Raw genomic sequence first — 86,058 nt, 5'->3', positions numbered from 1 at the left:
AAACAACCTAAAATGCTGTGCATAACACTTTATTTTTAGGTGAAAGTATTATGTTGCAATGGATTTATGCCATTTATGATGTGCGAAGTTTGAGTTAATAATTTAAAATTTCAAATATTACTTCATATATCAATGATTGTATTAAAATATCATTCTATTCTAAGAATAGTTCGTAATATCCCATATTATTAAAGGATATTTACTCTAATATACTATTATCTCTAAATTATGAATGGCTCAACGATATTAAAAAAGTACCCTACTATTATTATGCCTACTGCACAAATCCCAATAAAAATTGAAAGCAGTTTAGGTTTTACTGCCTTACTTAGCATTATCAATGAAGGCAATGATAATGTGGTAACTCCCATCATAAAAGAAAGAACAACCCCTAGTTGAGCACCTTTGCTTAATAATGCTTCTGCAATGGGAATGGTCCCAAAAATATCAGCGTAAATGGGAATACCTATAATTGTTGCCAACGGAACGGCTAATGGATTACCTGCCCCTAAAACTCCTACGACCCATTCTTCTGGAATCCAGTTATGAATTACAGCACCTATTCCAACTCCCACTAATATATAAGGAGACACTTTTTTAAATGTGTCGATCACCTGTTCTTTAGCAAAAATTATGCGATCGTGTTTTGTCAGTTCAGGAGATTCAATGTCTACACTTCCTCCTTGAGAAATAAAGCCTTCCACGTATTCTTCCATATTCAGTTTTTCTATAATGCTACCACCGATAATAGCAATAATTAAGCCAAGTACCACATAAAGTACAGCTACCTTTGCTCCAAAAATGCTCATTAGAAGGACAAGAGATCCTAAGTCAACCATTGGCGAGGAAATAAGAAACGAAAATGTTACCCCAAGTGGTAACCCTGCACTAGTAAAACCCATAAATAACGGAATAGAGGAACAAGAGCAGAAAGGTGTAACTGTACCAAGCAAGGCAGCAACGGTATTGGCTCCAATTCCATGGAAACGTCCTAGGATCTGTTTAGTCCTCTCTGGGGGAAAGTAACTTTGAATGTAAGAGATGATAAAAATTAGTGAACAAAGCAGTAGTACAATTTTAATCGTGTCATAGATAAAAAACTGCACACTAGCAATCCAACGGTTAGAAGTATCCAAGCCTAAAACTGATAATCCATTGCCAATCACCTCGTTTAACCACTTCATGCCAAGAATTTGATTTTGTATAAAGTCCCAAATTGCCTTAATTGCGTTCATTTTATAAATGCCCCCTTTTAATGTTTAATAATAAAACAATCACATCGAAATATTTGGATTTATAATACTTACAGAAAGCCATCTTTCGATGGCTACTTCGTTTATCATCAGCTTTACTACTGAACTCAATAATTACAGTATCATAGTAGCTAAAAAAACATTATATAAATCCTTTCATATGCTTTGCACCTAGCTCTTGTTCCTTAATTAGTAAATGCTGCTGGGGAGTGAAAGGTTCCCCATCTTCAATGATTTTTTCAATAAAATAATTGCAATCCGTCAAAATATTTTCCCCCAATGTAAACGCCTTTTTAAACTTCGCACATTCAAACTTATTTTGCTCAACTACTCCAGCAATGCCACAATATTCGCACTTTTTAATCATGTTTAACCCTCCCTTTAATTTTAAAACTAAGTGTAATTTAGTTCATATGGTAAAACTATGATGCTATATAATAATCTTATAGTATGATACTATAATTATCTTATCGTTCTATGATAAATACTAGTTAGCAATTTAGTATCTTCTTAAGTTCATCTAATTTACCATCATGTTTATTTTCGTGGATGGAACGACATTGTTGTACTTGCAATTCACCTACTATTAGTTTTGATGCAAATGCAACACATGTAGATTCTCCGCATCTTTTACAATTTGTTTTTGGTAAATATTTATATATATCTAATACAGAAGGCTTTTTTCGCATCTCAAATAGAGGTACTATTACATCTCTTTTTTTGTAAATGTCATTAATCAAATTCTTAATATAGTCACACATTTCATATGCATCTGTTTCATTTATAATTTTTGCAACTGAAAGTGTTTCACTAGAAAGTGTAATTATTTTTATTCCTTGATTAAACGTTAGATTTTCTGCTCTATGATTGTATTGAGCAATTTTTATCTCTGCATTCAGGTAAGGGAGAATTTCTGAAATATTTCTAGAAAATGCAGCTTTAAATCTCATTTTATTTGCATCTGCGGTGCAAGGTTCAATAAAAATAACGTTTACCTCTTCTAAATACATGCTTTTCACTCCATTCATGCTATTTATTAATTTTCTGAAGTGCTTCTATTAAAAAATCAATATCTTTCTTCTCATTAAAATAGCCGATTCCAATTCTACAAGTTCCTGTTGTTTTTGTGCCAATAATCTCATGTGCTGTAGGGGCGCAATGTAATCCTGCTCGAATCATTATTCCAAACTGTCGACCTAATTTATAAGCTACTTCATCACAAGATTTATCCTTTAAATTAAACGAAATTACACCAATAATTTTTTCACTATCTTGGGGACCATAAACAGTGATACCTTCAATTTCATGTAATTGATTAAAAGCATATTCTAACAATTCTTTTTCTTTGTGGTAGATTTTATTGACTCCAACCTTTTGTATGTATTTTATCCCTTCACCCAGACCCACAATCCCGGGAACATTTAGCGTTCCAGATTCTAATCTATTTGGATAGTAATCAGGTTGGTACTCATAAGTAGAGTCTCCTCCTGTTCCCCCAGATTTGATAGGCTTAATATCACCCTTCCAATTTATAACAAGTCCTCCTGTGCCCATAGGACCAAGGAGCCCCTTATGTCCTGTAAATGCCAACAAATTAATATTATTGTCTATTACATCAATCGGGTATACCCCTGCAGTTTGAGCTGCATCCACTAGGAAAGGAATCTCGTACTTTCTACAGATTTCTCCAATTTCCTTAATTGGTTGGAGGGTTCCTAAGACATTGGATGCATGATTAAATACTACTAGCGCAGTGTCTTCACAAATTGCATTTTCAACCTCGAAAGGATTTGTAAAGCCTTCTTTACTACAGGATACAACTGAAATAGTTATTCCGATATCTCTCTCTAATGTCTTTAAACAACGCCATACAGCATTGTGCTCTATGGAACTAGTAATAACATGATCACCTTTATTAAGAATTCCTTTTAAAGCTACATTTAATGATTCAGTAGCGTTTAAAGTAAAAATAACTTTTTTGACATCGTTAAAATGAAATAAATCTGTTATCCCTTTTCTAACTTGATAAACCAACATATCTGATTGAATGGCCGTTTCATAAGCGCCTCTACCGGAGGTAGCACCTATATCCATCATAAAATTAGTCATGGATTCGATGACTTTTTGTGGTTTAGGATATGAAGTTGCTGCATTATCTAAATAAATACCCATTAAACTCATCCTTTACGTATACTATCAATTATTAATTATGAAGAAAAGATTTAATAGCTTCAACTACATGCTCCAACTCTAACCAATAGATACAAAAGTACCCTTAAAATGTCTTGATTATTTACTATTTATAAAATTATTGTTTATACGTTGTTAATTATAAAGATTCCATGTCTATACTCCTTCAACAGTGAAACGATTACATCCAAATATTTAGATATATAACGCTTATAGAAAGCCATCCCTAGATGGCTGTTTTGTTTATCATCAGCTAATATTAGAAATCACATCGTTTGTTGTAATAATTTTAAGTAGATCTATGGCAGAAATACTGCCCTCTTCACTTATCCAATAATGTGTCCATTTGCCCTCTTGTCTGCTATCAACGATGCCAGATTCGCATAAAATTTTCATATGGTATGATAGGGATGATTGTGGCATATTAAGTTGTTCCTCTAAAACACAAGCACATTTTTCACCACTACGAAGTAACGCAAGTATTCGTAAACGTCTTTCATCACATAAGGCTTTAAACACTTTTGCCTGCTCTTCATATGTCTTCGTCAAGCTCTCCACCTCACATTCAAAATTCTTGATATGATAAGTATATGCCTCAAATTAGTTTTTGTCAATATTTTCAAAAATCAATTCTCTATTTCTTCAAACTCTACTGTCCTATATAATTCTATTCTTTCCTCTAAAGTTGGATGAGTGTGGTACCATGTTTTATATATATTAGATGGGCGCGGTAAGCCAAGACTTGTTTGAGTGAGTTTTTCCATGGCGCTAACCGCAGACTCTCTGTCTTCTGTTAATGAAACTTCATATCGATCCGCCTCGATTTCCATACTACGAGATACGTAGGTTGAAATGCAATTGGATAAAAATGGAAATATGTTAAGCATTATAATCAACAAGGGAATGGATGCGTAAGTACCTAAATCTTTAAAGCCAAAAGTCCCATTATACAATTAAGTATTCATGTTGCGCTGCGGTACACTAAGTAAAGAATTAAAAATTCTTCTACCCCAGCTTTTGAGAGCAAACCTTCAATCTGTTGGCAAAGTCTGTCATCTTCAATTGACGTGTACTCATTAAAAATAGGATCAATTACTAGTGGTGAGATAAATGTCGTAAAAATCGTAAAGGGTATAATGATAAGAGCTATTTTAAACCACCAAGTTTCGGTAAGCTTATAAATAATAATATATGGAACCCATAGAAATAATGAGATAATCAAATTATTGATTACAAATCCCTTTATATTTAATTCAAACCACCTTAAAAAACTTTGATACGTCAGGCCGTATTTATTCTGTAGCTTTTTATTCATTTACTCATCTTCTATTATATACTCTTATATTAAAACAAAATTTATCAATGTCATCAATTTCATTTTAATTATTTACAATCCTCTAAATATCTATATATGAGTGATTATTGTATAATATTACATTATAGCTAATTATTTCATCAAAAACATCGGCCTGTTTAAATAAATAAGTAAAACTTGCTGTCAATTCAAGTTTTCCATCTTCATTAACCTGCTACATTCCATTGACAAGATAATAGATATCCCTCATATTGACAGGGTAACAGTAGACATTGCATGGGGTGGCATGTTCTATGTAATTGGAGGCTATGGATAGTTCCTAACCTAGTATAGAAAATAAATCTTATGCAAATACTACTCACAAACAAATTGATTGGGGTGGCTGTACATGATTGTAATTTATCATGATTTCGGTGGTGCTCATACTTCTTGCGTTTGTGCTAATATTCATGCAAATATACTCCCTTCTGACAAAGTTCCCAATAAAGAAGATATTATGAACTTACCAACTTTTGATAAAATAACGAAAGAGCAATATGGTCATTTACTGTATATAGGTACTGATGAATTTGGTGCCAAGGTATATACCTTATGCAGAAAGCAAAAGCAAAAATTTGTATTACCTGCAATCTCCGATATGTATGTAATTTTTAATGGAGATATGAATGGGTTTTTCCTTGCAAATACTTCCCCTACTGTAAATAACTTAATGAGACTTGGCGGCTTTAGTTCAAGGGGTCTTGGATTAGTTTCATTTGGAAGGCCTATTGCTGCAAAAGGGATACTTAAAAATTACTCTGAGCTAGTAAATTTAGTTCAAACAACAAAAGACAATATGAAAAAATACATAGAAACGTAGGGGTAATGACTCCTATAACGGATGGGAGAGAGAAAACTTCTTTCTTAATATGTTACTGTTAAATAACTTCTATTAAATGTTTAAGCATTCACTCATTATATCAAATTATGATATTCCCTTAATCATCCTATCGTTATAGTGTTAAATTATATATAAGGAGGTAAATAATTTATCACCTACCTTAACCCTATCGATTTACTTTATTAATTCTACTCTATTATTTAATTTAGAAACATTTAAGAATCTTACCACTTACCTGCATTCATATGTCCTGCAAGTTCCGTCTTGCATCTCTGTTTGATTACCCAGGCTTCATCTTTTGCTTGAGTAAAGGCTGCCACGCACTTAGGATCTAGATTATCATCAATGCCTTTTTGGGAAATTTTAATTATTTTTTCTGCTAGAGTAATGATTTCTATATGAATTCCATTGGTTTTATCCGAGCTATAGATTTTATCAGCTGCCTCTTTCGCTAGCTCCTCGAACTTCTCTGCGCCAACATGACATTTAGGGCACTCTTCTGGAGCACTATCTCCCTCATGAACATATCCGCAAACACTGCATTTAAATAGCTTTTTCATTAAAAATCCTCCTTCAATTCGTAGATAAAAATTACTATACCCTAACGCATTGATTTTATTCAATTTCAATCCAATGCAAAAATTCTTGTCCGTAGCGTCACTTTAATCCGTTATAGATTTCGCCCCAGCTATAATACCACCTTAAAGCAAGACTTTAATAATGACATTCTTCAACCTATAATGTATAATAACTTGTAAATTCACGGAATATAAAATGATTAAATATATGTCAAAAAATTTCTAAGGATATTATAGAACATGAAAACATTAAAGGAAATATTTAATTTACACAAGGGCGATATTGTATCAATTGTTGGTACAGGTGGAAAGACTACTTTACTATATCAATTAGCTAAAGAGTTAAAAAATGATTATAATGTATTATTGACCACAAGTACTAAAATAATCAAACCCTTGAAAGGTACTTGTGATTTTCTTTATACGAACATAGAAGATTATCATATGAATCATAAAGTGAACAAAAGTAGTAGTATTACAGTAATTTCTAAGGGTATTATTTTAGAAAAAAATAAGCTCATTGGAATTGACGATAATGATCTAGAATCCGTAGCTCATGATTTTGATATGGTCATTATAGAAGCCGATGGATCCAAAAGCTTGCCATTAAAGGGATGGAAAAATCATGAACCTGTAATATTAGAAAAAACGACAAAAACCATAGGTATTATCCCTGTAAAAGTTCTAGATAAAAACATTAATGAGGATATGATTTATGGTTTCGAAGAATTTCAGAAATTTTCTAAAGAGAAGAAAATTATAGATAATCAATTAATTGGGAGAATTTGTTCTGATTGTAATGGGATATTTAAAAATTCTAAAAAAGAATTATACCTTTATATCAATCAAGTAGATTCTGCGGAGGATTTAATAAGAGCAATAAGCTTATCAAATTATTTAAGAGACAATATCATAGGTAAACCTTTTTATTTCAGGATATGTATTGGTTCATCAGTAAATGGTATATATTATGAGTTTAATTGAGGAGAATATAAATGCAGAACGAAATTGAATTTTGTAAAGGCGGAGGTTGTACAGCCAAATTAGGACCAGAAATTTTGTCTTCGGTTTTAGACAAACTCCCTACAAGGAAAGATGCGAACTTACTTGTAGGTTTTGACCGTTCAGATGACGCTGCTGTTTACAGGCTGGCTGATAACTTAGCGATTGTACAAACACTAGATTTTTTTCCTCCGATGATTGACGATCCGTATATATTTGGTCAAATAGCGGCGGCTAATGCACTATCTGATATATACGCAATGGGCGGTGAGGTGAAAGTTGCATTGAACATTGTCTGCTTCCCTGAAAAAATGGACTTGAATATATTGGGGAAAATTATGCAGGGTGGGAATGAGAAAGTAGATGAAGCTGGCGGTATCTTAGCGGGAGGTCACTCTATAAATGGCGAAGGTGTAAAATATGGTCTTTCTGTGACAGGCATCATCGATCCAAATAAGATATACAAAAATAATGGATGCCAAGAAGGCGATCTGCTTTTGTTGACAAAACCACTAGGTGTAGGTATTGTCTGTACAGCTCATAGAGTAGGTAAAAGCTCTAAAGAAGCCATAAATTTAGCCATAGAATCTATGACAACGCTTAATAAATACGCTGCAGAAATTATTCAAAAGTATGATGTTCATGCTTGTACAGATGTTACAGGTTTTAGCTTATTAGGACATTTAAATGAAATGATAGGAAATAATTTTGGTGCAGATTTAGACAGTTTGCAAATCCCCTATATTCCGGAAGCCTTGCATTATGCCAATGAGTTTTTTATAACGGCAGCAGCTCAAAAAAATAGAAATCATTTGGCAAGCAAAGTAGAATTTTTCAATATTCCATTTGCATTGGAAGAAATCCTCTTTGATCCACAGACATCTGGAGGACTCCTGATAAGTTTACCACCTGAACATGCAAAAAAGGCATTACATGAAATAGAAAAATTAGGATTGCCTTGCAGTATAGTAGGCAGAGTCACAAAAAAACACAATAATATCATTGTAAGATAAGGAGTACAAAAGTGAATAAAACATTAGACTTCAAAGGAAAAGCATGCCCTATCCCTGTTGTTGAGACAAAAAAAGTCTTATCTTCCCTAGATGAAGGAGATATAGTTGAAGTAATCGTGGATAATTTTATTGCTATTCAGAATTTAAATAAATTAGCGCAACAGACTAAGAGCAATTTTTCATATAAAAAAGTTAATGAAGATAACTATATAGCAGAATTTGTAGTTTCAGCGAAGATAAATGCGAAAGCGGATTTAGAGATAGAATGTAATCTAAATTCAAATATATCAAATACAATAGTAGTTCTTTCTTCCGATAAAATGGGAGAAGGAGATGAGAAACTAGGCCATATTTTAATGAAGGGATTTATTTACGCCTTAACAGAACAAGAAGTTCTCCCCAAAACAGTTCTCCTTTACAATAATGGAGCTAAATTATCTGTAGAAGATTCAGATTCACTTGCCGATTTAAAGCTGTTGGAGTCACAAGGAGTTGAAATCATGACGTGCGGCACTTGCTTAAATCATTACGGATTAACGGAAAAACTTGCAGTTGGAACAGTTACAAACATGTATGTAATTGCAGAAAAACAAATGCAAGCAGGAAAGATCATTCAACCATGAAAAAGAGCCATTTAATTGTAGTCAGAGGCGCAGGTGATATGGCAACAGGAACAATTCAAAAATTAATGAGATCTGGATTTCCTGTCATATGTACAGAAATATCCAAACCATCAGCCATACGGAGATATGTTGCCCTAAGTGAAGCAGTATATGAAAAATCATGGACTGTTGAAGATATTACTGCTGTTCATGTCAAATCTGTCTCTGAAGCTTGGATTGCAGTAGAAAGTGGGAAGGTTCCAATAATTGTAGACCCTAATTGCAATATACTTAATGAAGTAAAACCCATGGCTGTAGTAGATGCTATATTAGCTAAAAAGAATCTAGGTATGAAAAGGGGCATTGCACCAATAACAATAGCTCTTGGACCGGGTTTTACTGCAGGTGTGGACGCAGATATGGTCGTTGAAACCATGAGAGGACATAATTTAGGTAGAATCATTATGGAAGATTCAGCCATGCCTAACACTGGTATACCTGGTATTATTAGCGGATTTGGAAAAGAAAGAGTAATTCATGCTTCTTCGGCAGGTACAATTCATAATGTGAAGAAAATCGGTGATACAGTGATAAAAGGTGAAACAATTGCAACAATTGATCGACAGCCCGTTTTAGCATCATTAGATGGAATCTTGAGAGGGTTAATCAGAGATGGGTACGAAGTAACAAAAGGATTTAAAATTGCTGATATCGACCCTAGAAATGAAGTAAAATCTAATTGCTTCACTATTTCCGATAAGGCAAGATGCATTGGTGGATCTGTATTGGAAGGGATTCTAATGTTACACAAGAAAGCGCCTAGGGCACTTTAGCCATCAATAATCAGCTACCAGCCGCCAGTGCTAAGGTCGAATCTCACAGGTCAAAGATTCAACTATATATAGATGGTTTATATATAAGTTAAATTCAAAAGTAGGACTTTCTAATGCATGAAAAAAATGAAGGGATAGGTTGAAATCTATGATTTACTTGGATCATGCAGCAACTTCATACCATAAGCCTAAAGAAGTAGCTGAAGCTGTATATAATGCAATACAAGGTGTGGGAAACTGTGGTAGAGGGGCTCATGGTGCTTCTCTAGATTCTAGCCGTATTATTTATAAAACTAGAGTTGCTTTGTCAAGCTTTTTTAATGTGAAAGACCCTTCTCGCGTTGTCCTCACTTCAAATGCAACAGAAAGTTTAAATATCGCCATTCAAGGTTTACTTAAACCAGGTGACCATTGTATTTCTACCACTGTTGAGCACAATAGCGTTTTGCGCCCTCTCTATCATATGGAAAGCTGTGGGGTAGAGCTTACATTAATTCCTGCAGATCAAAAAGGATGCATTTCAATAAATGATATCGAATCAGCCATTTCATCAAAAACTAAGGCAATTGTAATAAATCATTCTTCTAATGTTACGGGTAATGTGACAGACATTGAATCAATAGGAAGACTGTGCCATAAACATAAGCTTTTGTTTATATTAGATGCTTCTCAAACAGCGGGTATCATTCCCATTGATATGCAGAACAATAATATATCCGCCCTTTGTTGTTCTGGCCACAAGAGCTTGCTTGGACCACAGGGTACCGGTGTACTTTGCCTAGCAAAAGGAGTAAGTCCTACTCCCCTACTATTTGGGGGTACTGGTGTAGATAGTTTTTCTGAAAAAATGCCTGATAAACTTCCAACATCCCTCGAAGCAGGAACATTAAACACCCACAGTTTTGCAGGGCTTTTAGCCTCAATAAACTATATCGTTCATTACGAACAAATTAATATTTATAATAAAGCAAATGATTTTGCACAATATTTTATTGAAAAAGCATCTTGTATACCTGGTATAACGATGTATGGTGATTTTAACGCACTCGTTAGAACTCCAGTGGTTTCTCTAAATATTAGGGATACTGATTCTGGAATAATATCCGATGAATTATATGATCGTTATGGAGTAGCTACAAGAGCTGGTATGCATTGTGCACCAGGAGTTCATGAAGTATTTAATACAGTAAATCAAGGTATGGTTCGATTTAGCTTTTCACATTTTAATACAATTGAAGAAGTAGAGGCTGCAATAGACGCATTAAGAATGATTGAGGAGGGAATACTGTGAGACCAAAAGAGTTACAATGCATTGTCACATTCAATACAACAACAGAGGCAATTGCATTTGAAGAAACGGCTAAAAAATGTGGCCTTGAGGGAAGATTAATTCCTGTGCCTGTAGTGATTACTTCAACTTGCGGTCTTGCTTGGCGTGAAAATATAAATAACAGGGCAATGGTGGAAGATATTCTAGAAAAACATAAAATAGGTTATGGTAAAATCTATAAATTGGAAATATGAATATTGAATATTGAAAGCGCCTTCGGCGCGTTAAACTATAGTTGAACAATGGTTAAACAGTAGTGTTAGTTCTTAATCTTATTGAGGCTAAAATAACATATAGAAATATAGCACTTTCCTATATGTTAAACAAAAATAGCGAGGCTACCCTCGCTATTTTTGTTTTGATTTTATTAAAAAAAAGTTCTACTTTGACCCTAGCCCCTGCCCAATGTCATCCTTGAGCGCAGCGGAGGATCTTGACCCTAGAGGAATACCCTAATACAAGCGACTAAAGCGCCATATGCGCGCTTATAGAAGCGATAAATCCCCTACAGTATCGATATCTGATAACTCTTTCGGTGAACGAACCATGATTTTCTGCAAATCATCTAGGTGATTCTTCATGACGATTTTTCCACCAATGTCCCCTTTTAGCCTTAATAGCTCTTCTAGGTATTTTCTAGAAAATAAGGAAGGGTTTCCATAAAGGTCAGGACTAGCGGCGCAGATAATACCCTTGTCACTATCTTCAAAGGCTGAAACGATCTTTTCAAGGGTATCTAGTTGAAGAAATGGCATGTCACAGGTTACAAAAAGATATCCATCAGCACTCAAATCACTTTGTAAGCCCAGTTTTATGGAACTAGATAATCCTAAATAGCTATTTTCATTATGGACAACTGTTACTTTGCTATCTTTAAGCTGTTCTGCAATGACTGGGTATTGAGTTACGACGATTGTGCTATTCAGGTGTAGCTTAAGTACTTTTTCAACAGTGTGAAAATACATCGGTTTCCCCTTGACGGGATATAGCAATTTGTTTTCAATAAACCTTTTGCTATAACCAGCTGCAAGGAGTATAGCATTTACTTTCCGCCTCATTTTTTCTTGTTTTCTAACATGCCCATTACAATCTTCTCGCTTGTGATAGGTAACTGGCGAATGTTCACTTGAGTGGCATTGTATACTGCATGGGCGATAGCAGGACTTGGGGTATTGATGACAATCTCTCCGATAGATTTTGCACCAAAAGGACCTGTAGGCTCATAACTGCTTTCAAATTCAACTCGAATGTCTTTCACATCTAAACGAGAAGGGATCTTATACTGTAAGAAGGAACTGCTAGTTAATCTTCCCTTTTTATCATGGGTTACATCTTCGTATAATGCCATACCAATTCCCTGCATGATGCCCCCTTCTACTTGAATTCGTGATAAATTCGGGTTGATGACCGTTCCACAATCGACTACAGCCACATAATCGATGATATCCACTTTTCCTGTCAATTTATCGACTTCAACTTCCACTACTCCTGCCATAAAGGGCGGCGGTGAAGTAGGAGAATAATGGGATTCGCTAGCGGTTATATAATTGTTTTCCCCTACTAAGCTGAAATTTGCAATATCTTTCAATGAAATGCTCTTATCGTCTTCTAAGGAAAATACGTTCTTTCCATCAAATTCTACCTTCTCTACTGGAATCTTTAATAGCCTTGCACCCTCAGAAAGAATTTTTTCCCTCATAGACTTGCAAGTCTTGACCACTGCCATTCCTGTAATATAAGTGGTACTTGAAGCGTAAGATCCAGTATCATATGGCGAAAGATCTGTATCTACTCCGTGAACAACAATATTTTCTAAATCGCATTCTAATATATCAGCGGCCATTTGGGAAAGTATCGTATCACAGCCGGTACCCATGTCGGTAGCTCCAATCATTAAGGTGTAGAAGCCATCATCATTTAACCTAATCTCTACTGCTCCAACGTCTACATTAGAAATTCCTGAGCCTTGCATGGCGACTGCACAACCTACAGAGCGAATTTTATCTTTTCCTACTTCTCTGTAGGGATATTTATTATCCCAGTCAATCATTTCCTTTGCCTTGATTAAGCATTTGTCTAAGTGGCAGCTGTTTAGTACTTCGTTGTAGTACGCTGGCATCTTATTTCCAACTTGCTCATGGGTGAGCATGTTTTTCATTCTCAATTCAGTAGGATCCATATTTAGCTTTGTTGCCAACTCATTGACTGCACATTCAAGTGCAAAAATCCCTTGGGTTGCTCCATAGCCTCGATAAGCTCCCCCCCACATGGTATTGCTGTAAACAACATCAAAATCAAACTTAAAGGCATTCACTTTGTTGTATATGGTCATCGCTTTGTGTCCAGACAATCCTACCGTAGTAGGACCATGATCTCCATAAGCACCTGCATTCCACAATGAATACATGTGAATGGCTTTGATATTCCCATCGTCGTCAGATCCTAATCGGATAGTAATCTGCGCTTCGTGGCGAGGGCTACCATTTGTAAAACTTTCCTTCCTGGTATAAATCATCTTTGCAGGTTTTCCCGTCTTCATGGTTACTAATGCCGGGTACAATTCGCTGACTACCGATTGTTTTGCCCCAAAGCCACCACCTATTCTAGGTTTGATGACACGAATTTTAGATTTGGGTATTTCTAAAGCATTTGACACTATTCTCCTTACGTGAAAGGGAACTTGAGTGGAGCTAATGACGTTAAGCCTTCCATAGGCATCAAAGCTGGTGTGGGTACGGAAGGTCTCCATCATAGTCTGGCTGTTTGCCTGGGTATGATAAGTTTCCTCGATGATATGGGTGCAGTTTTTGAATTGTTCTTCTACATCACCGTATTCAGAGTTCTCGGAAGAGCAAAGGTTTCGATTATTATCTGCCCCAATATCTACTAATGATTTAAAGTCTTCCTCCGGATGGATTAGTACTTCGTTATCCTTCGATTTTGTGAAATCTAAAAGGGGCTCTAGTACTTGGTACTTTACCTTTATAAATCGCAATGCCTTATCTATGTTTTTTTCGTCCCAACCAGCCACAATCGCTACTGGATCACCTACGCATCGCAGTCTTTTATCGAGAATTAACCTGTCATAAGGACTTGGCTCAGGAAAAGATTGACCTGCATTCGTAAATCTAGATTGGGGAGCATCTTTGTATGTTAATATACACTCAATACCTGGCAGTTTAAGGGCACGCTCAGTATTAATTTCCTCTACTATTGCATGAGCATGACGACTCCTGAGAAGTTTTACTATAAGGGAGCTCCCAGTAGTAATGTCGTCCGTATAAACAGGTTTTCCAGTTACTAAAGACATGGCATCTTTCTTTCTGACGCTTTTATTTACGACCTTCATACTTTACACCTCTTTTGTACTTTTCAAATAGTTCTTTATGGCCCGCAATTGACCTACATATCCTGTACATCTACACAAATTCCCTACTAAATACTTTTTAATTTCCTCTTCAGTTGGATTTGTCAGCTCATTTTTCATAGCGATTACGTTCATGATAAAACCTGGACTACAGAATCCACATTGCTCAGATCCCTCATCTGCCATAAATCCTCCGATTTCTAAAGCATCCTTTTCTACGCCTTCAAGAGTTGTCACATATTTCCCATTTGCCCTAATGGCAAGGGTGGAACAAGAAAGCACTGGTTTGCCATCTAAAAGCACTGTACACAAACCACAATTTGAGGTTTCACAACCTCTTTTTATGCTGTAAAAGCCTTTGGACCTTAACCATTCTAGGAGTGCAATATCAGGCGAGACATCATCTGTAAATTCCTTTTCATTTATCCATAATTTAATCTTCATGATTGCCTCCTAAAAGTATCTCTTCAATATTTCTACGTATAAAAACATCTGCTAAGATCGAACGGTATTCCTTACTGCCTCGGTCATTAGAGCCTAATACGATTTTATCTTCCACTACATTTATTATTTCGTTGATTTGTTCCTCGTTTAGACTTTCACTAAGCCTCAAGCTAATTAGCTGAGCTTTCGCAGGTCTAGAGCCGAGCACTATGTTCCAAGTATTTCCAACATTTGATACTGCACAGGCAAGGATAGGTAAATCAGTAGCGCTCTTTCTTTGGTTTACGTATGCAGCTTTTCTATTGTCTTTTTTTATGATAATCTTCACTAAGATATCATTATCTCGAGGCATATCCATAAAATCAGATAGGGAAACAATTCCTCCCTTGTATAACTCCACATACGTATCTAAAGCTAATAGCACTGTCAAGACATCTGAAAATCCAAACCTTGAAAATACGGTTCCCCCAACAGTGGCCCCGTTTCTAAACTGAACTCCTACGATGCTTTCAACAGATTTTTCTATGATGCCGTTAAAATATTTCTTCAAACCTGGATGCACTTCAAGGTCCCTTAAAGTACACATAGCACCGATATAAAAGCAATCTTCATCCTCCTCAATCTTGTGTAAATCAAGGGCAGATAAGTCGATGGCTTTTCCAATCCTTTTTTTTCCCATCTTAAGCCACATGATTCCTCCGAGAATCACATTTCTTCTGCTTTGATTTAGTTCATATGCTTCTTCTAAGCTTTCTGCTATGACGTATTGATCAATAGTAAACAAAAGTTTCACTCCTTTCAACTTTTGAACTGGATAAATATATTCATTCTATTTGATATTTTATTTTTACCCTAAAATAATACCATTAACAAACGAATTATACTTGATTCAACAAATAAGTTCAATGAAAAAGCTTAATCATACACAAAAAAACATGAACAATTTTCTATCATGAATGAATTTCGTTCGGAAACGCACCTCAAAAACCTTGACGCAATAAAAAAATTAATGCATAATTATTGAGGTCAATTAGATGTTTAAACGCATAATTTTGTATCATCAGGAGGATATAATGAATCAAAATAATAATTCGTTAATTTATCAACTCAATGGAAAGCCACCAATAAAGACGGCTTTACCCTTAGGTTTGCAACATGTTCTTGCCATGTTCGTTGGCAATGTGACTCCAATTATCATTATCTCAAATACCTTGGGATTGCCTGTAGAACAAAAGGCATTTCTTATCCAATGTGCTATGTTCGTTGCGGGAATTGTATCCTTAATTCAGGCTTATCCAATAGGGCCAGTTGGTGCAAAATTGCCTATCGTCATGGGCACTAGTTTTGGATTTCTCCCTGTTTGTATTGCTATTGCAGCCAAGTATGGTCTTGCTGGAGTTCTTGGAGCTGGTTTGGCGGGAGGAGTTTTCCAGGTTGTTTTGGGTTTCTTTTTAAAGCGTATTAGAAAGTATTTTCCACCGCTTATTACAGGTATTGTCTTGCTTTCTATTGGATTATCCCTCGTTGGGACAGGCATTAATTATTTTGCTGGAGGAGTTGGCGCAAAAGATTTTGGATCCTTTGAAAATTTATTTTTAGGTACTGTAGTTTTAGTGACTGTACTATTTTTGCAACATTACGTAAAAGGTCTTGTGAGCAAATCAGCAGTATTAATTGCCTTAATAGTAGGCTATATAGTAGCAATTCCCATGGGTAAAATTGATCTTGCATCTGTTGCGACTGCTAATTGGATTTCAATACCGATGCCCTTGCAATTTGGAATTGAGTTTCATGCCGATGCGATTATTTCTATCTTAGTTATGTTCGTCATTTCAACAGTAGAAACCGTTGGAAATGTATCAGGTATTGCAGATGGAGGGCTTGGTAGAGCAGCAACAGATAGGGAAATATCTGGTTCGGTTATAGCCGATGGTTTAGGAACAATATTTGCTTCCCTATTTAATGTACTGCCTAATACTTCATATGGACAAAATGTAGGAATTATTGCCATGACAAAAGTAGTAAACAGATTTACTGTAGCTACAGGAGCGATGTTTTTAATCATCGCTGGATTGTTTCCTAAAGTCGGAGCTTTTATTGCCATTATGCCAGCGAGTGTTTTAGGCGGAGCCTCCGTCGTTATGTTTAGCATGATGATTGTTAGCGGAATCAACCAAGTTACTAAGGAGCCTTTAATAGGTAGAAATGCTACGATTCTAGCGGTTGCTCTTGGCCTTGGCGTTGGTTTTAGCCTTGTGCCAGAGGCCTCTCAATATTTTCATCCTCTTATAAAAATGCTCTTTGAAGGTTCAGGAGTAGCAGTGGCTGCAGTAGTTGCTATTTTTCTCAATATAATCTTACCAAAGGACAAGTAGTACATAATTTTACTTAAAGCCATCTTTTAGATTTTAAGACTAGAGGATGGCTATTAGTATCTTAAAAATAATATACAGTTGACGATTTAGCAGATATGCTATGAACAAAAGATATTTTCCATATTACTGATGAAAATATGGGGTATTAGAGACCACTGGGGAACTTAGCATTGTGAAGGCAGCTGAAAAAGAAAATGTGAAGATGGAGGATATAAATCTAAAAAACATATAGATATACAAGATAATTAGAAAGATACATTTCCAAATAATAGAATTTTGATTTATTTAAATAAATACCGATGTACTTAACTTTCAGGACCCTTAGGGTCCATCTTATACTTTAACATACTAATATATTAAATGTCGATAATATACATTTTTGTTCATTTCTACTTTTGCAAATGGGCGCACTAGTGTGATTTTCTTATATTTTGTTCTAATTATTATTTATGTTTGTTTCTATATGCTAACCATACTGTTTTTAATGATGAATATAGTCCTACAGCAGCTGCCCCGTAGAAAGCACCCATGAACAAGCCTGCAGGTAAATCTCCACGATGGCTAATGAATATCGATATAATGAAGCCTATCGTTGATGCTATAGAAGGAAAATACTTCTTTTTTATAGGAAACACCTTAAATATCTGTGTTATTATCACAACTAAAGGTACAGCAGTTATAGCGTCCCAAAAGTTAGTTTGTATATCAGGAAATTGCATATTAGATCCTTTCATGTCGTTATTATTTTAAAAACTAATTAATACTATTCGCAGATTTTTAAAGAAAATACATAAAAAATTTATAACGAGGAGCATATGGATATTCATAAAACTCTTGATGAATTAGATTTATTATAGATTATTTTCTAGATATCGGAGTGTAGATTAAACTCTAATAAGTCCTTCCTATATTTTAGAGGGACAAAATTTTGTTGGAGTTTTTCATTTTTTCTGCCTTCAATACCCACAGTATGAAAATAGGTCCTCCATAGGCTTTCGTATATATCGTGTTCTTTAAGATCTAAAGAAATCTCTTGTTTAAAAGGACATAGGATATAATTTCCTCTATCTGATACAACTGCCATGTTTCTATTTTTATCGTGAAGAATGAAGCTTTCACTTTTAAACCGATTGGAAAAGTGGTCCGCAATAATGGGTAAAACATTATAGGTAGGGTGAATAGAACTGTAAAGTGAGCTGCCTAAAGCCGTAAATCGCACATAACCTAAATATCTATGAGATTCCATTTTTACTTTACGAACTACCTGTAGCAAAGGTAAAACAGCTTTATGAGTGTGATATTGATTAAAGTCTCTACCCATTTGAAAACCTAGATTTAAATATTGAAAAATCCATTCTTCTTTACTTTGATGATCAGATAGAAAACAATAAAAAATATTCATTAGAGTTTCCCTAGATAATTTCCTTTTAATCACATCAAACATTTTATCTGCCTGATCAGAATCCGTCTTGATTTCTTTATATGGATTTAAAAGAGAAATCTGATAGGTTTCTTTTTTAAAAATTCCACTACAAGGAACTAAAAAGAGATGTTCATAATAACAATTCAAAAACCCTTCAAAGGTATTATCGTATAAATAATGCATTTATATCACTCTTCCTATCAAAAAACTGAACTGCTCGTATTTTTGCTCATTAAGGTATTTTCGTTTAATAAAATCCATGTCCATGTTCTCTCCATAATATTTACCCTTACACGTAACAAAATATTTAGCTCTTTTTATTACACAGCCAGTTTTACAGAAAGCATCATAATCCAGCAAAGCTACTCTTCTCTCCTTTATAATTCTCCTAGCTGAGGTATGACCTACTCCAGGAATTCGAATTAAAAACTCTAAAGGGGCTTGGTTAATTTCTATAGGAAAGAGGTGAAGATTGTTTAAAGCCCAATTCATCTTAGGATCAAATTTTGTACTGATGGATTGGCCTCCACCAATAAAGATATCCTCTGATGTAAAATTATAAAATCTTAGCAGCCAATCGGCCTGGTATAGCCTATGCTCTCTTAAAAGTGGGGGCATCGTTTGTATAGAGGGTAATGTGGAATGTATATTCACAGGTACATAGGCAGAGTAGTATACTCGCTTCATATTGTATTTATGGTAAAGATATTCTGCACAAGTAAGAATTTTATAGTCCGTATCTTCTGTAGCGCCAATAATCATTTGCGTAGACTGACCTGCAGGAACAAATTTCTTATAATGGGTTAAAGACTTTTTCTCATCTTGAGCCAGCAAAAGGTGATTTCGAATCTCCTTCATTGGGGCTATAATAGCAGAGTGTTTCTTTTGTGGTGCTAATTTTCCCAAGGATTCCTTCGTAGGAAGTTCAATATTTACGCTCATTCGATCCGCAAGATATCCACATTGTTCAATAAACTCTTTATCTGCTCCTGGAATCGCTTTTACATGAATATATCCATTAAAATGATATTTTTTTCTAAGAAGCAATAAGATTTTATAGATGTTTTCCATGGTTTGGTTAGAGCTCTTTTCAATGGCAGAACTTAAAAATAAACCTTCAATATAATTTCTACGATAAAATTCTATGGTCAATTTTGCTACTTCTTCAGGTGTAAAGGAAGCTCGCTCTACATTATTAGTAGCTTTGTTGATGCAGTAAGCACAATCGTAAATGCAGCGATTAGTCATGAGAATTTTTAGTAAAGAAATGCATCTTCCATCGGAAGACCAAGTATGACATATTCCAAAGGATCTAGAGTTTCCAAGTCCACCTTCCCCTTTGTTACGCCTTTCTACACCACTAGAAGAACAGGAAACATCGTATTTAGCAGCATCAGATAAAATCTTTAGTTTTTTCATAATCTCTTCCAAATCCATCACCTAGTAAAATTATACCAAAAACGAAACAGGAAATCAAACATATGTTCGTTTTAGGCATATAATCCACTTGAAGCCTTTGATGTTGGAGTAAAAATTTAAGTAATTTTAATGCCATACTTACTCCTATAATAATTTCTATTAAAGTGCAAAATAAAATAACTAATTCTAATATTTAGCCTATATTAAAGCATTACTTTAACATAGGCTAAGTCCCTTTATTTTCAGTGGTTTAAGAGTTAATGTTCTTCATTAAGCTTAACTACATGCTCTTCTCCTTTATGAGTCTTCTCCAGCCTTGAAGTTATAGATTGGTTTAATGATTTTGACAATATCTGCTGTGGGCGCTATATTATCAACGATATCGTCCATGTTTTTGTAAGCCATAGGACATTCATCTAATGTCTCTTTGTTTACAGAGGTAGTGTAGATTCCTTTCATCTGTTTTTTAAACTCAGAGAGGGTAAAACTTTGTTTCGCCTTTGTTCTGCTCATAAGTCTTCCTGCTCCATGAGGGGCAGAATCATTCCAGTCTTTATTTCCCTTTCCGATACAAATTAAACTTCCATCTCTCATATTAATCGGGATCAGCAGTCTTTCACCTTTCTTTGCAGAAACTGCTCCCTTTCGTAAAATCATAGCATCTGTATCGATATAATTATGGGCAGTAGTAAACTGATCTATTATATTTAATTTCATACCTTTTACGATTTCTGAAATCATAGCTTTTCTATTTAACTCTGCATATCTCTGTACGATTTTCATATCGTGGATATAATCCTCAAATAATTGTCCAGTTACATATGCTAAAGGGTAAGGTATATCCGTAAGCGTTTGTTCTTTAAGATCTTTTAAAGCCTTTTGAATTTCATTCTCACGACCTTGAGTCTTATAACTATCAATCAACTTCTCTATATCTGGTTTATCTTTATCGTTTAATTGCTTGTAACCTGCATCTTGATAATACTTAGCTACTTCTATCCCTAAATGGCGGCTACCAGAATGGACTACTAAGTATAGTTGTCCTTCTTCGTCTTTATTGACTTCAATAAAATGATTACCTCCTCCTAATGTACCTATACTTTTCTGGGCACGGTCAATTTTTACATTTTTAAAACATCGGAGTTCAGTCAAATCAATTTGGTCATTAAATAAATGAGACGTTTTTCGAATATTAAAACCTGACGGTATCTTTTGATAAATTAATTTATCAAGCTTTTGAAGTTCTAAATGCTTATTTTTAATTGACACTGTCTCCATACCACAGCCAATATCGACACCTACTAAGTTTGGAACAATTTTATCTATTATGGTCATAGTCGTTCCAATGGTGCAACCTGCTCCAGCATGAACATCTGGCATAATTCGGATTTTACTTTCCTTAACAAATTCTTGATTGCAAAGAGTTTCAATTTGAGTAGCAGCACCCTCATCTAAAACAGTCGCATAAACTTGTGCTCTATTGTACTTCCCTATAATTTCTATCATATTTCACCTTTCCCCATGTAATTATAGCTGTTACTCTTTAATATGATTCGTATACATCATTCTAACACGCTCCATGTAACTAAGGGCAAGTTTTTGTAGAATCTTGAGTATTGCCTAAGGAATATTTTATTGAGTCTCTAAATTAGTAATAATGCGATTCAAAAAACATTCCAAATAAGCTCATGGACCTTTTAGAAGCTGGCACTACTAGCCTAATTCGATGACAACACTTACCTATTGTTTCATAATATGGATTATAGAGGTGAGATAGTATGGCAGAATGGTTAGCAACCTTAAGAACAGATACACCTGAGGAAGGTTATAATTTAGCAGTTACTTTAGCTCGTAAAGCCATAAGTATGACTCAACCCTATGAAGTAATTAGAAAAATATTGCGCCCCTAGGGAGTCTATTAATTAATATATCAATATCAAATGGTAAATTCTCTTAATATTTTATTTTGACAAATTAAATCTGTTGTATAATGATAGTAACGGAGTTGTACGAACTATTAATTCGTTTTTAACCAGGGAGGCAATTATATGAAATGTCCTTATTGTAATGTAGAAATGGAAAGTGGTTTTCTTCAGAGCAACAGCGGAATTTTTTGGAGCCCAAGAAAACACCAAGTCTTTATTACACCTACCCACGAAGATGAGATTTTACTTGCAAATGGGTTTTTAAAAGGCAGTGCAGTAAGTGCAAGTTGTTGCCGTAATTGCCAAAAAATTATTCTAGATTACGAACTAGACTAGCTGTAATAACAACTATTTTTTTATGCATCACACTGCGTATAAAAGCCATTCCATAGCTTTATTTATTAATCAATTCTCTAATCTTCAAATAACTGAAAATAAAGAGGGCAAAACTTCTTTATAAAAAAGTCTTGCCCTTAGTGTCGTTAAGGTAAGTTATTAGGTACTAATATTATATTTATATAAATGTAACAGTCTCGGTAATCTCTTTACGTTGGCTATGTGTTGGAAGAGGCTTTGCATCCTCTGCTGCATATCCAAGATCCAGCATCATAAGTACTTCTTCATTCTCAGGAAGTCCAAGTTCTTTTGCCATTACCTCAGGATCAAAGAAATTAATCCAACAACTGTCAACCCCTTCCGCTTTAGCTGCTAACATCATATGGGTAGCAACAATTGTTGCATCTTCCACGCCAGAGTCACGTTTCTCTCCCGGATAAGTAAATACGTTATTCTTATCAAATGCTACAACTACTGCTGTTGCTGCTCCATATCTGCATGGGGTTACCTTATCAATCTTAGCAAGTCCTTCTTCAGACTGTACAATATAAATACGCTGCTCCTGAAGATTTTTTGCAGTTGGTGCAAGTCTTCCAGCCTCAAGGATAGCATCTAAATGCTCCTTTTGTACTTGACGACCATCAAATTTTTTACACGCATAACGATTCTTAATTACTTCTGAGAATTCCATTTTTTAATCCTCCGTTTCTTGTTTTCTTAGTAATTTAACTTTACTATGCCCGAGTCTCTTTCAACTGAAAAGACAGCATGGTCTACGTACATTATTCTGCCCTCAAAATCTATTCTATAACCTAAAGCATTACTATAGCCGCAGACGCTACACACCACCTTATGATCTTTAATGAAAAGTAATTGAACCATTCCTTCACTTACAGTTTCTTGAATATAATTACTTTTAAAACCTATGATATCTTCAATCTGCTCTTTACTTGCATATGGTTCAAATGTGTATACCTCGTCCCATTCAAAAGGCACAATATTATTTAACTCCACGTAATCAGAATTAATTGATACGACTTCCCTTTGCAGTTTCTTATTATTAATAGCTATTATTGGATTCCCAATTATAATATAAGCTAAAATAATTATAGCACTAATAATAGCAGCAGAAATCATTATTTTTTTCTTCTTCATAATGCTATTCCTTTCTTGTTATATGAATGCTATTTGTTATACGGTTTGGAAAAATTGTCCATGACGGGTGGTCAAAGACCTCCCCTACAACCTAAATACCTATAGGTAGGGGCGTACCTTCGGTCGCCCGTATGCACAACACATTCTTCTACTTTTGTGCAATTATAGAATATAGTGAACTAGTTTCAGGTATGAATAGTATTCAAATAGTTACCAGTCAATAGTTTTTATAAAGAGGGAACACTATTATAAAACGATTGAGAAAGGTGTACTATATGAGGAAAAAGATAATAATATTTCTGATACTTTTACTCATGTTTCAAATACCAACCAACCATCATGCTTATGAAGATATAGATATAACAAAGGCTTTAGTAGTTGAACCATATATTCCACCGGAGAAATCACGAGAGGAGTTATATCAAGACATTTTTATAACTTTGCTTTTACCTTATATTCAGGCTGAGGTAGATAAATACTACGAAGAATATCTATTTACTTCACCAACTGTAGCACCATATGATGTAATTATATTAGATGCTGAAAGACTTAATGAATATAGAGGATTTGACTTTAGATTGAAAATAGAATTACATCCTTATATAGGTCCGCACAATGATGTAGGACTTGATTATATTACAATTAGAGTAAGTCCAACAGTCAATGTCAAAATCGAGAAATTTGAGCATATTAGAAGTTATGAGTTACCACCAAATTACCAAGATCTTATAAAGAAGAAGTTGCCGTAAAAGTAACATAATTTCAACATTATTATTAAACATAGTCTTAATTTTTGTCTCATGTTGTGGATTTCTAGGAATATAAACCGCTCCTCGTCAAGTAGACAAGTGAAAAAATAAAAAATGATCTCATATATCTCCAACTACTCTTGTGTAGTTGGAGATATTTTATGCTGTTTTAAATACAAAATTAATTCTAGTGAGTTTTTATGTCTTTAAAATAATTTATTTGCCAATCAGGGTAAAACAAGGGAGAGATTTCAAAAAACTTGACCCAAAATGAACTGCCCCCCCTGGTGAGTCGTCGTAAAGCTATACATATCAAATCAACTTCAAAAACTCTGGAATAATACTATGCAAATCTCCGCAAATTCCATAATCCGCAACTTTGAAAATTGGTGCATTGGGGTCGGAATTGATAGCAATGATACAGTCCGCACCGCTGATACCTGCCATGTGCTGCGCAGCTCCCGAGATACCGCAGGCAATATAGATTTTCGGGTGGAGGTTGCGCCCATTCTGTCCGATGACAAATTTTTCGGGTAGAAGTCGGAGTTCACATGCACCTCTGGATGCTCCAAGTTCGGCATCCAGCGCATCGGCAAAATCCATCATCATGTCTATTCTGTCAAGGGTTCGCACACCCCTGCCCAAACCAACTACGATTTCAGGTTCATCGTCAATCTGCTGTTTGGAAAGAATTTTTGCGGTTTTTTGCAGTATGCGTACTCGCTCCAGCTTAATTTGCTCCCCCATATCCCAACGGTCAATCTTTGCCAAATGCCCTGTTACTTTTTTCGTTTTTTTGTATACACCCTCTCGAATGGTTCCCATTTGGGGCAGACGATCGGGACAGACAATATCGGCCATCATCTTGCCACCAAAGCCAGTTCTTGACCACATGATTTTGCCCGTATCCTGGTGGTAGGAGACAGAGGTACATTCTGCCGTCAAGCCAGTTTTGCACCTTGCAGCAAGGCGTGGAACAAGATCTTTTGCCAAAAAAGTAGTGCCAAAGAGAACACATTGTGGCTGATATTGACATACATAGGCGTGGAGGGCATCTGTATAGGAATCGGTTGCATAGTTCTCGTAGGAAAAATGCTCCAAAGATACCACACGGTCTACGGGATACTGTATCAACTGTTCAATTATAGCATCATTCTGATTGCCCACGATTACGGCTACTAACTCCTCATGAGCATCTGCTGCCAATTGATGTCCCGCTGTCAGCAACTCAAGACTTACATTGCGTAACTGTCCGTTGTGCACTTCCATAAACACGCTGATATTACTCATAAGTTACCTCACAATTCTCTTGTTTCAGAAGCCCCAACAATGCTTGCGCCTTTTCCGAATCACTGCCAGAACTTATTACAATCTGCTTTCTGTCGGTAAATGGAATATAAGATCTTGCAATCTTAGTCGGTGACCCGTGAGCTCCAATAGCAGAGCGGTCCAACCATGGTTCCAACTCCTGAAGGGTTAGCTTAGGTACACCCTCTTTCTCTAATTGGCGCAGTTTTTCCATATCCACCGGGCGCAGTCCTTTCCCATATTTAGGTTCTATCGTGACCAGAGTAGGTTGGTCGGATTCCAACCAGAGAGTTTCTTCCTCAGTTTCTTGTTTTGCCCACAGCTTATCTCCAATTTGACGCAAATCACTGGCACAGGAGATCTGCGCCCAGTCAAGCTGTTCTGCCAGCTGTGAGCCAGTCTGGCCGGTTTCTCCATCTACGGTTACACTACCACACAAAATCAAGTCGTAGCGTTTCTGATTTTTCTGCTGCAACCAACGAACTGCTGCCGACAAAACCATCCCTGTTGCATATGTATCAGATCCAGCAAATGCAGGATCCGTAATCAGATAGCCCTCGTCCGCACCAGCCGCAATGCCCTTTTCCACACACTCTGATGCGCCTGCGATGCCCATCGTCAAAATCGTCACAGTGCCACCATAGTCTTTTTTCATATTCAATGCACATTCTAGTGCGTCAATGTCCGCCGGGTTAATTAAAGACAGTATCCCATATCGCTCCAAACGCATGGTTTTAGGATTGAAGGTCATGTGTGCGGTGTTTGGAACTAATTTCATACATACTATAATATCCATATTCGACTTCCTTCTTGTTTTTATATAATTATATTCTATTCGTGCAACAAAAACAATTGTCGAAATCAAGCATTATGTGTCTTATCCTACAAATACAAATAATATGTACTGTCATTTGTACGCTCTGAGTCGTAAATCTTTATTACATTTTCCATAGATAATGATACAAATTCTAATTAGATCATACAATATATTAAATCTAATAAGGAGGAAGACTATGCAAGAATTTTATACTGTTCAAACAGGAGATACATTAAGCAGTATCGCGGCTCGCTAGAGTATCCCCCTTACTTCTCTCATAGTAGCCAACAATTTATCAGCTCCCTATTTAATCTATCCTGGCCAACAACTATCTATGCCTCCAGGTGTGACTACATATGTAGTTCAATCAGGTGATAGCCTCTTCACTATTGCTACAAAATACAGAATCCCTTTACGTACGTTAATTATTTCTAATGCCATTGATGAGCCTTATATTATTTCACCAGGCATGGTACTAAATGTTCCAGTAGGAGTACCCTACTATACGGTTAAACAAGGTGATACACTGTACAATATCGCTAAAAAATACAATGTAAACTTAAATGGACGACCACAACCTGACTTGATATTAAAAGCCAATCCCGGTCTGACACCTAATATTATTCCTGGCATGAATCTACAGATACCCTATGGGCTTCCAAGCGGTGCAGGGCAAATTGCAATACTGCTAAATGATGGATTTAATGATTTCATTGTATTATATGAGCCTGGCTCAGGAGACGAAGTATATTTGACTATGAATAATGCTGGAAGGTCATCGAGGATATTCTGGTCTCCTAATAATAACAGAATTGCCTTTATTGATGAAGCTGGAATTATTTCGATTGTAGATCTCACCACAGATAGAATATCAAAGATAAACCAGATACCCTTACCTGCATTTATAGATTGGTCTCCGGATAGCAGTTCATTGGTTTACTCCACTGGTAAAGTAATTCGCATATACAATGTCATAAACTATACTCATTGGGATATCAATCGACGAGAAGCTTCTTATGTTCAATGGTTTCCAAATCAAAAGGAACTTTTATATGAGGCAAAAGACAGTAACAAACTCAGCCAAATCTACAAAAGCAATATAGATGGCAGTGGTGAAACCCTGTTGACTAATAGAGTAAATGGCCCATTCAACGAAGTAAGATTGTCGCCTGATGGAAAGTACGTGTTATACACATCGTCAGGAGCAAGTATTTCGGAAATATACGTACTAGAACTATTATCAAATGTAGTATATAAAACCGCCAGCGGCCCTGAAGCGAAGAACTTCTACCCAACGTGGTCACCTGATTCCACAAAAATAGCGTACAGCTCTACCTTCTTTAAAAATGGAAAGTACTATTCCTTGATACAAATCTCTAATATTTATGGCACAAATATTAAAACTTTAGCAGTCTCTAGCTGCTACGCAACTCCAGTAACTTGGTCTCCTAACAGCCAAAGAATTGCATATCTTTCAGGATGTAGAGAAGATCACCCTCCAGTTGAAGTATGGAGCATAGATATGGCAAAACCAGTACCTACAAATATTTTCAGTGGTTTTCTGTTTTATGACCTAACATACAACAACTGACATCCAAAGGTCTCTCATAGAGAGAGGTTCCTTTAACCCCATTCCTTTAATGTCCATTTGAAATGCAACTTTTTAATATCTTTAAAATAAATTATTTGCCAATCAGGATAAAAAGAGGAGGGAGACTTCAAAACTTGACTCAACATTTCACGTCCCCTGTGGGTCACTTAAGATTATAGGTGTTTGAGAGGGGTGACTTCTACTTCTATTACTTTATCTCCATAGCCTAAAAAAGAATTATCTTAAGCCATATTTCTGACATATTTTATGGGTATAATTTAAATATAGAAAGAGAGATGCTCTCTAAAATTTAAATTAAAGGAGAAAAAGATGAAAAAATCAAAAAAGATTCTTTTAACTATCGGAGCTGCTACAGTAGTTTTTGCTTCTAGCTTAGGAGTAGCTTTTGCTGGAAACACATTCTCACCAGCAGATAAACTATCACAAATTACAGGTATTTCAGTTGATGAGTTATACGAACAAAAGGTTGATAAGACTTTTGAAGAAATTGCTGCTGAAAAAGGTGTCCTCGATGAATTCAAAGAAGAAATGCTTGAAAGTAAAAAAGAGCTATTAAGCCAAAGAGTAGCAGATGGAAGTCTTACTCAAGAAGAAGCAGATGAATACTATATTCAGATGAAGCAAAACAGCGACAATTGCGATGGAATAGGACCAAATAACTCAAATGGCCGAGGATTAGGTCGTGGCAATGGTATGAGAAATAGAATGGGCAACGGCAACCAATTTAATCGATAGTCACATATTAATTCTGTCTTCTCCTTCAAAACAATTATGAATAAAAAGGCAAGTTGGCCATTCACTTAATCACTATAAATCCTGCATTTTATTAAAATGCAGGATTTTTGTATTTATTTTAGAAATAAACTAGGTAGAATTAAATAATCTTCTTTTATTTTGATGCGCTAGGCTCAAAATAAACCACTCCCTACGGGAGGTCAAAGACCTCCCCTACAACCTGGATATCAATATAGGTAGGGGCGCACCTTTGGTCGCCCATTTGCACGGCGCAATATTTTACTAATGCGTAAAATAAGAATATCCCGAAATAGTCCAACTCTACAAATTGGGATTTGATAAGAAAGTAACATGATAGAATTTAACATATATAAATTATACAAGTAAAGAATTAAGAGAGGAACTACCTTCTGTGGATTCAATCATAAATAAAACTACAAAAGTACAAAGCAAATATGAAAAAAAGTTCACAATTCAATCGCTTTGAACCCTTAATCCAGGCTATGTTTATTTCTAAAACATTCATCGAGAGGCAAATAAACATCAATTCGACATTGTGCCAAATTCTAGTTTATTTATTCCTGTATAGCTTTCATCGATGCTACTCGAGCATGGATCTCTGTAGTATCAAATACCGGAAGCGGCGAGTCCTTCTGACTGATCAGTAACCCAATTTCAGTGCATCCAAGAATAACTCCTTGTGCACCTTTCTCTTTTAAAGAATCAATCACACGAATACATTCTTTTCTGGATGCATCATTAATAATTCCAAGGCAAAGTTCATCATAAATCACGCGGTTTACTAATTCCACATCATCACTGTCAGGAATCAGAACCTCAATTTCTTTATCCTCAATCCTTTCTTTGTAAAACTCCTGTGTCATTGTATATTTTGTCCCCAGAAGAGCAACCTGGCGAATTTGCTGTTCTTTCAGTTTTTCAGCTGTTGCGTCTGCAATATGAATGATTGGAATCGATATTTTCTTCTGTATCTGTGGTGCAACCTTATGCATCGTATTGGTACATATCACAATAAAATCTGCTCCTGCCCTTTCAAGATTCAGTGCAGCTTCTGCTAAAATATCGGCACTTTTATCCCATTCACCTTTTGCCTGGCATTCTTCAATTTCAGCAAAATCAACACTATAGAGCAGGAGTTTAGCTGAATGTAATCCACCTAATTTTTCTTTGACTGTTTCATTAATCATCTGATAATATGTCACGGTGCTTTCCCAACTCATGCCGCCAATTAACCCTATTGTCTTTATTTTACCATCCTCCACAAATTCCAGTTCATTCCACAGAATAAAGACTTTTTTTCACATACATCCTTCCGACTTATAAGTTTCCTTTTAGTCCGATATCTTGCGCTTTTTCTTTCATTCCTTCAATCGTTTCCCTAATAACTTCATCTAGTTCCATCCCCAGCATTTCGCAACCGTTACGAATGACTTCTCGATTGACGCCAGATGCAAAGGATTTGTCCTTAAATTTCTTTTTTACAGATTTAACTTCCAGATCGAGTACACTTTTGGATGGACGCATCAGACACAGAGCATTGATAAGACCTGTCAGTTCATCGATCGTAAACAACGTTTTTCCCATCATACTTTCCGGCTTGACATCAGTACAAATCCCATAACCGTGGCAATTCATTGCACGAATATATTCCTCATCAATCCCATGCTCTCGCATAATTTCTTCCGATTTGTGACAATGTTCTTCTGGATACTGTTCGTAGTCCAGATCGTGCAGAAGACCTGTAACTCCCCATACTTCCTCGTCCTCACCACTCAATCGGGCAAAATGAACCATTACCGCTTCCACAGCCATAGCATGATTCCGCAGAGCTAGGGTTTTATTGTAATCCGTCAGCAGTTTCCATGCTTCATCTCTCGACATTTTCTTTTTCATTTTATAAGCCTCCAAAAAAATAATTTATTATAGCCAATTCTTATAATAACATCGGCTCTTGTTTATATCATAGTACCATAGGGACACTTCTTTTGTTTTTACTATTTTATTATCTTATCATACATCCAACAACAAATTACAATATTTGTCTCCTATGGGTCTTAAAAGAAAGCAGGTAATTTGATATAATAATTATAAATACAAATTTAATAAACACACATATAAAAACACTACTATATTACATAAGGAGCCTATATTATATGAAATTTCGCAAAAAAAACAAGAGTATTCTTACAATGCTATGGATTTTAGCCATTATACTCACTTTATCCGGTTGTAAGAAAGAAATCACTCAAAGTAAACATACGTATATAGACGATGAATTTACTCCAGTATACGGAGATAAAATTTTTACTATGGAAGAGATTACTGAATTATCGAAACTTGCTTATAGTATACGCTATGAAGATCTAGAGAATTACGCCTATAAAGAACTACTATCTACAGCTAGTGAGGATTCCCCTTATCATAACAATTTTTATGCCTTTCCTATTGATTCTAAAGATAGTGAATATCAGTTAGAAGTATCCATTCCTAAAGGAACTAAGGAGTTAGATGTACTTAATATCGTACGAAAAGCAACTCGTGAACATAGAGATATACGCCGTTTTAATATAGAGGAATTTTTAGCCACCTATGAAAATATTACAGATTATCTTTCTGTTGATCTATCTAAAAATAGTGAATTTGGTACATTCCATTATTATCTAAATGGTTCTAGCAGTGGAAATCCCATTTTTATAGGTGGAATTGAAGTAGGCGCTTTTGAACGTAGTTTTGGCTCATATTATGGAGATACTGTTGGAGAATGGTCTTTGGATTCTCTTTATTGGCAATCGTATCCTAACATAACTGGTCTGAAAGAACTCCAACTAAGCGGTGACTCTATTAAGGGATTTGTATTTACAGCAGATCATCCTAGTGATGTGAAGCATCACTATGTCAATTTTGTAAAAGATGGTTCAGGGTGGCTTTATACTTTAAGATTAGACGCAAAGTTTTTCTCACAAGAAGATACAATCAAAATAGCTGAAACCGTCACCTTCTATGAAAATAGTTTCCCAACTTCAGCCCCCGATTATGGCTCATGAGTGATAATGTCTAGTATGAAAGTAAATCTTCCATTTTTAAAAAGGCTGGACTAATTCCAGTCTATTTAGATGATTTTACCTTTTTCCTTGTGACTCAAAATTACCGGTCCCCCGTGAGCCCCAAGACCCTAGGTATAAGGATGTGCTGCCTAAATTCCTTAACGCTGTTCCAGCCGCTTAAGTACTCTCCATATCCATATAAACTCACCACTAATTGATTGTTCGTTAAACATGTGGTGCTTTTGTCATGTCTTTTTTGCTGTATTTTTCATATAATAAGATTGTTAACATACAAAATATGGCTTATTAATTATTATTTTTCTCCCACCATCTTGCAAAAACAGTGGGAGAATTTATTTAAATAGTGAATTCTTGAAATATGTCCCTATTGGGTAAGAGAGTGCATTTTGATTTTTCACTTGTCTACTTGACAGGGAGCAGTTCATTTGTGAGAGACGGAACTTTTCAAGTCAGGTTTTTAGATTCTCAAGTATCGACCCACTCTCATTTGCAAATTAACCACATTAAGGATAAGACTTCAAGGGAAGTCTCGTCTTCTTTTATTTTAAGGTATTAGGTTGAAAACATCCTACCCCTCTAAGCAATCTCCCCTTCCAAGTGAAACCTTTAGTCTGAGGTTACTCAATAACTTAACCCAAAAATTCACGTTCCTAATGAGCCTAGGAAAATCTTTGAGAACATAAGTATTTTATTTTTCGCCTTCAATTATCGATTCCAACAGCTCAGCAGCCCTCAACATTACATTGGCACAGCCCGTTTCAGGATCTTTATAAATAGGTTTAATCTCTTTACAATCGATATCGCTAAATTCTTCCTCAAAAACCTTTACCCACCGTTGAGTTATTTCCTTCACTTTGGTATTATCTGTAGGCTTATCCTCCGAATACATCACGCCTAATGCTGCAATACCTCCTGCCAGTACTCCACAAGCTTTTTCAGAACAAAACCCTCCACCAAATGGAACGATAGCTTTAAATATTTTTTTATCCAAATTTAATTTGTAATAATCATTGCAGGCATTAAGCAGTGTTTCAGCACAGTTGTAATGGTAGAGTTTTCTCTGCTCTCCGTATTTTAATTCACTTTCGATATACTTTCTTGCCTCATCTTTAAGCATCATTATTCCTCCCTATAATTATTTACCATAAATACATTATAACAATTATAATATATTAATAAAATCTTATGTTTTGACAAATTTAAAATAGGAAAAAATAATATTTTCTAAGCAACCCAAACCATTTCTGCACATCGTAACAATTTACCATATCAACAATATATCCTACATTTCTAATTTTAATATTGCAGATAATACTTATTATCTGGTTATTTTAAATTAAAAAAGAGGTCAAGACTTAATATCTTGACCTGAAAGGTCCAGTCCCTAGGAAGTCCCCAGAGTAAAACTCCATAAGAAAATTATATTTTTGAAGAGATTAAAAACAAAATACTTGAAGGAAAAATGAATCCCGTAATTAAAAGCTGGGTTTAATTTCTATTCAAATAGTTTTATATATTCTCCGTACCCTTCTTTTTCTAAGTCGGCTTTATTAATGAATCGCAAAGCAGCACTATTAATACAGTATCTCATGCCACCCTTATCATGGGGACCATCGTTAAATATATGGCCTAAATGAGAATCCCCATGCTTACTTCTCACTTCTGTTCTTCTCATTCCGTAGCTAGTGTCTAGCTTTTCTACAATATAATCATTGTCGATACTCTTATAAAAATTAGGCCATCCACACCCTGCATCGTATTTGTGATGGGAACTAAATAGAGGTTCACGTGATACAATATCTACATAAATTCCTTCCTCTTCAAAATCCCAAAACTCATTGTCAAAGGGTTTTTCGGTAGCACTGTTCTGAGTAACATCGTATTCAAGAGCTGAGAGTTTTTCCTTAAGAATTTTATCATTAGGCTTGTTATATTTTTTATCCATTAACCTACACCATCCTCACTAATATTTTACATTAATAATTGATTCCCAGCTATATTATACCCATTCTTGTGAGTCTTTTTATTTAAACAGTCTACCACAAGGGGACCATATTACCTTATTATTTCTTAATTCTTTTCAAAAGATAATTCTCCAGTAAATCCATCAAAGCCGATGATTGTATTATGAAAGACGTCTACAGCATTTTGTGTGTATTCAATAGGATTATCTAATGCCGTACCAAAATGAGTGAGCAATAACTCTCTTACTTTCTCTAATTGTGCAAGTTTTGCCGCTTCTTTAAGTTGCTGGTATGCTTCGTTCGCTGTTTCCCATAGTTAATAGGAGACCTGGCAATCCAAATATGTGATCTCCATGCATATGGGTAAGGCATATGATATCAATACTCAAAAGGAAGGTTCTGTGAAAATCTATTGATCCTTTTCTATTAACTCCATCGTATTTATGTTATATTTATATTCTATATCATGGTCATTGTCATCAACTACTTCTATTTCAAATATGCTTTGGCCATTTTCAAATTTTAATTCCCACTCGCCTACTTTATAGCCATTACCTGCATCTTTTAATGCTTTGTCCATTAGTTCTTGTATTTTATTCACATTTTCTATTGTTATTTCGTCTTCTGTATCATTATCATCTCTTTGTTTTTGTTCTTCTTTCAATATTTCCCCATCTACGGGTTCAATCTTTAACTTATATTTATTTGTATCGTCATATCCTTCCACTTCATAGATATATAATCCACGGTCAAAATCAAGCGCCAACTTATTTACCTTTACATTAGGATACTTCTTTACATAAATATTAAATACTTCTCCTGGAGTCAATTTGATGTCTTCATATACAACATTAGTTATAGTACCAGTATTATTGATATCAGAATCTGGATTGGTATAAGTATTTGTACTATCCTCCTTGCTTATTTCGTCATTTGAATTATTATTAGGAGAATTTCCAGTGCAAGCAGGTAGTGTTATAGCCAAAACTAAAACTATAAATATAATCCATCTTTTCTTTATCATAGTTACTCCTTCCTTTCTTTTATAAAATAGTATCCTCTATTTAATAATTTGCTTATAAAGCTATAAAATATGCACTATAGCTAAATATTATGGCTCTTCTTTTATATCATTTACTGTGTCCTTGATTCTGCTAGAAAGCGCCAGTACTCCAGACCCTCTTAAGAAAAACTCCCCTAAACTCAGAGTCTAGGGGGCAAAAACTCCTACATATTTAATTAAAATGCCTTTAATCCTGCTATTATAACCTATTCCGCCTCTATCAACATAACGCGTTCAGCCGTAATCAAACTCCGCTTCTCTCGCCTTCCTGGGCAAGCCTGACACGAGCTTCTTCAGTCGTTTCACTCCTTCATACGCAACGTTACGGCCTCAACATGCCTTGAGGAGATAAAAAAGACATCGGTTGAGCCTGGTGAGGCCTTAGTGGCAGGACATCTACATGAAGAAGATCCCAGAGTACATAAACTCCTACTCTGGGGTCTTCTGCTGAAGATTCAATAAACACTCCACACTTGCATAAAAGTCTGCTGATTTGCATTAAATCACAATATATAAACTATGTGAGATATGCCCTCATAAAGTAATTCTAATTTTGTTTATTCTTGATTTTCAAGTGAAATCATCATTCGTATCTCTTTGTACTGAATTCCACCAGCCTCATATTCAAATATATTTTCTTCTTTAAAACCTGCTCTTTTATATAGTTCAATGGCCGTCATATTATCAACTTCTGCACTGGTATAAAGTTTTAACACATCAGGATAATTTTCTTTAAAAAAAAGCAAAAACTGTTTTAATGCTTGTTTTCCAAAGCCGCAGTTCTGGAAAGATGACCCTATCATAAATCTACTCATTGACCAACCATTTAGTTCTTCATCGAAGTCATACAAAATAAATCCTATCATTTGCGATTCATTGTAAATTGCAAGAGGATATAGATTAGATTCATATGCTGCTTGTACTAACGAGAATTGGTTTGGTGCTACAAATCTTTTTTGATTTTCATTAACGCTTAACTCTATGCACTCATTATAGTTTGTTCTATCAATTGAACGAAACTCTATCCCCATTTTTTATTACCTCTCAATATTAAAAATATTCTTTATTACATATAATTCTACTAACATTCAACTATAGTATATAAGTCATCCATCCATTTATCAATCAGATTTTCAATTATCATTTTTCATAATACTAATATTCAATGTCATCTATGATATTAGCCTATTTTAAGGGTCAAAAACCGGTGTTTTTTCACCGATTTTTGACCCTTTTTGATCTTTAACTACCATATATTCGACAAACAATTGTTTGATGTGGAGTGCTGCAAAACGCCTTTATCTTGTTAAAATCACAACCTCCAGAACAGGAAAAACAGAACATCACATATGATATGTGTTACAGCATGGGCAACCATGGCATATTGAATGCCATATTTACGGTAGAGCCTTCCAAACACCAATGCAAAGCTACCATTTAACAGTATGCACCGAATAACAATCAGAACGTTCAGATAACCAAACATCACTAGTGTTGCTGGCAGATGTCCTAATGCAAATAACACTGCTATGACAATATTACTTACCATCATAATCCACACAGGAATGGATTCTTTATCTGTCTTTCTAGCAAATATCTTCCACAAAATCAATATTAGAAGAGACATTAGAAACCATCTCATCATCAATTCTTCTACCATTCCTCCATACAGAACTTTTGCTAGCAGATAAGAAATTGAAAATGTATATGTTTCATAATATTCCGCTACTGGCACCAACAACTTTGCAAATATCAGATAATCCAGTAGGAAGAACAAAACACCACAAATGGCTCCACCTGCTAGTGCCTTTTTTAAATAGCTCCCTGACCATGCAAAACTACGAAGCAGACCAATTTTGTCTGCTAATAGATAACCAATAAAGCCACAAATTGCTGCATAGAGAACTGTTTGGAAAGTAACACTTGCAATAACCATTGTTTTAGAAACCTGCGATAATATTTCTTCGGTAATTCCTCCTGTTCCAATCTCATAGTTTGCTATGGAGATACCTGCTACCAATGCAAAAGGCAATACAATTAATACAAACTTAAAAGCATTCTTACATATCTGTTTCATTTTTATTACCCCCTTTCTTTTACCAACGCTTCCAGCCTTCCAATAATACTCTTGTAACGCGCATCATCTCTTAGACCATGAAAGGCAGGATTGTCTTTCACAGCAGATAGCATAGACTTGCGAATGAACTTTTCGTTCTGTGGTGCCCCATTTCCTATATCTAATTCCAACAACCAGTCATCAATCAAATTGAAATAATCATCTCCGTGTAGACTAAATGGAAAAAAACTCTCTAGACAGGTATTTGTATACTTTTCCATCATTTCAATGGATTTATCTATTTCTCCCTGTATGCAGTATAAAATAGCCGCAGAATAATATACAGGTACGATCGCATTGGGCTGGAGTTTTGACACTTGAAAAATATCAGCAATTTGAAGAGATCTTTTAAGAATCTCAGTCGATTTTTCTTTATCATCTTCATAAAGCATGCTGTACTGTGCTGCTTCAGCTACTAATGTAAGAAGATGCTGATAGATGCTAATCTGATAAACCCTTTTTGCCTTTTCCTTTTCTCCCAACATCTGATAGACCTGAGCCAGGCTTTCTGTTTCCTGAGATAATGGTCTAACTGATTCATCCAATAGCTCTAATGCATCCTTAGGTTTTCCCAACACTAAATCCAACATTACTTCTAGATTAACAGCTGCCTTTACATCATTAATATCTTTACTTTCATTTTTCACCCTTCTTGCCAAATTGAGTGCCCACATTAATACATCTTCTGGTTTTTCAGCCGCATCATAATGATTCAACAGCAAGACTGTCATTTGAAGAAGAAACGGAAAACAAGAATAGTATTTTTTAATCTTTTCATCCAGTTCCATCTGAACCTCTAAATATGGTTTCGTTCCAAGGATTCCTTTAAAATACAGATACTGTCTTCGGATTTCTTCCTTGGTCATCTGTGGTTCATAGCCTATCAATTCATCAATACTAATATTAAAATAAGATGCAAGTCGAGGTAATAAGGTGATATCTGGAAGGCTGTTTTCCAATTCCCATTTGGATACTGCTGCCTTAGAAACACCAATATAAGAAGCAAGTTCCTCTTGTGTAATATTCATTTCGCGCCTTTTTTTAGCGATACATTTCGCTAAATGAATTTCATTCATAGATAAACCCCCTATACTTCCTTCACTTTACAGTTAAACTATATACCCTGCTTCAACTTATTTCAAGGGAGTCAAAGTTGATTTTAAGAAACAAAGTCAACCTGTGGTTTACTTTAAACGGGACGACATCCATAAACTTGAAACGGACGATTACTCCTTGAAGTTTATATAAAAATAAAGGCATCAATACTACTGATGCCTTTGAATTATTCTTTATGAAGTTATGAGATTGTGAAGAAAAGCCTCCTTTTACTATTTTATATTACGAGGTAATGAAACAGTGAAGGTTTATTATAAAAGGCGAAACTTCTTTAAGTTAGGACACTTACCTTACTAAAAGTACAACCGTCTCCACATGGCTTGAGTGTTCAATAAAAATATCGTAAGGATATGGTATCCCTTGGTGAATCCTATTATTTTATTATTAATCTAATAAGGATAGCCAAAGTTTTTCAGACTCTACACTGAGCTCTGATACTAGTTTTATAAAAGGTTATAATTCAATGTTGTGTGTGCAATATCCAATACTTCATAGTATTTTTTTCTATCTTCTAATTATCCTTATTTACTAGAAATTTGCTAATGGCCTCTACAGCCATATCTTGTTGTTCTTCCCTTGAGATTGTAGCCTTTGCATCTCCTTTTTGTATACCATAGTTGCCAAATTGTGCATGGTTACCGCCTTCTATTGCTACAATATTCTTTTCATAATCTATCTTATCGGATACACTTGTATTTAGTGTACCATAAACTGTCAATGTATTCTCTTCAGGATAGTCACCATAAATATATGAAGCAAGTAAAATTAGCCCTTCTACCTTATCTTGATTCTTTGATGCATAATCGCTGGCCATTGTCCCACCCATAGAATGTCCTCCTATATACCAGTTATTAATATCAGGAAACTGACCCATTATTTCATCAGCCCTATCCACATCAAATATAGCCATATTAAAAGGCATCTTTACGAGAATACAGGTAATTCCTGTCTCATCTCTAATTTTCTGTAAAATCGGTAAGTAGGCAGAATACTCCACCTTGGCACCAGGATAGAAGATTAATGCCCTATCACTAGGAACTGTAGGTGATAATATTATATGATCATCCCTAAAATCTATGGTATCTTGGCTGTTCATAACAGCTATAGCCACATCATCTGCTCCATAGTAATCAGAAACATAATAAAAAAACCCACCAATTAATACTAGTAGAATTAGCACTAATGTTATCAAACCTATTTTAAGTCGCTTATTCATGAATCTCCTCCTTTTATTAATATCTGATCTGCAGCTAATTTACCTGTTAAATCTTAAGTCTAAAACATTACAAATATTTGTTTGTTTTAAGGCATTAGACTCAAAACGTCCTATCTCCTAAGTGATTTCCCCTTCCAAGGTGAAACTTTTGCCTGAAGTGGCTCAATAACTTGACCCAAAATTTCACTTCCCTAGTGGGGCTCCTATTAAAACTGTTTTACCTCTTTCTATACTTGTTTTCTACAATTTGATAATTCTTATGGTTAATTTTATCCCACTCTGTCTTCTTATAGTTTATCCATTTCAATCTTGTATTGATAATGTCGGGATCATACTCAATGAACCCAAGAGATTTTGCCCACAACTTTGTGTCCTCATGTTCAGGATGCTCTTTATCATAGTATACTTTCATAAACTCATAAAATCCATCGATTCCACCTACGTCCTCAGGTGGAGCTGTCTCTGCCCCATCAAGAAGCGTCGGAAAACCAAAATAATAATCATCCACAATCTCCTCAAGCTTTACAATGAAATGCCAACCATCCCCAAAGTCATAATTGTACCTAATTATATTATGCTTCTCTAAATAATCATCAATTTTTAAACCCGTAGGCTTACAAACCTGAATCTTTAAACGTTCCTGGTAGCGTTTTTCGAACTCCAACATATCTGGTGATGCAGCTTTCAAACGTTTATCGTATATTTTCTTATTTCTCTTATAGTGATGATGCTCAAGGTAAGCTTCATCATTATCAGTAACAATCTTTTTCTGCTCAGCAAGATCAAATTCATAAAGATGATATCCATCACTAGGATATCCACCTAGAAAATTAGTTGCATTTTGTATAGCATCATGAAGCCTTTTATATGTTGCTCCAGCTGGCATAACAACTCGTCTCCAAATTAATGGGTTAGACTCTTCTAATTCAATTTTTATAATATAAGATTTCATTAGTTACTCTCCTAGATTTACCTTAAATTTTATATACCTTTTACCCTCCTAAGTATTGACCAAAACACTAATATATTATTATTGGAAGGTGTGAGGGACGGGACTTTTTCAAGTCAGGCTTTTAGATTCTCAAGTGCCGATCCACTCTCATTTGCAAATTACCACATTAAGGATGAGGCTTCAAGTGAAGGTTTCGTCTTCTTTTATTTTAAGGTATTGGGCTCAAAACATTCCACCCTAAGCAATTTCCCCTTCCCAGGTGAGTCTTTTAGCCTGACATGGCCCAAGAACTTGACCCAAAAATTCACGTCCCTAATGGGTCATGACCCAAAAATTCACGTCCCTAATGGGTCACTTAATTCCCTGTACGTCAGTAAAAGTAACTAGTACCTTAATATTTGGAATAACAACATGTTCTCTACCTCTAATCGAATATATTTCCTGGAGTAATGTAATATATTGAATTGGTATCACAAAGTCAAATGATTCTTCTGCATTAGGCAATAAAAAAACTTTATTTATTTCGTATGTAGGACTAAACATTATATCTGTATTATTTATTGTTACAGCATACTGATTTTCATTTCGGGTATATGTATATTGATTTTCATCATTAAGCTCTTTACACAATTCAATCCAATCAATATACGTAGATATGTCAATGGAATATGTTAAGTGTTTTGCGACACCTACCCCCACATTCCTTGATGGTACTTTTACAGATATAGGATTGACAACTTCTTCAGGGTTAACAAATGGATTAACTATATTGGTAGTGTCCCCCCATGAAATATTCACTTGAGTTGGCTCAAAAATAATATCAGGCATGTATGCATTGTTACGTTGTATCTGCATTTCCCATAATGTAAACAATACAACTATAGCAGAAATAATAGTTGCAAAATTTGTAAATATTTCTATTGATGTTTTAATTATTTCTTTTTTTAAAAGAAGTTTATCCTTTACGCTCTTTAATAAATTATCCACCAGTCCACCCCTTTTAGATTTATCGATTAATTATGAATCATCATTTATTAAAAACTTCTAATAGTCTTTGATAAGCCTCTTTATCCTGACATATTTTTAAATATTCAATCTCACGTTGTTGTTCTAGCACTTGTAAATCTAATGCTCTTACGTTAGAATTAGATATTTTAGAAGTGATTAATGAAGCAACTAGTTCTGTCAGAGGCGCACCAACTGCGTGTTTAAAATCAAATCCCAATATCTGCATTATATTAAAAGTTTCTTTTGATACTATTTGCTTGATAAGATCAAGACCTTGTTGCATCTTAATCGTATCCTGACCTTCGCTTTGGGCTAACAAGTTTTCTAAAATTGGAATTATGCTAGTAGTGATGTAATTTATCTCGTCATCAGATATTTTCTGTGATATAATATGTTCTTCGTACGCTTGCGAAATATGAATTAATTGGTTTTTATCTGATATTAATTCACTAATAATTTCTTCGAGATTACCAATTATCTCATCACTGTTTCCTTTTTTCTTAACTGTTCGAATTTTATCAAAAATTGCCTCGACACTTTTCTTACCGACTATACTTGCAAGTTCTGTACTAAGCGCAATCATTTCTAGTGCAATATCCATCTTTATCCTCCAAACTATTCCTATAACAGCTTGTCTAAAAGACTCATAACAACCATAGAGGTACACGAAAGTTATTTACAAACCGCATATTAAAGTTACCAGCTAGTTACACTTACTAGTAAAAATTGTTTTTTTAATTGTTACTTAACTGGGTACCTTATAAGACTTATTCTTAACACTCCCATTTGGGTAGATGTCGAGCATGTGCCCTATAGCTATGAGTCTTCAGTGATATCATTTATAACTTCCCACACTAAATCCATATACTCATCTTGTTCATTATTAATTACTTTCTTCAATATAGTTTTTCCCCATAATTTATTTAACACTTTTTTCTTTTCAATCCTCCATCTTATTCCACTATGTAATTCTAATTTTGTTGGGTTTGAATTGATTCTTTTTACTAACATTCTGTCAAAAGAAATTTGCCACTCCTGAATGTCTTTTAAAAAGATCGTTCCAAAAGTAGGCAAATCAATTTTGTCAAGTGAACCAAGATATCCTATAAGATGTCCAAAATATTTTTCTGCATACCAAATATAAGCTGCAACGTCACGAGGTAAGTTCTTACCATAAATCCTTCTTGCAGACATAAGCTCACTATGAAATCCTAAAAAAATTTCTCTATTAGTCATTATTGAGGGATACTGTGCATTACTAGAAAAATCAAATTCTCCTTTTTGTTCTTCTAATATATAATCAATATCATATATTTCAACCACACTCGCCTTTAATCCAATGTCTCTAACAGCCAATAAAGACTCAGCCATATTATCTCCTATTGTGTTCTGAAACCTTACCTCTTGTTCCTTTCTTAGTTTTGACTTATAAAAAACATGAGTCAAAACTATTCCAAAACCACCACTAATAATAGCTATCATTATATTTTTTAAAATGTCCATTAAATTACCTCCGTATAGCCTCAAATAAGTGGTTAATACACGAAAAAAGACTATGTCACCACAACTTTAGTAACAGACAAAACTAACACTCAGAAAATTATCTCAGTATTTGCTATAAACACTCTTTCAACAACTCCACTGCACTCCCTTCACTCGAATCATTTGTTCCTAACTCACCACGAAAAGCACGGGCAAGGATAGCTTTCTTTATCAAGTCAATTTTATCTATACCCATAGGGGACACTTCTCATGTTTTTACTATTTTATCATATGTATAGCAATAAATTACAACATATTTACAATAGCTATTGCATATAATTGCGTTTTATGAGAACCCCCCCAAACAAACATTCGTATGTAATGATTAAAAAACAAGGTGAATTTCATGCCAAGTACAGCGCGACGAAAAGATCCAGAATTCCCACATCACGTCATGTGCAGAAGCATTAGTGAAATCCGGCTCTTGAAGAATGACAACGATAAAATCAAATACCTACAACTAATGGCACTTTACTGTAAAAAATTTGAATGTAAAGTTTTAGCCTATCGCCTCATGGATACCCATGTCCATATTCAACTTGATCCAAAGGGTTGCGACATTTCAAAATTCATGCACGGCGTAAACCTCTGTTATGCTCAATACTACAATCGCAAATATCGACGCCACGGACACGTTTTTCAGAATCGATTCCATAATAAAGTAATCGATATAGACGAATACAATCTCACAGTATCAGCTTATATTCACAATAATCCTAAGTCCTTACCTAATTATCATGACTGCATTTACACTTATTATTTCTGTTCCTACGGCGTCTACTTAAACCATCGTCCTGATGACCTAGGCATCCTCGATACTGACTTTATTCTCTCCCAGTTTGACAAAAACCCAAAAGTGGCTCGGCAAATCTATGCTGAGTTCGTAACTAGTTGCAATAATGTCATACAGAAACAAAAGCTATTTGAAATAATAGATCGCTATATTACGACTGAACCATATGAATACCGTAGCGAACGCTACATATACTATAGAGACCTACAACCACAGCAAATCCTTGCAACAATAGCAAAAACGTGTAATATAGATCACCCTGAAATGATTAAAATAAAATGCTGCCACGCTATCACGGAATATAAGGCAATCTCCGTCTTTCTCATGAGAGATTTATGTGATTACAGCTATAAGGAAATATGTAAAGAAATTAGCAATCTAACTCTTTCAAGAGTAGCAAGCCTCTGTAATCAAGGTTTCAAATTACTAACTGAAGATGCTAGATATAAGAATCTGCTTCCTAAACTTCTTAGTGCAGTTCGAGCTGCTTAAGTATTCTTTATATTCATATCAACTCACCACTAATTAATATCTTTCTCCCACTATCTTGCAAAAATAGTGGGAGAATTTATTTAAATAGTGAATTCTTGAAATGTGTCCCTAGCACCATTTGGGATTCTGACATGAAACTGGTTTACCTTATATTGAACTCTACTCTTTGTACCTGGACTAAAATAAGACCTTGTCAGGACTCCATGAGACTTATATTTCCTGAGGAGAGGATGGAATATTATTAGAAAGTATATTTTCTAATATCTTATCTAACCCATCAACAAAAAATTTCTCATTAGAAGATTGAATTTCTTCTAATGACCACCATTTACCCGCCTTTGTATTTTCTTTTTCATTATTAGTCATATTTTCATATATTACTATCTCATTATTTACTTTTACTATGAAATATCTTTCATCGGACAAAAATTCTATACCTTTTTTATCAGTAAACACTTTTTTTCTTGCATATACGTACTTACTTTCAATCAAAATCTCTAATCCCAGTTCTTCATATAGTTCACGTCTTAATGTCGCTTCATATGTTTCACCTTCTTTGACTCCTCCCCCCGGTGTTATCCAAAGTGTTTTACCATTTTCGAACATAGAAGAAAACTTAAATTTAAATAAGAAAATTCTATTATTACTACTTATTAGTAATGCACTTGCCCTTTCTCTTACTTTCATTGCTTGCCTCCTTTTTATTAACGTACATAGCACAATCTTTAAATGCTATACAATTTATTGCTATTCACCGCCTCAAGACCTTATATCTTATAATATTTTAATTTTTGGATGTTTACTTTACTCGCAGCCATCTTAAAAACATCCACAATTGAGTCAATATCATTGTCTGATAAATCAGTATATGGAAGACTCACAAGGGACGTGAAATTTGGGGTCAAGTTTTAAACCCACCAGATGTAAGTGCATTTACCAAATGAAATTTAGATCAATCGCTCATTGAATTTTAGGTCACTTATATTTAAAATATGGATGCATCAAGAGTAAATGACTCGTTAGGGTGATATGCTCGCCCTATAGTAAACAATTTTTATTATTTAAACTGCCTAGGATAGGGGGAGTATATCACGTCAAGGTTAGAGGTAGCCTTTTGTGACTCAATTTTCCCCTTCCCTAGCGAGCCACCTCACAGCTACCTCCCTCTAAGGGCCATTTCAAAAGCCTCTCTAAAACAAAGCGCTCACCTCAATAAATATTGCTCTCCCTCTTCTTTTTTACTTCCTTTAGTTTGTCATATTCCCTAATCGCCACATCATAGCTCATAACGTGCTTATCCCAAAGATTTCTTCTTACACCGAGCTGGGATACTTCTTCCCATAAGCTCTCTTTAAGACGAACTGAAATACATTTTTTTCCTTCAAATATATATACCTCATCAATCCCGCTCTTGTATCTTTTTATGAATGTTGTGTTCATATTAATAAGTCCTTTTAGGACACTTTCTGTTCTAATCTTTTCTCTCCAATTTTTGTACCAATTCAACATTTTCTGCCGTCCGTCCTTTCTCTAATACTAATTACAGCTTTGTATTATGACAAAAGGTATAACAATCCTCCTATTATTTGCAAAGATTTGTTTGTAACTTGGACATAGGACATTTTCATCTTTTATCCCTTTTCTTTTATTATCATGTAAAGCCTATCAAATCACAACTTTTTCCCAAAATTAATGACATAACTTGTAAGTATCTATAGTAACAAAGTCAAACATATACTCGTATATAATAATAAAAAAAGGCTGTAAATTACATACCAAAAACCTCAAGATGCAAAATTGCAACCCTTGCACCACGTCATATGCAAAAATGTTAGACAAATTAGAAAAGGATCATTATAAACCAAAATCTAACAACTAATGCTTTTTTGCACTTTCTGATTTTAACAGTCGCATCCCACTCTTAAGTATCAAAAACGTTTAACATAGACAATCTCGAACTCATTAAAATAAAATATTGCTACAGTATTACCGAATATAAAGCAATCTCAATCTTTCTTATGAGAGACCTATGTGACTACAGCTACAAGGAAAATAGAAGAAATTATTTAAATAGTAGGTTTCTGAAATGTATTCCCCATTAACGTTTTACTCATCTATTTCATCCTCACCTAATTCATTATAACCCTCATTTTCCCAATGATTAACCGTATAATTTTCTACAGTAGATAAAGATTGTCGATATTCTTCAGCAACCATTGTACGATTGAATTCCGCCGTTGGATCCAGTTCTAGTACTAAATTTTCCAACTCATCAATTGTACAATTAAAGAATTCTTTCCTCATATTTACTTTATTCACTCGCCTGTTGTTTAATCTATTATGCAATTCGTTTTCTAAATTAACTGCATCATCAGAAAAAACAAAGCTATGAACATCGAATTTAAAGGGAACAGATGCACTACCTAGCTCATTGATTCTTTCTAAAGGATCAATCCTCCTTGTCATCCCAATCTTAAATATTTGATCTCCAAATGAACCTAAATTACTTATGATATAAACATTTCCTGCTTTACCATTCTGAAGATTTGTTATTTCATCTTTCTTCAAGGTAATATCGGAGAGTTGCCCTTGTAACTCAAGAATTCTTGCTTTTAATTTCTCTAATTCATCTATATCATCTGAAATACTCATTAATTCATGTGTCTTTTCAATTTCATTTTTAAACTTCAATTCTTCGCGCTCGATTTTTTCTTTTTCTTGTTTAAGCAGTCTTCTTTCTTCTGCCTCTTCTCTCATCTGCTGGCGAATAGCAAGCTGTTCTTGTTTGATTTGCTCTTTTTTTACATAATAGTTATATTCAATTTTTGCAGCATTTATAAAAAGATACTCTATTTGTCCAACAAACTTTGTTAGTGTACTTGCAATATTTTGATTTCCTTCAGCTGCGATTACTAAGTATTTTTCACTAATAGTTTTAATGCTTTCCAAAGAAATATCAAGCTTATCATATTTTAAATTGTAGAGGATGTTTTGAAGTTCTGCTTTTAATGCAATAACCATTAATTGATAGATTGCCTTATTTGATTTAGTCGTATATCTTGATTGATACTGAGATAAGATTTGTTCAATAGCCTTGTCATTTTCTTTAAAAGTCTTTCGTAAATCTTTTATATCCATGTAATGTAATTTTAAAATTACGGAAGGAGATATTAATTCAATTTCCTCTAAAATAGAGTTAGGTAAAATGATATTTTCATAAACTGAATCATATTCGAAATATGTTTTTATCGAATATTCTACGCTTTTATATATTTCTTTTATGCGATTTAATTTGTTAGTTTGTGTCTTTAGTTGTGCTTCTTTTTTAGTTTTATCGTTTTTTAATCTTTCTATTGATGTAGTAAGTTCATCAATGATAATTTGATGCTCTTTAACAAGTTTAACTTGATTCTCCTTGTTCTTTTTCATGTCTTCAATATCATTAATTAGTAATGCTTTTTTATCCTCAACCTCTTGTAAAAGCTTCTCTTTTTCAGAGTGGCGATTTTCTTTTAAATGATCAATCTCAGAGATCAGTGTTTTCTTTTCACAGTCAAAATCATTTTTGATTTTTTCTAATTTATCAGTTAGTTCCACATATCTTTCAACACCAATTTCATCTAAAATATTAACGTTATCATTATGTTGTTTAATTAGCATTTTTAATTCACGTTTTTGTAAAATCAGGAGAATAATTCCTACTACTAAAGGAACTCCATAAATAAACCATAATGTAAAGCACAAAGCGATTATCCATGTAGATAAATACCATTTCTTTTTATAACTCATATTTTTACCTTGCTCGCTCATTGTTGCCTCCTTCTATTATATTTTTATATGAAATCTCTACCATATAAGTTCTGTAGAAAAATTTAAGGTACACCTTGAATTTATATATATTTTTATAATATCATATTCTATTTAATGAATTACAATATTTTATCATTATCTTTGCACATTTCTTGATTCTATGAGAAAGCATGATCAAACATACATTCTTCTCCAACAACAAAAGTAGGGAGTAACACTGGCGACGAGACTAGTAATATTATCCATAACTCCTCTCTAGTTTAAATAACTATTTAGATGTATAGCATTAAGGAGCATTATTTTCTAAAGCTCAGATTTATTTAGATTTATTTCTTTTCACCATTATCTCTATTTCATGCCATAGGTATCTATCCATCTTTTCAAATTAAAAGAGAACCCATCACTAGGTTCTCAAATTTACTGCATATATAGTAATAAATATAATGAGTATAAATTAAAAGTCGTCTTATATAATAAGTTAAATTTCAGCTATTAGCTCGTATAGGTATTTAATGAATTAATCCAAAAAAGAGTGAAACACTATATTATGATTTTTTCGTCAAATTATATTACATTATAAAGGAGAATTAGAATGTATCCAAAAGTTCCAAATCATATTCCTCCTCAACATCAAAATCAACAACCTGGAATTGAATTTCAAATGAATCCTAATCCAATATTTGATAATCCTAGTTATGTCGGCAGTGGAAAGCTTGGAAATAAAGTGGCTCTTATTACAGGAGGAGATAGTGGCATTGGGAAAGCTGTGGCCATTGCCTTTGCCAAAGAAGGCGCTAATATTTCAATCGTGTATTTAAATGAAGACGAAGATGCAAATCAGACCAAGAAAATCATAGAAGACTACGGTAGAAGATGTCTCCTCATTAAAGGGGATCTCTCTCAAGAGAATTCTTGTTCAGAAATCGTTTCTCAGACTATTGATTTCTATGGTAAATGCGATGTCTTAGTCAATAATGCAGCAGTTCAGTATGAACGACAAAGCCTTTTAGATATTAGCTCTGAACAGTTAGAAAAAACATTCCAAACAAATGTCTTCTCTTTCTTTTATACAACAAAAGCACTTCTTCCCCATCTAAAAGAGGGTAGTAGCATTATCAACACTGCTTCTGTCACTGCCTATGAAGGAAACAAGACTTTACTAGATTACTCGTCTTCAAAGGGAGCAGTTGTATCTTTTACTCGTTCATTAGCTCTTAATCTAGTAGAAAAAGAAATTCGTGTCAATGCCGTTGCACCTGGACCAATATGGACACCACTTATCCCTGCATCATATGATGAAAAAAAGGTTTCTTCATTTGGAATAAATACACCAATGAAAAGACCTGGTCAACCTTTTGAGCTCGCTCCTACGTATGTATATTTAGCTTCAGAAGATTCCAATTATGTTACGGGACAAGTTCTCCATGTTAATGGTGGAATTATGGTAAGCTCTTAATAAACTAAGAAGAGTATTTCAATTTTAAGACTCACCTCTATGCGCTAAATGTTAGTAAAGTAACTTTGCTAACATTTAGTACTAATAGAATTAAATAAAATACTAGATTAATTATAATCTAACCTCTACTTAAAGTAGTACTTTATTTTACAAAAAAGGCCTCTATTTTCAAGGCCTTTAGGGTTCATGTGATACTTTAGGATACTAATATATTAAATCTGTATAATCTGCATTTTTGTTCATTTCTGCTTTTGTAAATGGACAAAGTGGCGTAATTTTTTTATGTTCTTCCCTGGCTAAACAAACCACCTCTTTTAAAAGTATCTTTCCAACTCCTTGTCCTCTTAATTGATCTGAAACTTTTGTACTATCTATGATAATAATTTTATCCCCTGCATTGACATATGTCATTTCCGCCAGTGGACTTTCTGAATCTCCGATGTAAAATCTATTCGTCCCCCTATTAATAGTAAACAATATATGCACCTCTTTTTATATTCTGATAGATATGTTTTACCCACACCTGCTTAAATGAATCAACCTTTTCTAGATATGAGAGTGCAATAGATACAACGCTACCTATCTATGACATTTTAGGCTTATCAAATACAAAGCTCACTTCAGAAGTCTTTTGATTGATTGTAATATCTTTGTATCCAAGATCTTTCAAGCTACGTACAAAGCTTTCACACATTATTGGATCTTTTAATACAATCTTTATATTCATAGATAATTCCGATGCTTTAGTAAATACTGCTGGTTTAAATCCTGTCAGCCACCAATGCTTTTTAAAGCCATTTGTACCAGGATTACTTGAGTCTCTGGTAAAAACATGTTGTCCATTTTTTCTCAATTCAAAAGACATCTGGAGCATATTGTCTTTTTCTGCACAGGCTGTATCGTCACCCATGTAGGCCAGTAAAGCATTAATTCTATCATCAAAGGTATTATATGTTGTGTTTACCTGTAATTGCCCTACATAGATTCCTATTTCCGCTCCAGCAGCAATCCCATACTGCCCTTTCCACAACTCAATCTTCCATTGTTTCCCTTGATATGGAAATCGAATTATTTCATATTGTATGTAAATACCCACTAAGGGAGCTGCAGTATCATATATTGGAAAGTATCCAAATTCCCGTTGCCAAGGGTATAATGTAGAATAAAATATTCCTTGAATTGGATCATAGTCAAAACCAACCCATGTAGTAAGTTTAGAGATGTCACTTCCCCTTGTAGAAAATGGAATAACTGTCTTAACAATCTCTACAGTAAATGTTTCCCATACATCTACTTTTTGCCTGTTGGCGACAACTTCACGACCTCCACCATTTTCCGCGCACAGATACATACCATTGTAACACCGTAAGCTTACTTTATCTCCGCCTTTAATTTCCCCAGTTCCTTGTACCTTTTGAATAATAAATCGCTCCCATTCTGCAGCTGTTGTTCTATTCGCTACAACTTCATAGCCTCCACCATTTTCCGCACAAGCGTAATTTCCATTAGAGGAAATAAGATAAATTATATCTCCGCTGATTAGTTTGCCTTCCATTTGACTTCTAATAATAAAAGTCTCAGATAGATCTGCTGCGTCTTTGTTTGCAACAATAGGTCCTCCTCCACCATCTTTAGCAGAAAGGTATTGCCCATTAAATGCTTTTAGTCGAACAGATATCAGATTGTCTTCGCATCTATTAACAAAGAGCTTGTTGTATACGCTATTACGTAAATCAGCATTTGTATAAAATTGGAACTTACTCCATTGTACATAGTTTGTCGGATTCTCTTTTCCTAACCCTTTTCCGTCAAGACTATAGAGAAATGATATAATCCTTGGATCGATTGACACCTGATTTAATGCTTGCCCCGTATTAGCATCCATATTATAATGAGTTTTTCCTTTTATCTCTACTTCAATAGACTTTTGAAACAAAATATTGTTTGCATCATCGTATATTTTAATCCAACTAGGGCGCCAGTCATCACTAACTACAATATAGTCTTTTCGCAATCTAAACCTTGCAATCTCATTTAGTACAATTGTATGTGGCAAGTCAAAATCATAAGAGTCAATGTCGTTACTTTCAAAGTCATTGTAGTTTGGCTTATCAAGGCGTATTTCAAATTCTCGTCCATCACGCATCACAACCGCAAAATAGACATTATCATCTGTACCAGAATATTTTTTCTTGCTTGTTGCAATTTCGATTCTTAAATATCTTACTCCTCTTGGATAAGTAGGTTTCTCATATTCAAACAAACCTGTTGAAACAGCAGCAAATTCAATAGTAAATGCTTCCCAAATACCTGCATTTTGTCTATTGGCAAGGACTTCACGTCCTCCACCATTTTCAGCGCAAACATACATACCATTGTAGGACCGTAGAGCCACCTTATCTCCGTTCTTTATTTCTCCGCTACCCTGTACTTTTTGAATGATAAATCGTTCCCATTCTGCAGGTGCTGCCCTGTTCGCTACAATTTCTCGTCCTCCACCGTCTTCAGCACATAGGTAAGCACCATTGTGAGAAGTCAGGTTGATTACGTCACCGCTCATGAGCACTCCTTCATTTTTGTCAAGAATCCCGAAAGTCTCCCAGATATCGGCTTTTGCTCTATTTGCAACAACTGCTCCGCCTCCACCCCCTTCTGCGCATAAGTATTGACCATTGTAGGCTTTCAAACGTATTGCAGTCACTCTTTTAGGAACATTGTCTTTAGCAGTTTGAACAAATCCATTTAGATGATCCGGCCCAATAAGACAAAGTTTGCACATATTTAGACATTGATAGAAGGCATGAAATGACTGAATAAGCGTATCATTTGATCCTCCGTAATTCCCCATTTCCATATGGAGTTTTACAGATACATAGTATTCTGGATATAATGTCCCATTATTTAAGTAAAAGGCAGGTTCAGTTAATATGTGCTCTACTATTTCTAAAGCTTCATCTAAATTTTTCACCTGCTTGTTTGTAACAACATATATGAAGGATGAAATATACTCGAACATGATTTTTTCAATTTCTCTTTTGAGAGGTTCTAAGACATTTAGTGCATCTATAATATCACCTATTGTTTCAATAATCAGTTTAGCCCATTTTGGAACACCGATAATTAGGAGCAAATGATTATTTACCCATGCGTCAAGAACGTCTTGTACTTCCTTAATAGAATGAGAATCATCGTTCATGATATGGGCTACCTTTTGCCATGTGATAAGCCACTCTGTTGACGCCCTACGAATATCTCCAACCCATCCATTAAAATAATTTGCAAGATCATATGTACCTATAGCATTCCCGTTCTGATAATCAACAATTGCCTTCTCAAGGTCAACCATGGCATCTATAGGCATTGTCACAGGTGCTTTTGAGTATTCTGCTTTTAAAGATGAATTAAAGAAACAATTCTGTAAAAACGATATAGGTGCATCTAGTTCCGCGTTTATATTCTCTGGAAGTTTTTGATCCATATACTTTTCAACTAATACATGCCGTGCAATGATTTTCATCTTTTCATTGTTATCAGAATATTCCCACCAACCCTTAGCCCATTTGTTCACATAGTGATGCCCGTACATATCTCCAGCATAGTGAATCATAAATCCGAGAATAAAAGCATAACATTTCTTTCTATCGGGATAATTCAGCGGTAGCTTTCCATACTCCTCAAATAGTTTTGTAATCCATATACCTGAGTTTTCACCATGGATAACTGTTTGACCAACAAACATATCTGGATAAAAGTCAGGTCCTACTGCTCCTGCCCGAAAGGCACTAGGATGTGAATTAATTGCATCAACGACATCAGCAGGTGGTTTATACGATCCTATACCTGGTAATGTCAACTTCCCTGTTTTTTTAATCTCATCCATTAATAAATTAGCCATGTAAATATGCGTCTTGCCATTCATTCTATTTCCCCCTTATTTATTAAAATCTATGCATATTATGCCTCACCAACCGTCATATTCATTGTGTTCATTATAAAACATTACTTATAGTAATAATACACTTTTTTGTAATTTTTACCCTTTTATACTACTTTAATTTTTCTTTTTACGATCTTTTAATTGACTCCTTTTGAAATAAAAAAATATCCACCAGGAAACTGGTGGATAAAATTTATATTAATAGTTAACACCTAAATCAAGTTTAACATCATATTCTACTGGTTTTTGCTTAAATAGATATTCTCCTTTTCTAATAGAAGCAAGAACTCTAGCACGATTTCTTATTACATCAAATGGACTGTCTCCATCAAGAATAATGAAGTTTGCATCTTTGCCTACATCCAACCCATATCTGTCTTGGATATTTAAGCATCGAGCTCCATTGTATGTGATTAAATCCAAATCTTTTTCTATTTCTTCTGGTGACATAATTTGAGCTAAGTGGATTCCATTGTCAAGGATATTCATCATATTTCCATTACCCATCGGATACCATGGATCGTTTATTGAATCTTGTGCAAATGCTACATTGATTCCTGATTCTATAAATTCTTTTACTCTAGTCAATCCACGACGTTTAGGATATGTATCCTGACGACCTTGAAGATATGCATTTTCAGTTGGGCAAGAAATGAAGTTCATCTTGCTCTTTTTGAACAAGTCCATCATTCTAAATGCATATGAATTATCTGCTGAACCAAATGAGCAAGTATGGCTCGCTGTAGTTCGTATGCCGTAATCCTCTATTAGAACAAGTGCATTTAACAACTCAACAAAACGTGAGTGCGGATCATCTGTTTCGTCACAGTGAACATCTATAAGCTTATCATATTTTATAGCAAGTTTAACGATGTCGTGAACAGATTTTTCACCGAATTCTCTTGCTGGCTCATAATGTGGAATTCCTCCAACAACATCAGCACCCATCTTAAGAGCTTCTTCTACTAGATCACGTCCCCCCTTATATGTGTACATTCCTTCTTGTGGGAATGCTACGATTTGAATTTCAACTATATCCTTTAATTCTTCTCGGAGTTCCAACATCGCCTTTAGAGCTGTGAAATTTGGATCTGTAACGTCTATATGTGTACGTATGTGTTGTACACCTTGGGAAACCTCATCTTTAATCCCCTTAAGAGCAAGTTTTTTAACGCTATTTACAGTTAAATTTTCTTTAAATTTTGGCCACATTTCAATTGCTTCAAAAAGAGTTCCTGAACCGGCACCTTCTTGCCCAAGTTCAGATAATGTGTAAACATAATCTAAATGTAAATGAGGATCTACATAAGGGGCTGTAATCAGTTTTCCACCTAAATCAATAATTTCATCTGATGGACCAAGATCCTTGCCAATCGCCTTAATAACTCCATTATCTACTAAAATCTCATCTGCTTCATTATGGCCATAAATAACTGTATTTATAAATTTTTTCATAGTTTCCTCCTTAATATTAAATAGTATTCTTCAAAATGATTGAATTTCAAGATGAAACAATTTCATTCTCAGTAACTTCTTTTTGTTTTGTTGGAATAGTGATATTCATTAGAACAATTGATATTAGCATGATAACTATACCAAAAGATCCTATAAAGTTGATTTTTTCATTTAACAAAAATACTCCTGAAAGTGTAGCTATAACAACTTCACCAGAAGCAATGATCGTTGCCTTCGAAGCATCTACACCCATTGACAATCCCTTCAGGTATAAAAGATTTGCAATTAAACCAGTAGACATAGAGTTTAAGAATGCCCAGAATAGAAATGTACTATTGGTAAACAAATCTAAATGCTGCCATGGCTTCGCAAATATACTCGTAGCCATTGCACTGAACAATAACATATAAAACGTCATTGTCTCAGGATCATCTCCATCCGTTGCAACTTTGCCTATGATAGTATTAAGCGCATATAAGAAACCTGAAATAACCCCTAGAGTTAAACCTAATCCTGAAATATTTAATTCTGCAAAATTTCCGCCTGTTACCATTAGAATACATCCGACAAGATTTAAGAGTACTGCAAAGTGTTGATATCCACGTAATTTCTCTTTGAAAAAGATTACGGACATTATCGCTGTGAAGACGGGAGCTAAATACATAAGAATGGATGCTGCTGCCACACCTACTAGAGTTACGGCAGTATCATTAGCTAATTTGAAAATACCTTTCGTTAAAGCACCTAGTAAAATACTATATAATAAACCCCTCTTCGAAATTTTTAATCCATTCATACCTTTCTTTACTATTAAGTAAAGAAACAAGGGTAAAAGTGCTATAAAATGCCCGCTAAATGCAGTCATTAGTGAAGATACACCCATATTACTCATTTGAGTTACGAGATACCCACCAAGTCCCCAGGAAACTCCCGACATAAAAACAAGAAGATAACCTTGCAGGGATCTTCTCTTTTCCATACCAACCAACCTCCAAAAAATGTTATTAAGTTTACTTAACTAACATATCATAAAAAAGTGAAAATTACAGAAGGTAAATTTTGGTATACTAATATCTCACACATTGTATATGCCTCAAGTTGTTCCATAAAAGATATGATAACTCTTCAAGGTAATTGATACCTCACTATGCTACTAGTGATTTATATTTCGGCATATCGGGACGGTAACCTTTATTTCCTAAAAAGTGGAGTAAGAGGTCACCGTTCCGATATGCTATTATTGGAGAGATCATCTGGAAGAATCATTACTCTTTAAGGCTAGATAGATTAAATAATTACATCCAGCTATCAAATCTTTTGATATATAATTTCTTAGCTACTTCTATACATAAAGAGTATGCAATCAATATACCAATTAACCATATGAAATACCTTCCTGGCAATGAAACAAGGCCTATATAAGCACCAATTGGTGTAAATGGAATTATTATACCCAAAGCTATAATAATTCCGGTCATTATCATAACAGGCATAGAGGCATTGCTTTGTAAGAAAGGTATCTTTCTAGTTCTTATCATATGGACTATTAATGTCTGTGTAACTAAGCCTACAATAAACCAGCCTGATTGGAAAAATGGCATCATTTCCATTGTATTAGCTTTAAATACAAACCATAAGATGGAAAATGTTATAATATCAAACAAGGAACTTATGGGTCCTATGTATATCATAAACTTACCTATTTCTCCAGCATCCCATTGTTGTGGTTCCTTCAAATATTCATTATCCATATTATCCCAAGGTATGGATATTTGAGAAATACTATATAATAGGTTTTGTACAAGCAATTGTATAGGCAACATTGGTAAGAATGGTAAGAATGCACTAGCTATTAATACGCTAAAAACATTACCAAAGTTAGAGCTGGCAGTTATCTTAATATATTTAATAATATTTCCAAAAACTCTTCTACCTTCGATAACGCCTTCTTCAAGTACATTTAAGTCTTTTACCAACATTATTATATCTGCAGATTCCTTAGCTATATCTACCGCAGTGTCAACTGAAATCCCTACATCAGCTTGTTTTAGTGCTTGAGCATCGTTAATACCATCACCAAGAAAACCAACTACATGTTTATTATCCTGTAAAACGGATATTACCCTTTCTTTTTGAACTGGTGATAATTTAGCCAATATACTTGATTTTGATGCCAATTTATATAGCTCATCATCAGATTTATTTTCTATATCAGCACCTAAGACCACATTCTCTACGAGGATGCCTACATCCTTAGCTATCTTTTTAGCAACTATATCATTATCTCCGGTCAATATTTTTACTTCAACACCATGATCATGTAATGCTTTTATAGCAGTAATAGATGTGTCCTTTGGAGGATCGAGGAAACCCATATATCCTATCAAGACCATATTACTCTCATCCTTAATACTGAAAATATTTTCAGAAGGTACATAATTTTTTTGTGCAATTGCCAGTACTCTCATACCCTCTTCATTAAGCTTAGTAACCATAGTCATAACTTTTGTAATTAGATCTTCAGTTAGAGGTAAAACTTTGTTGCCAATTTCTACATAGGAACATATCGATAGCATCTCCTCAACCGCACCTTTTGTTATTAGCTGCCTCTTACTATTTTCACTTTCTACAACTACAGACATTCTACGTCTAGTAAAATCAAAGGGTATTTCATCAACTCTTTTATAAGTGCCAGTAAATTCATTAAATCCCTGTTCGTTACCATACTCAATTACAGCAATATCCAATAAGTTTTTTAGACCTGTTTGGTAATAACTATTCAAGTAGCCATGCCTAAGTACTCTGTCATTTACATTACCTAAGACATCTAAGTGGGTTTCTAGAATAATTTTGTCTTGAGTTAATGTTCCAGTCTTATCTGTACATAATATATCCATTGCACCAAAGTTCTGTATCGAACTCAATCTTTTAACTATGATTTTTTTCTTTGAAAGAGATATTGCTCCCTTGGCTAAGTTCGTGGATACAAGTGTTGGTAACATCTCTGGAGTTAGACCAACAGCTATGGATATAGAGAACAGTAGGGCTTCAATCCAATTTTTCTTTGTAATTCCATTAATGAAAAATACTATTGGAACCATTACAAGCATAAAACGAATTAACAACATACTAACGCTTTTTACCCCTTCTTCAAAGCTGGTTTCACCAACATCCTTTGCTATGGATTCTGCTATCGTACCAAAATAGGTATTATTTCCCGTTTGTAGCACAATACCTTTTGCCGATCCACTGACAACTATGGTACCCATAAGAAGAATATTACTAAGATCAAATACATTCTTAACTGCATCATTGTCTTCATCATATGGAAACTTCTCCACAGGCTCCGACTCACCTGTTAAAGAGGATTGGCTTATAAATAAATCTTTACACTCTACAATTCTCATATCAGCAGGTATTAAATCTCCTGCTGCTAAATGAATAATATCTCCCGGAACAACTTCTGACATGATGATCTCTCTTGCTTTTTCACCTTCACGCTCAATAGAAGTCGTAGTCGGGACAAGGTCTTTTAAATTATCTGCTGTTATTTGGGATTTATACTCTTGAGTAAATCTTAGAACTACACTTATTATAATCATAACGGAAATAATGATTATAGTCATCCAACTTTTCTCTGCCATAGGAGCAAATACAACATCCGTAAAATAAGATAATAAGACTATAGCAGCTAATATTAGAATAAATGGATCTAGGAATGACCTAAATAAATATGAGTACCACGGATTACCTTTTCCATAGACTATTTCATTAGGACCATAAAGCTCCAATCGGTTACTTGCCTCTATACTAGATAATCCATTAAGTGAAGAATCTAATTCTTTAACAATAATATCTACATTTTTTGAACTCACATCTCTTAGGTTTTCGTTAATTTCTCTTACATCTCTTATGTTTTTCATCTAACACACCTCCAAAAAAAGCAATACTAAATAGATGGGTATGTTTATTCCATCTAGAAATATTGTATTTAGTTATAATTTTAAATATGGAAAATAATATAGAAGGATTAGAAGAATTATATAAAAGATAAAAAGATAAGAAATTAAATATTACCTAACTATAATTCAACCATCCTCTATTAAATAACGACTACCATCAGGATCCATATAAATCACCTCCCAAAAAATAAAAAACTTCCACAAAACTTGAAATGGAAGATTAACGTACATCCTCGTTCAAGTTTTAGCTCTATAAGGCGCTGAAATTGTATTAGATTATGCCTTGCGACAAAACCTGCTAACCAGTTCAGAATGTTTCCATCCTTTTACGGCAACAACCCATATCCTTATAGTAACCTCACCTACCGAGATTATTTAGTTCATTACTAACCATACACTGATAAATGACAAATGTCAAGTTTGTATATAATTGAGTTAATATCTATGATTTCTTTGGATGGAAGTTCTTTTCTATAATTGGAATAAAAATTTCTTTGTTATCAGTAAAAGCTACATCTACTATAAAAACAATTATTTTTTATCTTTTAGACTGCGCTTTTCCATATCGTATTAATACAACATACGGTTTCACCCTGATCATTTTTTATCTCATGGCAACCCTTTAGTTGATTATCTATAGCGGTTATATCTGTCATCACGGCTATAGATTGATCTAAGAAAACTTCTTTCTTAAAAACGATATCAAATTCACATAGGTTATAATCTCTTAGTACTTCTTGGGGAGTAGCATCTAAAGCCCATGCAATATACCTAGTATTATTTACATGCCCATTAAAATCAATATCCCTACGATCAGCTCTAAAATTTCTTGTGAAGGTGTATTTTTCAGGTATGGTTAATTTATCAAAACAAACCGAAATTCTACTACCCTTATCAATACCATAAGCTTTGTAAAATTCATCTCCTATTTTTAACATCTTATGGCTTTTTCCATCGATGAGTAGCCATTGTGATTTTGCAGTAATTAGGGTCTCTCCTTTGAGATTTTCGATCTTAAAATCTCTATATGCAAATACCTTATTAAAGCCAACAGCATATGTAGAGACACGAACAGTTTCACCATGCTTAGGGTATTTCAATATCTTTATATGATACCTGGTTAAAACCCAAATTAGTTGGCTTTTCTTTAAATATTCTATGCCCATACCTATTTCTTCACTTTGCACCATTGCTGTATCTTGCAAATAGCTTAAAATTACTTCGGGAAATATATTATAATGGCTATCTACTTCATAACTTTGTACTAAATACTCTTTAGTTGTAATAATACCGCTCATCGTTCACGATTCCTTTCTTGAAATTATTTACAATAATATCATACATTTCTTAAGAATACCTGCTGAAAATAAATTTTTTCTTATGAACAGGTGAGATTTCTGCATGATCACCCTAATTTTCCATTTTAAAATGATTATTAAAAAGTAGTAGTGGTAAAAGCAGTTTACAAAATATATAATTAATATATAAATTTTTTAGTTATTCTTGGAAGTTTCAATGGAGGTGCTTACATGAAAAAATCAAAATGTTTATTTGTTTTTATTCTCTTCTCTTTAATACTATTTGTCGCCCTGCCAGTCCATGCTGAAGAAGATTTAAGAATCGTCAACTGGAGTATCGATTCTAAACTTAAGGATAATGGTGATTTAGAAATTATCGAGGATATTACTTTTTTATTTGAAGATCATTTTAATGGTGTTTTTAGAGAAATCGTTTTAAATAACACAGGAGGAGTAGATAAGGTTAAGGTATCAGAAATCCTTAATGGAAACCCTATAGAGTTTACACAAGTATATGATGGAAAAAAGGGAGATGAAAATATCTATCAACTCATTGAGGATGAAGGTACATCTACTATTCAAATCTTTTCACCATCTAAAGATGAACAAAAGACCTTTCGCATTAAATATACAGTAAAAGATGTATCAGTAAAGTACAATGATACTGGGGAATTATACTATCAGTTTATAGGTAAAGAAAACGAAACGCCTATTGACTCTTTTACAATTAAGATCCAACTTCCTCAAAGGATCAATGAACGAGTAAAAGTATTTGCCCATGGACCAACTAATGGAATTATTGATTTTCAAGGTGATAACTCTATACTTGCCCAAATTCGGGAAGTACCTGAAAATACATTTGTAGAAGCTCGTGTGCTTTTTCCTATAGAATTTATTCCAAACTCTACTAATATCATCAATGAAGATGCCTATAATGCTATAATGGCTGAAGAAAGATCCTACGTTGAAGAATTAGAAGCTAAAGAAATCCGGAAGGAAAAGCAAAAGGAATTTATAGGTAAATATACGCCTTATCTTACTGGACTTTGGGCATTAGTATTGAGCTTTTTTATGTTTAAATATAGAAGAAGGAAAGAATCTATAGAAGATTTAAATTACAAGTCTTATCCAGATTCCGTTCCACCAGCTATAGTTGCTCAGTTAGTTTACAACATGATCACTACCGATACCATTATGGCAACTATTTACGATTTAGCTCGACAAGGTTATCTTTCAATAGAGGAAAAGAGTAAATACGCTACAAATAATTTTAAGTTCGAAAAATCTAATAAATCTACTTATTCACTTTCACGGCATGAGAAGTTCCTAATGGAATGGCTATTTAATACTATAGGAAATGGACAAAAGATAGAGACTAAGGATATTAGTAAATATGGTAAAAACAATCCTACAGAATTTAGTAAAGACTATCATGAGTGGGTAAAAATCGTCCGTGAAGAGACTAAAGAAAAAGGGTACTACGATGAGAGTAGTAAAGCTTTAGGTGTTATTTTATTCATTACGGGCTTAATTGCCATTATTGGTGGTATCATAGGCATGGTTTTTGAAGCGTATTCTGGTATATTACTCTTGATTCTGGGTATAGTTGGTATTATTTATGCCATTATACTCCTTACGAGGAAATCCGACTATGGTTTTGTACAGAGGAAAAAGTGGTTAGATTTTAGGAAGGATTTAAAGCAAAGAAGTAAAACTTTGGATATAGATCAGCTCCCCCTATCCCTTGATCAATCATTAATATACGGTTTAGTACTGGGATTAGGAGTGAGTACGTTGCAAATTTTTCAGCCTTTTGTATCAGAAAATTTCGTGCCTAATTATTGGATATACTGGATGTTTTTTAATAATAATAGTGGAAAAAATGCATTTGAAGAGAGCTTAAATCATTCCTTTGATAATTCAACTTCTTCAATAGGTACTGGTGGAAACTTTACCGGTGGCGGAGGAGGTGGAGCTGGCGGAGGTGGAGCAGGTGGGTTTTAATTCATTCATATTGATAAATATTTTCACCTTAAACAAATAAATTGATAAAAGAAAGAACCGTCACTCTAGAGAATCTATCTCCTGGTTGACGGTTCCACTAATGCCATTTTCACATACCTATTTCAACACCTGATTTCAATTTAACCTTCAGTTTATTATCAAATACCGTAACTTTTTCAATTAATCTATCGAATTAATTGAAGGTAAACCATTTTCTTATTTCCATTTATTAATTTACTTATAATCTATAGGTGTTCCCAAATATTCAAATCGTTTGTAACTAGGATCTATTGAATCAAAATATATCCATATGGGCGCATAATTTAATTGTGGATGTGCTACAAAAAATTCATTATCCCCATAAACAATCGCTTCAAGTGCTAATGGCAATTCGCGCCTAAAGATCGTATTACGTATCGAGTTCATAATGGAACCAAAGTCTCCTATATAAACGTATATATAGAGAAATAGACCTGAGTTAGAATTTCTCCATTCTCCCAAAACCTCATCTCTCATACTCGTAATTTTGTCGTATGCAAACTGTAAGCCTATGGTTAAAAATAGTTCAGCTGTTATATCTGAGTGTGTCAATGTATATTTTCGTCCTAGTATTGGTTCAGTCGTTGTTACTCCTGGTCTAAATTCCACATAAAGCTTTTGAGGATCTAACCTTTCCATATATTTTCCCCCATCACCTTTGTTATTTTCCTGTTTTGAAGCAGTCATGGATGTAGCTTTGTTCTTTGAACAAAAAAAATTGTTTTCTAGTACATTATATTGTGTTAGAGGGACTAGGTTACTAGTTTTTAGGGACACTTTCAATTTATTACTATTTATATCATATTATTATCTATACTTCTTTTTTATTTTTTTTTGCAAAGTTCCCTTGACATAAGTTGCAAAGCAAACTATACTAATATTGTAAAGTAAACTTTGCAAATGGAGGTGGCTGATTGAAATCTAAAATTGCTGAATTACGAAAGCAAAGAAAGATCTCTCAACAAGAACTTGCGACAGCTGTAGGTGTAACACGACAGACCATCACATCAATTGAAGTAGAAAAGTACACTGCATCTTTAGTTTTAGCTTATAAAATTGCAAGGTATTTTGATATGGCAATTGAGGAAATATTTGATTTTTCAGACGTGGAGGTATAATTATGGAAAATTTTAAACATGTGGTCAAACATCGTCTCATTGTTTCTGTGGTTTATTTTCTTATTGTGCTATTGTTAATTGTTCTTTCGGCAACCTTCGGAAGAAATAGTGGATTTCCATCATTCGCTCAAGGTTTTGGTGAAGGGTTTGGAACGGGTATTGGCGCGATTATGGTCTTTTTCATAGCTAAGTATGCTGGTGCGCTAAAAAGCGAAGAGAAACTAAAGGCGCTGTACATTGAAGAGACAGATGAAAGGCTGCAATACATTCAAGCCAAGGCTGGCAGTAGAGGCATTGATATCTCCATAGCATGTCTTGCTTTGGCAATGTTAATAGCTAATTATTTCAATCCGATTGTATTTCTTACATTACTTGGAGCTACGATGTTTGTTACCTTTGTGAAATTGGGACTAAAAATCTATTATAATAAAACAGTTTAAAACTTTTAACAGGAGTTGAAAAATTGTTGAATAGAGAAATAACAGGGAATTCGCACTCTGTATAGGGGCTGTAAAGTATATTGAATGACATATTGGGATGGTAACTTATCTCTCCTAAAAAAGGGAATGGAAAGTCATCGTCCCGATATGCCTTCCTCGTATTAGCACCAAACGTAATCATTTTCAGCTAGTTCCTACTTATATGCATTTAGCTATATAATCTACTATGTTTTATTAAAAAATAGTTCATATAGGATTACTCATAGCAACTTTCTTTCACATAATTTACTAGTTCATATATATTCTTTTTATCTGTAAAATCTACTGGTTTATCAATAGCAGCTAGCATACCTACGCCATCTTCCGTAGGATTTTTATCGTTTTGTAGCTTTTTCTTCAACATAGAAATAAGTAATTTATCACCTTTTTTAAGTTCACTAAAATTGAAACCACCTCTTAGATAAAATCTAGTAATCGTATTTCGTTGTTCCTCACTAAAATTTGCTTCCCATACCTTGTTTACATCTTCTTCCCTAGGAGGTGTAGCTCCTGTTGCAAAAACGATTACTTTCTTATCTTTAAGGGCTTCATAATTATTTTTAATAAGTTTAAGTCCATTAATACCTATGGCATATAGCCCTCCCCCATAGATAATGACATCATAGGACTGGATATCTGATAGCTTCAATCCATTGTTTTCCATTAAATCACAATGAAGTTCTTCAGAAATCCACTGAGCATACTTTTTTGCAAATCCTGTTTTTGATTTGTAGATAACAACTGTTTTACTCATAATTATGTTCCTCCAATTCGGATTTTTATGGGTTTAAATATCTACATAAGAAGTATATAATAAGGAAACAGGTAATCACCTCCTTGATGTAGCTGCCACTTAGTGTTCTATGCTAGTATAATCACCTTGTAGCCAGCAAGATAACCTTCCCGTCTTTTTTATATCCTCATTAATCGCATTAATACCTCTATCATAAAGCTATAGAATATTTTTTGTGTTAGCCATACTTAAAATCCATTAAACGAATCCATGCCTGAATTGATATGATCCATATGGTTCATGCTATCATGGGCGAATGTATCTGATGGGTTGAATCCTGGTCCCTGTACATAACCTCCATGATCGAAAGGCGTAACGGCCTTAAGGCTCTCATCCATGGCCCATTGTGAGAAGTCTTGGAATTGATCTTGATGCATGTGTTCTATCTGTTGCAGATGGTACTGGGAAGTTTGAAACTCCTCAATTCCCTGAAAATTATAATCGTTGTTTAAGATTCCTTGAAAGAAGCTCTTTGTCTCCTTAGGCATATTGGAAAAAAATTCTTTTCTTTCATTATCTGACATATTAATTAAATTCTCTCTTACTTTACTGTTGAATTCATTGTAACTTTTTTTCATTTTACTTATTTTAGGCTGGTAATGAGCATATAACCCAAAGGATATTACTACTCCAACGCCTAATATCACTAATGGTTCGAACCACATACTACCGTTCCTCCTTATAATCGTAATAATTTTGATAAATACATATTATTATCTTCTTAGGGGTTTTCTTAAGGCTACAATGATAAATGTTGTTATAAGAACAAGTATCGTAATTGCAAAACTAAACTCCACTAGTTTTTTTGAAATAATAAAAACAATGTCATTTGATTTTTCTGATAATCTTATAGCTTTTAATAATATATAAAATACGATTATGTTGGTTCCTCTCCTAGATAAAGCCTTCTTCTTGATGTGAGGGGGCACTGGATGATTGAATACTGAAAATTCTATTTTTATTACTAATCTCGTCCACAGTATGCTAACTATCAATGCAGTAAAACATAAGAAGAAAGCCGTGAATTTATTAGATACCTTTTCATCAAACATTATTTTTATATAAGCGCATTAGCTATAGCAAGAATAAAAAACATAGGTATAAATCGTAAAGCGACACCATCAATGAAGCAAATGAGTTTCTTCAACTTACTTGGAGTACTTATGCATTCTTTTATTTCTGTCAATATAATCCCTCCCTTGTAATATGATGCTATTATCATTGAATTAAGATTATCTTTCAATTCACGTACGTAATAAAAACATATCATCTCTCCTTTCATCAAATTATCCTTAGCCTGCTAATAGTTTATCATGTTTTTCATGATTATTCATTAGATTTTCAAGTGGATATTTCTCTAATCATCAACTGCAAAATGTATATATAGGCCTCTTGGTTTTATTTAGATCGTGAACCTTAAATTATCGAGCTATAAATCCGATATAGGAGGTGATAATGAACTATTGGTAGAAAGGTGAATCAAATTGAAGGATTATTATAAGATTCTAGAAGTAAATTGTGATAGTTCTAGGGATGAAATCAAAAAATCATATAGGAAATTAGCTAAACAATGGCATCCAGATGTAAACAAACGTGAGAATGCTCACGAAAAATTTGTAGAAATAACAGAAGCTTACGAAATACTTATTAATGATTATAATAGAGAACAATATGATGCTATAAGAAATAGTTCGCATTATTCACAAAAGGATAATGACTTTAGCAGAAAGCAACAAAACGCTAGGCAAAAGGGTAAATATTATTCAACTATTTCTTTTGAGGAGTTCTTACAAAAAGCATTTGAAATATTTGTAGAAGTCGGAAAAACCACCTTATATGGAGAAGATGAATTCAATAAGAGTTTAAAATTTAACAATTACCTTAAGATCGGGGTAAAGGGTTGGTTGTCTGTTCTACTTATTATATTAACTTTTACTGGGGTGTTAGCACCTGTAACGATTCCTATTCTACTTAGAATTAATCTGATAGATGATAAAAAAGAAAAAATTGTTGGCATAAAAAACATTTTTATAGGCATGTTTATATTTGCAGGTGTATTTTTAGGAGTAATTTTAGGCTTTTATATAATTTGCAATTTAGAAGATGTTTTTTATTATACGTATTATTTATTCACTGATTTTGTTAGTATACTTATTTTATTGATCATTATTGCTATTATAGTAGGATTTCTAAAAAACAATGAGAAAATTGATTTAAGCTTTACTAATTTCATAGACTATATAGAAAAGAAAGGATATGGTATAAAAGATTTTAGTGGTTTGTTTTTTTGGATATTATCTATATTTTTTACCTTCCTTGCAGATAATGAAGAAATTAGTCCAGTTATGAATTTAATTGCTGCCGGATTATCACTATTTTTCTTTCCTATGGCTATATTCTTTTGGTTATTTATGTCAAAATACAAGAATTTTTTCATACGTTTATTAACTGGTATCATATTTTTCTTTATCACAGCATTTATTATTATTAATTTTGATTACTAAATATACATATTAGATGCTTATTGGTGGGATGCCATAGTTATATGTAAACTCATTACCTTGATGAGCCATGATTACTGTACCTACACATGAAACAGAGTCAACAATTAGATACGTGGAGTACATATAGGTGTTTCCACCGTGTCCAAGAGCATGCACGCTATATTCATGAGACCAAAAACTATGATTTATATAATCAACTTCGGTACAATTAAATATAATATATTAAATATTTTTTACTATTTTTTAACAATTATAGGTTGTCATTCTACTGATTTGTGATAAAATGACAGTAACATCTTTATACAGCATCACTATCACCATAGTTTCAGCTAGTATATAGATACAACAATATCTATTAGGAGTGACCTATCTTGGAAAAAGAAAAAAATGTAACATTTAAAGAAGTAACTGCAAATCCTGCTCCACTTGGTTTAATGGGGTTTGGTATGACAACAATCTTATTGAACGTACATAATGCAGGCTTCTTTGAATTAAATGCAATGATTTTAGCAATGGGAATATTTTATGGTGGATTAGCTCAAATTATTGCGGGCATCATGGAATTCAAAAAAAACAATACATTTGGAACAACAGCCTTCACCTCATATGGTTTCTTTTGGTTATCCTTAGTTGCGCTAAACATTCTCCCAGTAATGGGGTATAGTAACGTATCAGATTCCTTGTCAATGGCTGCTTACCTATTTATGTGGGGACTCTTCACACTCTTCATGTTTATTGGTACATTACGTATTAACAAGGCCCTTCAATTTGTCTTTGGATCACTTACTATCCTATTCCTCTTGTTGGCAATTGCAAATTACACAGGCTCTGCGGTAATTCTAACAATAGCTGGATACGAAGGTATCATCTGTGGTTTTACTGCCATATATGCAGCTATAGCGCAAGTGTTAAATGAGGTATATGGAAAAATGGTCTTACCAATTGGAAACGTTGATTAATGAATAAAAAAATCACCGTAAAATTCAAGTCAAATGAGACAGTGGATGTGAAAGCATACCATAAAAACAACGGGGTAACCTGGTAATAACCCTAAAAGTTAGAGTTTTATTATGAAGCTTGGCTAGATTGAATTCGGTATTTAATTGAACTCAATCTGGCCAATTTTGTTTTTGAACATTATAGTTATATCAGTAGATATGAAGTTATATAAAGGAACGATTTTTTTGAGCCGAAAGTCTTGTCTTAATTCTGTTTTATTTTAATCAAATTTCCTATCATATAGTAATGCTGCAATCAGTACAACAAATATCGAGCCCCCATTATGAACCAAAGCACCTGTTGTAGGAGTCAACCATCCCATAAATGACATTAAAATTGCCACAAAATTGATAAATAGAGACAAGGAGATACTAAATTTTATGGTTCGAACTGTGGCATTAGAAAGTCGTTTCAGATACGGAATTTTAGATATGTCATCGCTCATTAAGGCAATATCAGCAGCATCAACGGCGATATCACTACCCATGGCCCCCATCGCTATACCTACAGATGCCGTCTTGAGGGCAGGAGCATCATTTACACCGTCTCCGATCATACACACAAATTTACTGGCCTGTTGCAATTGTACTATGTTCTGCACCTTCTCCTCTGGTAGTAATTCTGCTCGCACAGAAGTAATGCCTACTTGTTTTGCAAAATAATCCGCGGTCCTGCGGTTGTCACCAGTAAGAAGCATAGTCTGTGTACCCATACCATTCAACTCAGCGACCATCTCATTAGCCGTCGTACGTAATACATCGGAGAGACCAATTATACCCACGCAGAGCCCGTCTATAGCGGCTAAAACGGAAGCCTTACCTTCATTACGAAGCTTATTTAGAGTATCACTAACCTGTTGCACAATCTCAATTCCATTTTCCTTCAAATATTTCTCACTACCACAGAAAATATTTTTACCGCACACGTTAGCATAAATTCCTTTGCCAGCCTCCATACGAAATTCTTCTGCATCCATCAAAGTGATGTTTTTCTCCCTGGCATATGTAACTATTGCCTTCCCTAAAGGGTGTTCGCTACGAGTCTCTGCTGAAGCTACCAAAGAAAGTAAATTATTCTCTTTCATATCCGATTTGAAACATAAAATATCACTAACTTTCAGCTTTCCAAATGTAAGAGTACCGGTCTTATCAAAAGTTATTGTATCTACTTTCCCCATATTCTCCAGTGCCTCACCGGATTTGATGATAATACCATGCTTGGTGGCCTGACCAATAGCGGCCATAATGGCAGTAGGCGTAGCTAGAACTAAAGCACAAGGGCAAAACACAACCAGTATTGTAACACTACGGACTATGTCCTGCGTAACAATATACGTTACAATGGCAATCAATAATGCTACTGGCACAAGCCAAGTTGCCCATTTGTCTGCAATGCGCTGAATGGGAGCTTGTTTGTTTTCTGCATCCTGAACCATTTGGATCAGCTTTTGTAAGGAACTATCTTCACCAACATTAGTTGCTTCTATATCGATTGCTCCAAAACGGTTAATCGTGCCACAGAAAACATTATCACCAGCTTCCTTATCTACAGGCAGTGACTCGCCTGTCATAATTGCCTGATCAACCGATGTATTTCCACTTATGATTGTTCCATCAACTGGAATAATTTCTCCAGGAAGAACTCTCAGAATATATCCCACTTTAATTTCATTTACATTAATCATTTGTTCTTTCCCATTATCAATCCGACGCCCTTGTTGGGGAGCAAGGCTGATGAGTTTCTTTAGGCCCTTTTTGGATCTTTCAGCGGTTTTTTCCTCCAAGATCGCTCCAATGGCCATAATAAATGCGACTTCACCTGCAGCAAAGACATCACCAATGGCAACGGCGGCAATCATAGCTATGGAAATCAAAAGCGCAGAAGATATCTTGCTCATGCCTTTGTTGTAGATAATTCTCCATATGGCCAGATATAAAAGTGGTATCCCACAGATCACAACGGAGACCCAAGCTGGGTCAACGGGAGCTTCTATTTTCATTAACATAAGAATCAGGCTTGCAACCAGAAACACGCCACCTACTATGGTCATAAGTAGTCCCGTTAAAAAATCGTTTAATTTTTTCATTATAAAAAATCTCCTTTGCATTATTGGTAAAACAATAGTACAATTTATATGTTACCATACATATTGTTCATTATTATTATATGGCTATTTAATGCCATCTACAATAATCAAAATGTTCATTTTGTAAGTTACTGAACATTATTTTATATTTGTACAAGAGGGATTATTATGGATAGAAGACAACAGAGAACAAGAGACGCAATTTTCAAGGCATTGAGTACACTTCTTGAAAAAAAGCGGTATAACAATATAACCGTACAGGAAATCATTGATGAAGCGAATATTGGTAGAAGCACTTTTTATGCTCATTTTGAAACAAAGGACGAGCTGCTTAAAGCACTTTGCACGGATATCTTTAGTCATGTATTTTCAGATGAACTCATGTCTGAAAAAACACATGACTTTTCTGGTGGAAACAACGGTCTTGAAGCAAAGCTTACACATATCTTGCATCATTTAATAGATAGCAAAACAAACATTGCTGGTATTTTATCCTGCGAAAGCAGCGAACTCTTTATGAATTATTTTAAAGATTACCTTACGGAAATGTTCTCAAAATACCTCAGCGAAATAAGGGTGAATGCCCCGGCTGATTTTCTATTAAATCATCTCGTAGGTAGCTTTGCAGAGACAGTAAAATGGTGGATTGATAAAAGTTCAGAATACACACCTGAAGAAACAGTTGGTTATTATATTGAGATTAGCTATGCTAATAGAATTACAAATAAATAGGTACTCTTCTTTTCAACATGTTAAGATCAATCTCCTAGACTATAAAGATTAACTAGAAGAAGTCTTAAAATTGATTATACACAATGGAAAAGGTATTGAAATTAATGCTTTTTTGTTTCTAAATATAAAAACATACTCCTCCTTGTAGTAAATAATTTTATTATTTAAACTATCTACTACAAGAGGAAGCATATCAGAGTGCTATGGATCGGACCCTTTGTAAGTAACATTTTAAACTTAAGTCCCTCAGACTAAACATAATAAAAATCAAAACGATTCAAAAAACTTCCCCTTATAAAAATTTACATTTCCAAGTTTTTTTGCCGTCAGTCTGAATATAACGCAACCATCTGGGCATACAATGTCCTTGCTATACTTTCCATTACCACCGACGTTAACCAAATCTCCGCCACTTCTAACTGCCTCCATGATTGGGAACATAATCATCATTACTTTGGAGCAAATACCTTGTCCAACCGTATTTACAGGACAACCATAGGTGCAGGTATACTTATCTCCGATTTCTTCGCCATTTCGGCAATACCTCTCTGTGTGGTCACTGCCAAGAAACCCTATTACCTCAATTTCAAATTCGTACTCCTCATCATACCATTTTTTCATGATTAACCTCCAAATCAAATTTATCTATAACTTCGTTTTGGGCAAACTGCCATTATTGCCTTTTGTTAATTACTGATAGCAAAATCCACAGCTGCTCTAGAATGAATTTCAGTGGTATTAAATACTTCAATAGCTACATCATTATCATTAATAAGCAATGGAATCTCTGTACAACCGAGAACTACACCTGTTACATGCTCTCCTATGGCTTTATTTATTATATCAATATAGCTCTGTTTGCTTTCTGGCCTCAATATCCCTAGGATCAATTCATCATATATAATATCGTGTATAATCTGTCGATCTAACTCACTAGGAATTACAACTTCGATTCCATTTTTCTCTAGTCTTTCTCTGTAAAATGAACCTTCCATGGTAAATTTTGTGCCTAGCAATAAAACTTTTTCCACGTTTCTTTTGATAATCTCGTCACTTGTTGCATCTGCAATATGAACTACCTTCAACCCGGTATTATCCTCGATATCAGGTGCCATCAAGTGCATTGTATTTGTGCAGATGACGATAAATTCAGCACCTGCCCTTTTCAGATTCTCTACTTCATTTACCATTAGGTTTTTGAGTTTTTCCCATTCCCCTTTATGCTGCAATTCTTCAATTTCATGGAAATCAAAAGAATACAATAGGCAGTTGGCAGAATGGCAACCTCCTAGTTTTGATTTCACTGATTCATTGATTATCCTATAGTATTCAAGTGAAGACTCCCAACTCATTCCACCTATTAATCCCATTTTTTTCATTTTCTTCCCCCTTAGCTTTTTTATCGTTCTATCACGTTATGATAGATTAAGATCAAAAATAATCGTTTCTCCAGAGGTCACTTCTCAATTTTTCGCTATTTTTATCTTATCATATATTTAATAATAAATTAAAATATTATTATAATAACTCTTGCATATTACTTCAAGCAATTACATCGTTCTATTACAATCATTGGTACTAATGTTGGCCAACCAATCCAAGCACAGCCTAAAAATTTCTAACGACGAATAGTAGGTTATAATGAGTACGATTTTTAAGAAGCGGTTTCTTTTAATTCATTTGAGAACTTGCAGGTATAAACAGGGAAAGATATAATTGAGTAAACTCATTTAAAGGAGCTATTCAATATGAATTTTTACTTTGCACCAATGGAAGGATTGACTGGATATGTTTATAGAAATGCCCATAAAGCATATTTTAATCATATTGATAAATATTTTTCACCTTTTATTATAGCTAATCAAAGTGCACGTCTTAAAACAAAGGAATTAAATGATATTATTCCAGAAAATAATAAAGATATTGTATTAGTCCCTCAATTGCTGACTAATAATGCCAATGATTTCATTCATATGACTAAAAAGGTACAGACGTTTGGATATGATGAGGTCAACTTAAATCTCGGATGTCCTTCTGGTACTGTAGTTTCAAAAGGTAGAGGGGCGGGTTTTTTGAGTAAGCCTAAGGAACTAGACACGTTTTTAGAGGAAATTTTCACTCATTTGAGTATAAAGATATCTATTAAAACCAGAATTGGGAAAGACTCCCCTCATGAGTTTTACGAGTTAATTGAAATATACAATAAATATCCCCTTGAAGAACTGATTATTCACCCAAGAATTCAATTAGACTTTTATAAAAATAAGCCTAATTTAGCCATCTTTAAAGACGCCCTAACTTTAAGTAAAAATCCTGTTTGCTATAATGGCGATCTTTTTGCTGCTAAAGAATATGAAGCCTTTTGTTCTGATTTTCCTGATATCAATACGGTAATGATTGGTAGAGGTCTCATATACAACCCTGGATTAGCTATGGGCATTAAAACCAATACGAAATTAGATAAGAATTTACTTAAAGACTTCCATCACAGATTGTATGAGGACTATCAAAACATTCTCTTTGGTGATAAAAACGTGTTATTTAAAATGAAAGAAGTATGGTATTATATGATTGAAAGTTTTACAAATCATTCAAAATACGCAAAGAAAATAAAAAAAGCACAGAGATTAACAGATTACGATGAAGTAATTACTAGTTTATTTGCAGAGCAGGAAATTTCAGAGGATAGGTAATGAGTTTAATGATATTACCATTTAATTTCAAATTAGGAGGTAAATATGAGTCAAAAAATCTATGAATTTGATGCTATAATATTAAAAGTGCCTGATATTGATGGTGCATATATAGAGTTTCCCTATGATGTTCGAGAAGAATTTGGCAAAGGAAGGGTTAAAGTGCACGCTACCTTTGACGGCGAACCTTATGACGGCAGTTTAGTACGAATGAAAACACCTTGCCATATTATAGGCATACGTAAGGATATTAGAGCCAAGATTGGAAAGCAAGCTGGAGATACTGTTCATGTTACTATTCAAGAAAGAATCTCTTAAGTTGTTGAATTCAATAATTAAGACAATCAAACAAAATGCTTCCCTATTGCTCTAATACTCTTTAATCACTTAATTCTTTAATGTCAGGATATTGAGCAAGTAGTTTCTCGTTTGCTATTTCCAACTGTTTATAATACTCAGCATATGATGGACTTAACTCTTTTAAAGCTGGGATGAATATATCATTATATCCGCTTGCTCTGTTAAACTCTTTCATTAATAAAATAATTTTGCGTGCAGGTGATTTTTTATATGCATCCGATTGTTTATAAGCCAAATATTGTTCTAACATCTCCTTATTATTTGACAGAAATTCATCTGGGTTTTCAATAGATTTTTTTGTATTTTCAATCATCTCTGTTATTTGCAACGTACTAATGTCCTTAGTGTTATCAATTAAATATTCCTGCAAATCCTCTGGCAATTTAAGTGAGGGGGCATTATCCAAGAATGAAATTACTTTTTTATAAGCTAATTGCTGGCTATTCGTTTTAATAGGCTCATTTAAGAAGCGAGCAAAATGCAAACAAACAAATCTACCGTAATATCCCGGGAATGCATCCAATAGCTTTTCGGTAATTGTTTTACTATTTTCTATCATCTGCAATTCTGCACTTATTTCAGAATAACCCTTACCGCTTGCTAATTTATCCAGTATTGATTTCTTTCCTTGTTCTCTTTGTATATCTAGTTCTTTTTTTATAATAATATCTTGAAAATTTTTTCTTGATTCATCTTCTAGTAGCTGTTTAATATCTTCCGTACTGATACCAAGCTTTCTAAGAACAAAAATCTTGTTTAATTGTTCCACCTGACTATCAGCAAAATCTCTGTACCCGTTTTCTGAAATAGATGGAAATATTAATTTTCGTTCTATATAATACTCAATTGCTTTTTTTGTCAGTCCTGTAATTTGGGTTACTTCATTAATCAACATATTTATCACCTCTCTTAAAGTATAAGCTAACCCCCAAGGTGATAGTCAAGAGTTTTGTACCCAATATTAAATGACATTAGAGTGTGATAAACCAATATTTCATACTTCAACAAATCCTCGGCAACATAGCTCCTTCTAAAGGCCCTAGTATCCTTTTCCCTCCTATAAATGTCTCAATAAATACGGTAGGTGCACTTCCAATATTCACCAAACTTCCAATTATTTTTGCATCTTCACAGCCTTCACATTTTCTAATTTCTTTTACTATATTTTGTCCTTCATTTTGATCAACCACTAGAATCATACGACCTTCGCAGGCTAAGTAAAGGGGGTCTAGTCCGATAAGTTGATTCACGGAAACCATTTCTTTTTTTATGGGTATCTGTTCCTCTAATAAATGGATATCCATTTCAGCAAATTGTGCGATTTCATTTAAAGCTGTCGCCAGTCCTCCTCTTGTCGGGTCTTTCATCAATTTAACACTACTTATATGCTTTTCAAGTTTATCCATTACTTTAGTCAATGGCATACAATCACTTTTTAGATTGCCTTTTACTTTCATTTTATACCGTTCTATAGCTATAGTCGTACCATGCTCAGCTATACCCCCAGTGACAATAATGTTATCTCCTTTTTTAATAGGCTTTGGCTCATACCCTCTATTAATTATGCCAATTCCTGAAGTATTGATAAACAATCCATCAACTGCTCCCTTTTCTACCACTTTAGTGTCTCCTGTTACAATTTTTACCCCTGTTTCTTTACATATCTTCCCCATTGTATGAACAATCTTTTCAAGTAGATTCATAGGAAATCCTTCTTCAATAATAAAACCACAACTGAGATAAAGTGGCCTAGCTCCAGATACCACTAAATCATTAATCGTTCCACAAACGGCCAATTTACCAATGTTTCCTCCTGAAAAAAATAAAGGCTTTACTACAAAAGAATCCGTGGTAAAAGCCATTTTTCCTTGACTCACTTTAAACACAGAGGAATCTAAAGAGTTTACTAATAGCTCATTATTAAAATGCTTATAGAAGATTTCTTCAATGAGATGATTTGTATCCTTACCGCCATTGCCATGTATCAATTTAATATAATTATCCATTCTATCATTCCTCCTTATACTGGTAAGCAATAGCACAAGCTCCTTCTGTAGATATCATACATGGCCCTTGAGGGTGTAGAGGGCTACACCCTCTATTAAAAAGTGGACACTCCTTTGGAACTTTTTTTCCCAGCAAAATATCGCTACATGCGCATTTTGTCACTTGTTTTAGCCTTTTAATCTTTACGTCAAAATACTTTACTGCATCCAATCGCTCATATTTTTTATTTATTATTAAGGATGAGCCCTCTACCTTTCCAATCCCCCTCCACTCTCCTTGAGAAACTTGAAATACCTCTTTCATAATTTGATTAGCAGTAGGATTGCCCTTAGGTCTTACACATCTTTTATATAAATTCTTGAACTCTATTTTTTCGTTTTCACTAATCTGTTTTACTAAATGATGAATACCTCCCAGAATATCCAGAGCTTCAAATCCACATACTCCTGCTGGAATATGGTAATCATCTACAATAAATGTAAAGTAATTTGCACCTTTTATAGAAGCTACATGCCCTGGGCAAATCAACCCCTGTATTTGATTATTTGGCTGTTTGAACATGTAGTGCAAGATTGGACTCATGAGCTTTATGGATGAAAGAAAAAATAAATTATCTAGGCCTTTTTCAAAAGCAGTTTTTATGGTCAAAGCGATAATCGGCGCTGTAGTCTCAAATCCAACTCCAAGAAATACAATTTTTTTCTCTTTATTGTCCTCTGCCATTTGAATCAAAGCTAAGGGGGAAGTGATGATGATTACATCCTTTCCCTTGCTCTTTTCATCAAGCAAACAACTCTTTGTCCCCTTTACCCGTAACAAATCACCAAAGGTAGCAATAGTAATATCATTATGATTTAACAATTCAATTGCTGTATCAATATCTTCTTCATGAGTTACACATATAGGGCACCCAGGTCCAGAAAGTAGTTTTATTTTAGGAGACAATACAGACCTAATTCCTAATTTAGAAATCATTTGAGTATGGGTGCCGCATACCTCCATAATTTTCATTTCTTTATGAGTCATAGTATTGATTTCTTCAATTAGTCGTTTTATTAGCACTCTACTCATCTTTACTTTCATCCTCATGTAAAATGCACTTAAACATACTCGATAAATCATCAAAATACTCTCGATCCAATTTTTCAATTGCACAACCTGCATGGACTAATACATAATCTCCCAGCTTTGGCTCTTCAATTAATTGAATATTGACCACTATCTCTATATCTAAAATATTTACTGTTGCCAGTGCACTCGAAATATGGGTGATTTGTCCTGGAACTGCTAAACACATTTTAACTCTTCCCTCCTACTGCATCAGCTATAGCCAATTGCCCCACTGAAATGCCACTGTCATTAATTGGAATCTGCTGATTGTAATAAACTACAAAACCACATTCCTTCAATTTCCTTAAACAATCTAATAATAAATAATCATTTTGGAAAACGCCTCCACTTAGGACGACTTGTTTTATGCGATACTCTTTGCTTATTTTACAAACTAATTCCACCGTAGCATTGGTAATTGCATTATGAAATTTAGCCGAAATCACGCTATTAGGTACCTTCTCTTCAATATCTTTTAAGATGCCTAATAGAATGCTTTCATAATCCATTTGATATGTATTATCTTTTTCTATAATGGAGTACTCATAGCCTTCTTTAATAGAGGCGTCTAATATATTTTGTAATTCAATAGCTCCCTGAGCATCGTAAGTAATATGATGTCGTATGTTGAGCAAAGAGGACACGCCATCAAAAAATCTCCCCATGCTAGACGTCTTAAAACAATTGACTTGTCTTTCTAAAGCTTGTGTGACCAAATTTATGGCTTCTTCATCAATTCCTTTTAATACTTGATTTTTATCGTAATTGATGCAATGTAAATAGCTTAGGGCAACTCTCCATGGTTCTCGTATTGCCTGTTCTCCCCCTTGAATGGTTATGTATTTAAGATGGCCTACCCGTTCAAAATAGTCCCTCGTCCCAACAAAAAACTCTCCACCCCAAATGGATTCATCTGTGCCTAAACCTGTCCCATCGAAGATCACTCCAATAACCGGCCCAAACAGCTTATGCTCAACCATGCAGCTGACCATATGAGCGTGATGATGTTGTATATAAACTTTTTTAGTCCATGGATATTTAGAATGAATTTGCGATTGTAAATCAAAGGCCACCATATCTGGCGTAAACTCTAGTATTCTTTCTAAGTTATTTATTGCTTTTTCGTAGGTGCTATAGGCGTTAAGCTCCTTTAAGTCGCCTAAATATTGACTCATATACCCATAGCCATTTTTTGAAAGGCAAAAGGTGTTTTTCTGCTCTGCACCAGCAGCTAGTATTTCATGATTTATTTTCATATTAATAATATAAGGTGTATAGCTTCTAGCCCCTCTTATGATCATTTCCTTATGGTCCATCACCTTTACTACTGAGTCTTCCACAGGAATATTGATTCTGCGATTGTGAATCAAAAACAAATCTGCAATATTTCTTAAGGAGTTTATGGCTTTGTCATTTTCGTATTGAATTGGACCTCCACTGATATTTCCGCTAGTCATGACAAGAGAAGAAATCCCTTCTTTAAATAATAAACAATGCAAGGGGGTGTACGGAAGCATAATCCCTATTTTTTTCGTATTTGGTGCGATGTTCTCTGGTAATAGACTAGGCTCTCTTTTATTTAGAAGGAGAATCGGCCTTTTATTGCTTAATAATACCTGCTCTTCTTCTTTCGTCATATGAGCTAATTTTTTTGCCATCTCTATATCCTTTACCATAATGGCAAAAGGTTTGTGAGGTCGATTTTTTCGCTTTCTCAGTAGTTCTATCGCTTCTATATTCTCTGCTTGGCAAGCCAAGTGAAATCCTCCTAATCCTTTAATGGCCGCAATTTTTCCCTTATTAATAAAACAAACGCAATCTTTAATTGGATTGTCACTTAATAAATCCTTCCCCTTTGAATCTACTAACCGTAAAGAAGGTCCACATTTAGGGCAACAATTAGGTTGAGCGTGGAATCTTCTATTGTTCGGGTCGTTGTATTCTCTTTCGCAATCTGGACACATTTCAAAAGACTTCATGGTCGTATTGATTCTATCGTAGGGTAATTCCTTTACGATGGAATAACGCGGTCCACAGGATGTGCAGTTTGTAAATGCATAGCCATATCTAGGGCTAGAAGGGTTTAGAATATCACTAAGGCACTCAGCACATGTAGCAACATCGTGAGCAATAAACTTTACTTCGTTTTCACCTGAGGAACTTTTTATAATCTTAAACTCTTCATATCCCTTTATCTTTTTAGGAATTACTTTTACCTTTTGAATATAAGCAAGTTTAGGAGGCTCTTTTATGATTTTTTTCAAAAACGTCTTTATATCGGCACATTCGCCTTCTATATCTGCCACTAAAGCACTTCCTCGATTGCTCACCCAGCCATTTATGCGAAACTTTATCCCCTGTTTATATACATAAGGCCTATACCCTATCCCTTGGACCAGACCTTGAATCTCAAGAACATATCTTCTTTTTGAGGATTGACCTCTACACTTCAAAGGTCTCACCTTGAATACTCTTGATAATTGCACTCTGACCGCCTATATCTTCTCTATATATTTTAATAATAATTTCTCTTCCTGTGATATCTGAATTATAGAGCCTTAAATGCTCTAGTAAGTTTTCTTCATTTATATGGCTATTGTGATTTACGATTAAAGTAAACCCTTCAATAGTCTTTATTTTGTTTTTACTACAAATTTCTCTTAATGAGTCGGAAATCTTTTGTAATAAAAAAGTATCGTGCATCTTTACTGCCTCCTTACATCATAAATAAATTGGCGTATTTCTTTACATATGTCTATAAACTTCTCCTCTAAGCTCTCGCTGAGCACTAAACTAAAGTATATTTTTTCTACTTCAATTCCTACAATATAGCCCCTAACGGATTTTTTATAATTTTTTAATAAAGTGATTAAATTGGGTTCATGCTGGGAATATATAGGACAAAGTTCTCTTGTCAATGCTTCTTCAATAGGCGTAAAAGTAACTGTGCCAGGAGTTATATTAAAATATGTTGAGTCAAAGATGAGCAGCAAATCTCCATCATCAATTTTACTTAAAGCGTAATTGGTATCTGTTTCTGCAAAGATCACTTTTATTTCTTCTTTTTCTAATTCTGATGAAAGCTGCTCTAAAACCTTACTACCTATGCTGTCATCACCCATTATCCTATTGCCTATAGCAATACATTTCACCTTCATTTTAAACAACTCTAATTTCAACACGAGAAGTGCCATGGCCAAATACATGGGTAGCGCAGGAGACACATGGATCGAAGGATCGAACTATCCTGCCGATTTCTACTGGGTTTTTTATATCTTTAATGATTGTGCCGATTAAGGCCTTTTCCACAACTCCTTTATTTCCATTAGAATCTCCTGGGGAAAGATTCCATGTAGTAGGAGTAATAATGCCGTAATTCTTAATGCCACCATCTTCAATAGATACCCAGTGTCCTAATCCTCCTCTTGTAGTATCAATTAGTCCTTTGCCTCCAGCCTTTTGAGGAAACACATACCTTTCCTGCTGCGCAGGATTCAAACTTATTCTCCCTAGCAAACCTTCCATAATTTCTATAATTTTTTTAGCTTCTAAGACTCTAGCAATAATTCTATCCATTGTAGATATACCTTTAGTATATTCACCACTTAAAACCATTCTAGCCAATGGCCCCACTTCCATAGGACGACCCTTATACCTTGGCGCTTTAATCCAGCTATACGCCTCTTCTTTATATGCATCTTCGTCTACTGTTGGATCAAATGGCATTTGTTCTACCCTATTTGACTTGTACCACGCTCGGTAAATATTTTCTGTTATTTCATTAGGTTCAAATTCTTTTTTCTCCCCATCAATGGATATCTTAGGTCCTACGTAGAAGAGTTCCTCTGAATAAGTATCAAATACACCATAGGACATGAGGTTTTCATAGCCTTTTCCATTATGGAAATAGTCTGGATAGTATTCGCAAATAGTGTATAGATCAGAAATCATTCTACTTCCCACAAACTTTTTAATACGTTTTAAGATCGATTTAATTTTTATGAACTTCGAAGCATCTAGATTGGTCGTCACTCCACCTACAAATATTCCATGGTTGTGAGGTGCTTTGCCTCCTAGGACAGCTAACATCTCATGAGCTAGACGGCTATATTCAATGGATTGAAGGTAATCCTTAGATAATTCTCTATTTACATTTTCAGGTAATCTATAATCATTATGAGTTGCCCCATATAAGGGTTGGATTTCTGGGCCCTTAACAAAATCAGGCAAAGTATATTGATAAAAATGCCTTAAATGATTCTGTAAAAATTCACATCCGTGCATAAAGTCTCTTATCATTTTATCGTTTTCATTTGGTCTAATCTGTAATATATCTTCTAATGCTATTGATGAGGCCATTGAGTGTGCTGTAGAACAGATTCCACAAATTCTTTCTGTAAAATATATAGCATCTAAAGGAGGTCTACCTTGTAGCATTTTTTCAAATCCCCTAAAAAGCATACCACTGCTTTTCGCATCGACAATTTTGTTGTTCTCTACTTGTACTTGTATCTCAAGAAATCCACTTATTCGAGTAATTGGATTGATTGTTATTTTACTTCCCATAGTTTCCTCCAAAAATACTTAATACCTTACAAAAGGTTCCATCCCATCTGGAAAACGTTCATGGGCACAACCGATACAAGGGGTATTATCCTCAATAGGCCAATTAACATAACCATTCCATTGCCTTACAGGGCAATCTGTTCTCGTTATAGGCCCTCTACAACCTAGTTTGAACATGCACTCAGGGTCTCCTAATTTAGTTGCAAAGATCTCTCTCTCAAAATAAGATCTCCTTGTACATCTATCGTGAATGGTTATACCATAAAAGATAATGGGTCTATTTTTCGCATCTAGTCTAGGTTTGCCAAAGGCCAAAATACTGGCTATCGTTCCAATAGCCCAATCGGGATGGCTAGGACACCCCGGTACCCTAATGATTTCTCTATCTATAAATTCACTGACGCTTACGCTCATGGATGGGTTTGGCTTAGCGGCAGACGGCCCTCCGTAAGAGGCACATGTCCCCACTGCTATAACATATTTTGCTTTTTCGCCTGCTATTCTAACAGCTTCCATGGCAGTTATTCTTCTCCCTTGATAATTCGCAATAATCGTGTAAAGGCCATTATCCTTAGTAGAAACAGCACCCTCAACTACTAGGATGAACTCTGTTTCTAAAGTCTCTAAAAACTGAATGTATGCTGCTTCACCTTCTTGAGCCATGAGGCTATTATTGTATTTTAAATCAACCATTTCTTGTAGCAAATAAATTACATCTGGGTTCTCTGCATTTAAGAGGGAGATAATATTCCCAGAGCATCCAGTAGCTTCCAACCAAATCAAACTTATCTTTTTACACCCTACACGCTTAACTTCCTCTATTGCTAGGCTAGTAACTTTTTTAGCAGTCATATCTTTTAAATCTGCAATCGGGCATTTAGAAGATCTTTTATTCAAACGATCACCTCCCCTTCTAAGACTGCAGGACACCTACTCGAGGCAAATTTCTCAGTACCTCAAGGTTGCCACCATGGCATCCATTAAATTGCTCACTTAAGTCCTGCCCTGCATACAATCTAAAGTGGGTTCCACCTCCCCAGGTGGCTTCTAAACTCACATCATATACGATTCCATTTACAGCTACATAGGCAAGTTTTCCATTTGACCCATCATACTGTGATAGTTCTTCAAGTGTAAATACTCTTTCTTCCATAAGCTGATTTTGCTGTGTTTTTTGATTAAAATTCTTTTCTTCATTGTGTATATAATAGTACTGGTTCTTCCAATAATTAAGACGCATTCTTTCTTTATATAGTTGGTTTTCATAAAATGTCCTTTGATACAGGTTTCTACTACATGTAATCATATATTTGAAATATTCTATATTTTGATATATTGACGATAATACTGAGTAGTAGTGACTATATTCGTTCATTTAACCCTCCTAATATTCAATTCCTTAAATTATATGCCAGTGAACCATTTTTATTAAAGAAATCGAAAAACGTTTCTGCTGATTGGAATAGCGGCAATCCAATTCTATCGAAATCGGTATGCTATCCTACCTGATATGTCTGAATATTAAAAACCACTGGTCAAATTGGAGTACACCTCCAAATATTAGTTTGTTTGTCTAACATTTGGGGTGCACTTCATTAACCAGTGGTTTTTAATGTGGAAGAGAATGCACTTATACCACCCTTCCCTATCCAAAAAAACTTAACTGTTCGTATTTTTGCTCATTAAGGTATTTTCGTTTAATAAAATCGATGTCCATATTCTCCCCATAATATTTCCCCTTACAGGTAACAAAATATTTAGCTCTTTTTATTACACAGCCGGTTTTGCACAGGGCCTCATAATTAAGAAAAGCGACTTTTCTCTCCTTAATGATTCTTCTAGCTGAGGTATGACCTACTCCAGGGATTCGAATCAAAAGCTCTAGAGGAGCTTGGTTAATTTCTATAGGAAAGAGATGAAGATTGTTTAAAGCCCAGTTCATCTTAGGGTCAAATTTTGTGCTAATGGATTGACTTCCTCCAATAAAGATATCTTCTGATGTAAAGTTATAAAACCGTAGGAGCCAATCTGCTTGGTATAGTCTATGCTCTCTTAAAAGGGGTGGAGTCGTTTGTATAGAAGGCAATGTAGAATGGCTATTCACAGGTACATATGCTGAGTAATACACTCGCTTCATATTGTATTTATTGTAAAGATATTCAGCACAGGTAAGAATTTTATAATCCGTATCCTCTGTAGCGCCAATAATCATTTGAGTGGACTGACCTGCAGGAACAAATCTCTTATAATGGACTAAAGCTTTCTTCTCATCTTGAGAAAGCAAAAGCCGATTTCGAATCTCCTTCATTGGCGCAATAATAGAGGAGTGTTTCTTTTGTGGTGCTAATTTTCCCAAGGATTCCTTTGTAGGAAGTTCAATATTTACGCTCATTCGGTCTGCAAGATATCCGCATTGTTCAATAAGTTCTTTATCTGCTCCTGGAATGGCCTTTACATGAATGTATCCATTAAAATGATATTTTTTTCTAAGGAGTAGTAAGATTTTGTGAATGTTTTCCATGGTTTGATTAGAGCTCTTTTCAATGGCAGAGCTTAAAAACAAACCTTCAATATAATTTCTTCGATAAAATTCTATTGTTAATTTGGCCACTTCTTCAGGCATAAAGGAGGCCCTCTCTACATCATTGGTAGCTTTATTAACACAGTAAACACAATCGTAGACACAACGATTGGTCATAAGAATTTTTAGTAAGGAAATACACCTTCCATCAGAAGACCACGTATGGCATATTCCAAAAGATCTCGAATTGCCAAGTCTACCTTCACCCCTATTACGCCTTTCGACACCACTAGAAGAACAGGAAACATCGTATTTAGCAGCATCAGATAAAATCTTAAGTTTTTTCATAATTTCTTCCAAAATCCATCACCTAGTAAAATTATACCAAGAATGAAACATAAAATCAAACATGTGTTCGATATTTTCAATAGTTTAAGAGTTTAAGAGTTCGTCTTTTACATTAAGTTTAAGTGATTAGTTATCTTTGATGGTATTTTAAATACTTATAGCTCAACTCAATACTTACTCCAATAATAATTCCTATTAAATAACAAAGAAGATCACTCCACAAAAATCCAAATCCTAGGACGAGCCCTCCTAAGGTTGTTTGTCTTATTGCATCTATCCATGGGGCGTGATATAGCTGACTAATTTCTATTAAATAACTGAATATAATTGAAAGTAAAGCAACACTAAGCGTTTTTATTTTAGTGAATAAAAATCCCATCATTAGAAATACCATTAAAGCCCATAATACATCTCCCCCATAATCACTTATAATCTGAGAAAGTAAATTTGTATATCGCCTTGTACTTAATCCCATAATCATAACCAAGATGATCATTAAACTATATATAATTCTATTTCTTCTCATAGTAATTTATTGATTCCTCCTGAAAAATGCGCCATGTAGTTGCTTACAATATATCATATTTTATAAGAGTTGTTTTGGAAAACTAAATGCACTGTAGGGCATATTAACGGAAATTATGATCCAACCAAATGTATAGATATTGATCCCTTATGTATCTATGATTTGCCAGATATTGCAGAGGAAGACTTTATTGACTCAATAGCTTAAAGAGAATTAAAAAGGCGAAAAAATGGATCCCAGTCACCTCAATCAATCACAAGTTTTACCCTACCAACAATGCCACCTTCAAGCATAACCTTAATTCCATGAGGGTGGGTTGGTGACTTGGTTAGGATTTTTGTTACAGTACCTTCTGTTAATTTTCCTGAGCGTTGATCCTGTTTTTGAACTACTTGGACTTTTGCACCGATTTTTATATTATTTCTAATGGATGTATCCAATCCTTCACCTCCCCTAAGAAATATTTTATTGATAGTATATAGTTATACTGTAATTTCTTCTTAACGTAACACTTTAGCCCATGAAAAAGGCCTTTATTTTCAAGACCCTTAGGGTTTCTGTTATACTTAAGATACTAATATATTAAATCTTGATATTCTACATTTTTATTCATCTCTGCTTTTGCAAATGGACAGAGTGGAGTAATTTTCTTATGTTCTTCCCTGGCTAAATTAACCACCTCCTTTAAAAGGATCTTTCCAACGCCTTGCCCTCTTAATTTATCCGAAACCTTTGTACTATCTATGATAATAATCTTACTTCCTGCATTGACATAAGTCATCTCCGCTAGTGAATTTTCTGAATTTCCAATGTAAAATCTATTCGTTCCTCTATTAATAGTAAACAATCTACGCACCTCTTTTTATATTCTCATTGGCATGTCAATATAAAGACAGATAATATTCCTATAGTATAAATTCTATCATACGCCTACATTCATTAACATAATCAAAATCACCCATTTTATTATACCACGTAATACCAATGCCGTTTACTAAATAGATTATGGCCTCAACAGTGCTTTCCGGATCCATCTTAATGCTCATCTCTCCAGCCTCTTGAGCTTTTCTGATTAAATATACATATACTTTCCACATATGGCATATTGGGACGGTAACTTTTATATCCTAAAAAATGGCGCAGGAAGTCACCGTCAGATTGTGTGAAAATAAGCTTTTTATGCCACGTTTGGACACGATAATATTACATTTTGAACCCATTTTTGTTTGTTTTTGGTGATATTCAA

The 86,058-nt window shown here is 34.5% G+C and carries 90 protein-coding genes, 1 pseudogene and 1 riboswitch; of the genes and pseudogenes, 25 read left to right on the top strand and 66 right to left on the bottom strand.

Going from position 1 to position 86,058, the window contains the following annotated elements; translation table 11 throughout:
• Positions 1-221 precede the first annotated feature (221 nt).
• From DES36_RS11275 to DES36_RS11245, 7 genes are all read right to left on the bottom strand, one after another.
• Entirely contained in the window at positions 222-1,235 is a 1,014-nt protein-coding gene (locus tag DES36_RS11275) for a permease (protein ID WP_113921304.1), read from the bottom strand.
• A gap of 160 nt (positions 1,236-1,395) precedes the next feature.
• The gene (locus tag DES36_RS11270; RefSeq protein ID WP_242981764.1) at positions 1,396-1,620 is read right to left on the bottom strand and encodes a hypothetical protein; all 225 of its coding nucleotides are present in this window, start codon (positions 1,618-1,620) and stop codon (positions 1,396-1,398) included.
• A gap of 124 nt (positions 1,621-1,744) precedes the next feature.
• Positions 1,745-2,263, bottom strand: a complete 519-nt coding sequence (locus DES36_RS11265) for a (Fe-S)-binding protein (RefSeq protein WP_113921303.1) — start codon at positions 2,261-2,263, stop codon at positions 1,745-1,747.
• Positions 2,264-2,282: 19 nt separating this feature from the next.
• Complete coding sequence (locus DES36_RS11260) at positions 2,283-3,425, bottom strand: aminotransferase class V-fold PLP-dependent enzyme (RefSeq protein WP_113921302.1); 1,143 nt, start codon at positions 3,423-3,425, stop codon at positions 2,283-2,285.
• 267 nt (positions 3,426-3,692) lie between these two features.
• Positions 3,693-3,992 (bottom strand): ArsR/SmtB family transcription factor, encoded by a 300-nt coding sequence (locus tag DES36_RS11255; protein WP_113921301.1) that lies wholly within the window; start codon positions 3,990-3,992, stop codon positions 3,693-3,695.
• A 77-nt stretch (positions 3,993-4,069) separates the two neighbouring features.
• On the bottom strand, positions 4,070-4,396 hold the full coding sequence (locus tag DES36_RS11250; protein ID WP_113921300.1) for a M48 family metalloprotease: 327 nt from the start codon (positions 4,394-4,396) through the stop codon (positions 4,070-4,072).
• Positions 4,397-4,404: 8 nt separating this feature from the next.
• A complete protein-coding gene (locus DES36_RS11245; protein ID WP_113921299.1) occupies positions 4,405-4,758 on the bottom strand; it encodes a M48 family metalloprotease in 354 nt (117 codons plus the stop codon).
• 388 nt (positions 4,759-5,146) lie between these two features.
• Between DES36_RS11245 and DES36_RS11235 the strand changes: the two genes are divergently transcribed.
• Positions 5,147-5,617, top strand: coding sequence for a DUF3189 family protein (locus DES36_RS11235; protein ID WP_113921298.1), 471 nt, complete (start codon positions 5,147-5,149; stop codon positions 5,615-5,617).
• A gap of 245 nt (positions 5,618-5,862) precedes the next feature.
• Here DES36_RS11235 and DES36_RS11230 read toward each other — a convergent pair whose 3' ends face one another.
• Positions 5,863-6,198, bottom strand: a complete 336-nt coding sequence (locus DES36_RS11230) for a rubredoxin-like domain-containing protein (protein WP_113921297.1) — start codon at positions 6,196-6,198, stop codon at positions 5,863-5,865.
• Positions 6,199-6,456: 258 nt separating this feature from the next.
• Between DES36_RS11230 and yqeC the strand changes: the two genes are divergently transcribed.
• The 6 genes from yqeC to DES36_RS11200 all read left to right on the top strand — a co-directional run bounded on the left by yqeC (position 6,457) and on the right by DES36_RS11200 (position 11,190).
• A complete protein-coding gene (yqeC, locus tag DES36_RS11225; protein ID WP_113921296.1) occupies positions 6,457-7,200 on the top strand; it encodes a selenium cofactor biosynthesis protein YqeC in 744 nt (247 codons plus the stop codon).
• A gap of 11 nt (positions 7,201-7,211) precedes the next feature.
• Positions 7,212-8,231 (top strand): selenide, water dikinase SelD, encoded by a 1,020-nt coding sequence (gene selD / locus DES36_RS11220; RefSeq protein WP_113921295.1) that lies wholly within the window; start codon positions 7,212-7,214, stop codon positions 8,229-8,231.
• 11 nt (positions 8,232-8,242) lie between these two features.
• The gene (yedF, locus tag DES36_RS11215) at positions 8,243-8,854 is read left to right on the top strand and encodes a sulfurtransferase-like selenium metabolism protein YedF (RefSeq protein ID WP_113921294.1); all 612 of its coding nucleotides are present in this window, start codon (positions 8,243-8,245) and stop codon (positions 8,852-8,854) included.
• Positions 8,851-9,666 (top strand): selenium-dependent molybdenum cofactor biosynthesis protein YqeB, encoded by an 816-nt coding sequence (gene yqeB / locus DES36_RS11210; RefSeq protein ID WP_113921293.1) that lies wholly within the window; start codon positions 8,851-8,853, stop codon positions 9,664-9,666. Before yedF ends, yqeB begins: the two co-directional genes overlap by 4 nt.
• Positions 9,667-9,814: 148 nt before the next feature.
• Entirely contained in the window at positions 9,815-10,957 is a 1,143-nt protein-coding gene (locus DES36_RS11205) for an aminotransferase class V-fold PLP-dependent enzyme (protein ID WP_113921292.1), read from the top strand.
• Entirely contained in the window at positions 10,954-11,190 is a 237-nt protein-coding gene (locus DES36_RS11200; protein WP_113921291.1) for a putative Se/S carrier protein, read from the top strand. Before DES36_RS11205 ends, DES36_RS11200 begins: the two co-directional genes overlap by 4 nt.
• A 291-nt stretch (positions 11,191-11,481) precedes the next feature.
• Here DES36_RS11200 and DES36_RS11195 read toward each other — a convergent pair whose 3' ends face one another.
• The 4 genes from DES36_RS11195 to DES36_RS11180 are packed head-to-tail and all read right to left on the bottom strand — an operon-like array spanning position 11,482 to position 15,600.
• A complete protein-coding gene (locus DES36_RS11195; RefSeq protein WP_113921290.1) occupies positions 11,482-12,054 on the bottom strand; it encodes a nucleotidyltransferase family protein in 573 nt (190 codons plus the stop codon).
• Entirely contained in the window at positions 12,051-14,345 is a 2,295-nt protein-coding gene (locus tag DES36_RS11190) for a xanthine dehydrogenase family protein molybdopterin-binding subunit (RefSeq protein ID WP_113921289.1), read from the bottom strand. Before DES36_RS11190 ends, DES36_RS11195 begins: the two co-directional genes overlap by 4 nt.
• Positions 14,346-14,348: 3 nt before the next feature.
• Entirely contained in the window at positions 14,349-14,807 is a 459-nt protein-coding gene (locus tag DES36_RS11185) for a (2Fe-2S)-binding protein (RefSeq protein ID WP_113921288.1), read from the bottom strand.
• The gene (locus tag DES36_RS11180; RefSeq protein ID WP_423230761.1) at positions 14,797-15,600 is read right to left on the bottom strand and encodes an FAD binding domain-containing protein; all 804 of its coding nucleotides are present in this window, start codon (positions 15,598-15,600) and stop codon (positions 14,797-14,799) included. The genes DES36_RS11185 and DES36_RS11180 overlap by 11 nt, the downstream gene beginning before the upstream one ends.
• A gap of 280 nt (positions 15,601-15,880) precedes the next feature.
• On the opposite strand from DES36_RS11180, the gene DES36_RS11175 reads away from it, so the two are divergent.
• Positions 15,881-17,182 carry a uracil-xanthine permease family protein gene (locus tag DES36_RS11175; RefSeq protein WP_113921286.1) on the top strand — a complete coding sequence of 434 codons (1,302 nt, stop codon included), beginning with the start codon at positions 15,881-15,883 and terminating at the stop codon, positions 17,180-17,182.
• Between the two features lie 443 nt (positions 17,183-17,625).
• Here DES36_RS11175 and DES36_RS11170 read toward each other — a convergent pair whose 3' ends face one another.
• The 4 genes from DES36_RS11170 to DES36_RS11155 all read right to left on the bottom strand — a co-directional run bounded on the left by DES36_RS11170 (position 17,626) and on the right by DES36_RS11155 (position 21,530).
• On the bottom strand, positions 17,626-17,916 hold the full coding sequence (locus tag DES36_RS11170; RefSeq protein ID WP_242981762.1) for a hypothetical protein: 291 nt from the start codon (positions 17,914-17,916) through the stop codon (positions 17,626-17,628).
• A 131-nt stretch (positions 17,917-18,047) separates the two neighbouring features.
• Entirely contained in the window at positions 18,048-18,788 is a 741-nt protein-coding gene (locus DES36_RS11165) for a TIGR03915 family putative DNA repair protein (RefSeq protein WP_113921284.1), read from the bottom strand.
• Positions 18,789-20,024 (bottom strand): putative DNA modification/repair radical SAM protein, encoded by a 1,236-nt coding sequence (locus DES36_RS11160; RefSeq protein WP_113921283.1) that lies wholly within the window; start codon positions 20,022-20,024, stop codon positions 18,789-18,791.
• A 297-nt stretch (positions 20,025-20,321) separates the two neighbouring features.
• Positions 20,322-21,530 carry an RtcB family protein gene (locus DES36_RS11155; protein WP_113921282.1) on the bottom strand — a complete coding sequence of 403 codons (1,209 nt, stop codon included), beginning with the start codon at positions 21,528-21,530 and terminating at the stop codon, positions 20,322-20,324.
• Between the two features lie 272 nt (positions 21,531-21,802).
• On the opposite strand from DES36_RS11155, the gene DES36_RS11150 reads away from it, so the two are divergent.
• Together DES36_RS11150 and DES36_RS11145 are read left to right on the top strand one after the other, a co-directional pair.
• On the top strand, positions 21,803-21,934 hold the full coding sequence (locus DES36_RS11150; protein WP_113921281.1) for a hexameric tyrosine-coordinated heme protein: 132 nt from the start codon (positions 21,803-21,805) through the stop codon (positions 21,932-21,934).
• A gap of 138 nt (positions 21,935-22,072) precedes the next feature.
• Positions 22,073-22,285: a PF20097 family protein gene (locus DES36_RS11145; RefSeq protein ID WP_113921280.1), complete on the top strand. Its 213-nt coding sequence runs from the start codon at positions 22,073-22,075 to the stop codon at positions 22,283-22,285.
• Positions 22,286-22,463: 178 nt separating this feature from the next.
• Here the strand turns inward: DES36_RS11145 and DES36_RS11140 are convergent, their stop codons facing one another.
• Both DES36_RS11140 and DES36_RS11135 read right to left on the bottom strand, forming a co-directional pair.
• The gene (locus tag DES36_RS11140) at positions 22,464-22,976 is read right to left on the bottom strand and encodes a nitroreductase family protein (protein ID WP_113921279.1); all 513 of its coding nucleotides are present in this window, start codon (positions 22,974-22,976) and stop codon (positions 22,464-22,466) included.
• A gap of 26 nt (positions 22,977-23,002) precedes the next feature.
• Positions 23,003-23,440, bottom strand: coding sequence for a hypothetical protein (locus tag DES36_RS11135; protein WP_113921278.1), 438 nt, complete (start codon positions 23,438-23,440; stop codon positions 23,003-23,005).
• 314 nt (positions 23,441-23,754) lie between these two features.
• Between DES36_RS11135 and DES36_RS11130 the strand changes: the two genes are divergently transcribed.
• Positions 23,755-24,189, top strand: a complete 435-nt coding sequence (locus DES36_RS11130; RefSeq protein WP_207657456.1) for a DUF3888 domain-containing protein — start codon at positions 23,755-23,757, stop codon at positions 24,187-24,189.
• A gap of 312 nt (positions 24,190-24,501) precedes the next feature.
• Here the strand turns inward: DES36_RS11130 and DES36_RS11125 are convergent, their stop codons facing one another.
• Both DES36_RS11125 and DES36_RS11120 read right to left on the bottom strand, forming a co-directional pair.
• Entirely contained in the window at positions 24,502-25,479 is a 978-nt protein-coding gene (locus DES36_RS11125; RefSeq protein ID WP_113921276.1) for an electron transfer flavoprotein subunit alpha/FixB family protein, read from the bottom strand.
• Positions 25,472-26,293 (bottom strand): electron transfer flavoprotein subunit beta/FixA family protein, encoded by an 822-nt coding sequence (locus DES36_RS11120; protein ID WP_113921275.1) that lies wholly within the window; start codon positions 26,291-26,293, stop codon positions 25,472-25,474. The genes DES36_RS11125 and DES36_RS11120 overlap by 8 nt, the downstream gene beginning before the upstream one ends.
• Positions 26,294-26,660: 367 nt before the next feature.
• Between DES36_RS11120 and DES36_RS11110 the strand changes: the two genes are divergently transcribed.
• Together DES36_RS11110 and DES36_RS11105 are read left to right on the top strand one after the other, a co-directional pair.
• A complete protein-coding gene (locus DES36_RS11110) occupies positions 26,661-27,905 on the top strand; it encodes a LysM peptidoglycan-binding domain-containing protein (RefSeq protein ID WP_170128278.1) in 1,245 nt (414 codons plus the stop codon).
• Positions 27,906-28,235: 330 nt separating this feature from the next.
• Positions 28,236-28,661: a hypothetical protein gene (locus DES36_RS11105; protein ID WP_113921272.1), complete on the top strand. Its 426-nt coding sequence runs from the start codon at positions 28,236-28,238 to the stop codon at positions 28,659-28,661.
• 575 nt (positions 28,662-29,236) lie between these two features.
• On the opposite strand, the gene DES36_RS11100 is transcribed toward DES36_RS11105, so the two are convergent.
• Both DES36_RS11100 and DES36_RS11095 read right to left on the bottom strand, forming a co-directional pair.
• A complete protein-coding gene (locus tag DES36_RS11100) occupies positions 29,237-29,929 on the bottom strand; it encodes an aspartate/glutamate racemase family protein (protein ID WP_113921310.1) in 693 nt (230 codons plus the stop codon).
• Positions 29,930-29,999: 70 nt separating this feature from the next.
• Positions 30,000-30,575 carry an HDIG domain-containing metalloprotein gene (locus DES36_RS11095; protein WP_113921271.1) on the bottom strand — a complete coding sequence of 192 codons (576 nt, stop codon included), beginning with the start codon at positions 30,573-30,575 and terminating at the stop codon, positions 30,000-30,002.
• A 260-nt stretch (positions 30,576-30,835) separates the two neighbouring features.
• On the opposite strand from DES36_RS11095, the gene DES36_RS11090 reads away from it, so the two are divergent.
• Positions 30,836-31,726 (top strand): hypothetical protein, encoded by an 891-nt coding sequence (locus DES36_RS11090; protein ID WP_113921270.1) that lies wholly within the window; start codon positions 30,836-30,838, stop codon positions 31,724-31,726.
• Between the two features lie 709 nt (positions 31,727-32,435).
• On the opposite strand, the gene DES36_RS11085 is transcribed toward DES36_RS11090, so the two are convergent.
• The 13 genes and pseudogenes from DES36_RS11085 to DES36_RS11030 form a co-directional block, all read right to left on the bottom strand.
• Positions 32,436-32,867 (bottom strand): C-GCAxxG-C-C family protein, encoded by a 432-nt coding sequence (locus DES36_RS11085; RefSeq protein ID WP_113921269.1) that lies wholly within the window; start codon positions 32,865-32,867, stop codon positions 32,436-32,438.
• Between the two features lie 375 nt (positions 32,868-33,242).
• A complete protein-coding gene (gene msrB / locus DES36_RS11080; RefSeq protein ID WP_113921268.1) occupies positions 33,243-33,692 on the bottom strand; it encodes a peptide-methionine (R)-S-oxide reductase MsrB in 450 nt (149 codons plus the stop codon).
• 125 nt (positions 33,693-33,817) lie between these two features.
• The gene (locus DES36_RS15325) at positions 33,818-33,946 is read right to left on the bottom strand and encodes a hypothetical protein (RefSeq protein WP_278278703.1); all 129 of its coding nucleotides are present in this window, start codon (positions 33,944-33,946) and stop codon (positions 33,818-33,820) included.
• A gap of 46 nt (positions 33,947-33,992) precedes the next feature.
• Positions 33,993-34,103: pseudogene (locus DES36_RS15460) on the bottom strand (MBL fold metallo-hydrolase); the annotation flags it as partial.
• A 17-nt stretch (positions 34,104-34,120) separates the two neighbouring features.
• Positions 34,121-34,735, bottom strand: coding sequence for a PepSY domain-containing protein (locus tag DES36_RS11070; protein ID WP_113921266.1), 615 nt, complete (start codon positions 34,733-34,735; stop codon positions 34,121-34,123).
• A 596-nt stretch (positions 34,736-35,331) separates the two neighbouring features.
• The gene (locus DES36_RS11065) at positions 35,332-35,805 is read right to left on the bottom strand and encodes a GNAT family N-acetyltransferase (protein ID WP_113921265.1); all 474 of its coding nucleotides are present in this window, start codon (positions 35,803-35,805) and stop codon (positions 35,332-35,334) included.
• Between the two features lie 281 nt (positions 35,806-36,086).
• On the bottom strand, positions 36,087-36,851 hold the full coding sequence (locus tag DES36_RS11060) for a CPBP family glutamic-type intramembrane protease (RefSeq protein ID WP_207657455.1): 765 nt from the start codon (positions 36,849-36,851) through the stop codon (positions 36,087-36,089).
• Positions 36,852-36,856: 5 nt separating this feature from the next.
• Positions 36,857-37,966 (bottom strand): helix-turn-helix domain-containing protein, encoded by a 1,110-nt coding sequence (locus tag DES36_RS11055; protein WP_113921264.1) that lies wholly within the window; start codon positions 37,964-37,966, stop codon positions 36,857-36,859.
• 551 nt (positions 37,967-38,517) lie between these two features.
• Entirely contained in the window at positions 38,518-39,222 is a 705-nt protein-coding gene (locus DES36_RS11050) for an alpha/beta fold hydrolase (protein WP_113921263.1), read from the bottom strand.
• A gap of 217 nt (positions 39,223-39,439) precedes the next feature.
• A complete protein-coding gene (locus DES36_RS11045) occupies positions 39,440-40,174 on the bottom strand; it encodes a plasmid pRiA4b ORF-3 family protein (protein ID WP_113921262.1) in 735 nt (244 codons plus the stop codon).
• Positions 40,175-40,525: 351 nt separating this feature from the next.
• Positions 40,526-41,161, bottom strand: coding sequence for a hypothetical protein (locus tag DES36_RS11040; protein ID WP_113921261.1), 636 nt, complete (start codon positions 41,159-41,161; stop codon positions 40,526-40,528).
• A 40-nt stretch (positions 41,162-41,201) separates the two neighbouring features.
• The gene (locus tag DES36_RS11035; RefSeq protein ID WP_113921260.1) at positions 41,202-41,783 is read right to left on the bottom strand and encodes a hypothetical protein; all 582 of its coding nucleotides are present in this window, start codon (positions 41,781-41,783) and stop codon (positions 41,202-41,204) included.
• Positions 41,784-41,998: 215 nt separating this feature from the next.
• On the bottom strand, positions 41,999-42,685 hold the full coding sequence (locus tag DES36_RS11030) for a hypothetical protein (protein WP_113921259.1): 687 nt from the start codon (positions 42,683-42,685) through the stop codon (positions 41,999-42,001).
• A gap of 385 nt (positions 42,686-43,070) precedes the next feature.
• On the opposite strand from DES36_RS11030, the gene DES36_RS11020 reads away from it, so the two are divergent.
• On the top strand, positions 43,071-44,009 hold the full coding sequence (locus DES36_RS11020; protein ID WP_113921258.1) for a transposase: 939 nt from the start codon (positions 43,071-43,073) through the stop codon (positions 44,007-44,009).
• A 210-nt stretch (positions 44,010-44,219) separates the two neighbouring features.
• On the opposite strand, the gene DES36_RS11015 is transcribed toward DES36_RS11020, so the two are convergent.
• From DES36_RS11015 to DES36_RS11005, 3 genes are all read right to left on the bottom strand, one after another.
• Entirely contained in the window at positions 44,220-44,696 is a 477-nt protein-coding gene (locus DES36_RS11015) for an NUDIX hydrolase (RefSeq protein WP_113921257.1), read from the bottom strand.
• 522 nt (positions 44,697-45,218) lie between these two features.
• The gene (locus DES36_RS11010) at positions 45,219-45,449 is read right to left on the bottom strand and encodes a hypothetical protein (protein ID WP_146953637.1); all 231 of its coding nucleotides are present in this window, start codon (positions 45,447-45,449) and stop codon (positions 45,219-45,221) included.
• A gap of 666 nt (positions 45,450-46,115) precedes the next feature.
• Positions 46,116-47,819 carry a GIY-YIG nuclease family protein gene (locus DES36_RS11005; protein WP_242981761.1) on the bottom strand — a complete coding sequence of 568 codons (1,704 nt, stop codon included), beginning with the start codon at positions 47,817-47,819 and terminating at the stop codon, positions 46,116-46,118.
• Between the two features lie 592 nt (positions 47,820-48,411).
• On the opposite strand from DES36_RS11005, the gene DES36_RS11000 reads away from it, so the two are divergent.
• Entirely contained in the window at positions 48,412-49,275 is an 864-nt protein-coding gene (locus tag DES36_RS11000) for an SDR family oxidoreductase (RefSeq protein ID WP_113921255.1), read from the top strand.
• A gap of 204 nt (positions 49,276-49,479) precedes the next feature.
• On the opposite strand, the gene DES36_RS10995 is transcribed toward DES36_RS11000, so the two are convergent.
• The 6 genes from DES36_RS10995 to DES36_RS10970 form a co-directional block, all read right to left on the bottom strand.
• A complete protein-coding gene (locus tag DES36_RS10995) occupies positions 49,480-49,752 on the bottom strand; it encodes a GNAT family N-acetyltransferase (protein ID WP_113921254.1) in 273 nt (90 codons plus the stop codon).
• A gap of 106 nt (positions 49,753-49,858) precedes the next feature.
• On the bottom strand, positions 49,859-53,194 hold the full coding sequence (locus DES36_RS10990; RefSeq protein ID WP_113921253.1) for a DUF4474 domain-containing protein: 3,336 nt from the start codon (positions 53,192-53,194) through the stop codon (positions 49,859-49,861).
• A gap of 216 nt (positions 53,195-53,410) precedes the next feature.
• Complete coding sequence (locus DES36_RS10985; protein WP_113921252.1) at positions 53,411-54,667, bottom strand: amidohydrolase family protein; 1,257 nt, start codon at positions 54,665-54,667, stop codon at positions 53,411-53,413.
• 46 nt (positions 54,668-54,713) lie between these two features.
• The gene (locus tag DES36_RS10980; RefSeq protein WP_113921251.1) at positions 54,714-55,646 is read right to left on the bottom strand and encodes a DMT family transporter; all 933 of its coding nucleotides are present in this window, start codon (positions 55,644-55,646) and stop codon (positions 54,714-54,716) included.
• A 316-nt stretch (positions 55,647-55,962) separates the two neighbouring features.
• A complete protein-coding gene (gene mgtA, locus DES36_RS10975; RefSeq protein WP_113921250.1) occupies positions 55,963-58,590 on the bottom strand; it encodes a magnesium-translocating P-type ATPase in 2,628 nt (875 codons plus the stop codon).
• Positions 58,591-58,851: 261 nt separating this feature from the next.
• Positions 58,852-59,006, bottom strand: a riboswitch (M-box (ykoK) riboswitch).
• A gap of 168 nt (positions 59,007-59,174) precedes the next feature.
• Positions 59,175-59,927 carry an acyl-[acyl-carrier-protein] thioesterase gene (locus DES36_RS10970; protein WP_113921249.1) on the bottom strand — a complete coding sequence of 251 codons (753 nt, stop codon included), beginning with the start codon at positions 59,925-59,927 and terminating at the stop codon, positions 59,175-59,177.
• 231 nt (positions 59,928-60,158) lie between these two features.
• On the opposite strand from DES36_RS10970, the gene DES36_RS10965 reads away from it, so the two are divergent.
• A complete protein-coding gene (locus DES36_RS10965; RefSeq protein WP_113921248.1) occupies positions 60,159-61,931 on the top strand; it encodes a DUF2207 domain-containing protein in 1,773 nt (590 codons plus the stop codon).
• A gap of 234 nt (positions 61,932-62,165) precedes the next feature.
• On the opposite strand, the gene DES36_RS10955 is transcribed toward DES36_RS10965, so the two are convergent.
• Complete coding sequence (locus DES36_RS10955) at positions 62,166-62,609, bottom strand: staygreen family protein (protein ID WP_113921247.1); 444 nt, start codon at positions 62,607-62,609, stop codon at positions 62,166-62,168.
• A 275-nt stretch (positions 62,610-62,884) separates the two neighbouring features.
• Here DES36_RS10955 and DES36_RS10950 point away from each other — a divergent pair, with 275 nt between their 5' ends.
• Positions 62,885-63,088, top strand: coding sequence for a helix-turn-helix transcriptional regulator (locus tag DES36_RS10950; protein ID WP_113921246.1), 204 nt, complete (start codon positions 62,885-62,887; stop codon positions 63,086-63,088).
• 2 nt (positions 63,089-63,090) lie between these two features.
• Positions 63,091-63,528, top strand: coding sequence for a hypothetical protein (locus DES36_RS10945; protein ID WP_113921245.1), 438 nt, complete (start codon positions 63,091-63,093; stop codon positions 63,526-63,528).
• A gap of 256 nt (positions 63,529-63,784) precedes the next feature.
• Here the strand turns inward: DES36_RS10945 and DES36_RS10940 are convergent, their stop codons facing one another.
• The 3 genes from DES36_RS10940 to DES36_RS14875 all read right to left on the bottom strand — a co-directional run bounded on the left by DES36_RS10940 (position 63,785) and on the right by DES36_RS14875 (position 65,412).
• On the bottom strand, positions 63,785-64,321 hold the full coding sequence (locus tag DES36_RS10940; RefSeq protein WP_113921244.1) for a flavodoxin domain-containing protein: 537 nt from the start codon (positions 64,319-64,321) through the stop codon (positions 63,785-63,787).
• A 227-nt stretch (positions 64,322-64,548) separates the two neighbouring features.
• On the bottom strand, positions 64,549-65,025 hold the full coding sequence (locus DES36_RS10935) for a hypothetical protein (protein WP_113921243.1): 477 nt from the start codon (positions 65,023-65,025) through the stop codon (positions 64,549-64,551).
• Positions 65,026-65,073: 48 nt separating this feature from the next.
• On the bottom strand, positions 65,074-65,412 hold the full coding sequence (locus tag DES36_RS14875) for a hypothetical protein (protein WP_148581868.1): 339 nt from the start codon (positions 65,410-65,412) through the stop codon (positions 65,074-65,076).
• Positions 65,413-65,844: 432 nt separating this feature from the next.
• Between DES36_RS14875 and DES36_RS10925 the strand changes: the two genes are divergently transcribed.
• Together DES36_RS10925 and DES36_RS10920 are read left to right on the top strand one after the other, a co-directional pair.
• Positions 65,845-66,864: a DnaJ domain-containing protein gene (locus DES36_RS10925; protein ID WP_207657454.1), complete on the top strand. Its 1,020-nt coding sequence runs from the start codon at positions 65,845-65,847 to the stop codon at positions 66,862-66,864.
• A 371-nt stretch (positions 66,865-67,235) separates the two neighbouring features.
• Complete coding sequence (locus DES36_RS10920) at positions 67,236-67,823, top strand: acetate uptake transporter (RefSeq protein ID WP_113921240.1); 588 nt, start codon at positions 67,236-67,238, stop codon at positions 67,821-67,823.
• Positions 67,824-68,083: 260 nt separating this feature from the next.
• On the opposite strand, the gene DES36_RS10915 is transcribed toward DES36_RS10920, so the two are convergent.
• On the bottom strand, positions 68,084-69,949 hold the full coding sequence (locus DES36_RS10915; RefSeq protein ID WP_113921239.1) for a heavy metal translocating P-type ATPase: 1,866 nt from the start codon (positions 69,947-69,949) through the stop codon (positions 68,084-68,086).
• A 168-nt stretch (positions 69,950-70,117) separates the two neighbouring features.
• Between DES36_RS10915 and DES36_RS10910 the strand changes: the two genes are divergently transcribed.
• Positions 70,118-70,681, top strand: a complete 564-nt coding sequence (locus DES36_RS10910) for a TetR/AcrR family transcriptional regulator (protein ID WP_113921238.1) — start codon at positions 70,118-70,120, stop codon at positions 70,679-70,681.
• Positions 70,682-70,948: 267 nt separating this feature from the next.
• Here the strand turns inward: DES36_RS10910 and DES36_RS10905 are convergent, their stop codons facing one another.
• Together DES36_RS10905 and DES36_RS10900 are read right to left on the bottom strand one after the other, a co-directional pair.
• The gene (locus DES36_RS10905) at positions 70,949-71,302 is read right to left on the bottom strand and encodes a TIGR04076 family protein (protein WP_113921237.1); all 354 of its coding nucleotides are present in this window, start codon (positions 71,300-71,302) and stop codon (positions 70,949-70,951) included.
• Positions 71,303-71,367: 65 nt separating this feature from the next.
• Positions 71,368-72,060: an aspartate/glutamate racemase family protein gene (locus DES36_RS10900; RefSeq protein ID WP_113921236.1), complete on the bottom strand. Its 693-nt coding sequence runs from the start codon at positions 72,058-72,060 to the stop codon at positions 71,368-71,370.
• Between the two features lie 369 nt (positions 72,061-72,429).
• On the opposite strand from DES36_RS10900, the gene DES36_RS10895 reads away from it, so the two are divergent.
• Both DES36_RS10895 and DES36_RS10890 read left to right on the top strand, forming a co-directional pair.
• A complete protein-coding gene (locus DES36_RS10895; RefSeq protein ID WP_113921235.1) occupies positions 72,430-73,374 on the top strand; it encodes a tRNA dihydrouridine synthase in 945 nt (314 codons plus the stop codon).
• Between the two features lie 45 nt (positions 73,375-73,419).
• A complete protein-coding gene (locus DES36_RS10890; RefSeq protein WP_113921234.1) occupies positions 73,420-73,692 on the top strand; it encodes a DUF1905 domain-containing protein in 273 nt (90 codons plus the stop codon).
• A 61-nt stretch (positions 73,693-73,753) separates the two neighbouring features.
• Here DES36_RS10890 and DES36_RS10885 read toward each other — a convergent pair whose 3' ends face one another.
• The 12 genes from DES36_RS10885 to DES36_RS10830 all read right to left on the bottom strand — a co-directional run bounded on the left by DES36_RS10885 (position 73,754) and on the right by DES36_RS10830 (position 84,812).
• The gene (locus DES36_RS10885) at positions 73,754-74,629 is read right to left on the bottom strand and encodes a MerR family transcriptional regulator (protein WP_113921233.1); all 876 of its coding nucleotides are present in this window, start codon (positions 74,627-74,629) and stop codon (positions 73,754-73,756) included.
• Between the two features lie 106 nt (positions 74,630-74,735).
• Positions 74,736-75,740, bottom strand: a complete 1,005-nt coding sequence (gene hypE, locus DES36_RS10880) for a hydrogenase expression/formation protein HypE (protein ID WP_113921232.1) — start codon at positions 75,738-75,740, stop codon at positions 74,736-74,738.
• A 4-nt stretch (positions 75,741-75,744) separates the two neighbouring features.
• Entirely contained in the window at positions 75,745-76,812 is a 1,068-nt protein-coding gene (gene hypD / locus DES36_RS10875) for a hydrogenase formation protein HypD (RefSeq protein WP_113921231.1), read from the bottom strand.
• Positions 76,805-77,038: a HypC/HybG/HupF family hydrogenase formation chaperone gene (locus DES36_RS10870; protein WP_113921230.1), complete on the bottom strand. Its 234-nt coding sequence runs from the start codon at positions 77,036-77,038 to the stop codon at positions 76,805-76,807. The genes hypD and DES36_RS10870 overlap by 8 nt, the downstream gene beginning before the upstream one ends.
• A 1-nt stretch (position 77,039) precedes the next feature.
• Entirely contained in the window at positions 77,040-79,313 is a 2,274-nt protein-coding gene (hypF, locus tag DES36_RS10865) for a carbamoyltransferase HypF (protein ID WP_242981760.1), read from the bottom strand.
• Positions 79,294-79,554 (bottom strand): hypothetical protein, encoded by a 261-nt coding sequence (locus DES36_RS10860; RefSeq protein WP_113921228.1) that lies wholly within the window; start codon positions 79,552-79,554, stop codon positions 79,294-79,296. The genes hypF and DES36_RS10860 overlap by 20 nt, the downstream gene beginning before the upstream one ends.
• A gap of 2 nt (positions 79,555-79,556) precedes the next feature.
• Positions 79,557-80,009, bottom strand: a complete 453-nt coding sequence (locus tag DES36_RS10855; protein ID WP_113921227.1) for a hydrogenase maturation protease — start codon at positions 80,007-80,009, stop codon at positions 79,557-79,559.
• 1 nt (position 80,010) lies between these two features.
• The gene (locus DES36_RS10850; protein WP_113921226.1) at positions 80,011-81,417 is read right to left on the bottom strand and encodes a nickel-dependent hydrogenase large subunit; all 1,407 of its coding nucleotides are present in this window, start codon (positions 81,415-81,417) and stop codon (positions 80,011-80,013) included.
• Between the two features lie 18 nt (positions 81,418-81,435).
• A complete protein-coding gene (locus DES36_RS10845; protein ID WP_113921307.1) occupies positions 81,436-82,269 on the bottom strand; it encodes a hydrogenase small subunit in 834 nt (277 codons plus the stop codon).
• A 61-nt stretch (positions 82,270-82,330) separates the two neighbouring features.
• Positions 82,331-82,792, bottom strand: a complete 462-nt coding sequence (locus DES36_RS10840; protein ID WP_242981759.1) for a cytochrome b5 domain-containing protein — start codon at positions 82,790-82,792, stop codon at positions 82,331-82,333.
• Positions 82,793-83,062: 270 nt separating this feature from the next.
• A complete protein-coding gene (locus tag DES36_RS10835; protein ID WP_113921305.1) occupies positions 83,063-84,286 on the bottom strand; it encodes a putative DNA modification/repair radical SAM protein in 1,224 nt (407 codons plus the stop codon).
• A 130-nt stretch (positions 84,287-84,416) separates the two neighbouring features.
• Positions 84,417-84,812, bottom strand: a complete 396-nt coding sequence (locus DES36_RS10830; protein ID WP_423230760.1) for a ribosomal maturation YjgA family protein — start codon at positions 84,810-84,812, stop codon at positions 84,417-84,419.
• A gap of 69 nt (positions 84,813-84,881) precedes the next feature.
• On the opposite strand from DES36_RS10830, the gene DES36_RS14870 reads away from it, so the two are divergent.
• On the top strand, positions 84,882-85,019 hold the full coding sequence (locus tag DES36_RS14870) for a hypothetical protein (protein ID WP_170128276.1): 138 nt from the start codon (positions 84,882-84,884) through the stop codon (positions 85,017-85,019).
• A 38-nt stretch (positions 85,020-85,057) separates the two neighbouring features.
• Here the strand turns inward: DES36_RS14870 and DES36_RS10825 are convergent, their stop codons facing one another.
• The 3 genes from DES36_RS10825 to DES36_RS14865 form a co-directional block, all read right to left on the bottom strand.
• Positions 85,058-85,252 carry a YwbE family protein gene (locus DES36_RS10825; RefSeq protein ID WP_113921224.1) on the bottom strand — a complete coding sequence of 65 codons (195 nt, stop codon included), beginning with the start codon at positions 85,250-85,252 and terminating at the stop codon, positions 85,058-85,060.
• Between the two features lie 134 nt (positions 85,253-85,386).
• Positions 85,387-85,659, bottom strand: coding sequence for a GNAT family N-acetyltransferase (locus DES36_RS10820; RefSeq protein WP_113921223.1), 273 nt, complete (start codon positions 85,657-85,659; stop codon positions 85,387-85,389).
• 58 nt (positions 85,660-85,717) lie between these two features.
• Positions 85,718-85,909 carry a hypothetical protein gene (locus tag DES36_RS14865; protein WP_148581869.1) on the bottom strand — a complete coding sequence of 64 codons (192 nt, stop codon included), beginning with the start codon at positions 85,907-85,909 and terminating at the stop codon, positions 85,718-85,720.
• Positions 85,910-86,058 lie beyond the last annotated feature (149 nt).

This window comes from Alkalibaculum bacchi (genome assembly GCF_003317055.1).
Classification (GTDB): domain Bacteria; phylum Bacillota; class Clostridia; order Eubacteriales; family Alkalibacteraceae; genus Alkalibaculum; species Alkalibaculum bacchi.
This window is presented reverse-complemented; position numbering and strand designations above follow the sequence as displayed.

Excerpts from the sequence above, each read along its gene's own strand:
- DES36_RS11275 (WP_113921304.1), bottom strand. The coding sequence starts at position 1,235 with ATGAACGCAATTAAGGCAATTTGGGACTTTATACAAAATCAAATTCTT.
- DES36_RS11270 (WP_242981764.1), bottom strand. The coding sequence starts at position 1,620 with ATGATTAAAAAGTGCGAATATTGTGGCATTGCTGGAGTAGTTGAGCAA.
- DES36_RS11265 (WP_113921303.1), bottom strand. The coding sequence starts at position 2,263 with ATGTATTTAGAAGAGGTAAACGTTATTTTTATTGAACCTTGCACCGCA.
- DES36_RS11260 (WP_113921302.1), bottom strand. The coding sequence starts at position 3,425 with ATGGGTATTTATTTAGATAATGCAGCAACTTCATATCCTAAACCACAA.
- DES36_RS11245 (WP_113921299.1), bottom strand. The coding sequence starts at position 4,758 with ATGAATAAAAAGCTACAGAATAAATACGGCCTGACGTATCAAAGTTTT.
- DES36_RS11235 (WP_113921298.1), top strand. The coding sequence starts at position 5,147 with ATGATTGTAATTTATCATGATTTCGGTGGTGCTCATACTTCTTGCGTT.
- DES36_RS11230 (WP_113921297.1), bottom strand. The coding sequence starts at position 6,198 with ATGAAAAAGCTATTTAAATGCAGTGTTTGCGGATATGTTCATGAGGGA.
- yqeC (WP_113921296.1), top strand. The coding sequence starts at position 6,457 with ATGAAAACATTAAAGGAAATATTTAATTTACACAAGGGCGATATTGTA.
- selD (WP_113921295.1), top strand. The coding sequence starts at position 7,212 with ATGCAGAACGAAATTGAATTTTGTAAAGGCGGAGGTTGTACAGCCAAA.
- yqeB (WP_113921293.1), top strand. The coding sequence starts at position 8,851 with ATGAAAAAGAGCCATTTAATTGTAGTCAGAGGCGCAGGTGATATGGCA.
- DES36_RS11205 (WP_113921292.1), top strand. The coding sequence starts at position 9,815 with ATGATTTACTTGGATCATGCAGCAACTTCATACCATAAGCCTAAAGAA.
- DES36_RS11195 (WP_113921290.1), bottom strand. The coding sequence starts at position 12,054 with ATGAGGCGGAAAGTAAATGCTATACTCCTTGCAGCTGGTTATAGCAAA.
- DES36_RS11190 (WP_113921289.1), bottom strand. The coding sequence starts at position 14,345 with ATGAAGGTCGTAAATAAAAGCGTCAGAAAGAAAGATGCCATGTCTTTA.
- DES36_RS11185 (WP_113921288.1), bottom strand. The coding sequence starts at position 14,807 with ATGAAGATTAAATTATGGATAAATGAAAAGGAATTTACAGATGATGTC.
- DES36_RS11175 (WP_113921286.1), top strand. The coding sequence starts at position 15,881 with ATGAATCAAAATAATAATTCGTTAATTTATCAACTCAATGGAAAGCCA.
- DES36_RS11170 (WP_242981762.1), bottom strand. The coding sequence starts at position 17,916 with ATGAAAGGATCTAATATGCAATTTCCTGATATACAAACTAACTTTTGG.
- DES36_RS11165 (WP_113921284.1), bottom strand. The coding sequence starts at position 18,788 with ATGCATTATTTATACGATAATACCTTTGAAGGGTTTTTGAATTGTTAT.
- DES36_RS11160 (WP_113921283.1), bottom strand. The coding sequence starts at position 20,024 with ATGAAAAAACTAAAGATTTTATCTGATGCTGCTAAATACGATGTTTCC.
- DES36_RS11155 (WP_113921282.1), bottom strand. The coding sequence starts at position 21,530 with ATGATAGAAATTATAGGGAAGTACAATAGAGCACAAGTTTATGCGACT.
- DES36_RS11150 (WP_113921281.1), top strand. The coding sequence starts at position 21,803 with ATGGCAGAATGGTTAGCAACCTTAAGAACAGATACACCTGAGGAAGGT.
- DES36_RS11145 (WP_113921280.1), top strand. The coding sequence starts at position 22,073 with ATGAAATGTCCTTATTGTAATGTAGAAATGGAAAGTGGTTTTCTTCAG.
- DES36_RS11140 (WP_113921279.1), bottom strand. The coding sequence starts at position 22,976 with ATGGAATTCTCAGAAGTAATTAAGAATCGTTATGCGTGTAAAAAATTT.
- DES36_RS11135 (WP_113921278.1), bottom strand. The coding sequence starts at position 23,440 with ATGAAGAAGAAAAAAATAATGATTTCTGCTGCTATTATTAGTGCTATA.
- DES36_RS11130 (WP_207657456.1), top strand. The coding sequence starts at position 23,755 with ATGTTTCAAATACCAACCAACCATCATGCTTATGAAGATATAGATATA.
- DES36_RS11125 (WP_113921276.1), bottom strand. The coding sequence starts at position 25,479 with ATGAGTAATATCAGCGTGTTTATGGAAGTGCACAACGGACAGTTACGC.
- DES36_RS11120 (WP_113921275.1), bottom strand. The coding sequence starts at position 26,293 with ATGGATATTATAGTATGTATGAAATTAGTTCCAAACACCGCACACATG.
- DES36_RS11105 (WP_113921272.1), top strand. The coding sequence starts at position 28,236 with ATGAAAAAATCAAAAAAGATTCTTTTAACTATCGGAGCTGCTACAGTA.
- DES36_RS11095 (WP_113921271.1), bottom strand. The coding sequence starts at position 30,575 with ATGAAAAAGAAAATGTCGAGAGATGAAGCATGGAAACTGCTGACGGAT.
- DES36_RS11090 (WP_113921270.1), top strand. The coding sequence starts at position 30,836 with ATGAAATTTCGCAAAAAAAACAAGAGTATTCTTACAATGCTATGGATT.
- DES36_RS11085 (WP_113921269.1), bottom strand. The coding sequence starts at position 32,867 with ATGATGCTTAAAGATGAGGCAAGAAAGTATATCGAAAGTGAATTAAAA.
- msrB (WP_113921268.1), bottom strand. The coding sequence starts at position 33,692 with ATGGATAAAAAATATAACAAGCCTAATGATAAAATTCTTAAGGAAAAA.
- DES36_RS11070 (WP_113921266.1), bottom strand. The coding sequence starts at position 34,735 with ATGATAAAGAAAAGATGGATTATATTTATAGTTTTAGTTTTGGCTATA.
- DES36_RS11065 (WP_113921265.1), bottom strand. The coding sequence starts at position 35,805 with ATGGGGATAGAGTTTCGTTCAATTGATAGAACAAACTATAATGAGTGC.
- DES36_RS11060 (WP_207657455.1), bottom strand. The coding sequence starts at position 36,851 with ATGAAACAGATATGTAAGAATGCTTTTAAGTTTGTATTAATTGTATTG.
- DES36_RS11055 (WP_113921264.1), bottom strand. The coding sequence starts at position 37,966 with ATGAATGAAATTCATTTAGCGAAATGTATCGCTAAAAAAAGGCGCGAA.
- DES36_RS11050 (WP_113921263.1), bottom strand. The coding sequence starts at position 39,222 with ATGAATAAGCGACTTAAAATAGGTTTGATAACATTAGTGCTAATTCTA.
- DES36_RS11045 (WP_113921262.1), bottom strand. The coding sequence starts at position 40,174 with ATGAAATCTTATATTATAAAAATTGAATTAGAAGAGTCTAACCCATTA.
- DES36_RS11035 (WP_113921260.1), bottom strand. The coding sequence starts at position 41,783 with ATGGATATTGCACTAGAAATGATTGCGCTTAGTACAGAACTTGCAAGT.
- DES36_RS11030 (WP_113921259.1), bottom strand. The coding sequence starts at position 42,685 with ATGGACATTTTAAAAAATATAATGATAGCTATTATTAGTGGTGGTTTT.
- DES36_RS11020 (WP_113921258.1), top strand. The coding sequence starts at position 43,071 with ATGCCAAGTACAGCGCGACGAAAAGATCCAGAATTCCCACATCACGTC.
- DES36_RS11015 (WP_113921257.1), bottom strand. The coding sequence starts at position 44,696 with ATGAAAGTAAGAGAAAGGGCAAGTGCATTACTAATAAGTAGTAATAAT.
- DES36_RS11010 (WP_146953637.1), bottom strand. The coding sequence starts at position 45,449 with ATGAACACAACATTCATAAAAAGATACAAGAGCGGGATTGATGAGGTA.
- DES36_RS11005 (WP_242981761.1), bottom strand. The coding sequence starts at position 47,819 with ATGAGCGAGCAAGGTAAAAATATGAGTTATAAAAAGAAATGGTATTTA.
- DES36_RS11000 (WP_113921255.1), top strand. The coding sequence starts at position 48,412 with ATGTATCCAAAAGTTCCAAATCATATTCCTCCTCAACATCAAAATCAA.
- DES36_RS10990 (WP_113921253.1), bottom strand. The coding sequence starts at position 53,194 with ATGAATGGCAAGACGCATATTTACATGGCTAATTTATTAATGGATGAG.
- DES36_RS10985 (WP_113921252.1), bottom strand. The coding sequence starts at position 54,667 with ATGAAAAAATTTATAAATACAGTTATTTATGGCCATAATGAAGCAGAT.
- DES36_RS10980 (WP_113921251.1), bottom strand. The coding sequence starts at position 55,646 with ATGGAAAAGAGAAGATCCCTGCAAGGTTATCTTCTTGTTTTTATGTCG.
- mgtA (WP_113921250.1), bottom strand. The coding sequence starts at position 58,590 with ATGAAAAACATAAGAGATGTAAGAGAAATTAACGAAAACCTAAGAGAT.
- DES36_RS10970 (WP_113921249.1), bottom strand. The coding sequence starts at position 59,927 with ATGAGCGGTATTATTACAACTAAAGAGTATTTAGTACAAAGTTATGAA.
- DES36_RS10965 (WP_113921248.1), top strand. The coding sequence starts at position 60,159 with ATGAAAAAATCAAAATGTTTATTTGTTTTTATTCTCTTCTCTTTAATA.
- DES36_RS10955 (WP_113921247.1), bottom strand. The coding sequence starts at position 62,609 with ATGGAAAGGTTAGATCCTCAAAAGCTTTATGTGGAATTTAGACCAGGA.
- DES36_RS10945 (WP_113921245.1), top strand. The coding sequence starts at position 63,091 with ATGGAAAATTTTAAACATGTGGTCAAACATCGTCTCATTGTTTCTGTG.
- DES36_RS10940 (WP_113921244.1), bottom strand. The coding sequence starts at position 64,321 with ATGAGTAAAACAGTTGTTATCTACAAATCAAAAACAGGATTTGCAAAA.
- DES36_RS10935 (WP_113921243.1), bottom strand. The coding sequence starts at position 65,025 with ATGTGGTTCGAACCATTAGTGATATTAGGCGTTGGAGTAGTAATATCC.
- DES36_RS14875 (WP_148581868.1), bottom strand. The coding sequence starts at position 65,412 with ATGTTTGATGAAAAGGTATCTAATAAATTCACGGCTTTCTTCTTATGT.
- DES36_RS10915 (WP_113921239.1), bottom strand. The coding sequence starts at position 69,949 with ATGAAAAAATTAAACGATTTTTTAACGGGACTACTTATGACCATAGTA.
- DES36_RS10910 (WP_113921238.1), top strand. The coding sequence starts at position 70,118 with ATGGATAGAAGACAACAGAGAACAAGAGACGCAATTTTCAAGGCATTG.
- DES36_RS10905 (WP_113921237.1), bottom strand. The coding sequence starts at position 71,302 with ATGAAAAAATGGTATGATGAGGAGTACGAATTTGAAATTGAGGTAATA.
- DES36_RS10900 (WP_113921236.1), bottom strand. The coding sequence starts at position 72,060 with ATGAAAAAAATGGGATTAATAGGTGGAATGAGTTGGGAGTCTTCACTT.
- DES36_RS10895 (WP_113921235.1), top strand. The coding sequence starts at position 72,430 with ATGAATTTTTACTTTGCACCAATGGAAGGATTGACTGGATATGTTTAT.
- DES36_RS10890 (WP_113921234.1), top strand. The coding sequence starts at position 73,420 with ATGAGTCAAAAAATCTATGAATTTGATGCTATAATATTAAAAGTGCCT.
- DES36_RS10885 (WP_113921233.1), bottom strand. The coding sequence starts at position 74,629 with ATGTTGATTAATGAAGTAACCCAAATTACAGGACTGACAAAAAAAGCA.
- hypE (WP_113921232.1), bottom strand. The coding sequence starts at position 75,740 with ATGGATAATTATATTAAATTGATACATGGCAATGGCGGTAAGGATACA.
- hypD (WP_113921231.1), bottom strand. The coding sequence starts at position 76,812 with ATGAGTAGAGTGCTAATAAAACGACTAATTGAAGAAATCAATACTATG.
- DES36_RS10870 (WP_113921230.1), bottom strand. The coding sequence starts at position 77,038 with ATGTGTTTAGCAGTTCCAGGACAAATCACCCATATTTCGAGTGCACTG.
- DES36_RS10860 (WP_113921228.1), bottom strand. The coding sequence starts at position 79,554 with ATGCACGATACTTTTTTATTACAAAAGATTTCCGACTCATTAAGAGAA.
- DES36_RS10855 (WP_113921227.1), bottom strand. The coding sequence starts at position 80,009 with ATGAAGGTGAAATGTATTGCTATAGGCAATAGGATAATGGGTGATGAC.
- DES36_RS10850 (WP_113921226.1), bottom strand. The coding sequence starts at position 81,417 with ATGGGAAGTAAAATAACAATCAATCCAATTACTCGAATAAGTGGATTT.
- DES36_RS10845 (WP_113921307.1), bottom strand. The coding sequence starts at position 82,269 with ATGACTGCTAAAAAAGTTACTAGCCTAGCAATAGAGGAAGTTAAGCGT.
- DES36_RS10840 (WP_242981759.1), bottom strand. The coding sequence starts at position 82,792 with ATGAACGAATATAGTCACTACTACTCAGTATTATCGTCAATATATCAA.
- DES36_RS10835 (WP_113921305.1), bottom strand. The coding sequence starts at position 84,286 with ATGAAAAAACTTAAGATTTTATCTGATGCTGCTAAATACGATGTTTCC.
- DES36_RS10830 (WP_423230760.1), bottom strand. The coding sequence starts at position 84,812 with ATGAGAAGAAATAGAATTATATATAGTTTAATGATCATCTTGGTTATG.
- DES36_RS14865 (WP_148581869.1), bottom strand. The coding sequence starts at position 85,909 with ATGTGGAAAGTATATGTATATTTAATCAGAAAAGCTCAAGAGGCTGGA.